This is a genomic window from Pseudomonas sp. A2 (genome assembly GCF_023100865.1).
Lineage (GTDB): Bacteria > Pseudomonadota > Gammaproteobacteria > Pseudomonadales > Pseudomonadaceae > Aquipseudomonas > Aquipseudomonas asiatica.
Window position 1 is genome coordinate 455445 of record NZ_CP039127.1, and the last position, 115343, is coordinate 570787.

Genomic DNA, 115343 nt, shown 5'->3' on the forward strand with positions numbered 1-115343 from the left:
AGGCGTCGGGCCAGGCTGATCAGCAGCTTGTCGCCGGTCTGGTGGCCGAGGCTGTCGTTGATGCGCTTGAAGTTGTCGATGTCCACCAGCAGCAGGCACATCGAGTATTCGCCATCACGGGCAAAGCGCTCGTCCAGGCTGCGAATGAACGCCGGGCGGTTGCCCAGGTTGGTCAGGTTGTCGGTGTAGGCCAGGCGCTCGATGCGCTGCTGGGCCAGCTTCGTCTGGGTGACGTCTTCGTAGATGCCGATGTAGTGGGTCAGCTCACGGTTGTCGCCATATACCTTGGAAATCGAAAGCTGGCCCCAGTAGGGTTCGAGGTTCTTGCGCCGGCTCTTGAACTCGCCCTGCCAGCTGTTGCCCATGGCCAGGCTCGACGGCGAGTCGAACAGCAGCTCGCTCAGGTTCTCCAGCGCTGGCAGCTCGGCCAGGTGGCGGCCTTGCACTTCCTCGGTGCTGTACTGGGTGATGGCAGTAAAGCTGGGGTTGACGTATTCCACCACACCGTCGCGGTTGACCAGCAGGAAGGCGCTGGCGCTTTGCTCGACCGCGCGCTGGAACAGGTGCAGGGCGCTGGCGGCGGTGCGCCGGTTGTGGTTGGTGATGACCTGGGCGAACTGGTCGGCCAGTTCGCCGGCAAAAGCGATTTCGTCCGACTGCCAGGCCCGTGTCTGGCCGGTCTGCTCCAGGCACAGCACGCCGACGACCTGGCCATCGACACGGATACTGGCATCGAGCATGGCCTTGTTATCCGGGCACAGGCTTTGCGTCAGGGCGCGGGTCCGCGGGTCGTGGCTGGCATTGTGGGCGTCGATGGCGCGGCTGGCGTGCAACGCGTCAAGGTAGTCGGGGAAGCGGCTGGCATCGATGGCATTGGGCTGGCGGTGTTCTTGCGTGTCCCGGTACCAGGCGATGATCGGCTCCAGGCGCTGGTCTTCAAGGTGCCAGATACTCGCAATATCGACCTTGTAGATTTCGCAGGCGCTCTGGGTAATCAGCTGGGCGGCTTCCCGCAGAGAGTTGTCTGCGCTGTAGCGCTGGCGGGCCAGGCGCAGGATCAGGTCTTGCTGGCCACGTACCCGTTCCAGGTGTTCGAGTTGTTCCTGCTGCGCGCGCTGGTTCAGTTGCAGGGCCAGTTGCAGGCGGTTGTTGCGCGATTCCAGGTCGCTGGCACCGGCATCGCTGGTTTCTTCGGCCTGGTCGTCGAGCACGCTCAGGTAGCCGCGCAACAGATGGCGGTTGTGCTGCTTGTAGGCTTCCCCAGCCTCCAGCAGGCGTAGCGAAGCAGTTGGCGTGTGCAAGGTGTAGCGCACGCGGTAGTACCCGCGCTGGGCCAGTTGCAGCTGGATCTCGTCGTGTAGCCGGTAGCGGGCCTCGGGTTCCATCAGGCTGGCGTAGGGTGCGTCTACCAGGGCGCAGAGGTCGCCAGCGTGCAGGCCGAACTGGCGCTCGCAGGCCGGGTCGAGGTAGAGCATGGCCCAAGTGGCTTCGTTGAGCCTTTCGAAGCGCAGCATGCCGAGCCGCGAGGGCACGGGTAACTGCGTGACGACCTCGGCCGCCACACGGCTGGCGGCATCGGGTTGGCTTTTCATCGAAGACTCGCTTGAAGAGGAAACGCGGCCTTTGGGGGCGGCAGGTCTGGCAAGGTTGCATCATGTCCCGGGGGCTGGCAAGCAGCCATGCGTGATGCTGTGGACGGGTTATCGGCTGGTGGGTGGGAATCTGTAGTCTGGCTGATATATCCGGGGCCGCTTTGCGCCCCCAATGTGCCTTATGCGAGGCAAAAAAAAAGCCCCGCCAATCGACGGGGTTGAGGTACGAGCGTGGCAGCTCGAAAAGCATACTGCCCCTCGCAGGGAGGGGCAGCGGGCTGCCTTACAGCAGCATGGTGCGGATATCGCCCAGCACGTCGCCCAGGCGCTTGGTGAAGCGTGCGGCGGCAGCGCCGTTGATCACACGGTGATCGTAGGACAGCGACAGCGGCAGCATCAGCTTCGGCTGGAAGGCCTTGCCATCCCAGACTGGCTGCATGGTCGCCTTGGAGACGCCCAGGATCGCCACTTCCGGCGCGTTGACGATCGGCGTGAAGCCGGTGCCGCCAATGTGGCCGAGGCTGGAGATGGTGAAGCAGGCGCCTTGCATCTCGTCGGCCGACAGCTTCTTGGTGCGGGCTTTTTCGGCCAGCGCAGCCGCTTCGGCAGCCAGTTGCAGCAGGCTCTTCTGGTCGACGTTCTTGATCACAGGGACCAGCAGGCCGTCCGGGGTGTCCACGGCAAAGCCGATGTGCACGTACTTCTTGCGGATGATGGCCTTGCCGCTTGGCGCCAGCGAGCTGTTGAAGTCTGGCAGTTCCTTGAGCAGGAAGGCGCAGGCCTTGAGCAGCAGGGGCAGCACGGTCAGCTTAACGCCAGCCTTTTCGGCCACGGCCTTCTGCGCAACGCGGAAGGCTTCCAGCTCGGTGATGTCGGCGGAGTCGAACTGGGTCACGTGCGGCACGTTCAGCCAGCTGCGGTGCAGGTTGGCAGCACCGACCTGCATCAGGCGGGTCAGGGCCACTTCTTCCACTTCACCGAACTTGCTGAAGTCCACGGCAGGGATCGGCGGGATGCCGGCGCCACCGGTTGCGCCGGCGGCTGCCGGTGCCTCCTTGGCCTTCTGCATCATCGCCTTGACGTAGACCTGCACGTCTTCTTTCAGGATGCGGCCGTGCGGACCGGTCGCGGCAACCGCGCCCAGGTCGACGCCGAATTCACGGGCCAGCTGACGAACCGCCGGGCCTGCGTGAACCTTGGCGTTGCTACCGGCAGCCGGTGCGGTAGCAACCGGTGCAGGGGCAGCAGCCGGGGCTGCAGCGGCAGGTGCGGCGGCCGGAGCCGCTTCAGCCTTGGCCGGGGCAGCAGCGGCAGGTGCCGGAGCAGCAGCCGGGGCAGCGCCCGCGACTTTCAGCTTGAAGATCAGGTCGCCAGTGCCGACTTCGTCTTCCAGCTTGCACAGGACTTCTTCGACCACGCCGGCAGCCGGCGACGGGATTTCCATGGAGGCCTTGTCGGACTCCAGGGTAATCAGCGACTGGTCGGCTTCGACGGTGTCGCCGACCTTGACCAGCACTTCGATGATCTTGGCCTTGCCCGACGAACCGATGTCCGGCACGTGGATGTCCTGCACGCTGGCGGCAGCCGGGGCTGCTGCCGGAGCTGGGGCAGGGGCGGCTTCGGCGGCCGGAGCCGGCGCAGCAGCCTGGGCCGGAGCGGCGGCCGGAGCCTCAGGGGCCGCTGCAGCGGCGCCCTCGGCTTCCAGGACCAGCAGCTCGTCGCCTTCTTTCAGGCGGTCGCCCAGCTTGACCTTCAGTTCCTTGATGACGCCGGCTTTCGGGGCCGGGATCTCCATGGAGGCCTTGTCGGACTCCAGGGTCAGCAGGCTCTGGTCAGCCTCGATACGATCACCGACCTTGACGAACAGCTCGATGATTTCACCTTCACCGCTGCCGATGTCAGGTACGCGAATGAGTTCGCTCACTTAAAAATACTCCTCAGCAGTCCAGTGGGTTGCGCTTGTCCGGGTCGATACCGAACTTGACGATAGCGTCTGCAACAACCTTTGGTTCGATCTCGCCGCGGTCAGCCAGGGCTTCCAGGGCAGCCAGCACCACGAAGTGGCGGTCGACTTCGAAGAAGTGACGCAGCTTCTTGCGGCTGTCGCTGCGACCGTAACCGTCGGTACCCAGGACCTTGAACTCTTTGCTCGGTACCCACTGGCGAATCTGCTCGGCGAACAGCTTCATGTAGTCGGTGGAGGCGATGACCGGGCCCTTGCGACCGTTCAGGCACTGCTCGACATAGGTCTGCTGTGGCTTCTGGCCAGGCTTCAGGCGGTTGGCGCGTTCCACGGCCAGGCCGTCGCGACGCAGTTCGTTGAAGCTGGTGACGCTCCACACGTCGGCACCGACGTTGAACTCTTCACGCAGGATCTTCGCTGCTTCGCGGACTTCGCGCAGGATGGTGCCGGAGCCCATCAGCTGTACGTGGTGCGCGGCTTCGCGGGTGTCTTCTTCCAGCAGGTACATACCTTTGATGATGCCTTCCTCTACACCGGCCGGCATGGCTGGCTGCTGGTAGGATTCGTTCATCACGGTGATGTAGTAGAAGATGTCCTGTTGCTCTTCGGTCATCTTCTTCATGCCGTCCTGGATGATCACCGCCAGCTCGTAGCCGTAGGTCGGATCGTAGGTGCGGCAGTTCGGGATGGTGCCCGCCATCATGTGGCTGTGACCGTCTTCGTGCTGCAGGCCTTCACCGTTCAGGGTGGTACGGCCGGCAGTACCGCCGATCAGGAAGCCACGGGTGCGGCTGTCGCCAGCGGCCCAGGCCAGGTCGCCAATACGCTGGAAGCCGAACATCGAGTAGAAGATGTAGAACGGCAGCATCGGCTGGTTGTGGCAGCTGTACGAGGTACCGGCAGCGATGAACGACGACATGGCGCCGGCTTCGTTGATGCCTTCCTCGAGGATCTGGCCCTTCTTGTCTTCGCGGTAGAACATCACCTGGTCTTTATCGACTGGCTCGTAGAGCTGGCCGACCGACGAGTAGATGCCCAGCTGGCGGAACATGCCTTCCATACCGAAGGTACGGGCTTCGTCCGGGATGATCGGGACGATGCGCTGGCCGATTTCCTTGTCCTTGACCAGCTGCGCCAGAATACGCACGAAGGCCATGGTGGTGGAGATTTCGCGGTCGCCCGAGCCGTCCAGGATCGCTTTCAGCGTTTCCAGTGGCGGGGTCGGTACGCTGAAGCTCTTGGCGCGGCGCTGTGGCACGAAACCGCCCAGGGCAGCACGGCGCTCGGCCAGGTACTTGGCTTCGGCAGAACCTTCTTCCGGCTTGAAGAACGGCAGGTTCTCCAGGTCGGCATCCTTGACCGGGATGTCGAAGCGGTCACGGAAGTGACGCAGGCTGTCGACGTCGACCTTCTTGGTGTTATGCGCGGTGTTCTTGGCTTCGCCGGCACCGGTACCGTAACCCTTGATGGTCTTGGCCAGGATGACGGTAGGCTGGTCCTTGTGGTTGACCGCCTGGTGGTACGCCGCGTAAACCTTGTACGGGTCGTGGCCGCCACGGTTGAGCTTCCAGATCTCTTCGTCGGACAGGTCTTCGACCATGGCCTTGAGCTCTGGGGTGTTGAAGAAGTTTTCACGAACGTACGCGCCGTCTTTGGCTTTGTAGTTCTGGTACTCGCCGTCGATGACTTCGTCCATGCGGCGCTGCAGGGCACCGTTGGTGTCCTTGGCGAACAGTGGGTCCCAGAAGCGGCCCCAGACGACCTTGTTGACGTTCCAGCCACCGCCACGGAACACGCCTTCGAGTTCCTGGATGATCTTGCCGTTGCCACGAACCGGGCCGTCGAGGCGCTGCAGGTTGCAGTTGATGACGAAGATCAGGTTGTCCAGCTTCTCGCGGCCGGCCAGGGCGATTGCGCCCAGGGATTCCGGCTCGTCGCACTCGCCGTCGCCCATAAAGCACCAGACCTTCTGCTTGCCGGCCGGGATGAAGCCACGGGCTTCCAGGTACTTCATGAAACGTGCCTGGTAGATGGCCTGGATCGGGCCCAGACCCATCGAAACGGTCGGGAACTGCCAGAAGTCAGGCATCAGCCATGGGTGCGGGTACGAAGACAGGCCGTTGCCGTCCACTTCCTGACGGAAGTTGTTCATCTGGTCTTCGCTGATGCGGCCTTCCATGAACGCACGGGCGTAGATGCCTGGCGAAGCATGGCCCTGGAAGAAGATCAGGTCGCCGCCGTGTTCTTCGGTCGGGGCCTGGAAGAAGTAGTTGAAGCCGATGTCGTACAGGGTGGCGCTGGAGGCGAAGCTGGAGATGTGTCCGCCCAGGTCCGAGTCTTTCAGGTTGGTACGCATGACCATGGCCAGGGCGTTCCAACGCACCATCGAGCGAATGCGGCGTTCCATGAACAGGTCGCCAGGCATGCGTGCTTCGTGGGTGACAGGGATGGTGTTGCGGTATGGCGTGGTGATCGCATACGGCAGCTGGGAGCCACTACGGGTGGCCAGCTCGCCCATACGGGTCATCAGGTAATGAGCGCGGTCTTCGCCTTCTTTGTCGAGGACCGACTCCAGGGCATCCAGCCATTCCTGGGTTTCGATTGGATCGAGGTCTTGCATGGCTTGCTCCAGGGCGGAAAGGCAACCAGAATCGATTGCCTGAGATTGCGACTGGCCTTATGGGCAGACGTCGTGAATTCTTGGATTACCGGGGTGTCCTCCGGCGCCGTGTAGTTTTACTACATTTGCTTTCGCATTTCATGCTTTTACACGACACGAGTAGTAGTAAAACTACATTTGTGCGACGTTTCGTCGCATGCTGGCTTGTGAGGAAAAACGTTCATGTTGGTTGGCATTGTGTCGCGAACGGGTAATTCTTGATGTTTGTTGCCATTTTTTCGCTTCTTTCAGCTATTTCCAACTTTTGTACGACAGTCCAACCGTGGTCCGGCTTCCCCTTGGCCGCTTCTTCCCCTCTATTTCACGCCGATCAAGGATAGACCATGCGCCTACCTTTGCCGTCCGATCTGCCCGCTACCCTGCAGCCGCTGGTCGCGCGCAACCAGCAATTCATCAGCGATGCGGTGGCTGCCCACCCGGAACTCGACCTCCAGGCCTGGAGCCCGCTGCACCGGCAACAGTTCGACCAGGTAGCCGCCGCCAGCGACTTCGTGCTCGGCCTGGTCCGGCGCGAGCCGGCCATGCTGTTCGGCCTGCTGGCCAGTGGCGAGCTGGATCGGCGTTACGCCGCGGGTGAACTGCGCGGGCACATCGCTGCAGCCGCCCAGGCGGCGCAGAGCGAGGACGAGCTGGCGCGCAACCTGCGCCGCGAGCGCAACCGCCAACAGCTGCGCATCATCTGGCGCGACATCACCCGCCAGGCCGCGCTGGGCGAAACCTGCCGCGACCTGTCCGACCTGGCCGACGCCGCCATCGACGAAGCCTACCAATGGCTGTACCCGCGCCACTGTCAGCAGTTCGGCACGCCTGTCGGCAACCGCAGCGGCCAGCCGCAGCACATGGTGGTGCTGGGCATGGGCAAGCTGGGGGCAGTGGAGCTGAACCTGTCGTCGGACATCGACCTGATCTTCGCCTTCCCCGAAGGCGGTGAAACCGAGGGGGTGAAGCGCTCGCTGGACAACCAGGAGTTCTTCACCCGCCTGGGCCAGCGCCTGATCAAGGCGCTGGACCCGGTCACCGTCGACGGTTTCGTGTTCCGCGTCGACATGCGCCTGCGCCCGTATGGTTCGGCCGGCGCGCTGGTGCTCAGCTTCAATGCCCTGGAGCAGTACTACCAGGACCAGGGCCGTGACTGGGAACGCTACGCGATGATCAAGGCGCGGGTTGTGGCCGGCGACCAGGCGACCGGGGCACAGTTGCAGGAGATGCTGCGGCCGTTCGTGTACCGCCGCTACCTGGACTTTTCCGCGATCGAAGCGCTGCGCACCATGAAGCAGCTGATCCAGCAGGAAGTGCGGCGCAAGGGCATGGCCGACAACATCAAACTGGGTGCCGGTGGCATTCGCGAGGTGGAGTTCATCGCCCAAGCTTTCCAGCTGATCCACGGCGGGCGCGATCTCAGCCTGCAACAGCGGCCGCTGCTTAAAGTGCTGGCCACCCTCGAGGGCCAGGGCTACCTGCCGCCAGCCGTGGTCGCCGAGTTGCGCGAGGGTTATGAGTTCCTGCGTTATACCGAACACGCCATCCAGGCCATCGCCGACCGCCAGACGCAGATGCTGCCGGACAACGAGATCGATCAGGCGCGGGTGGCCTACATGCTTGGCTATGCCGACTGGCAAAGCTTCCATGACCAGCTGACGCACTGGCGTGGCCGTATTGACTGGCACTTCCGCCAAGTGATCGCCGACCCGGATGATGAAGACGGCGAGGGCGAGCTGGTGGTGGGGGGGGAATGGTCACCGCTGTGGGAGCAGGCACAGGATGAAGATGCGGCTGGCCGTCAGCTGCAAGAGGCCGGTTTCCAGCAGCCCGCCGAAGCCCTGCGGCGCCTGGCCGCGCTGCGCTCCAGCCCGCAGTTGCGTTCGATGCAGCGGATTGGCCGTGAGCGCCTGGACGCCTTTATCCCACGGTTGCTGGCCCAAGCTGTGGAACATGACAACCCCGACCTGGTGCTCGAGCGCGTGCTGCCGCTGGTCGAGGCCGTGGCACGCCGTTCTGCCTACCTGGTGCTGCTCACCGAAAACCCCGGCGCCTTGCGCCGCCTGCTGACCCTGTGCGCCGCCAGCCCGTGGATTGCCGAGCAGATTGCCCGCTACCCGCTGCTGCTCGACGAGCTGCTTAACGAAGGCCGCCTGTTCAGCCCGCCACTGGCGCCGGAGCTGGCCAGCGAACTGCGCGAACGCCTGACGCGCATCCCTGAGGACGACCTGGAACAGCAAATGGAGGCGCTGCGCCACTTCAAGCTGGCCCACAGCCTGCGCGTGGCCGCTTCGGAAATCAGCGGCAACCTGCCGCTGATGAAAGTCAGCGACTACCTGACCTGGCTGGCCGAGGCCATCCTCGACCAGGTACTGGCCCTCGCCTGGCGCCAGACCGTGGCCCGCCACGGCCAGCCCAAGCGCAGCGACGGCAGCCTGTGCGACCCGGGCTTCATCATCATCGGCTACGGCAAGGTCGGTGGCCTGGAGCTGGGCCACGGTTCGGACCTGGACCTGGTATTCATCCATGATGGCGACCCGCAGGCGGAAACCGACGGCGCCAAGCCGATCGACAGTGCGCAGTTCTTCACCCGCCTGGGCCAGCGCATCATTCACCTGCTGACCACCCAGACCAACTCGGGCCAGCTGTATGACGTGGACATGCGCCTGCGCCCGTCGGGTGCCTCGGGTCTGCTGGTGAGCTCGCTGGGAGCGTTCGAGCGCTATCAGCAGAACGAGGCCTGGACCTGGGAGCACCAGGCCCTGGTGCGGGCCCGGGTGCTGGTGGGCTGCAAGCAGGTGGGCACGGCATTCGAAGGCGTGCGCGCCAAGGTGTTGGGCCAGGCCCGCGACTTGGAAAAACTGCGCAGCGAAGTGAGCGAAATGCGCGCCAAGATGCGCGACAACCTCGGCACCAAGGCCACCGCTGCCGGTACCGCGGCCAACGCCTTCGAGGCCGGTGTGCCGTTCGATATCAAGCAGGATGCCGGCGGTATCGTCGATATCGAATTTATGGTGCAATACGCCGCTTTGGCCTGGTCCCACGACCACCCGGCCATACTCCGATGGACCGATAACATCCGCATTCTGGAAGAGCTGGAGCAGGCGGGTTTGATGCCGGCCAGTGACGCGGTGCTGTTGCGTGAAGTGTACAAGGCGTTCCGCTCGGCCTCGCACCGCCAGGCCCTGCAGAAGCAGGCCGGGGTTATCGATGCGGCGCAGTTTGCCGATGAACGCCGCGAAGTGCGGCGGATCTGGGGTGAATTGGGTTTGACTTGAGATTGCTGGGGCCGCTTTGCGGCCCATCGCGACACAAGGCCGCTCCTACAGGAGATCGCATTCCCTTGTAGGAGCGGCCTTGTGTCGCGATGGGCTGCAAAGCAGCCCCAAAGGCTCATGCCTCACCACCGGTGGTACACTGTCCGCCACATAGCCTGAATATAAAGAGGGGAGGCCAGGCTGTACCGCAGCCTGTAGCCTCCCCGAGCGTTTCTGGACTAAGCATGAGAATACTGATCATTGGCCCCAGCTGGGTCGGCGACATGGTGATGGCGCAGACCCTGTTCCAGTGCCTGAAACAGCAGCACCCCGACTGCGTGATCGATGTGCTGGCCCCCGAGTGGAGCCGGCCGATCCTCGAACGCATGCCCGAGGTCCGTCAGGCCCTGAGCTTCCCGCTCGGCCACGGCGCACTGGAACTGGCCACGCGGCGGCGCATCGGCAAGTCCCTGGCCGGCCAGTACGACCAGGCCATCCTGCTGCCCAACTCGCTCAAGTCGGCGCTGGTGCCGTTCTTTGCCGGTATCCCCAAGCGCACCGGCTGGCGTGGCGAAATGCGCTTCGGCCTGCTCAACGACGTGCGCAAGCTGGACAAGGCCCGCTACCCGCTGATGATCGAGCGCTTCATGGCCCTGGCCTACGCGCCCGGCGCCGAGCTGCCGCAGCCGTACCCGCGCCCCAGCCTGCAGATCGAAGCGCAAAGCCGCGACGCCGCCCTGGCCAAGTTCGGCCTGGAGCTGGACCGCCCGGTGCTGGCGCTGTGCCCCGGTGCCGAGTTCGGCGAGGCCAAGCGCTGGCCTGCCGAGCACTACGCCACCGTGGCCGATGCGATGATCCGCCAGGGCTGGCAGGTGTGGCTGTTCGGCTCGAAGAACGATCACCCGGTTGGTGAGCAGATTCGCGACCGGCTGATCCCGGGCTTGCGTGAAGAATCGTCCAACCTGGCCGGCGAAACCTCGCTTGCCGAGGCTATCGACCTGATGTCCTGCGCCCATGCCGTGGTGTCCAACGACTCGGGCCTGATGCACGTGGCCGCCGCGCTGAACCGCCCGCTGGTGGCGGTGTACGGCTCGACCTCGCCAGGCTTCACCCCGCCGCTGGCCGAGCACGTGGAAGTGGTGCGCACCGGCATCGAGTGCAGCCCGTGCTTCGACCGCACCTGCCGCTTCGGCCACTACAACTGCCTGCGCTTGCTGGAACCGGGCAAAGTCATCGCTGCCCTGCACAGCCTGACCGGGCCGGACCTGATCGATACCGTGGCCGAGGTCGACTAAGTGCGGGTACTGATCATCAAGACTTCGTCGCTGGGTGATGTGATCCACACCTTGCCGGCGCTTACCGATGCCGCCCACGCCATCCCGGGCATCCGCTTCGACTGGGTGGTGGAAGAAGGCTTCGCCGAAATCCCCAGCTGGCACCCGGCGGTCGACCAGGTGATCCCGGTGGCCATTCGCCGCTGGCGCAAGAACCTCTGGCAAACCATCAAGAGCGGTGAGTGGAAGGCATTCAAGCAACGTGTACGCGAGCGCAAGTACGACCTGGTGATCGACGCCCAGGGCCTGGTCAAGTCGGCCTGGCTGACCCGCTATGTGAAGGCGCCTGTGGCTGGCCTGGACCGCTACTCGGCCCGGGAGGGCTGGGCCAGCCGCTTCTATGACCGGCGCCTGTCGGTTGCCACCGGCCAGCATGCGGTGGAGCGGGTGCGCCAGCTGTTCGCCATGGCCCTGGCCTACGACCTGCCGGAAGGCATCGGCAACTACGGCCTCGACCTCGAGCGCCTGCAACTGCCGCCGGCCGCCCCCTATGTGGTGTTCCTGCACGGTACCACCTGGGCGACCAAGCACTGGCCCGAAGCCTACTGGCGCGAACTGGCCGAGCGCATGGGCCGGCGCAAGCTGGAAGTGCGCCTGCCGTGGGGCAACCCGGCCGAGAAGGCGCGGGCCGAGCGCATCGCCCAGGGCTTGAACAACTGCCAGGTACTCCCCAAATTGAACCTTGCCGGCGTCGCACGCGTGTTGGCGGCGGCAAAAGCCTGTGTGGCGGTCGATACCGGCCTCGGCCACCTGGCGGCGGCACTCGATGTGCCCACCATTTCGCTGTTCGGCCCGACCAACCCGGGCCTGACCGGCGCCTACGGACGGACCCAGATTCACCAGGCCAGTGACTGGCCCTGCGCGCCCTGCCTGCAGAAAAAGTGCACCTACAAACCGAGCGCCGACGACCTGCGCCGGTTCGATCTGAAACGCGAGTGGCCATTGTGCTTCACTCGCCTGAATCCCGAGCATGTGGCGAGCCGCTTGAGCGCGTTGCTGCTGGCTGAGGATGTCCGTTGATGCAACTGGCTTTCGTGCTTTACAAATATTTCCCCTTTGGCGGGCTGCAGCGCGACTTCATGCGCATTGCCCTGGAATGCCAGAAGCGGGGCCACCAGATCCGTGTGTACACGTTGATCTGGGAGGGTGACATTCCGCCGGGCTTCGAAGTGCTGGTGGCGCCGGTGAAGGCGATTTTCAATCACCGCCGCAACGAGAAGCTCAGCGCCTGGATGGCCGCCGACCTGGCCAAACGCCCGGTCGACCGCCTGATCGGCTTCAACAAGATGCCTGGGCTGGATGTGTACTACGCCGCCGACGGCTGCTTCGAGGACAAGGCGCAGACCCTGCGTGGCGGCCTGTACCGCCGCTGGGGCCGCTACCGGCACTTTGCCGAGTACGAACGTGCGGTGTTCGCCAAGGACGCCCATACCGAAGTGCTGATGATTTCCGAAGTGCAGCAGCCGCTGTTCATCAAGCACTACGGCACCCCGCTGGAGCGTTTCCACCTGCTGCCGCCGGGCATTTCCCAGGACCGCCGCGCACCGGCCAATGCCGGCGAAATCCGCGCCGAGTTCCGCAAGGAATTCAACCTGGGCGATGACGACCTGCTGCTGGTGCAGATTGGCTCAGGCTTCAAGACCAAGGGCGTTGACCGCAGCCTCAAGGCCCTGGCCGCGCTGCCATCGGCCCTGCGCAAGCGCACCAGGCTGATGGTGATCGGCCAGGATGACCCCAAGGTGTTCCAGCTGCAAAGCGCTACCTTGGGCCTGGGCGAGCAGGTGCAGTTCCTCAAGGGCCGCAGCGACATCCCGCGCTTTCTGCTGGGCGCCGACCTGCTGATCCACCCGGCGTACAACGAGAACACCGGCACGGTGCTGCTCGAGGCACTGGTGGCCGGCCTGCCGGTGCTGGTCTCCAAGGTGTGCGGCTACGCCCACTACATTGCCGAGGCCGACAGCGGCCTGGTGCTGGACGAGCCGTTCGAGCAGGAACAGCTCAATGGCTACCTGCAGCGCATGCTCGAAGACCAGCAGGCCCGCGCCAGCTGGTCGCGCAACGGCCTGGCGTTTGCTGAAACCGCCGATCTGTACAACATGCCGCAGCATGCCGCCGACGTGATCCTCGGGCAGGAGTCCGCATGAAGCTGATACTGGCCGAACCGTTCAAGCGCCTGTGGGCCGGGCGTGATGCCTTCGATGCCGTGGAGGCGCTGCAAGGCGAGGTCTATCGCGAACTGGAAGGGCGCCGCACGCTGCGCACCGAAGTCGCTGGCGAGGGCTTCTTCGTCAAGATTCACCGCGGCATCGGCTGGGGCGAGATCTTCAAGAACCTGCTTACCGCCAAGCTGCCGGTACTCGGCGCCGGCCAGGAGTGGCAGGCCATCCAGCGCCTGCACCAGGTTGGCGTGCCGACCATGACTGCCGTCGCCTATGGCGAGCGTGGCAGCAACCCGGCCGCGCAGCACTCGTTCATCATCACCGAAGAGCTGGCGCCGACCATCAGCCTGGAAGACTTCAGCATCGACTGGGTCAGGCAGCCGCCCGAGCCGCGCCTGAAGCGCGCGCTGATTGCCGAAGTGGCGAAGATGACCGGCGGCATGCACCGCGCCGGGGTCAATCACCGCGACTGCTACATCTGCCACTTCCTGCTGCACACCGACCGCCCGGTGACGGCGGAAGACTTCAAACTGTCGGTAATCGACCTGCACCGCGCGCAGACCCGGGCGAAAATCAGCCGCCGCTGGCGCGACAAGGACCTGGCCGCGCTGTACTTCTCGGCGCTGGACATCGGCCTGACCAAGCGCGACAAGCTGCGCTTCCTGCGCGGTTACTTCCAGCGCCCGCTGCGGCAGGTCCTTAAGGATGAAGCCGCGCTGCTCGCCTGGCTGGAGCGCAAGGCGCAGAAACTCTATGACCGCAAGCAACGCTATGGGGATGCACTCTGATGGCGGGGTGGACACTGGCGCCGGGGTACGAACACCTGGCGGCGGACTTCGGCAGCCTCGATGCTGTATTTGCCCTGCAAGGCGAGCGCCTGACCCGCGACCCGCTCAGTGAGGTGGTGCGTATCACGCGTGACGGGGTCAATTATTACGTCAAGCGCTACACCGGGGCCGGCAAGCACATGCGCCGTTACCTGGGCCGGCCGCGGATCAAGGCCGAATGGCAGAACCTCAAGCAGTTCGACAAGTGGGGCATCCCCACTGCCGAAGTGGTGGCATGGGGCCTGGAGCGCAATGGCCTGGCCTTTGGCCGGGGGGCCATGATCACCCGCGAACTGCCGCGTACCGAAGACTTGTCGGCGCTGGCCGAGCGTAACGATGCACGCCTGGCCGATCGCGCCTGGGTCGGGCATGTCAGCAGCCAGCTGGCGCGCCACACCCGGGTCATGCACCAGCACCACTTCGCCCACAACGACCTGAAATGGCGCAACTTGCTGGTCGACGACCAGGGCACGCTATTCTTCATCGACTGCCCCACCGGCGATTTCTGGCGCGGCTTCATGTGGCGGCACCGGATGATCAAGGACCTGGCATGCCTGGACAAAGTGGCCAAATACCACCTGTCGGCGACGCAGCGCCTGCGTTTCTACCTGCAATATCGTGGCCGCGACCGGCTGAATGTGCGTGACAAGAAGCGCATTCGCCAGGTGGTGAGCTTTTTCGAGGGAAGGGAATGACCGATTACCTGGCCAGCGCGGACCTCGCGCTGCTCAAGCGCCATGGCCTGGACGACTTCGAGGCACTGTGGGCGCTGCAACTGGATGCCGTGGACGAACCGAACACCGGCCGCGGTGGCTGGAGCAGCGTGTACCGCCTGGAGCTCGAGGGCAAGGGCTACTACCTCAAGCGCCAGAGCGACTACCTGACCCGTACCCTGCACCGGCCATTCGGCGAGCCGACCTTCGCCCGCGAATTCCGCAACATCAGCCGTTACCAGAAACTGCAGATTCCGGCCTTGCAGGCGGTGTTCTACGGCGAGCGCAAGAAAGGCGGCACGCACCGGGCGATCCTGATGACTCGTGCTCTGGACGAATGGGCCGACCTCGACAGCTTGCTGGCCCGGTGGCCACAACTGAGCGATGCCGAACGCAATGGTGTCCTGCAGGCCTGCGGCCAGCTGGCGCGCACCCTGCATAGCGCCGGCCAGGTGCATGGTTGCTTCTACCCCAAGCACATCTTCCTGCGTCAGCGCCGCGAAGGCTGGGACGCGCAACTGATCGACCTGGAGAAGACCCGACCCCTGCTGTTCGGCATGCGTGACCGCCTCAAGGACCTGGAGCCGTTGCTGCGCCGCGCACCGGTCTGGGACGAGCGCGATGTACGTACCTTGCTGGCCAGCTACCTGGCGCAGCCTGCCGATGGCACGCTGGTCGATACCTGGCTGCAACGCCTGACGCAACGCCGTCGTGAAAAAGAGGCCCGCTGATGCGTTTGTCTGAATTGAAAGAGGCCGGGCGCAGCCCCTCGTTGCCCCTGAGCATCACCCTGGCCGATGCCGCCGGCACGGCCGACCTGCAATTGCTCAGCCTGCTGCGCGTGCTGCCGGGCCAGCGCTATGTGGGTGCCGGCGTGTGGCGCGGTACCCCGGTGCTGGCCAAGCTGCTGGTCGGTGGTAACGCTGCACGGCATTTCCAGCGCGAACTGCAAGGCGTGAAACTGCTGGCCGAGCAGGGCCTGACCACGCCGAAGCTGCTGGCTGACGGCCTCAAGGAAGGCGAGGGCGGCTGGCTGCTGTTCGAATTCCTCGACGGCGCCGAGAGCCTGGCCGATGCCTGGGCGGCAGTGGAGAGCTTGCCGGTGTTGGCAGACGAGCAGCATCTGGTGCTGGGCGAGGCGCTCACCGCAGTGGCGCACATGCACGCCCGGGGCCTGTGGCAGGAAGACCTGCACCTGGACAACCTGCTGCGCCACGGCGGCAAGCTGTACCTGATCGACGGCGCCGGCATCAAGGCCGAAACGCCTGGCCAGCAGCTGTCACGCCCGCGTGTGCTGGAAAACCTGGGGGTGTTCTTCGCTCAGCTCCCCAAGCGCCTGGAGCCTTTCATCGAAGAACTGCTGGTGCACTACCTGCTGGCCAACGCCGAGCATGCGCTGCCGCTGGAAGCCTTGCAGAAGCAGGTGGACAAGGTGCGCAGCTGGCGCCAGAAGGATTACCTGGAAAAGGCTGGTCGTGAATGCAGCCTGTTCAGTGTCGAGCGCAGCCTTTCGGGCTTGCGGGCAATCCGCCGCGACGAGGTCGAAGCCATGCTGCCGGTACTGGAGCAGGCCGACGCGTTGATCGACCAGGGTCACCTGTACAAGACCGGTGGTGCGGCCAGTGTGGCGCGCATCGAGGTTGGCGGCCGCACGCTGGTGCTCAAGCGCTACAATATCAAGAACACCGCGCACTGGTTCAAGCGCTTCTGGCGCCCGAGCCGGGCCTGGCATTCCTGGATCGAAGGCCATCGCCTGGAATTCCTCGACATTGCCACGCCGCGTCCACTCGCGGTGCTGGAGCAACGGGTGATGGGGCTGCGAAGCCGTGCCTACCTGGTCACCGAGTATATCGATGGCCCAGACCTGGCCGAATGCTTCGCGCCCTACGTGGATAACGGCGATGCGCCCGAGGAGCAGGTGGATGCCCTGGTGCATGTGATGCAGCAGCTGATTCGCGAGCGTATCAGCCATGGTGACTTCAAGGGCCACAACCTGTTCTGGCACAACGGCCAATGGTCGCTGATCGACCTCGACGCCATGTGCCAGCACGCCACCCAGCTCAGCTTCGCCCCGGCCTACGCCCGTGATCGGGCGCGGCTGCTGCGCAACTGGCCGAGTGGCAGTGCCTTGCATCAGCGGCTGGACCGGCTGCTGCCCAAGCTGGCCGAGTAATCCGCCGGCAGTGCCAGCCAGTCGCTGCTGCGGCCTGGCTGGCGCACGCGAATGCGCCATTGGCCGCCCTGTTGGCGCAATACTGCCCAGGCGTGGACTGCGCCCAGTGCCTTCTCGGGCAGCAGCAAATGGTATTGCCCGGCAAGCAGGTGCCGTCGAACCGGCAACTGATGGTTACCCAACTGCAAATAGAGTTGCCCCCCAGCGTCGTGCAGGTCGGCGTCCCCTGCCACCGGTTCGCCCGCTAATGGTTGTTGCAGGCGTACCTCTTCCAACAGGTGGGCTATGTCAGGCAACCCGTCGTGCCAAAGCACGATGGAATCGACCACCCAGTTGCCGTTGCGCAGCCGTTTGATCGGCAGTTGCGCGTAGGCATCCGGCTGCCTGGGGTCGAGTACCCGCCAGCGATAGCCGTCGAAGTGGACGTTGTACAACCGCCCCTGGCTGTCCTTGACGAAGTACCGGTCCGGACCTGGCACGCTGTTGATCTGTTCGTACACTTCCTCGCCATGAACGCCGTCGATCCGGTAGCGCAGCTTGCTCACATCCACGGCCGCTTCGTGGGTATTCGGCAGTGGGCGCGGAGGTTGCGGCGGCAGGCCGCGCATCGCCCTGCGCATGAGGGGCGAACCAGCGAAACTGGACAACCCATCGGCGCTGTGGCTCAAAGCGGCCATGGCGTGGTGGAAGGTTGCTGCATAGTCCTCTTTTTCCAGGGCTTCGAAGCCGTCCCACAGCGAAATCGACATACGGCCGAAGGCCAGGGCCGACATTGTCGGGGCCGGTAGCACGAGGCTGATCATGTCGAGAGCCAGGCGCAGCGTCGACAGCCCGTACTCGCCGAGCAGCTCGCGGTTGCTGCGGCTGTTGGTATCGGCCTCGGCGATCATGGCGTGGACCTGGGCCTTGTAAAGGGCATCGAAGAGGTTGCCGTTGATCATTGGCCTTTGCACATATGGCCCGAGGCGGCCTTTGCGCACCAACTTGTCGAGCCGCTTGCCATCAGCCAGAGGCGCGCGCTGGATCAGGTACTTTCGCAAGGACGGCGTGCTGCGAAGGGTTCTGAGCAGCGCCCGGGTATCGGGGAATTCACGCCATGCGCGCCGGTCGGGTGCGTCCGGTGTATACAGCACCAGCGACGGCTGGTTGTCGCTCTCGGCGTTGAGCAGCAGTATCCCTTGCAGCGTGTGCCCGTCGATGATCAGCTGGCGCACCGCGATACGATGCTCGTCGATGGTAGGGCGCCAATTGTTGTCGGGGTGGTCGGTGACGGCTTTGATCCAGCGATAGCCTCGCTCGTGGGTATCGTTCAGAAAGTGCCTGGCATAGCGGGCCTTGGCCGCCTCGGCGCGCATGCGGGCGCGGTTCATGTTGCCGTGGCATTGCATGCGCCAGCGCGCACCTGGAGACTCCAGCAGGTGGGTTCGCAGGTAGCGGATGTAGCCACTGCCGGCGTCTAGCTCACGCACCAGGCGCTTTACCCCTTCAGCGGATATTGATTCCAGCGTGGAGCCGTCCTCGTTGTGTATCCGGGCAGTCAGCCAGTAATCGACGTCGAACCAGCCGATGTTCAGCAGGGCCAGCTCGTCCAGGCGGTAGGTGGTGGTTACCAGTTCGATGGTGCCACCGACATGGCGACGGTTGGCAACGGCCACGTAACCTGAAGGTGCCAGCGGGTTGATCAGCGGGCCGGTGCGGTGTGCAAGTGTGACGGTTATGCAGACTTTTTCGGCAGGCAATTCGATGGAGAATTCGCGCCGCAGCGCCTTGCCGAGGCGTTCGCGCACCCATGCCAGCAGGTGGTGGCGATTGCCGAACGCCTCAAGGGTCAAAAGGCCGGGTGCAGCGGCCTGTGTGATGGCCCCGGCGAGCTCCTGGACCGTTTGCATGATGTGCGTCAGGCTTTGCGTGGAGCTCTGGCGTAGCCAGGCGGGCAGGTGTTTTTCCAGCAGCAGCGCATAACGGGTGGACAACGCATATTGGCTGCCCATGAGATCGGTCAGTGACTGCTGTTTGGCCAGGGTGCTTTTCAGTGCCGGTAGATTCGGGTTCTGGTCAAGCGCCCAAGCGGCGTGCCAAGCGATGGTAAGCCGTTGATGCTGCGCGTCGATCACGTCAGTGGCCTGTTGCTCGACCAGGTCGCCGGTAAACCACTCGTAGCGCAGCCGGTCGGCACACTGGACCAGTTGCTGGTCCTGCAGGCGGGGTAGCAATTGCAGCATTGGCCGGCTTTGCATGGGGTCGTCCAGGCGCTCGCACAGCTCCCTGTGCAGTTCGGCCAGGTTGGCGAAGCCTTCAACGCCATGAGACACGCTGCACAGCAGTGCCTGGCCTGTGGCTGTTGCGGGCTCGGCAATGGCCCCTTCCGGTGCTTCTGCCACCAGTACCAGCACGCCGGGTAACGGCAACCGGCCATGGGGGCTTGAACGGTTGAATACCGGCCGATAAACCTGGGCCCGGTGGGTGTCTGGCAGGTGGTTGCGCTGCCAGGGGAGCGGCAGCTCCAGGGAGGTGCGCAGCAGGCTGATGTGGCTGTAGTCCAGAGTCTGGTCGGCGAGGCGCAGTTCCAGCTCGGCCAGAAGTTGCTCATGACGCAGTTCGCGCAGTTGTCGGGCGCGGCTGTGGCCTGCTTCGACAGGGTCGTTCCAGAACGCTGCCAGGTCACCGAAAAAACGCTGACGCATGGCGGCCGGCTCCGTTTCGCCCGCCAGTTCGGGTTTGCCTTGCTCAAGGGCGATGAGTTGTTGATCGAGCGCTTCGAGGCGCTGCAAAGGTGTCATGGTATGGCTCCTGGGAAGATGGCAGCCAACCATGTCGCAGCAAAAGAGGGTGCGGGTATTACCCGGTTACTGCCGTGGACGAGGGGAGAAACCTTGCAGGCCTAGAGCCGCCGATACCCCCAGGCCGAGCCAGGCCAGGCTGTCCCAGACCCCGTCCCCCAGCAAGGCGGCAAACAGCCCCACGGCAGTGAGCAAGGCCACGACCATCGGCCAGATGAAGATGCGCCAGGTCGGCTGTGATTTGTGGCTCATTCCCGCGCCTCCCGCTTCGTGCGCTGTTTGCCCCACCACAGATACAAGCCGCTGCAGAGGACGATGATGGTCAGCACATCGAGTAGCGCCCACAGGATTTGCATTGGCCGGCCGCCGTAGTCGCCGAAGTGCAGTGGTTGCGACAGGCCCATGGCATCCATGTACCAGGGGCGTTCGCCGACGGCGGTCACTGCCAGTGTTCGCGCATCGATCAGCACGGGCGTGAGCAGGTGCGAGGTCAGGTGCGTGGCGCCCTTCATGAACACCGCATAGTGGTGCTCACTGGAAAAGCGTGTGCCGGGGAAAGCGATGAAGTCCGGGCGCATGCCGGGGGCGGCCTGTTCGGCGATGGTCAGCAGGTGGGTGGCCGGGGCGCGTTCGGTGAGCGGTGGGGCATCACGGTACGGGGCAACCATGGCGGCCAGGCTGTCGTTGCGCCAGGCGGCGATGACCAGGTCCGACAGCGCGCTGATGACACCGGTCACGCCTACTGTCAGTGCCCAGGCCAAGGTGACCACGCCGATCAGGTTGTGCAGGTCGAGCCAGCGCAGGCGACGGGATTTGTCGTGGCGCACCGTGCCGAAGTCCAGGCGGCGCATGAACGGTGCATAGAGCACAGTGCCGGAGATGATCGCCACGACGAACAGCACGCCCATGAAGGCCAGCAGCAGCTTGCCGGGCAGGCCGGCGAACATGTCCACATGCAGGCGCAGCATGGTCATCATGAAGCCGCCGTTGGCGGCCGGCATGGCCACGGCTTCACCGGTGCGGGCGTCGAGCATGAAGGTGTGCGACGAATTGGGTTCGGTGCCGGCGGTGGCGGCGGTGATGGCCACTACGCCGTTGGCTTCGTCCTCTTCGTAGCCGAAGTACTGCATGACCTCGCCGGGGCGGTGCTGCTCGGCCTTGATCACCAACTGCTGCAGGTCGAGGTGTGGCGTATCGGCCGCCATTTCCCGCAGTTCGGGGGCGTCGCCGAGCAGGTGTTCGAGCTCGTGGTGGAAGATCAGCGGCAGGCCGGTGACTGCCAGCAACAGCAGGAACAGGGTGCAGACCAGGCTGCTCCAGGTGTGGATCACCGACCAGCGGCGGATGGTTGGGCTTTTCATCACGGTACCGATTTTTGCCTATTGGAAGCTGGGGCTGCTGCGCAGCCCTTTCGCGACACAAGGCCGCTCCTACAAGGGGGCGTGTTTTCCTGTAGGAGCGGCCTTGTGTCGCGAAAGGGCCGCAAAGCGGCCCCCATTCACTCAGAACTTGTAATTGACACTGGCCACCACGTTGCGCTCGTCGCCGTAGTAGCAGTAGTACCCGTCACAGGTAGACAAGTAGTCCTTGTTGAACAGGTTCTTCGCATCCACGGCTACGGTCACCCCCTTGAGGGTGCTGTTCAGGCGGCCCAGGTCGTAGTGCACCGAAGCGTCGTACACGGTGTAGGACCCAACATGCCCCCAATCGGTGTTAGTGGTATTACCGTAGGTGTCGCCCACGTAGCGCACGCCAACGCCGACCCCGAACCCATCCAGTGGTCCGCTGTGCCAGGTGTAGTCAGCCCAGGCAGTAGCCTGGTTGCGCGGCACCTGCGCCATGCGCTTGCCTTTCTCGTCACTGGTGCCTTTGATGATTTCGCTGTCGTTGTAGGTGTACGAGCCCACCAGTTTGAGGTTCTCGGTCACATCCGAGGTAGCCTCCAACTCCAGGCCTTTTACGCGCACTTCGCCTACCTGGCGGGTGACACCACCCTCGGTCACCGACATGTTCTCCTGTGTCAGGTCGAACACAGCAGCGGTGAACAGGCTATTGCTGCCTGGAGGCTGGTACTTGATGCCCAGTTCGTATTGCTTGCCTTCGGTCGGTTCGAAGGCATCGGTGCTGTTGACGGTGGAACCGGTGGCAGCCTGGAACGACTCGGCATAGGAGATGTAAGGCGTCAGGCCGTTATCGAATACATAGCTGAGAGCTGCGTTACCACTGAACTTCTTGTCGCGTTGGGTGTTGGTTGCGTCGCCTTGATTGTGGAAGGTGGTGCCGGTGTGCACCCAGTCCTCACGGCCACCAAGGGTCAGGCGCCAGTTGTCCAACGCCATCTGGTCCTGGATATACAGGCCGGTCTGCTGGGTTTTCTGGTCGTAGTCGTACATGTCGAAGTACTGAACGTTTGAGAAATCCTGACCGTAGATGGGGTTGTGGATATTGCTCGGTGGCACACCCGCCGAACCCCAGCGCCAGCGGGCATTGCTGTCCGAGCGCTGGTGGTCGAGCCCCAGCAGCAGGGTATGGGCAACCTGCCCGGTCTGGAAGTCGGCCTGGAAGTTGTTGTCCAAGGCGAACTGGGAGATGTCCTCCTCGACGATACCGGCGGTGCGTTGCACGGTGCCATCGGCGCTGACAGCTTCGTCCGGGCCGGCTGGCCAGATCGAACCACCGGCGGTAATGCCCTTGAAGTCCAGTTCGTTACGCGCGTAGCGCAGGTTCTGACGGAACTGCCAGGTGTCGTTCAGGCGTGTTTCGAATGCATAGCCGAGGTGGTAGTAGGTGCGGTCGTAGGATTCCCAATCCGGGTCGCCCAGGTTCTTGTGGTGCGAAATCTTGCCTGCGGGGCTATCCAGTTTGGTGCCCTGCAGTGGCAGGAACTGGCCGGTGATGCCGGTGTCATCGCGGGTGTACTGGCTGATGAAAGTCAGCTTGGTGTCGTCGTTGATGTTCCAGGTCAGGCTGGGCGCGATGTTGTAGCGTTTGTCCGGGATGTGGTCTACCGGCGAACCGCTGTCACGCACGGTGCCGCTCACTCGGTACAGGAACTGGCCTGCATCGTCGAGCTTGCCAGTGCTGTCGAAGTTGATCTGCTTGTGGTTGTTGCTGCCAACCTGGGCTTCGACTTCGTGGCTGCTTTCCAATTGCGGCCGACGGCTGGTCATGTCCAGCAGGCCGCCTGGTGGAGTCTGGCCGTAGACCGAAGAGGCCGGGCCACGCAGCACGGCGATGCGCTCCAGGTTCCAGGGCTCGATCTTGGGGGTGGCGTAGTTGCCCTTGGGCAACGGCAGGCCATCGAGGAACTGGGTAGGCACAAAACCCCGTACCAGCAACCAGTCGCTGCGCGAGTCGGAACCATAGCCGCTGCTCTGCACGCCAGCGGTGTAGCGAAGGGCGTCGTTCAGGCTGAGCACCGGCCGGTCTTCCATCTGCTGGCGGGTGATCACGCTTACCGAGCGGGGAAGTTCGGCGATGGCGGTGTCGGTCTTGGTGCCTGCTGCTGTCCGGGTAGCGGTGTAACCCTCTACCGGTCCCCAGGCACTTTCATAGCTGGAAGTCGCATTGATCGCAGTCTCCGGCAACGCCAGTGTCCCTTCCGGCGTAGCCACCAGGCTGTAGCTGCCCACGCTGCTTTGCTGCAGCTGCAGGCCGGTGCCGCGCAGGGCGGCCTGCAGGGCACCAAGGCCATCGTACTGCCCGCTCACCGGGGCCGAGGTGCGGCCGCTGACCAGTGCCGGGTCGATGGCCAGGGCGATGCCGGACTGGCTGGCGATCTGGTTGAGAGTGGTGGCCAGCGGGGCGCTGGGCAGGTCGTAGGCGCGCTGAGCGGATTGCTCGGCGGCGAACAGGGCAGGGCTGGCCAATGGTGCGGTCACGGCGATGGCCAGGGCCATCAGGCTGGGGCGCAGGATACGATCAACAGCACGGGACATGCAGAGGCTCCTCGACGGATAAGTGCTTTCTGCTTCCTTGCCGAGCGAGATTTGAAAAGTGACAGGGCGAATCTGAAAAAAATTGAGAATTATTTGAAGTTGGATTTCGCCTGTACCGCCCCTTTCGCGGGCTTGCCCGCTCCCACAGGGATCGCGGGGGCTTTGAGGCTGGTGCAATCCTGTGGGAGCGGGTTTACCCGCGAAGAGGCCGGTGCAGGCCTACTTGGGAACGACGGTCACCCACCACGGCGTATGCCGCTCGACCTTCACCGGCAGTGCCGGCACCAGCGACGACAGCGCCAGGTCGGTATCGGTCAGCGGGAAGCTGCCGGTCACCCGCAGGTCGGCGACCTGGTCGTCTACCCCGAGGTAACCGCTGCGGTACTGGCCAAGCGTGGCCAGCAGGTCAGCCAGGCGCACGTTGTCCACCACCAGCATGCCGCGGGTCCAGGCATCGGCACCGGCTGGCACAGTGCCGATCCGGCCAAGGCCGTTGGCGTTCATCAGAACCTGCTGGCCTTCGCGCAGCACCTGTTCGTCGCCGCTGTTCAGCGGCATGGCGGCGACCGAGGCTTGCAGCACTTCCAGGCGCGTGCCGTCGTCCTCGCGGCGTACCAGGAAGCGCGTGCCCAATGGGCGCAGGCGGCCATCGTCGGTGCGCACCAGCAGCGGGCGCGGGTCCTGATGGCCGGTTTCGACCGAAATCTCGCCTTGGTGCAGCACGATCACCCGTTGCTTGCCGGCGTAGTCGATATCCACGGCCGTGTGGCTGTTCAGGCTCAACAAGGTGCCGTCTTCCAGGCGCAGGGTACGCAGTTCGCCGGTGGCGGTACGCTGGTCGGCCAGCCAGTAGCTCGGTGCCAGCGATGGTGCGCCGACCCAGGCCAGCAGCGAGCCCAGCAGCAACATGCCGGCCAGCCCGCCGCCGACCTTGCCGATACGTCGGCGCAGCCCGGCGCGCGATTGCAGCAGGGCCTGGCGTGCCGGGCCGGCAGCGGCGCTCACACGCTGGTCCATGGCGCCAAGTTGGCGCCAGGCGCGGGCATGCTCCTCGCTGGCGGCATGCCAGCGCATGAATTCGCTGCGCTCGTCAGGTGTGCCGCTGCCGTTGTCGAGGCTGAGTTTCCAGGCAATGGCGGCTTCCAGCACCCGGGACGAAACCGGTGAACTGCTCACGTCGGCTCCCCGTACAGGGCCACGTAGCACTGGCGCATGCCTTGGGCGATGTACTGGCGCACCCGCGAAACCGAAACCCCCATGCGCTCGGCGATTTCGGCATGGCTCATACCGTCCAGGCGATTGTGCAGGAATGCTGCGCGGGCCTTGCTCGAGAGCTTGCCGAGCAGGCGGTCGATGGCCTTGAGGTCCTCGAGGATCAGGTGTTGCACTTCCGGGGAAGGTTGTTCGGCTTCCGGCATCAGGGCCAGTTCGGCCAGGTAGGCCTGTTCCAGCGCGGCGCGGCGGAAGTGGTCGAACATCAGGCCCTTGGCCACGGCGGCCAGGAACGCGCGGGGTTCGCGGGGCGTATCCAGTTGCGCACGGCCGAGCAGGCGCACGAAGGTGTCCTGGCTCAGGTCTTCGGCACGTTGGCGGCAGGCCATGCTGCGTTGCAGCCAGGCGAGCAGCCAGCCGCGATGGTCGCGGTACAGCGCACCGACCAGATCGGCGTGTGGGCTCTGTGCAGAAGACAAGCAGCGTCCCCCCGGAACGAATGCATTAACTAACGATAATTATTCGCGATTGTTGCAGAGGGGAGGGGGTGGGTGCAATGGACGCTTATCGGATGGCCATCATCCAAGTCGTGCAGATGTTATGCCTGTGCTGGCCTCTTCGCGGGTAAACCCGCTCCCACAGGATCTCAGGGCATCAAAGGCAGTACAGTCCCTGTGGGAGCGGGTTTACCCGCGAAGAGGCCAGCAAGGGCGGTGAAAAGCTACAGGCCGTGGTTGTGCACCTTGCGCCTGCGCCACCCGCGCAAGCGCTGCTCCAGTTGCAGCGGGCTGTCCAACTGCTGGCGTCGGGCCTGGCTGAAAAGGATCAGCGCCAGTTCGGCGGTAACCAGCGCATCGGCGCTGGCGTGATGGCGCTCCTCGACCTGGAGGCCAAACCGCGCCACCCAGTCATCCAGCCCGGCCTCGCGCAGCACTGTGTCGGGGTTGAGCATCGGCGCCAGCTCGGCAACATCCAGGAAAGGTGACTGCAAGCGATAGCCCAGACTTTCCTTCAGCGCGCGGGCGAGCATGCGCTGGTCGAACGGCGCATGAAATGCCAACACCGGGCTGTTGCCGATGAAGTCGAGCAGATCGAGCAAGGCCTCGGCCGGGTCGCAACCGGCAGCCAGGGCACTCGGGCCCAGGCCGTGGATCAGCACGCTGGCGTTGGTCTTCTGCAAAGGCCGGTGCAAGGTGCGTTCGAACTGCTGGGCAAAGTCGATGGCGCCGTCTTCGATGGCGACGGCACCAACTGATAGCACCTGGTCACGGTTGGTGTTCAGACCGCTGGTCTCCAGGTCCAGCACCACCCAGCGTTGCTCGCGCAGGGTACACACCCCCAATGGCGCTGGCTTGGGCAGCCGGGCCAGGCGCTGGCGCGTGGCGTGGTCCAGTTCCGGCGCACTGGGGCGCAGCCAGGCGAACAGGCTCATAGCTGGTACCGCAAGGCCAGGCTGCTTTGCAGGCGCTGGGCCTGGCGCAGGGACTCGCGCAGGATGCGCCGGTCCAGGTGGTTGAGGCTGTCCGGGTCCAGGCGGTTGGAATAGGGCAGGTTGTCGCGGGTCTGGCGCTGGTGCTGCTGCATGCGCGTTTGCTGGATGAAGTGGTAGGCCTCTTCATACGCTGCGCCATCCAGTGCCTCGATCACACCCTTGGCCACGAGCTGGCGCAGGCGCTCCAAGGTATTGCAGGCACCGATGCCGTTGGCCAGGGCCAGCAGCCGCGCACCATCGACGAAGGGCGTCAGGCCCTGGACCTTGAGGTCGAGGGTGGCGGCCTTGTCGTTGCCCTGGCGGGTCAGCACGAACTCGCGCAGGCGGCCCACCGGCGGGCGCTGGCGCAGGGCGTTGTCAGCCATCATGCGCTGGAAGATGCGGTTGTCGGCCACCTGGTCCAGCAGGCCCTGGCGCAGCTGCTCGCAACCTTGCTCGTCGCCCCACACCACGCGCAGGTCGAAATAGATGCTCGAGCCCAGCAGGTTCTCCGGGCTGGCTTCGCGGACAAAACCGGCAAAACGCCGCGCCCATTCACTGCGCGACAGGCACAGCTCGGGGTTGCCGGCCATGACGTTGCCCTTGCACAGGGTGAAGCCGCACTGGGCCAGGCACTGGTTGATGTATTGCGCCAGCGGCAGCAGGCGTGCGCGGATGGCGTCGGCTTCGGCGCCGTCGGCGGCTTCGAAGAGGATGCCGTTGTCCTGGTCGGTGTGCAGGGTTTGTTCTCGTCGCCCCTCGCTGCCAAAGCACAGCCAGCTGAACGGCACGCCCGGGTCACCGCGCTCGGCCAGCGCCAGTTCGATCACCCGGCACACGGTGTGGTCGTTGAGCAGGGTGATGATCTGGGTGATCTGCGTGGAGGACGCGCCATGGGCCAGCATGCGCTCGACCAGCTGGCTGATTTCGCCACGCAGCGAGACCAGGGTATCCAGGCGTGGCGCATGGCGGATGGTGCGTGCCAGGTGCACCAGGTCGACCCGTTGCAGGGAGAACAGGTCGCGCTCCGAAACCACACCGCACAGGCGCTGGTTTTCCACCAGGCATACGTGGGCGATGTGCCGCTCGGTCATCGCCATGGCTGCGTCGAAGGCGCTGGCCTGGGGGCTGAGGTAGAACGGCTGGGCGGTCATGTGGCGTGCGATGGGTGCACCCAGGTCGGCATCGGCCGCAGCCACCACCTGGCGCAAGTCGCGCAGGGTGAAGATACCGGTGGGGTAGCGCTGCGGGTCGACCACCACGATGCTGCCGACCTGCTGCTCGTGCATCAGCCGCACGGCGTCGCGCAGGGGCGTGTCGGGGCTGCACACCACCGGGTGGCGCATGGCCAGTTCACCCAGTGGCGTGTTCAGCGAATACTGGGTGCCGAGGGTTTCCACCGCGCGCTGGCGTACCTGCTGGTTGACCTGGTCGAGCAGGCTGCTGACCCCGCGCAGGGCAAAATCCCGAAACACTTCCGACATCGAGAACACGCGGATGAACGCGGCCTTGTTCAGCTGCAGGCAGAAGGTGTCCTCACCTGCCAGATGCTCGGTGCGTGTCGCCCGTTCGCCGAGCAGGGCAGCCAGCGGGAAGCATTCGCCACTGGTGATCTCGAAGGTAGTCTCCACACCAGGTTTGACCAGATGCTGGCGTTCACCGACCACGCGGCCCTGCTTGACGATGTAGAAGTGCTCGACCGGCCCGTCGGCAGGTTTGACGATGCTTTCGCCGCTGGCATAGAAGCGCAGCTGGCACTGTTCGACCAGGTAGGCCAGGTGGCTGTGTTCCATCTGGTTGAACGGCGGAAAACGCTGCAGGAACTGCAAGGTGCCCTGGATGTTCTGCAGCACTGCCGTCCTGCCCGCCTGGCTGTAGGCGTCCTTTTTGCTCATGAAACTGACCGTATCGCTATGCCGAACTATATATCTATATATATAGGTGCCGGCCATGTTGTTCTCTGCCTCCATGGTCGGCTTGCGGCGGGATGGTGCCCATTGGACGTAAGTCTATGAGTGCCCCTGTCAAAGACCCGACGAAAGGCCAGCCGGGTTACGCAAGTTCTGCGGTCCTAATGCTGAAGCGGAAATTTTTTGACGAGATGAGCATGCCTGAGCAACACGACATCCTGAGCGACGCCGAGCGCGAGGCATTGGCCGTCGTAAGTGCGCCCGTGGCTGCCAAGCCGCTGGTGCTGGTGGTGGATGACAATGCGGTGAATCGTGAGGCGCTGATCCTGTACCTGAAAAGCAGGGGGATTGACTGTGTCGGGGCGGATGGGGCTGAGGAGGCCAGGCTGTACCTGCACTACCAGCAACGGATTGGCTTGATGATTACGGATTTGCGCATGCAACCCGAGGATGGCCTGGACCTGATCCGCAAGGTTCGCGAATCAGAGCGGGCGGCGTTGTCGATCATCGTGGTGTCGGGCGATACCGACGTTAAAGAGGCGGTGGACGTGATGCACCTGGGGGTTGTGGATTTTCTTCTGAAGCCGGTCGACCTGGACAGGCTGCTGGAGCTGGTGAAGAAAGAACTGCAGATCGCTTAGCTGAGGAGCCTGTTCCGGCCTCATCGCCGGCAAGCCAGCTCCCACAGGGACCGCACAGCGTTTGAGGCCTGTGCAGTCCCTGTGGGAGCTGGCTTGCCGGCGATTGGGCCGCAAAGCGGCCCGCTGTCGCAGATGTCGCTTACAGCCCGTTACGCGCCTTGAACTCGCGGCGACGGCGGTGCAGTACCGGCTCGGTATAGCCGTTCGGCTGCTTGCCACCTTCCACCACCAGTTCTACCGCCGCCTGGAACGCGACGTTGTCGTCGAAGTTCGGTGCCATCGGGCGGTACAGAGGGTCGCTGGCGTTCTGCTGGTCCACCACCACGGCCATGCGCTTGAGGCTTTCCAGCACCTGCTCCTGGCTGACCACGCCATGGCGCAGCCAGTTGGCCAGCAGCTGGGCCGAGATGCGCAGGGTGGCGCGGTCTTCCATCAGGCCGACGTTGTTGATGTCCGGCACCTTCGAGCAACCTACGCCCTGGTCGATCCAGCGCACCACGTAGCCGAGGATGCCCTGGGCGTTGTTGTCCAGTTCGTTGCGGATCTCTTCGGCCGACCAGTTGGTGTCGGCGGCCAGCGGGATGGCCAGGATGTCGTCCACCGACGCCGGGGTACGCGAAGCCAGTTCACGCTGACGTGCCTGTACGTCCACCTTGTGGTAGTGCAGGGCATGCAGGGTGGCGGCGGTCGGCGACGGCACCCAGGCGGTGTTGGCACCGGCCAGCGGGTGGGCGATCTTCTGCTCGAGCATGGCTGCCATCAGGTCGGGCATGGCCCACATGCCTTTGCCGATCTGCGCACGGCCTTGCAGGCCGGTGGCCAGGCCGACGTCGACGTTGTTGTTCTCGTAGGCACCGATCCACTTCTCGTTCTTCATGGCGCCCTTGCGCACCACGGCGCCGGCTTCCATCGAGGTGTGGATTTCATCGCCGGTGCGGTCGAGGAAGCCGGTGTTGATGAACACCACGCGCTCGGCTGCGGCCTTGATGCACGATTTGAGGTTGACCGTGGTACGGCGCTCCTCGTCCATGATGCCGACCTTGACGGTGTTGCGCTTCATGCCCAGCAGGTCTTCGACCTGGCTGAAGATCTCGGCGGCGAAGGCTACTTCCTCCGGGCCGTGCATCTTCGGCTTGACGATGTACACGCTGCCGGTGCGGGTGTTCTTGCGGCTGGTGTTGCCATTGAGGTTGTGCAGGGCGATCAGGTTGGTGAACAGGCCGTCCTGAATGCCTTCGGGGATTTCGTTGCCTTGGGCGTCGAGGATCGCCGGGTTGGTCATCAAGTGACCAACGTTGCGCACGAACAGCAGCGAACGGCCATGCAGGGTCACGCTACCGCCGTTGGGCGCGGCGTACTCGCGGTCCGGGTTCATGGTGCGGGTGAAGGTTTTGCCACCCTTGCTAACGCTTTCTGCCAGGTCGCCTTTCATCAGGCCCAGCCAGTTGCGGTAGACGATTACCTTGTCGTCGGCGTCGACGGCGGCAACCGAGTCTTCGCAGTCCATGATGGTGGTCAGCGCCGATTCCATCAGGATGTCTTTCACGCCGGCGGCGTCGGTGCTGCCGACCGAGGTGCTGGCGTCGACCTGGATTTCGAAGTGCAGGCCGTTGTGCTTGAGCAGCACGGCAGTCGGCGCAGCGGCATCGCCATGGAAGCCGATCAGCTGGGCATCGTCACGCAGGCCGCTGTTGCTGCCGCCTTTCAGGGCAACTACCAGCTTGCCGCCTTCGATGCGGTAGCCGGTGGAGTCGACGTGCGAGCCGGCCGCCAGTGGCGCGGCTTCGTCGAGGAAGGCGCGGGCGAAGGCGATGACCTTGTCGCCACGTACCTTGTTGTAGCCCTGGCCTTTCTCGGCGCCGCCTTCATCGCTGATGGCATCGGTGCCATACAGTGCGTCGTACAGCGAACCCCAACGGGCGTTGGCGGCGTTCAGGGCGAAGCGGGCGTTCATCACCGGTACGACCAGCTGCGGGCCGGCCATGTGGGCGATTTCTTCGTCCACGTTCTGGGTGGTTGCCTGGAAATCGTCGGCTTGTGGCAGCAGGTAGCCGATTTCCTGGAGGAATGCTTTGTAGGCTACGGCGTCGTGGGCCTGGCCTTTGCGTGCCTGGTGCCAGGCGTCGATCTTGGCTTGCAGCTCGTCGCGCTTGGCGAGCAGGGCTTTGTTCTTTGGAGCGAGGTCATTGATGATCTTCTCTGCACCGGCCCAGAACTGCTCGGCGACGATGCCGGTCCCTGGGATGGCTTCGTTGTTCACGAAGTCGTACAGGACCTTGGCGACCTGAAGGCCACCGACTTGAACGTATCCAGTCATTGCTTGCCTCACTCTGCTCAGCTATTTCGCTCTTCTGTATTAAGCCTGTAGCGCTTCTCTAAACACGGCACCAGTGCATGCCCCCGAGTAAAGCCCCGAGCGCGGCTGGGTGCGGCCTGCCAGACCGGCTGGCAGACAGTGTGCGTATTTTCACAGGCGCCTTGGCAGACATCCAAACGACGTTTTGTAGTCCGCGCCACGGGATACTACATGAAGCAGTAGGCGGGGCAAAATCAGACTAAAAGCGCCGTTATGCGACCCGTTGGTCGCGTATGGTCACGCTGGGAGTAAGTATGTTCGCAAAAAACAGGTGGATTGTTCCAGATAAATCTTGAAACAGTACACGATTCGTTGTGCGGATTGCCCTGCGGCAGGTTGCCGCGCCTTGCCTATACTGAGTCGATCCCCCGATTTTCTGCCGCACGGCGCGGTCCGACACGAGGAAGGGCTTGTGGATCATCTTGTACTGACTGTGATTGCCCCTGACAAGGCCGGCCAGGTCGAGCGCATTGCCCAGTGCATCGCCGACCACAGTGGCAATTGGCTGGAGAGCCGCATGTCGCGCATGGCCGGGCAGTTTGCCGGCATCCTGCGGGTGGCGGTGCCGGCGGAAAACTACGACGAGCTGGTGGCTTCGCTGCAAGGGTTGGTCCGATATGACATTCGCGTGCTGATCGCCGAGAGCGGCATCGAGCCGTCGTGCACCTGGAAGCCGATTGCCATGGAGCTGGTAGGTAATGACCGGCCAGGGATCGTGCGTGATATCACCCGTTTGCTGGCGGACCTTGGGGTGAACCTTGAGCGGTTTACCACTGAGGTGCGGCCGGCGCCCATGAGCAGCGAGCCGCTGTTCCATGCCGATGCCTTGCTGGCATTGCCGTTGACCCTGTCGCTGGAGGAATTGCAGCAGAAGCTGGAGAGCCTGGCGGACGACTTGATGGTGGAGTTGAAGCTGCGGCCGGAGGATTGATCCGAGATTGCCGGGGCCGCTTCGCGGCCCGTTCGCAGCACAAGGCTGCTCCTACAAGGATATGCATTCCCCTGTAGGAGGAGCCTTGTGCTGCGAATGGGCTGCAAAGCAGCCCCCTGCGGTTATCCCGATATCACGGGGAAGGCCCTGTGGATAACCTGGGGGTTCCCCTCTCCAGCCCAGGCCGCGCGCGCCTTGCACGGCCTTGATCAAAAAACACCCAAAAATCAGCAGCTTGTGCACAAAGCACGGGGACGAGGGTGTGGATAACCTTTGGAGATGTCTCTGCAGGCCACGAATCACAAGGCTTGCAGAGTTGTGATCATTTTCTGATCAACTACGCTTGCGCAAACTGACCCACGCATCGACGCTGTAGATCGCCAAACCTGCCCAGATGAACATGAACGCCACCAAAGTGCTCGGCGACAAGTGCTCATCGAACAGCAGCACCGCCTGCAGCAGCACCAGGGTCGGCGCCAGGTACTGCAGGAAGCCCAGCGTGGTGTACGGCAAGTGCCGCGCGGCAGCGTTGAAGCACACCAGCGGCACCAGTGTCACCGGCCCCGCAGCCATCAGCCATAACGCTTCGCTGCTGGTGTAGAACGCGCCCTGGGCACTTGTCGCCGCCGGATGCAGTAACAGCCAACCAAGGGCCAGCGGTACCAGCATCCAGGTTTCCACCACCAGGCCCGGCAGCGCCGCTACCGGTGCCTGTTTGCGAATCAGCCCATAGAAGCCGAAGCTCAGCGCCAGTACCAGCGACACCCATGGCAGGCTGCCCACCTGCCACACCTGCTGAGCCACACCCACGGCGGCCATGGCCACGGCCAGCCATTGCAACCGACGCAGGCGCTCGCCAAGAATCAGCATGCCCAGCAGCACATTGATCAGCGGGTTGATGTAGTAACCCAGGCTGGCCTCGAGCATGCGCCCGTTGTTCACCGACCATACGTAGGTCAGCCAGTTGCCGGCGATCAGCGCCCCGCTCAGGGCCAGGATGCCCAGCCGGCGCGGGTTGTCACGCAGTTCACGCCACCAGCCGGGGTGTTTCCACACCAGTAGCAGCAGCGAGCCGAACAGTGCCGACCACAGCACCCGGTGGACAATGATCTCCACCGCCGGAACGCTCTGGATTGCCTTGAAGTACAGGGGGAAAAGACCCCAGATGATGTAGGCGCTGAGGCCCAGTAGGTACCCGCGACGCGGGTTTGCGGCGTGCATGCAGAATCCTTGCTTAGGTAGCTAAATAAAGCGACGCCTATTGTAGACAGAGGCGGGCGTGCTTCTAGAACAATTTCAGCGGCGCTTCATCCAGTGCGGCCATTTGCTCGCGCAGGGCGAGAATCTGGTCTCCCCAGTAGCGTGGCTGGCCGAACCAGGGGAAGCTCGGCGGGAATGCCGGATCGTCCCAGCGCCGCGCCAGCCAGGCGCTGTAGTGCAGCTGGCGCAGGGCGCGCAAGGGTTCGATCAGGGCCAGCTCGCGCGGGTCGAAATCGTGGAACTCGTTGTAGCCGTCGATCAGTTCGGCCAGTTGGCCCAGGCGCTCCTCGCGGCTGCCGGCCAGCATCATCCACAAGTCCTGCACCGCCGGGCCCATGCGGCAGTCGTCGAGGTCGACCACGTGGTACACCTCGTCGCGGTGCATCAGGTTGCCGGGGTGCAGGTCGCCATGCAGGCGGATGAGCTTGTGCGGGGTGCGGGCATAGATGTCCTCCACTCGCTTGAGCAGGTCGCGGGCCACCGATTCGAACGCCGGCAGCAGTTCGCGAGGGACGAAATCGCCTTCCAGCAGGGTATTCAGCGAGGCGTGGCCGAAGTTGTCCACAGCCAGCGCTTCGCGGTGCTCGAACGGTTTGCTGGCGCCCACGGCATGCAGGCGGCCGAGCAACTGGCCAAGACGGTAGAGCTGGTCGAGGTTGCCCGGCTCTGGCGCGTGGCCGCCGCGGCGCGGGAACAGGGTGAAGCGGAAGCCCTGGTGTTCGAACAGGGTGCGGCCGTCGTGCTGCAGCGGGGCGACCACCGGCACTTCGCATTCGGCCAGTTCGGCAGTGAAGCTGTGCTCTTCGAGGATGGCCGCGTCGCTCCAGCGGCCTGGGCGGTAGAACTTGGCGATCAGCGGTTGCGCGCCCTCGATGCCCACCTGGTAGACGCGGTTTTCGTAGCTGTTCAGCGCCAGCACCCGGGCATCGCTGAGAAAGCCCAGGCTTTCCATGGCGTCCAGGACCAGGTCGGGGGTGAGGGTATCGAAGGGGTGGGACATGGGGGCTCCGGGGATAGGCGGCGTGGGGACCATGGTAACGCGTTATGCCTGTACCGGCCTCTTCGCGGGTAAACCCGCGAACCGCGCAAAGCGCGGCCAGGCTATGCAGGAATCCCAAGCAATACATAAGAGGGATGAAATTGAACCCGCACCGAACTGCCTGCTGCCACCCGCTGCCCAGCCAACCAATCCGTCTCGGCAAACGCACACAACGTCTGCCCATTCCCCAACGCCAACCGGACCTCACCAGGCCCATCAGCCTCCGCCAGCACCTCCTCCACCGTCGCCCGTAGGCAATTGCTATCCGCTTCGGCCTGTTCCTCGTCGGCCAGCAACCTCACCCACCCCGCCTTGAGCAGCGCCACTACCGTCGTCCCCAGCGTCAGTTCCAGCCGTGCGGTGCTGTCGTGGGTGATCAACGCCTCGATCTCCAACCCTCCGCCCAACGCCAGGCTGACGCGATCATGTCGTCCCTCGCGGCGCAGGCCGCTGACCTGGCCCTGCAACTGGTTGCGCGCGCTGGTACGCAGCATCAGCCGGCCGAGCAGGTCGAGGTCGCTGGACTCTTCGGCCGCTTCGAGGATTTGCGCCTGAAGGGCCTGCAGCCTCTGGTACAGGCGCAGCACCCGCTGGCCTTCCGGCGACAGACGGGCACCACCGCCACCACGCCCGCCGGTACTGCGCTCGACAAGGGGCTGGCTGGCCAGGTTGTTGAGTTCGTCGATGGCGTCCCAGGCGGCCTTGTAGCTGATGCCCGCAGCCTTGGCGGCGCGGGTGATCGAACCTTCTTCGGCAATGTGCTGCAGCAACGCGATGCGCTGGGGGCGGCGGGCGATGTGCTGGGTGAGGTGAGGGGGCAGGGACATGGGCATTCGGTCATTGTAAGTGGCAGCGAAGTGTAGCTTGTGTGGGAGCGGCCTTGTGTCGCGAAAGGGCTGTGTAGCAGCCCCAGCGATTTTTGCTGTGGCAGAGATCCTGGGGCTGCTACGCAGCCCTTTCGCGACACAAGGCCGCTCCCACAAGTCATACATACCCCGGCTTGGCCGTACGCGCCAGGCAATACACATCCACCCGCCGCGCACCGGCCTTGCGCAGCACTTCGGCAACCGCCTGCGCGGTCGCACCGGTGGTCAACACGTCATCGACAATGGCGACATGCTTGCCCGTCAGCTTGCCCGTGACGGTAAACGCCTGGCGCAAGTTGCGTCGCCTGGCTTTGGCGTCCAGTTGTTGCTGCGCAGGTGTCTCCCGTGTGCGCAGCAGCAACCGCTCGTCGCAACGTACCCCCACGTGCGACGACAGCCAGCGCCCGAGCATCCCCGCCTGGTTGAACCCCCGCTCCCGTAGTCGACGTTTGGCCAAGGGTACAGGCAACAACAGGTCGGGGCGCGGCAGCCCTTCGGTAAAGCCGTGCAGCAGCCCATGCGCGAGCAATTCGGCCATCAGGCGCCCCAAGGGCCACTGGCGGTTGTGCTTGAAACGGCTGATCAGCGTGTCCACCGGAAAGCCGAAATGCCACAGTGCAAGCACCTGCTCGAAGGCCGGTGCGCGGCGCTGGCACTGAGCGCAAGTCAGGCCGGCCATCGGCAATGGCAGGGCGCAGCGCAGGCAATGATCGCCCAGCCAGGGCAGTTCCTGCTCGCAGGCGACGCACAGCGGGTAGGCCTGCTCGGCAGATTCATCGCACAGCAAACACGGTTGATTAATAAGTGAGCACTTGTAAACCAGTCTTTTCCAGTGTGGTTGACAGTTCATAGGCCTTCCATGACTATGCGAGCTATCCGTGATGCGCTGGCGGGCTTTCCTGTCCCGGCGCCTGCTTCAGCCTAAACAAGGAAACGCCAATGAGCGCCAGCACAACTGCAACAACACGTCACGACTGGTCCCTGGCCGAGGTCAAGGCGCTATTCCAGCAACCGTTCAATGACCTGCTGTTCCAGGCGCAGACCGTGCACCGCGCGCATTTCGACCCGAACCGCGTGCAGGTTTCGACCCTGTTGTCGATCAAGACCGGCGCCTGCCCGGAAGATTGCAAATATTGTCCACAGTCCGGCCACTACAACACCGGGCTGGAAAAACAGAAGCTGATGGAAGTGCAGAAGGTGCTGGAAGAAGCTGCCCGCGCCAAAGCCATCGGTTCTACACGCTTCTGCATGGGCGCGGCGTGGAAGCACCCGTCGGCCAAAGACATGCCCTACGTGCTGGAGATGGTCAAAGGCGTGAAGGCCATGGGCCTGGAAACCTGCATGACCCTCGGCAAGCTCGACCAGGAGCAGACCAAGGCCCTGGCCCAGGCCGGCCTGGACTACTACAACCACAACCTCGACACCTCGCCTGAGTTCTACGGCAGCATCATCACCACCCGCACCTACAGCGAGCGCCTGCAGACCCTGGCCTACGTGCGCGATGCCGGGATGAAGATCTGCTCCGGCGGCATCCTCGGCATGGGCGAGTCGCTGGACGACCGCGCCGGCCTGCTGATCCAGCTGGCCAACCTGCCCGAGCACCCGGAGTCGGTACCGATCAACATGCTGGTCAAGGTGGCCGGTACGCCGCTGGCCGAGGAAGAAGACGTCGACCCGTTCGACTTCATCCGCATGCTGGCCGTGGCCCGTATCCTCATGCCCAAGTCGCACGTGCGCCTGTCCGCCGGCCGCGAGCAGATGAACGAGCAGATGCAGGCCCTGGCCTTCATGGCTGGCGCCAACTCGATCTTCTACGGCGAAAAACTGCTGACCACCGCCAACCCGCAGGCCGACAAGGACATGCAGCTGTTCGCACGCCTGGGCATCAAGCCCGAAGCGCGTGAAGAGCACGCCGACGAAGTGCACCAGGCGGCCATCGAGCAGGCGCTGGTCGAGCAGCGCAGCAGTGAGATGTTCTACAACGCCGCGACAGCCTGAAATGGCCTTTGACCTGGCGGCGCGCCTGGCCGAACGGCGCGCCGCAGACCTGTATCGGCAGCGGCCACTGCTGGAAAGCCCGCAGGGGCCGGAAGTGGTGGTCGATGGCCAGCGTTTGTTGGCCTTCTGCAGCAATGACTACCTGGGCCTGGCCAACCATCCCGAGGTGATTGCCGCTTGGCAGGCCGGCGCCGAGCGCTGGGGTGTCGGTGGCGGTGCCTCGCACCTGGTGATCGGCCACAGTACGCCGCACCACCAGGTGGAAGAGGCCTTGGCCGAACTCACCGGGCGCCCGCGCGCGCTGCTGTTCTCCACCGGCTACATGGCCAACCTGGGCGCCATCACCGCGCTGGTGGGGCAGGGCGACACGGTGCTGCAGGACCGCCTGAACCACGCTTCGCTGCTGGATGGCGGGTTGCTCAGTGGTGCCCGTTTCAACCGCTACCTGCACAACGACCCAGCCAGCCTGGCCAGCCGCCTGGACAAGGCCGTCGGCAATACCCTGGTAGTGACCGATGGCGTGTTCAGCATGGACGGCGACCTGGCCGACTTGCCGGCGCTGGCCGATGTCGCCCGCGCTCGCGGTGCCTGGCTGATGGTTGACGATGCCCATGGCTTGGGCACCCTCGGCACCCAGGGCGGCGGTATCGTCGAGCACTTCGGTCTGGGTGTTGAGGATGTGCCGGTGTTGATCGGTACGCTGGGCAAGGCTTGTGGTTCCGCCGGTGCCTTTGTGGCCGGCAGCGAAGAGCTGATCGAGGCGCTGGTGCAGTTCGCCCGCCCGTACATCTATACGACCAGCCAGCCACCGGCGCTGGCCTGCGCCACCCTCAAGAGCCTGGAATTGCTGCGCCGCGAAACCTGGCGCCGCGAGCACCTGGCCGCGCTGATCCGCCAGTTCCGTGAAGGTGCGCAGCAGATCGGCCTGGAGTTGATGGACAGCCCGACGCCGATCCAGCCCATCGTCATCGGCGACAGCGCAAAGGCCCTGCGCCTGTCACGCATGCTGCGCGAGCGCGGCTTGCTGGTGACGGCCATCCGCCCGCCCACCGTGCCGGCGGGCAGCGCACGTCTGCGGGTGACATTGAGCGCCGCGCACAGCGAGGCGCAGGTGCAGCTATTGTTGAATGCATTGGCCGAGTGTTATCCACAGTTGGAGAGCGCCGATGCGTAATCGACTTGTTCTGTTGCCTGGCTGGGGCTTGGGCACTGCTTCCCTGGAGCCGCTGGCCGCCAGCCTGCGTGCCCAGGACGCCCGCCTGCAGGTAGAGCTGGTGCCCTTGCCGGAACTGGCCCACAGCGATGTGCAGGCCTGGGTCGACCACCTCGACCGCAAGCTGCCGAGTGATGTCTGGCTGGGTGGCTGGTCGTTAGGCGGCATGCTGGCCAGCGCGCTGGCGCACAAGCGCGGCGACCATTGCTGCGGCCTGCTGACCCTGGCCAGCAACCCCAGTTTCGTGGCTCGCCCCGACTGGCCCCACGGCATGGCCGAAGACACTTTTGGCACCTTCCTCGACGGCTGCCGCAGCCATACCCAGGTCACCCTGAAGCGCTTCCGTACCTTGTGCAGTGACGGTGCCCTGCAACCGCGCACCCTGCTGCGCCAACTGGGTGTCGGCGTACCGGATACCGACCCGCTGTACCTGGCCACCGGCCTTGAAGTGCTGGCCAAGCTGGATACCCGCGAAGCACTGCAGGCCTACGGTGGCCCGCAACTGCACCTGTTCGCCGGCAGCGATGCGCTGGTGCCGGCAGAGGCGGCAAAGGCGCTGAGCGAGCTGCTGCCCGATGTGGAAGTGGGCCTGGTCGAAGAAAGCTCCCACGCGTTCCTGCTGGAATACCCGCAGGAACTGGCGGCGGGCATCAAGAGTTTCCTGCATGAGAGTGGCGATGACTGACCTTTCCCGTCCGACCCTGCCCGGCGCGCTGCCCGACAAGCGCCAGGTAGCGGCCTCGTTCTCCCGCGCCGCAGCCAGCTACGACAGCGTGGCAGCCTTGCAGCGTGCGGTGGGTTCGAGCTTGCTGGAGCAGTTGCCGGAAGGCCTGCAGCCGTCACGCTGGCTGGACCTGGGCAGCGGCACCGGTCATTTCAGCAGGGCGTTGGCCGAGCGGTTCACCCAGGCCAGCGGCGTTGCGGTGGATATCGCCGAAGGCATGTTGTGCCATGCTCGCAACGAACAGGGCGGGGCGCTCTATCATGTGGCCGGTGACGCCGAGCGTTTGCCGCTGCGTGATGCCAGTGTCGACCTGGTGTTCACCAGCCTGGCCGTGCAGTGGTGCGGCCAGTTCGCCAGCGTGCTGGCAGAAGCGCTGCGAGTGCTTCGCCCGGGCGGCGTGCTGGCCTTCAGCAGTTTGTGTGTGGGTACCCTCGATGAACTGCGCGCCAGTTGGCAGGTGGTGGATGGCCTGGTGCATGTGAACCGCTTCCGCCGTTTCGAGGACTATCAGCGTCTGTGCGCAGCCAGCGGCTTCGAGCAGCTTGGGCTGCAGCGCTGCCCGCACGTGTTGCACTACCCGGATGTACGCAGCCTGACCCATGAGCTCAAGGCACTCGGCGCCCACAACCTGAACCCTGGCCGGCCTTCCGGGCTTACCGGCCGGGCCCGCATGCAGGGCCTGCTGCAGGCTTACGAGGCGTTTCGCCAGCCCGAGGGGCTGCCAGCCACCTACCAGGTGGTCTATGGTGTGTTGCGCAAGCCACAGGCTTAAGGGGAGCGAGATGAGCCAGGCGTATTTCATTGCCGGTACCGATACCGATGTTGGCAAGACCACCATCGCTGCCGGGCTGTTGCATGCGGCACGGTCGCAAGGCTTGAGCACGCTGGGGGCCAAGCCGGTGGCCTCCGGTTGCACGATGACGCCCAAAGGCTTGCGCAACAGCGACGCTCAGGCGCTGATTGATGAAAGCACGATCAAGCTGCCCTACGAGCAGGTCAACCCGTTTGCCTTCGAACCTGCGATTGCGCCGCATGTGGCAGCACGTGAAGCAGGGGTGACGCTGGCCGTGTCGGACCTGCTGGCGGCGATGCGGAATGTGCTGCAACAAAATGCCGATTTCACCCTGATCGAGGGAGCCGGAGGCTGGCGCGTGCCGTTGTCGGGGCTGGAAAACCTGTCCGACCTTGCGGTGGCCCTGCGGTTGCCGGTGATTCTGGTGGTCGGTGTGCGGCTCGGCTGTATCAGCCATGCCTTGTTAAGCGCTGAGGCGATCGAGCGTGACGGGCTGCAATTGGCGGGATGGGTGGCGAACATCATCGAGCCGCGTACTTCGCGCCTGGAAGAGAACCTGGCCAGCCTGGCCGAGCGTTTGCCGGCGCCATGCCTGGGGCGGGTGCCCAAATTGAAGCAGGCCAGTGCCGACATGGTGGCTGAACACCTTCAGCTGGATCTGCTGGATTAACCGTTTCCAGGCCTGGCCCTTTCGCGGGCTTGCCCGCTCCCACAGGTACAGCGCAGGGTCCAGATATTGTGCGGACCCTGTGGGAGCGGGCAAGCCCGCGAAGAGGCCGGTACAGGAATACCCAAGGCCTATCAAATGGCATCAGGCCATTAGGGATTTAAACGGGCCTTTTCACCCCTGGCCTGCTTTAATTGAGCCTGTTCGTCATCCAGCGTCAATGGAGTCCTGACATGGAAATCACCGGTAGCTCCGCCTATTACGCGGGCCTGAGCGCAATCCAGACCGGCCAGAACCGCGTCGATCAGGCTGCCAGCCAGATCGCCAGCACCACCGCCGAACGTAGCGCCACCAGCCAGTCTAGCGATTTTCAGGCCGAACGCCTGCGCGCGGTCGACCGCAGCCAGCAGATGGACCTGGCCACCAGCACCGTGCAGCTGGCCGTGGGCAAACTCGAAGTCGAGCTTGGCGCAAAGGTCGCCAAGGCATCCGACGAAATGCTCGGCCGGATCATCGACACCTACGCCTGACAGGGCGCTCACCCGATTTACACGCAGCCCCTGTGGGAGCGGGCGTGCCCGCGAATGCGTCAGATCAGGCATCTCTACTGCCTGGCCTGACCCTTTCGCGGGCACGCCCGCTCCCACAGGGGCGTCTTTATTTTTCAAGGCTTGGCATGAATGCCATTTTCCGTGGCGTAAATGGCGCCATAGTCCATCCTTGACATAAGGCGGAGCTAAACGTAAGTTTCAAACAACTGTTTGATCGACGGCCGCCACGTGCTGGTCACCCCCACAGAACTCACCTAGAGGTTCATCGCAATGCCTGATTACAAAGCCCCCTTGCGTGATATCCGCTTCGTTCGCGACGAGCTGCTCGGCTATGAGGCGCACTATCAGAGCCTGCCGGGTTGCCAGGACGCCACGCCCGACATGGTCGACGCGATCCTCGAAGAAGGCGCGAAGTTCTGTGAGCAGGTGCTGTCGCCGCTGAACCGCGTGGGTGACCAGGAAGGCTGCACCTGGAGCGAGTCGGGCGTTAAAACCCCGACCGGCTTCAAAGCGGCCTACGAACAGTTCGTAGAAGGCGGCTGGCCGAGCCTGGCGCATGACGTCGAGCACGGCGGCCAGGGTCTGCCGGAGTCGCTGGGCCTGGCGCTGAGCGAAATGGTCGGCGGTGCGAACTGGTCGTGGGGCATGTACCCGGGCCTGTCCCATGGCGCGATGAACACCATATCTGCGCACGGCACCCCCGAGCAGCAGCACACCTACCTGACCAAGCTGGTATCCGGCGAGTGGACTGGCACCATGTGCCTGACCGAGCCGCACTGCGGTACCGACCTGGGCATGCTGCGCACCAAGGCCGAGCCACAGGCCGACGGTAGCTACAAGGTGTCGGGTACCAAGATTTTCATTTCGGCCGGTGAGCACGACATGGCCGACAACATCGTCCATATCGTCCTGGCCCGCCTGCCGGACGCACCAGCCGGCACCAAGGGTATCTCGCTGTTCATCGTGCCGAAGTTCCTGCCCAACGCCGAAGGCGGTGTGGGCGAGCGCAACGGCGTGAGCTGCGGCTCGATCGAACACAAGATGGGTATCCACGGCAACGCCACCTGCGTGATGAACTTCGACGGCGCTACCGGCTACCTGATCGGCCCGGCCAACAAAGGCCTGAACTGCATGTTCACCTTCATGAACACCGCTCGCCTGGGTACCGCGCTGCAAGGCCTGGCCCACGCCGAGGTAGCGTTCCAGGGTGGCCTGAAGTACGCCCGTGAGCGCCTGCAGATGCGCTCCCTGACCGGCCCGAAAGCACCGGACAAGGCTGCTGACCCGATCATCGTCCATCCGGACGTGCGTCGCATGCTGCTGACCATGAAGGCCTTCGCCGAAGGCAACCGCGCGATGGTGTACTTCACTGCCAAGCAGGTGGACATCGTCAAGTACAGCCAGGATGAAGAAGAGCGCAAGAAGGCCGATGCCCTGCTGGCGTTCCTGACCCCGATCGCCAAGGCGTTCATGACCGAGGTCGGCTTCGAAGCCGCCAACCATGGCGTGCAGATCTACGGTGGCCACGGCTTCATCGCCGAATGGGGCATGGAGCAGAACGTGCGCGACAGCCGCATTTCCATGCTGTACGAAGGCACCACCGGCATCCAGGCCCTGGACCTGCTCGGCCGCAAGGTGCTGATGACCCAGGGCGAAGCGCTGAAGGGCTTCACCAAGATCGTGCACAAGTTCTGCCAGGCGCAGGAAGGCAACGAAGCGGTCAAGGAGTTCGTCGAACCGCTGGCGGCTCTGAACAAGGAATGGGGCGAGCTGACCATGAAAGTGGGTATGGCCGCCATGAAGGACCGCGAAGAAGTGGGTGCGGCCTCGGTCGATTACCTGATGTATTCCGGCTACGCCTGCCTGGCCTACTTCTGGGCCGACATCGCCCGCCTGGCGGCCGAGAAACTGGCTGCCGGCACCAGCGAAGAAGCGTTCTACACCGCCAAGTTGCAGACCGCGCGCTTCTACTTCCAGCGCATCCTGCCGCGTACCCGTACCCACGTGGCGACCATGCTGTCGGGTGCCAACAACCTGATGGCGATGGACGAAGAGAGCTTCGGCCTGTCGTACTGATCCTGCCGTTGTAAAACGAAACCCGCCTGCCTTCACCGGCAGGCGGGTTTTTTCATTCTGCAGCCTGATGCCTATCTCTTTGTAGGAGCAGCCTTGTGCTGCGAATAGGCCATAGCTGCCACAGAAAATCTTTTGTCATTGCGGCCTTTTCGCAGCACAAGGCTGCTCCTACAAGGAAAAGCGTCTGATTCGATATTCAACTGTTCATGTGCACTGCCGATGAAGTAAGGGCACAATGCCACTATTGATCTGCCGGGTTGGAGATTACCCTTGTTTCGTTTTAACGCTGTTCGCGCGAGTCACTTCCTGCCTTCGCTGATTCTTTTGCTGGCAGGACTCGCCGCGGCCTATGTGAGAGACCTCAGTGTCTTTTTCACATCGCTGTTCAACGTCCTGCCCACCTTGGTCCTGCTGCTGGGTGGCGCCTACTGTGCGGTGTACCGTCGCCAGCGCGAGCTGTTCCTGATGCTCACGGTGTACATCGCCTACTACCTGCTCGACACCCAGACCGACTTCTACCGTGACCATGGCCGCGTTCGCGAGGACGCGGCGGTGATCTTCCATCTCGTGTGCCTGCTGCTACCCGCCCTGTTCGGGCTGTATGGTGCCTGGCAGGAGCGCACCCACCTGCTGCAGGACCTGGTCGCCCGTGGCGCCGTGCTGTTCGCCGTGGGTAGCGTGGCGGTGGCCCTGGAGCAAAGCTACCCCCAAGCACTACTGACCTGGTTGGCGGAAATCCGCTGGCCAACCTTGCATGGCCAATGGATGAGCCTGATCCAGATGGTCTATCCGCTGTTCCTCGGCGTGTTCATCCTGCTGGTGGTGCAATACCTGCGTGCACCACGGCCGCTGCACGCTGCGCAGGTGATGGGCCTGCTGGGCATTTTCTGGATGCTGCCGCAAACCTTCATCCTGCCGTTTACCCTGAACATCATGTGCAGCCAGGTCATGCTGATGATCGCCGCAGCGGTGGCGCACGAGGCCTACCAGATGGCTTTCCGCGACGAACTGACCGGCCTGCCGGGGCGCCGTGCGCTGAATGAGCGCATGCAGCGCCTGGGGCGCAACTATGTGATCGCCATGACCGATGTCGACCACTTCAAGAAATTCAACGACACCCACGGCCACGACGTCGGCGACCAGGTGCTGCGCCTGGTTGCCAGCCGTCTGTCCAAGGTCACCGGGGGTGGCCGTGCCTACCGCTATGGCGGCGAGGAGTTCGCCCTGGTGTTTGCCGGCAAGACTGCCGAGGAATGCGTGCCCCATGTGGAAGCCGTGCGCGAAATGATCGCCAACTACGTGATGCACCTGCGCGACCAGCACAACCGCCCGCAGGACGATACCGCCGGGCGCCAGCGGCGGGCGGGCAGCAGTGGGGGTACGGTTTCGGTCACCATCAGCATCGGTGTGGCGGAGCGCCAGGCCGATCATCGTAACCCCGAAGCGGTGCTGAAATCCGCCGACCAGGCGCTGTACAGCGCCAAGGGCGCAGGGCGCAATTGTGTCATGGTGCATGGGCAACAAGCGCAGCGAGGGGCGGTGCGCACGGCGTGACCGAGTTAGACTATACGGTCTATTGATGACCCTATGTCTCGTAAAAGTTGTTCGGTTACACTGCCTTCAACCCAGTGTCGCGGTTCCCCGAGACCGCCCCGACCCGAGTAGCGAGAGGTTGTCATGGCTGAATATAAAGCGCCCCTGCGCGACATGCGCTTCGTTCTGAATGAAGTCTTCAACGTGGCCGAGCAGTGGGCGCAGTTGCCCGGGTTGGCCGAGGTTGTCGATGTCGACACAGCCATGGCCGTGCTGGAAGAAGCCGGCAAGGTCACCGCCAAGTCCATCGCACCGCTCAGCCGTGCCGCCGATGAAGAGGGCTGTCACTGGGAAAACGGCGCGGTAAGTACCCCAGCCGGTTTCATTGAGGCGTACAAAACCTACGCCGAAGGCGGTTGGGTGGGTGTGGGTGGCGACCCGCTGTTCGGCGGTATGGGCATGCCCAAGGTCATCTCGGCCCAGGTCGAGGAAATGGTCAACGCCTCCAGCCTGTCCTTCGGCCTGTACCCGATGCTGACTGCTGGCGCCTGTCTGTCGATCAACGCCCACGCCAGTGAAGCGCTGAAGGAAAAGTACCTGCCAAACATGTACGCCGGCGTGTGGGCCGGTTCCATGTGCCTGACCGAGCCGCACGCCGGTACCGACCTGGGCATCATCCGCACCAAGGCCGAGCCCCAGGCCGACGGCAGCTACAAGGTCAGCGGCACCAAGATCTTCATCACCGGCGGCGAGCACGACCTGACCGAGAACATCATCCACCTGGTGCTGGCCAAGCTGCCGGACGCACCGGCGGGGCCGAAAGGCATTTCGCTGTTCCTGGTGCCGAAGTTCCTGGTCAATGAAGATGGCAGCCTGGGGGCGCGCAATCCGGCCACCTGCGGCTCGATCGAGCACAAGATGGGTATCCAGGCCTCGGCCACCTGCGTGATGAACTTCGATGAAGCGGTCGGCTATATCGTCGGTGAGCCGAACAAGGGCCTGGCGGCCATGTTCACCATGATGAACTACGAGCGCCTTGGCGTTGGTATCCAGGGCCTGGCGTCGGCCGAGCGCTCCTACCAGAATGCCGTGGAGTACGCCCGCGACCGCCTGCAGAGCCGCGCCCCGACCGGGCCACAAGCCAAGGACAAGGCCGCTGACCCGATCATCGTCCACCCGGACGTGCGCCGCATGCTGTTGACCATGAAGGCGCTGATCGAGGGTGGCCGTGCCTTCTCCAGCTATGTGGCCATGCAGCTGGACAGTGCCAAGTTCAGCGAAGACAACGCCGTGCGCAAGCGCAGCGAAGAACTGGTGGCACTACTGACGCCGGTTGCCAAGGCTTTCCTCACCGACCTGGGCCTGGAGTGCGCGGTGCACGGCCAGCAGGTGTTCGGCGGGCATGGCTACATTCGCGAGTGGGGGCAGGAGCAACTGGTGCGTGATGTGCGTATCACGCAGATCTACGAAGGCACCAACGGCATCCAGGCCCTCGACCTGATGGGGCGCAAGGTGGTGGCCAGTGGTGGGGCGTACTACCGGCTGTTCTCCGACGAGATTCGCCAGTTCATTGCCAGCGCAGGTAGCGAGCTGGATGAATTTGCCAAGCCGTTGGGTGCCTGTCTCGATCAGCTCGACGGGCTGACCGAGTGGGTGCTGGAACAGGCCAAGGGCAACCCGAACGAAATCGGGGCGGCTTCGGTCGAGTACCTGCATGCCTTTGGTTATGTCGCCTACGCCTACATGTGGGCACTGATGGCGCGGGCGGCGAAGGCGGGTGAGGGGGATGAAGCGTTCTATACGGGCAAGCTGGGTACGGCGCGGTTCTACTTTGCGCGGTTGCTGCCGCGGGTGAATTCGCTGGTGGCTTCGGTGAAGGCGGGGAGTGAGTCGTTGTACCTGCTGGATGCCGAACAGTTCTGACAGATATGGGGACTGCGTAGCAGTCCCTGCCGTGTAAGCTTTTTCCTACACAACGTGGTGACTTTTCACCACTGTTCTCAGATTGGATCCACGGTTATTCTTTACCACATGGACGTTGCGCAGGAAGCGCAAAGGACAGATCAAGGACGACGACGAAGGACCACCTGCCAGGATGGCGGGGCGATACGGATGTCACAGGGAAACAGTCTGGAAAACCCCGCTTCGGCGGGGTTTTCTTTGTGCGCGGGTTTTTCAGCCCAGCATATCCAGCGGTGATGCACCCAACAGGCGGGCGTCCGTCTCTTCCTCCAGCAACGTGCGCAGCAGCTCCACAGAGGCCTGCTGGCGCTGGGCATCGCGGAACACCAAGCCAACCTTCAGCGGTACCCGTGGCTCGCTCAACGGCTTCCACAGCAGCCCCTGGTCATCCTCGGCGGCCTCCTTGGCCCGCCCCGGCAAGATGGTGGCCAGCGCGGTATGGGCCAGGCTGTCGAGAATCCCCGCCATGTTGTTCATCTCTGCCTGCACCTGCGGCCGACGCCCCTGGCTGGCCAGCTGCGCCTGCCAGATCTGGCGGATCTGGAATTCCTCGCCCAGCATCAGCATGGGCAGCTCGGCGGCCTGGCGAATGGACACCTTCTTGAAGTCCTTCAGCGGGTGGGTGGCGGGGATGACCAGTTGCAGTTCATCTTCATAGAGCAGCAGACCATGCAGCCCCGGCTGGCGTGGCGGCAGGTAACTGATACCGATGTCCAGGCTGCCATTGAGCAAGCGCCGTTCAATCTCCAGCCCTGACAATTCGTAGATCTGCACCACCAGGTGCGGCTGTGCCCTGCGCAGGCGTTCGAGCAGCTGCGGCACCAGGCTCGGCCGCACGGTCTGCAGCACGCCGATGGCCAAGGTACGCAGCGACTGGCCCTTGAAGTTGCGCATGGCCTCGTGGGCGCGCTGCAGGCCGTCGAGCAACGGCAGGGCGTGGTTGTACAGGGTGTGGGCGGCCAGAGTCGGCAGCAGGCGCTTGTTGCTGCGTTCGAACAGGCTCAGGTCGAGGCTGTGCTCCAGCTGGCGGATCTGCTGGGAAAGCGCTGGCTGGGACAGCGACAGGCGCTCGGCGGCGCGGCCCACGTGGCCTTCTTCATACACCGCGACGAAATAACGCAGTTGGCGGAAATCCATAAGTGATACTTATCGAAAATGCTGGAAAAACGAAATGGTCGAAAACCCTCGCGAGGCCTAGTCTATCGCCGTATTCCAACGGGTTACAGCGATGAATCGATCGATTGTTACTCCGGATGAAAAACACTTTTGATAGGCAAGGCAAAATATCGAGTGCTGCACCAAGACCGCACCGTGACCGCCCCTGTCGTGATTGGTTGGAGCCCTGATGAACCTGTTCAACCTGCGCCGCCCGGCCCCTGCCGCCGTCGCCGAGCCCAAGCGTGCGCCGGTGATCTTGCCGGAAGCGCCACAGCTGTCGCGTGAGTGCCTCATGCCCAGCAACGAACGCGCAGCGCAGGTATTCGTGCGTGGCCAGGGCTCCTGGTTGTGGGACAACGAAGGGCATGCCTACCTGGACTTCACCCAGGGTGGTGCGGTCAACAGCCTGGGCCACAGCCCCAGTGTGCTGGTGAAGGCGCTGGGCAGCCAGGCCCAGGCGTTGATCAACCCGGGCTCGGGCTTCCACAGCCGTGGCCTGCTGGGGCTGGTCAACCGCCTGTGCCAGAGCACCGGCAGCGACCAGGCCTACCTGCTCAACAGCGGTGCCGAAGCCTGCGAAGGTGCGATCAAGCTGGCGCGCAAGTGGGGCCAGCTGCACCGCAACGGCGCCTATCACATCATCACCGCCACCCAGGCCTGCCATGGCCGCAGCCTGGGCGCGTTGTCGGCGTCCGACCCGCTGCCGTGCAACCGCTGCGAACCGGGCCTGCCGGGCTTCAGCAAGGTGCCATTCAACGACTTGGCGGCGCTGCACGCGGAGGTGGACTCGCGCACCGTGGCGATCATGCTCGAGCCGATCCAGGGTGAGGCGGGTGTCATCCCGGCCACGCAGGAATACCTCAAGGGTGTGGAAACGCTGTGCCGGGAACTCGGCATCCTGCTGATCCTCGACGAGGTGCAGACCGGCATCGGCCGCTGTGGCGCGCTGCTGGCCGAGGAAACCTACCGCGTGCGCGCCGACATCATCACGCTGGGCAAGGGCCTGGGCGGTGGCGTGCCGCTGGCGGCCTTGCTGGCCCGGGGCACGGCGTGCTGCGCCGAGCCTGGCGAACTGGAAGGCAGCCACCATGGCAACGCGCTGATGTGCGCTGCCGGCCTGGCTGTGCTGGATACCGTGCTGGAGCCTGGCTTCTTCGCCCAGGTGCAGGACAACGGCCGCCACCTGCGTGAAGGCCTGAGCCGGCTGGCTGGGCGTTATGGCCAGGGCGAAGTGCGCGGGCAAGGCCTGTTGTGGGCCCTGCAGATGAAAGAAAACCTGGCCCGCGAGCTGGTGGCGGCTGCCTTGCATGAAGGCCTGTTGCTCAACGCACCGCAGGCGGATGTGGTGCGTTTTTCGCCAGCGTTGACCGTGAGCAAGGGCAACATCGACGAAATGCTGCTGCGCCTGGCCCGTGCCTTTGCCCGCCTGCATGCCCAGCAGCAGGCCCGCCGCGAAATGCCAGCCTAGCGGCCTGGTGACATCGAGAATTCTACGAACCGTCTGGCGTTCCTGCGCATCGCCCTTGGCCTGTCTCATTCGGCCCGGGGCGTTTTTTTTTGCCTGTTGAACCTCTGTGGCGGGCGGCTAGTCTCTGATGTAACCCCTTCAGGAGATACTCGCATGGACTTTATACGCATCATCATCGCCATCATCCTGCCACCGCTGGGCGTGTTCCTGCAGGTGGGGTTTGGCGGGGCGTTCTGGCTGAATATCTTGCTTACCTTGCTGGGGTACATTCCGGGGATCGTGCATGCGGTGTACATCATCGCCAAGCGTTAAGCGGCGAGCACGGTCCCTGTAGGAGCAGCCTTGTGCTGCGAATAGGCTATTACAGGCACGGCAAATGCGCTTGCCATGAGGGCCCTTTCGCAGCGCAAGGCTGCTCCTACAAGGGGTGGCCCGGCTTACTGCCCTAACACCCGGCAATAGAACTTCCATTCTTCTTCCAGCGCATGCGCCAGGTTCTCCGCCTTGCGGAACCCGTGCCGCTCCCCCGCGTAGAAGTGCCCTTCAGCCTCGATCCCGTTAGCCTGCAGCGCCGCCAGCATCGACCGCGTCTGCTCCGGCACCACCACCGCATCCAGTTCGCCCTGGAAGAAAATCACCGGTACCTTGATCTGCCCCGCATGCAGCAGCGGCGTACGCTGGCGATAGCGCTCGGCATCCTGCAGCGGGTCGCCGATCAGCCAGTCCAGGTAGTCCCCTTCGAACTTGTGGGTGGCCCGGCCCAGGGCAACCGGGTCGCTGACCCCGTACAGGCTGGCGCCGGCGCGGAACACATCATGGAACGCCAGGGCGCACAGGGTGGTGTAGCCGCCTGCGCTACCGCCGCGGATGAACGCCTTGCGGCTGTCGATCAGCCCACGTCCGGCCAGGTATTCCACCGCCGCGCAAGCATCGGCCACATCGCTTTCGCCCCAGCGCAGATGCAAGGCCTGGCGGTATTCACGGCCATAGCCGGTGCTGCCCCGGTAGTTCAGGTCGGCGACGGCGAAGCCGCGTTGGGTCCAGTACTGGATGCGCGGGTCGAGCACGGGATAACAGGCCGAAGTCGGCCCGCCATGGATGAACACCACCAACGGCGCGGCACCTTGCGAGCGGGCTGCTGGGTAGAAGAAGCCATGGGCGCGCTGGCCGTCACTGCCGTAGTGGATCGACTGCGGCAGGCTGATATGCCTTGCCGGCAGCACTTCGGCGCCACCAGCCAATACGCTGACCTCGTGGTTGCTGCGGGCGATGGCGATGACCGCCGGCGGGCTGATCGGCGAGGCGGCTATCGCATACAGGTGTTCTGCATCCATGGCCAGGCTGCGAAAGCGCGTGTAGGCGCTGGCGAAACGCTCCAGGCGGCCTTCGGCTGTGCGCAGCCCCAGTTGCCCGAAGCCCTCTTCGAACCAGCTGGCCAGATAGCTTCGCGGCCCCAGCGCCAACCAGGTACTGGCGCCCAGTTGCCAGGGGGCTGCGGCGTGGTCCGCCGGTTCGGCAGGCAGGGCCTGCCAGCAGCCATCGACCTCGCCCCAGGGTTGCCAGAAGCCATTGCGGTCAGACAGGCAGTAGAGTCGGCCTTCGCTATCGAAGCGCGGCTGCTGCAGCGATTCGTCAGCGCCGGCCACACATTGCACGGGCCCCCAGTGGCCACTTGCATCACGTGTGCGGCACATCAGCCTGGTGACGGTCCAGGGTTGTGCCGGTCGGTCCCATTCGACCCACGCCAGGCGCTGGCCGTCGGAACTTACCGTAGGCGATGCATAGAAGTCGGCTCCCTCGGCGAGCACTTCGCGGGCTTGTTCACCCACGGCGACCAAGCGATGCTCGACCCGTTCGCCATGCTGCTCCTCGACCGCCAGCACCAGGCCGTCGTGCCACTGCACATCGCCGTAGCGGCAGCTGGCATCATCAGTCAGGGCGCGCGGTACCGCGCCTTCCAGGGTCTGGGTATAGACCTGCTGGTCCTTTTCATTGACGAACAGCAGCCCATCACCACCCAGGCAAAAACTGCCACCGCCGTATTCGTACACCCGGCTACGTACGCTGAAGCCATCAGGTGTCAGGCAGCGGGCCTGCTGGTGCTGCCAGTGCCAGATGCGACAGGCACCATCGGCCGGGCGAAACTCGTTCCAGAACAGCCCCGCGGCGCTGACCTTGAGTTCGGCGAAGTCGGTGCCGGCCGCAACTGCCTGGGCCGCGCTGAACTCAGCCGCGGACGATGACACGGGAGTTTCGTTCATTGCGGAAGGTCATCTCTTCAATGGTGAGCTGGGCGCTTTCCGCCTCTTCGCGGGCCTTGAGGATGATGCCGTGGTCGGCCGACTTGGCGCACACCGGGTCGGCGTTGCTGGCATCGCCGGTGAGCATGAAGGCCTGGCAGCGGCAGCCGCCGAAGTCATTTTCCTTCTCGTCGCAGGAACGGCAGGGTTCGGGCATCCACTCATAGCCGCGGAAGCGGTTGAAGCCGAACGAGTCGTACCAGATGTGGTGCAGGTCGTGGTCGCGCACGTTGGGGAACTGCACCGGCAGCTGGCGGGCGCCGTGGCAGGGCAGGGCGGTGCCGTCCGGGGTGATGGTGAGGAACAGGTTGCCCCAGCCATTCATGCAGGCCTTGGGGCGCTCCTCGTAGTAGTCCGGGGTGACGAAGATCAGCTTGCACGGGTTGCCCTCGGCCTTGAGCTTTTCCCGATACTCGTTGGTGATGCGTTCGGCCCGTTCCAGCTGCGCGCGGGTTGGCAGCAGGCCCAGCCGGTTGAGGTGGGCCCAGCCGTAGAACTGGCAGGTGGCAAGCTCGACGAAGTCGGCCTCCAGGGCGATGCACAGCTCGATGATGCGGTCGATCTTGTCGATGTTGTGCCGGTGGGTGACGAAGTTGAGCACCATCGGGTAGCCATGGGCCTTCACCGCACGGGCCATTTCCAGCTTTTGCGCAAAGGCCTTCTTCGAGCCGGCCAGCAGGTTGTTGACCTGCTCGTCGCTGGCTTGGAAGCTGATCTGGATATGGTCCAGGCCGGCCTTCTTGAAGTCGGCGATGCGCGCTTCGGTCAGGCCGATGCCCGAGGTGATCAGGTTGGTGTAGTAGCCCAGCCGGCGGGCCTCGCCGATCAGTTCGGCGAGGTCCTGACGTACCAGCGGTTCTCCGCCGGAGAAACCGATTTGCGCGGCACCCATTTCCCGGGCTTCGGCCATCACCTTGAACCACTGCTCGGTGCTCAGCTCCTGGCCCTGGGCTGCGAAGTCCAGCGGGTTGGAGCAGTACGGGCACTGCAGCGGGCAGCGGTAGGTCAGCTCGGCCAGCAGCCACAGCGGCAGGCCGACTGCGGGCGTGGGCGGTAACTCAGGCGAGGACGATCCAGTGTTCGGCACGGGCCACCTCCATGAACTGCTCGATGTCATCGGCCACTTCCGGGACACCGGGGAACTGTTGTTCGAGTTCGCTAATGATCGCGGCAACGTCGCGTTGGCCGTCGATCAGGCCACCAATCAGGGCTGCGCTGTCGTTGAGCTTGATCATGCCCTCTGGGTACAGCAGCACATGGCCCTTTTGCGCCGGCTCGTACTGGAAGCGGTAGCCGGGGCGCCAGGCTGGCACTTGATTACGGTCGAAACTCATAGGGTGATCCCTTTGTGCCACACCCGTTCCTGGGTGACGGAGTGATAGGGCGGGCGGTTCAGCTCGTAAGCCATGCTCATGGCGTCGAGCATGCTCCAGAGAATATCCAGCTTGAACTGCAGTATCTCCAGCATACGCTCCTGGCCCGCGCGGGTGGTGTAGTGCTGCAAGGTAATCGCCAGGCCGTGCTCCACGTCACGCCGGGCCTGGCCCAGGCGGGTGCGGAAGTATTCATAGCCGGCCGGGTCGATCCACGGGTAGTGCTGCGGCCAGCTGTCCAGGCGCGACTGGTGGATCTGCGGGGCGAACAGCTCGGTCAGCGAGCTGCTGGCCGCTTCCTGCCAACTGGCCCGGCGGGCGAAGTTGACGTAGGCGTCCACGGCAAAGCGCACACCGGGCAGTACCAGCTCCTGGGAACGCAACTGGTCCGGGTCCAGCCCCACGGCCTGGCCCAGGCGCAGCCAGGCTTCGATACCACCGTCCTCGCCGGGCGCGCCATCGTGGTCGAGCAGGCGCTGGATCCACTCGCGGCGTACTTCGCGGTCCGGGCAGTTGGCCAGGATCGCGGCATCCTTCATCGGGATGTTCACCTGGTAGTAGAAGCGGTTGGCTACCCAGCCCTGGATCTGTTCGCGGCTGGCGCGACCCTGGTACATCGCCACGTGGTACGGGTGATGGATGTGGTAGTAGGCGCCCTTGGCGCGCAGGGCCTGCTCGAATTCGGCAGGGGACATTGGCAGTGCGTCGCTCATTCGGCTGGCTCCTGTATAGCTGAGTCTCGGCGCGATCCCTGTGGGAGCGGGTTTACCCGCGAACACCGGCGAAGCCGGTGCCATACACTGTGTGGGATTCTTCGCGGGTGAACCCGCTCCCACAGGGCCTGTGTTGCTTGTGCGATCTGGCTGTTACAACTCGATACTCATGCCATCGAAGGCCACTTCCACACCCCGGCGCAGCACTTCGGCACGCTCGGGCGAGTCTTCGTCGAGAATCGGGTTGGTGTTGTTGATGTGGATAAGTACCTTGCGCTGGCGCGGGAAGCCATCCAGCACTTCCAGCATGCCGCCGGGGCCGTTCTGCGCCAGGTGGCCCATCTCGCGGCCGGTTCGGGTGCCCACGCCACGGCGCTGCATTTCATCATCTTCCCACAGGGTGCCGTCGACCAGCAGGCAGTCGGCGCCATGCATCATCGTCAGCAGCTTGTCGTCCACCTGGCCCAGGCCCGGGGCGTAGAACAGCTTGCCGCCGGTGCGGGTGTCCTCGACCAGCAGGCCAAGGTTGTCGCCCGGGTGCGGGTCGAAGCGGTGCGGCGAGTAGGGCGGCGCGGCGCTGCGCAGGGGGAACGGGGTGAAGCGCAGGTTGGGGCAGGCGTCGATGACGAAGCTGCCTTCCAGCTCGATGCGGTTCCACTGCAGGCCACCGTTCCAGTGGCTGAGCATGTTGAACAGCGGAAAGCCCGTGGTCAGGTCCTGGTGGACCATGTCGGTGCACCACACCTGGTGCGGGCAGCCTTCGCGCAGGCTGAGCAGGCCAGTGGTGTGGTCGATCTGGCTGTCCAGCAGGATGATGGCGTTGATGCCGGTGTCGCGCAGGGCACGGGCCGGCTGCATCGGGGCAAAGGCCTGGAGTTGGGCGCGGATGTCGGGCGAGGCATTGCACAGCACCCAGTGCACGCCATCGTCGGACAGGGCGATGGAGGACTGGGTGCGCGGCGTGGCCCGCAAGGTGCCGTCACGCAAGCCCTTGCAGTTGACGCAGTTGCAGTTCCACTGGGGGAACCCGCCGCCGGCGGCGGAACCGAGAACCTGGATGTACATGGCCACTCTCTCTGCAGAAACCGTAGCGAAAAAACGAAAACGCCCCGGCAGGCCGAGGCGTTGAACCGTAAGCCGGGCTTAGCGGTTGGCGAAGTACATGGTGACTTCGAAGCCGATGCGCAGATCAGTGTATGCAGGTTTGGTCCACATGGAATTACTCCTTCCGGATGAGGGGGTGGGTTTGTCAGCTACTACTTGGGTACCGCCATTGGCTGGAGGTTCCCATGGCTGGGATTGCGCTATCTTACAAGAAAAATTTGTACCGAAAGGTTAATTATTCGAAAACTCCGTTGCGGTTTTCGTAACAATCATGGGTTTGAACCCAGCCAGGAAGTATCTGGTGCGACTGCGTTGGCAAGGCATAGCCAAGTGGAATCTTTATCGAGCAAGTGGTTCAGCAACTGGTCCATATCCGTCTGCCGCGTTTTCAGGATAGACCTGCGCAGCGCATCCAGCCTGCCGGGTTGTGTGGCCAGGAATGTCTGCCACGCCCATTCGGCGACTTCGGCGTTGCCCATCGCCGGTTCATCGAATTGCCTGGCCAGGGCCTGACGAGCGGCAGGGGCCAGGGTAACGCCCTGGCGCAGCAAGGCGAGCAGGTGGTCGAGGATCTGTACCTGGCTGGCATGAGGCGACTGGACCCCGAACAGCAGGCCGCCGACACCCTCTACCTGACGAAAGGTACTGAATACCGCATAGCCGAGTTGCAGTTCTACCCGTAGCCGTTGGTAAACCGGCCCTTGCAGCAACTGCGCGAGCAGGCGGCCAGCGGCTTCCATGGCCGCTGGCAGTGGGCAGAACAGCAGCAGGGCATGCTCACTGCCGGGTACTTCGGCATGTTGCCAACGGTGGTTGGCTAAGGCGGGCAGAGGGCCAGGCGCTGAGCCTTGCCCAGGGCAGTGCTGCAGCACGGTGCCCAATGCGTTCAGGGCGCCATCGTCGAAGCCGGCAGCCAGGCTGTGCCAGCGTGCTTGCTGCCACAGTTTGTCGAGATGCGTCTGTGCCAGGGTGCAGGCCGCAGGAGGTGCAGGCGTGGCGCCCAGCACGGCGTCGGGCAGCTGCTTGAGCAGGGCCCGGATGGGAATCAGTGCCGGAGGCTGCGTCGAACTGGGCAGCCAGCTGCCTGCCGGGGGCTTGCGCATCAGCGCCAAGGCTTGGTCTACAGTGCGCAGTACCGCTGCCGGCAGCCCGGTGCAGCGAAGTTGCCAGTATTCGCCAGCGGCACTGAACTGCAACTGCACCGATACGCGCTCGCAGCGCTCCTGCAGGGGGTGCAAGGCGCGTTCGAGCAGCGCATGCAGCCGCTGGCGCAACGGCGAAGGGACATGCCAGCGCAGGTACAGCGCCGCGTACTGACGAGCACCAGGCAGCTGGTCGCTGACTTTCAGTACCGCTGGCAGCGGGTGCGGCCTGGCATCAGGCAAGTCGGCCAGGAGCAAGGGGTCGACTGCGGGCAGTTGCCAATGCCCATGTGCGCGGCCCGGCAGGCCTTCCAGCAGGGCACGGAGCGCCTGCAAGCCTTGTGTGTCCAAACCGCTGAACGGCTGGCCGGCGCTGTCCCGGCGGGCCAGCTCAAGCGCGCTGGCACTGCGTTCGCGGCTTTGCTGCAGCAGCTCGAATTCGGCACTCAATTGCTCAGGGGCGGCCTGGCGGATGAAGCCGAACCAGCCCTGCAACAGGGCATCGGCTTCCTCTGGGCAGGCGTCCTCGCTCAGCTTCAGGTCAATGTGCCACAGCAACTGCCCGGCAAAGGCATACAGCGCCTCGGCCTTGAAGCCTTGCAGCCAGCCACGCTGGCGAAGCGCATGCAGCCAGGTGCCCGGGCGGCTATCGCCGAGGCAGGCGATCAGCAACTCAAGGGCCTGCTCGGCACCTGCCGGCAGGTTTTCGTGGCTGAACAGCAGGTGCGTATCGGACGTCGATAAAGGCGGTGGCAGAGCTTGTGGCACCCGTTCACCTGTTGCGAACAGCTTGGCATGCTGCCGGCCCAGTAATTCCAGTTCATCCAGCGGTTGCGGGCCGCACAGGCTCAGGGTGACCTGGCCGCCTTGGTAGAAGCGCTGGTGAAAGCCACCCAGCGCTTGCTGGAAGGCAGGGTCCTGCAAGGCCAGGGTGTGCCGGTTACCGGCATGAAAAGCGCTCAATGGATGGCCGGGCGCTGCCGATTGCAGCAAGGCGAACTGCTGCTGGGCCTGAGGGTTGCGCGACCAGGCAATGAACTCGGCATGGATTACTTCGCGTTCGCGGCGTTGGCGCTCGATGCCCAGGTCTGGTTCGGCCAACATCTGGCACAGGCGCTCCAGCCCCCCGGCCAGGGCGCTGGGCGGGACCTCGAAGAAGAAGTCGGTGGTGCGTTCGCGGGTGCTGGCATTGACCTGGCCGCCGAGGGCCTGCACATAGCGCATCAGGCCGTCGTCGAGAGGGAAGCGCGAGGTGCCGAGGAAGAACAGGTGCTCCAGGAAGTGGGCCAGGCCGGGCCATTTGGTCGGCGTGTCGTGGCTACCCGCGTGCACCCGCAGGGCCGCGGCCGAGCGCTTCAGGCGCGGGGCGTGGCGCAGGGTCAGCTGCAGGCCGTTGGCGAGGGTGAGGTGGCGGGTGGCGTCAGGCATGGAAACTCCGGGGCAGGTGTTCATGCTAACCCATTTGTGTTGGCAGGCTTGGCCCTATCGCCGGCAAGCCGGCTCCCACAGGGAATGCACATGCCTTGAAACCGGTGCGGTCGAGGTGGGAGCTGGCTTGCCGGCGAATGGGCCGCACAGCGGCCCCTGTCAGCCCTTACGCAGGTGCAGCTCCTGGCGCAGATCGCTCAGGTAAGGAAACGCCGCCCGCCCCTGTACCACCCGCTCATGCTCCAGCTCCGCCAGCAACTGGCACTCGTCTCGCCCTGCCATGGCCAGCAGGCTGCCATCCGGGCCGACGATGCTGCTCTGCCCGCAATACTGGATCTCGTCTTCCGAGCCGCAGTAGTTGGCATACACCAGGTAGCACTGATTCTCCTGCGCCCGCGCCCTCACGGTCACTTGGCAGATGAAGTCGTACGGCGACATGTTCGCAGTCGGCACCAGGATCAGCTCGGCACCGTCCAGCGCCAGGCGTCGCGCGTTTTCCGGGAACTCGATGTCGTAGCAGATCAGCAGGCCGACCTTCCAGCCATCCAGCTCCACCACCGGGAAGTGATCGGCACCTGCGCTGAACATCGAGCGGTCCAGCTCGCCGAACAGGTGGGTCTTGCGATAGTTGCTCAGGCTGCGGCCGTGACCATCGATCAACTGCACGCTGTTGTAGATCGCGCCATCATCGCCACGCTCCGGATACCCGTAGACGATGGCGATGCGGTGCGCCTGGGCGATTTCCACCACCTCCATGGCCGTCGGGCCATCGGCGGCCTCGGCCAGGCGCTCGACCTGGGCCAGGCCGATGTTGTAGCCGGTCAGGAACATCTCCGGGCACACCAGCAAACTGGCGCCGCGTTCGGCCGCCAGTTGCGCCTGGTGGCGCAACCGTTGCAGGTTGCCGGGCACGTCGAGTGGCTTGGGCGAGCCCTGAAACAGAGCGATACGCATGCTGCCTCCTTGTCTCAGTCCGGCAGGGCGATCGGGCCGATTTCGTCGAACACGTCGCCTGGGCCGGGGTTGTCCGGGTGGGTGCGGCCACCGAAGTGGTTCATGATACCCCACACCGCATTCAGCGATGTCTGTACCGCGCCTTCCACCCAGGCCGGCGTCCACGACACGTCGTCACCGGCGATGAACATGCCGCGCTGCTCGGCAGGCATGTCCTGCTGCATGAAGTGCGCGTACATGCGCTGGTTGTAGCGGTAGTGCCCAGGCAGCGCGCCCTTGAAGGCGCCGAGGAAGTGCGGGTCGGCCTCCCAGGAAACGGTGATCGGGTCGCCGATGATGTGCCCGGCGATGTCGGTCTTCGGGTAGATCTTCTTCAGTGCGTCCAGGGCCAGTTGCACGCGTTTTTCCACTGGGTGCGGCAGCATCTTCAGCGCGTCGCTCATCCACGAGTACGACAGGCAGATCACCCCCGGCTTGTCGTCACCGTTGTCGAACAGGTAGGTGCCACGGGTGAGGCGATCGGTGAGGGTCATGCTCATCAGGTCGCGGCCGGTTTCCGGGTCTTTGTCTTTCCAGAACGGCCGGTCGACCATGACGAAGGTCTTCGACGACTGCATGTAGCGGGTGCGGTCCAGGGCCATCCACATCTTTTGCGAGAACAGCGATTCCTCGCAGTCGATCTGGGTGGTCAGCAGCCAGGTCTGGCAGGTGGCGAGCACGGCACTGTAGTGACGGGTGTCGCCCCAGTTATCGGTGACCGCCAGGCGGCCATCGGCGGCGCGGGCGATGCGCTTGACTCCGGTACGCGGTGCGCCGCCATGCAGCCCGCTCAGGCTGGTGCCTTCCGGCCAATGCACGCAGCGCTCCGGTACATGGCGCCAGATGCCTTGCGGTACCTGCTCTACACCGCCGACTACCAGGTGCTGGTGGTCGTCGCAGTTGGTCATCACCACGCGGAAGATTTCCAGCATCGAGTTGGGGAAGTCCGAGTCCCAGCCGCCGGTGCCGAAGCCGACCTGGCCGAACACTTCGCGGTGCTGGAAGCTCAGCTGGGCGAACGAGCGCGAGGTGGCGACGAAGTCGTAGAACGTGCGGTCGTCCCACAGCGGTACCAGCTTGTTCCACAGCTCTTTCAGGCGCGGTACGTCACGGTCGCGGATGGCCTGCTGGATGTCGGCGAACCGGGCACCGCTTTCCAGCGCGTCGGCCCAGGCATCGGCCACTTCGTGGAACAGCTTGGGCAGGTCGGTGGGTTTTTCGGCGTAGTAGGTCTGGCCTTCCAGGTCGATCACGGTGCTGCCCGAGGCCGGGGTCAGCGGGTTGGGGAACGGTTTGGTCTCCAGGCCCAGCTTGTCCACGTAGTGGTAGAAGGCAGTGGACGACACCGGGAAGCGCATGCCACCCAGTTCGGCGATGATCCCGTCAGTGCCGTTGAAGGTTTGCGAGCGCAGCCGGCCACCCAGCTTGGATGCTTCGTACACCACCGGCTTGAGGCCCAGCTTCATCAGCTCGTAGGCCGCCACCAGGCCGGCGATACCGGCGCCCACGATTGCCACTTCCTCACCATGGCGCTCGGCCGGGATGCTGCCCAGGCCTGCGGGGTGTTCCAGCCAGTCGTCGAAGGCGAAGGGGAAATCCGGGCCGAAGATGGTGACGGGTTTTTTACCATCGGCGGGGTGGCGGTTTTTCTTGTTCATGAAGTGACCTTGCCAGAGAGGCTGCGCAGCGGGCGGAGCCTGAGTATAGGAGATGCCTGGAGGCCATTTTAGGGAGTGGGGTGTTCGTTATTAAGGTGCAGATTGTTGTCTGAATGTAGCTTGTGTCGTCGAAATGATGCTATTCATACCTATTATGACGAAAAGCGCGATTGAGTAATCGAGAGTTGAACCGGTCTATGTAGGAGCGGGTTTACCCGCGAATGCTGCAGTGAATCTACCGACGCATTCGCGGGTAAACCCGCTCCCACAGGGGGGCTGTGTTGCCCTTGCCATGCGGTCGATCAGACAGTGCCTACACCCATGCCGGGAAATAAAGAATTACCCTACGCCCCCTATCGCCTCGGTCTGGCATCGCGGGAATTGCTTCATCGTTAACTTCACTGGGTCGCCGGAAATTCGGCGATCGGGCGTGAGAACCCGCGGACCATTCTGGAGGCGCACTGCTATGGCAGCTGTGCGCGGGCAGGCTTTGCCTGGCCGGGTACGCGCCTCCAAGTTCGCCGGTTCTCACCTCGTGCATGGCTGCCACCCAATTCCCGTGAGAAGGATGCGATTGGCCGCCGATCACCCTTGTGATTTGGAGGCTATACCATGACCAAGCGCTTACCCGACCAACCCGAAAAACTGAAACCCACCGCAGAAAAAACCTTTTGCAACTGCGAATCCAGCCATCCGCCATTATTCGCCATACGCCCCGGCATCGACGCTGCAGACGCCTTGGTCCACGCCTGCCTGCTGGCCCGTGGCCTCAATCAGATCGCCACCGACTACGCCCAGCATCACGCCCCCGAGCGCAGCCGTGACATCGTCTGGTCGATGCAGCATTCCGCCGAAAGCCTTTCGGCGATTCTGGAAGGCCTGCTCGACGGCCAGGAGGCCTGACCGCCAGCCAGGTTCAGAGCGGCTGCCCGCGGTCCACCTTGCTGCTGAGAATGATCGACGTGGTGGTCTTCTCCACCCCGTCGACACTGCCGATCTGGTCGAGCAACTGGTCCAGTTGCTCGGGCGAATCCGTACGCAGCCAGGCCACATAATCGAACTCGCCGCTCACTGCGCACAGCTGTTGCACCTGGCCCATGGCACTCAGGCGCCGCACCACCTCCTTGCCCGAGCGCGGCTGCACCTTGATCCCCACATACGCCTGCAGCCCACCACCCATAACCCGCTGGCCCAGGCGCACGCCATAGCCGGAGATGACCTTGTTCTTCTCCAGCCGCTCCAGACGCGAGTTGACGGTAGTACGAGCGATGCCCAGCTGGCGGGCGAGGGTGGCTACGCTTTCGCGGGCGTTTATCTGCAACAGGGCGATCAGCTGGCGATCGATTTCATCCAGCGTGATGGAGCGGGAATCCGACATGGCGAGTCTCTACGGTTGACCCGCTAGCCTAGCCAGCCTGCGGTAAGCAGGGCAAGGGTAGACAGTTGTCCATGCTTTGCATCAGTGCTGCAATCCCGGGGCCGCTTCGCGACACAAGGCCGCTCCTACAGCTGCTGCGCCGGCATGTAAGCATCGGCCGCAATGACAGAACTGCTCGATTGGTCCGGCAGGTCGAGGTGCGGTCTAGGGTGGAATAGGAGCTCACAAAATCTAACGATTTATAGCTGTTTAGATAGCCATGCCTGAGCAGAGAATGGCCCTCTCACGAACGTTGTGTTTCGGAGGACGAGGATGCCAGCCTACCACCTTGCATCAGCTCCCTCATTGCGCAATACTGCCGACAACAACTAACCCTCACGACCGGCGTGGCATGACCATCCGGTTGGAGGGGGAAAAAGCCGGCTTAAGCCGGTTTTTTCGTTTCTGGAGTGCAAAAAATGCAGAGAAAGCTTGATTCTGAGCCTCTGCGCACTCGTATCTATATCGACGGCTACAACTTCTACTACGGCTGCTTGCGCGGCACACCGTACAAGTGGCTCGACCTGTTGCCTCTCTTTGAAAAGCACATCTTGCCTTCCATACTGGTCACGGACAACCATGGCCAGATCAGGGCATGGCGGCTCCTGGAATCCCCCTCGATCAAATATTTCACGGCAAAGATCATCGAGTCGGTCGCCCGTGCTGGCGATTCGGTGTCGTCACAAGCTCGCTACCACACCGCTTTGCGCAAGCTGCATGACGGTCGAATAGAGCTCATCGAAGGTTATTACGCCGTCAATAAAATGAAGGTGAAGATCGTCGACCCTGAAAATCCGGACAAGGCTCCGCGTGAGTGCCAGGAAATCCAGGCCTGGAAGGTGGAGGAGAAACAGAGCGACGTGAATTTGGCCCTCCAGGCTTACCATGATTCGATCACGGGGCAGGTTGACCATGCCGTCATCGTTACCAACGATACTGACATCGCTCCTGCACTTCAGATGATTCGTGCTCACACAGATGTGCGGATTGGCGTGGTTGTGCCGACGTCGGGGCAAAACCGCTCGGCGAATACCGACCTGATCAAGTTTGCGCACTGGAAGCGAGAGCACATCAATTCAGGCGAGCTTGCGGCCTGTCAGCTACCGAGAGTGATTCCAGGGAGGAAACCAACCATCAAGCCGGAGTCCTGGTATGGACAACCTGAACTGCTGCAGGAAATTCTGGATTTGGCCATTCCTGTACGCGGAAGCAGGGCGGCAGCGTTCAAGTGGATGGAGCAGCCCAATCAGTTCCTCAGTGGTGAGCGGCCGATAGAGCCGGTGGAAACTGCCGAAGGTGCGACACGGGTTCTTCAGTACATACACAGCTGGATAGCCCAGCAAGAGGAGTTGCCCTAGTCAGGAGAACATGACGACTGCAGTCCCTGAAATGACAAAGGCCTACGTTCTGCAACGTAGGCCTTTGAGTTTTCTGGTGGGCCCACACGGACTCGAACCGTGGACCAAAGGATTATGAGTCCTCTGCTCTAACCGACTGAGCTATAGGCCCTCAGTAAGTGGCCGGATTATAACGAGGGTTTCGCACCTGTGCCATCTGAAAGATCCGATAGTGCTATGCGAAGAAACGTCGCCGCGAACTCGTCCGGGGGCAGGGGCAGGCTGACGATGTAGCCCTGGATCTGCTCACAGCCTTCTGCCGCCAGGAACCGTTGCTGGGCCTGGTTTTCCACACCCTCGGCAATGATGGTCAGCTGCATGCTGCGGCCCAAGGCGATGATGGCGCGGGCGATGGCGGCGTCATGAGGGTCGTCGGGCAGCCCGCGGATGAACGACTTGTCGATCTTGAGAATGTCCAGCGGCAGGCGCTTGAGGTAGCTCAGCGATGAATAACCGGTGCCGAAATCGTCGATGGCCAGCTGCACGCCCAGTTTCTTCAGCTGGTACAGCACGGCCAAGGCTTCCTCTGCCTGGCTCATGATGAAGTTTTCGGTGATTTCCAGCTGCAGGTCACCGGCTGTGAGCTGGTAGTGCTTCAGCAACTGTTCGATGCGCCTGGCAAGATGGGGATGGCGCAGCTGGGCGCCGGCGAGGTTTATCGACAACGGGCCGAAGGGTTCGTAGTGCATCTTCCAGGCCTGCATCTGCCGGCAGGCCTGCTCCAGTACCCAGTCACCGATCTGGAGGATGGTGCCGTTCTCTTCCGCGAGGTGAATGAAGTGCTCTGGCGGCACTTCACCAAAGGTCGGGTGGCTCCAGCGTATCAGCGCTTCGGCACCGACCAGGCTCTGTGTCTTGAGGCTGAGCTTGGGCTGGAAGCACAGGCTCAGTTCGTTGCGTTCGATGGCGCGGCGCAGTTCGTGCTCCAGGGCGATGCGTTCGCTGGCCTGGGCGGTGAGGTCGAGGGTGTAGGCTTCGACGCGGTTACGGCCCTTGGCCTTGGAGCGGTACATGGCGGCGTCGGCGTTGCGAATCAGTGTGGCAACGTCTGTACCGTCCTGTGGATAAAGGCTGATGCCGATGCTGGCGCTGGTGAAGAACTCATGCTCGCCAGCCTGGAATGGCGCGTTGAAGCAGGTCAGCAGCTTATTGGCGATGGCGCTGGCGTCACTGGGTTTGTGCAGGCCGGGCAGCAGGATGATGAACTCATCGCCACCCAGGCGGGCCACGGTGTCGACATCACGCACCTGCTCTTTCAGGCGTTGGGCGATGCCCTTGAGCAGCAGATCGCCGACCGGGTGGCCGAGGCTGTCGTTGATGTGCTTGAAACGGTCGAGGTCAAGGAACAGCACCGCGCCCTTGCGGTTGGAGACCTGCGCACAGGTGAGCGCGGCCTGCAGGCGGTTCTCGAACAGGGCACGGTTGGGCAGGCCGGTCAGTGGATCGTGGTGGGCCTGGTAGTCAAGCTTGGCCTGGGCGTGCTTGAGGCTGGAGATGTCGGCGAACACTGCGACGAAGTGGGTAATCTCGCGCTCGCTGTTGCGCACGGCGCTGATGGTCAGCCAGCCGGGGTACAGTTCGCCGTTCTTGCGCTTGTTGTAGATCTCGCCTTGCCAATGGCCTTCATCGGTCAGCTGGTGCCACATGGCGGCATAGAACGCACTGTCGTGCTGGCCGGAGGCGAGCAGGCGTGGGGTCTGGCCGAGGGCTTCGATCTCACTGTAACCGGTGATTTCGCTGAAGGCGCGGTTTACGGCACTAATGTGCTGGTCGATGTCGGTGATCAGCACGCCTTCGGCGGTGTTCTCGAACACGGTGGCGGCCAGCTGCAGCTTTTCCTGCATCAGATGGCGCTCGGTGATGTCGCGGGCGATTGTCAGTATGCAGTCGTCGCCAGCAATCGGCAGCGGCCGTGCAGAGAGTTCGCAGAGGCGAATCTGCCCGTCGCTGCGGCGCAGGTGGCACGTGAAGTCGCGTACGAAGCCGTCGCGGTTTAGCTGTTGGACCAGACGCTTGCGCTCGTTGAGGTCGACCCAGATGCCCAGGTCCAGCGAGGTCTGGTCGATGGTAGGGCTGAGGTCATAGCCGGTCAGGCGGCAGAAGCCTTCGTTCACTTCGAGCAGCAAACCGTCGCTCTGGCGCGACAGCAGCAGGCCATCGGGCGAGGCATGGAAGGCCTTGGCGAATTTCTCTTCCGAGGTTTGTAGCTGCTCCTGGGTTTCCTTGAGCTGGCTGATATCGCGTACCGCCACCACGAGCGCGAGGTTGCCGTCGAGTTCAAAGGTTTCGGCCGAGGTCAGGCCGGTGAAGAGTTGGCCGTTGCTGCGGCGGAAGCTCATTTCCAGGTTGCGGATACCGCCTTGGTGCAGGCGTTCGAGCAGCCGCGGGCCGTCGCCTTCGACGCCCCACAGGTTGAGCTCGGTGGCGGTGCGGCCAATTACCTGGCTCGGGGTGAGGCCGATCTGCTCTTCGAAGGCCTCGTTCACCTCCAGCAGGCAGCCGTCGCTGTGGCGGGCGATCAGCAGGATGTCGGGGCACTGCTGGAACACCGAGGCGAACTTCTGTTCGGACAGGCGCAGGGCGTCCTCGGTGCGCTTGGTCTCGCTAATGTCGATCATCAGGCCACGCATCACCGGCTGGTGGCCATGCTCGATCATGCTGACGATGTTGCGTACCCACAGTGGCTGGCCATCGGCTCTGATCACCCGGTAGTCGAGGCTGTGGTCGCGGCCGGCGGCAGTCTCACTGTCGCAGTAGGCCTGGGCCCAGAGGGCATCCTCCGGGTGCAGGATGCTGCGCCAGAAGCCAGGTTTGAGCCAGTCGGCCAATGGGTAGCCGAGCAAGCCTTCTGCGTGGGGCGAGACGTAGCTGTAGGTGAAGTCGTTGGCGTCGGCCTCCCAGGCTATGGCGGACAGGCTCTCGACCAGGCTGCGATAGTGGTACTCGCTGCTGCGCAGTTCCTGCTCCAGGGCGATGCGCCGTGAAATTTCCGAACTGAGCCGGCGGTTGATGCGGATGACCGCTGCCAGCACGGCCATCAATACCAGCACCGTGGGCAGGCCATACACCAGCAGGTCCGACCAGAACATCCGTTGGTCGACCACATTGCCCACCCAGCGTTGCTGGATCTGGCTGACTTCGCTGCTGCTCATGTCGGCTATCACTTTGTCGAGAATGCCGACCAGTACTTTCTTGTCGCGCGGGGCGGCCATGGCCAGCTGGTAGCGGTAGGGCGTTTCGCCGCTGACGTAGAGGCCGTCGAGCTTGAGCTGGCGCAGGCTCCAGATGCTTGAAGCGAGGTCACCGACCACGGCGTCCACTTCGTCGGTGGCCAGGGCCTGCAGGGTGGAGCTGACGTTAGGCAGGGCCACCAGGTTGAGGTCTGGGTGGTGTGTGCGCAGCAGTTCGTGCGGGGCGTAGTTTTCGACCACGGCGATCTTCAGGCCGTAAAGGTCGTCCAGGTTGCGCGGCTGTGCACCGCCTTTATGGGCGAGGATAACGATGGGGAAGTCGAGGTACGGCCGGGTGAAGGCCAGGTAGCCTTGGCGTTCGGGGGTGGACATGATGCCGGGCAGCAGGTCGATGCGGCTTTCGCGTGCTTGCGCCAGTACCTCGGTCCAGCTGCTGGGTTCGACCGGTTTGAGCGTCACGCCCAGGCGTTGCTGGATCGTGGCGATGTAATCGGCGGCCAATCCCTGGTACCGGCCCTCCTGGTCGCGAAATTCGAACGGTGGCCAAGAGGCGTCTACACCCAGGCTCAGCTGCGGGTGGGCAGCCAACCAGGCTTTCTCCTCGTCTGTCAGGGTCAGGGCGCCGGCCGTTGTGTTCCACAAGATCAGGAGCAGCAACAGGATGGCCGGCATCAGCGGCATAGCGGCCTCACATTCAAGTGGTATGAAGTCGAGTGTAGACGGGCATTGCTGCAGATGTGCGGTGGAGGGCAGGGTCTTTTGTCAGAGGCAACAGGGCCTTGCGGGTGTTGGGCGGCCTGCATGGCCTTCATGGCATGCGCGCCCCCTGTAGGAGCAGCCTTGTGCTGCGAAGACGCCAGTTAGGCCAAAGATCATTTACTGTTGCAATGGACTCTTCGCAGCACAAGGCTGCTCCTACAGAGATCGCGCCAGAATTCAGATTTTGCGCAACAGCCGGAAAAGAAAAACCCCGGCCTGGGCCGGGGTTTGTCATCACTCGTCGAGGAAGGAGCGCAGATGCTCGCTGCGAGTCGGGTGGCGCAGTTTGCGCAACGCCTTCGCTTCGATCTGACGGATCCGCTCGCGGGTCACGTCGAACTGCTTGCCCACCTCTTCGAGGGTGTGGTCGGTGTTCATGTCGATACCGAAACGCATGCGCAGCACCTTGGCTTCGCGTGCGGTCAGGCCCGAGAGCACGTCACGGGTGGCTTCCTTGAGGCTTTCGACCGTGGCCACGTCGATCGGGGACTGCATGGTCGAGTCCTCGATGAAGTCGCCCAGGTGCGAATCTTCGTCGTCACCGATCGGGGTTTCCATGGAGATCGGCTCTTTGGCGATCTTCAGTACCTTGCGGATCTTGTCCTCAGGCATTTCCATGCGCTCGCCCAGCTCTTCCGGGGTCGGTTCGCGACCCATTTCCTGCAGCATCTGGCGGGAAATACGGTTGAGCTTGTTGATCGTCTCGATCATGTGCACCGGAATACGGATGGTGCGCGCCTGGTCGGCGATCGAACGGGTGATCGCCTGGCGGATCCACCAGGTGGCATAGGTCGAGAACTTGTAGCCGCGACGGTATTCGAACTTGTCCACCGCTTTCATCAAGCCGATGTTGCCTTCCTGGATCAGGTCGAGGAATTGCAAGCCACGGTTGGTGTACTTCTTGGCGATGGAGATCACCAGACGCAGGTTCGCCTCGACCATTTCTTTCTTGGCGCGGCGGGCCTTGGCTTCACCGATCGACATGCGACGGTTGATTTCCTTGATCTCGGCAACGGTCAGGCCGGTTTCGGTCTCAAGGTCGATCAGCTTCTGCTGGCAAGCGACGATGGCAGCGTCCTTTTCACCCAGGGCGGCAGCCCATTTGGTGTTGCGCTTGGCCAGGTCACCGCTCCAGGTCTGGTCGGTTTCGTTGCTCGGGAACATGCGCAGGAAGTCGGCACGCGGCATGCGGGCGTCACGCACGCACAGCTGCATGATGGCGCGTTCCTGCTGGCGCAGGCGGTTCAGGGCGTCACGAACACGCTCTACCAGTACCTCGAACTGCTTCGGTACCAGCTTGATCGGCATGAACAAATCGGCCAGGGCCTGCAGGGCGTCGATGCTTTCCTGGTGGGTGCGACCATTCTTCTTCAGAACCTTGTTGGTGGCCTGAAGCTGGTCGTTGACCGCGCCGAAACGCTGACGGGCGACTTCCGGGTCCGGGCCGCTCTCGGCCTCTTCCTCGTCGTCACCGCTTTCGGATTCGTCCTCGTCGTCGTCGGACTCTTCCTTCGCAGCGGCGGCCTTGGTGCCCGGGATCGGCACTTCTTCGGTCGGCGCGGCGATATTGTCGTCAGGATCGATGTAACCGCTGAGAACGTCCGACAGACGGCCGCCTTCGCTGGTGACACGGTCATATTCGCTGAGAATGTAGTCGACAGTGCCCGGGAAGTGAGCGATGGCGCCCATGACTTCACGGATGCCTTCCTCGATACGCTTGGCGATTTCGATCTCGCCTTCGCGGGTCAGCAGCTCGACGGTGCCCATTTCGCGCATGTACATGCGCACCGGGTCGGTCGTGCGGCCGATATCGGTTTCAACTGCCGCCAACGCAGCAGCGGCTTCTTCGGCCGCGGCTTCGTCGGTGTCGGCTTCCGCCAACAGAAGGGCATCCGCATCCGGAGCACTCTCGAATACGTTGATCCCCATGTCGTTGATCATGCGGATGATGTCTTCCACCTGTTCCGGATCTGAAATATCCTCAGGCAGGTGGTCGTTGACCTCCGCGTAAGTCAGGTAGCCCTGCTCACGACCGCGGGTGATCAACTCTTTGATACGAGACTGCTGTTGCGCTTTTCCGGACATAACACCCTATCCACTGAAGGTCTTGGCGGGCAAAAAACAAGCCGAGGATTATACCCGAGCATGGGCCTCACGCGCCAGATGAGGTCGGCGTTTGTGCGGGAACATTCCGGCTCAGCAGGGCGAGGAGCTGGGTTTTTTCCTCGCTGGTCAATTCGCTTTGACGTGATTTCCTGAGCAGTTGTTCCAGGCTGCGCTCGCGTTGGCGGGCGGACAAGCTAGTTATAGTGTCGAAAAACTGTTGTTCAAGGTTGTCGGCCACGATCAGCCATTCCTTTTCCGCCAAGGCCCGCAGCAGGCGCCCCTGTTCGGTGCCGTGCCAGCGTGCGATCAACTGCATTGAGCTTAGCCCAGGATTTTTCTGCGCGGCTTCAATCAGTGCCACCAGCAGCTGGCTGTACAAGTGTTCTTCATCGGCGAAGTGGCTGGCATCTTCCACCTTGCCGGCCAGCAGAGGGTGGTGCAGCAAGGTGCGCAGGGCGGCCAGGGTGGGCGGCTCGACCGGGGCCGGTACGCGTGGTGGTGCTTCGTCACGCTGCTGCCATGGCTTGCCACCCTTGCGGTTCTTGTCCCAGGGTTTGTCGCCCCACTGCTTCTTGCCAGCGCCCTTGTTCGGCTTCCACTCCTGTTCCTGATGAACGGGGGCGAAGTCGTGCTGCGGCATGTCGCCGTAATCGGGGGTATAGCTGGCCATGGCGTCATAGTCGTAGCCAGGGTCGTAGTCCGGCACGCTGCTGGTGGCCGGGGCGTGTTGCGCCAGTTGCTCGACCTGCTGCGGGTCGAGGCCGGTGATTTCCTTAAGGCGGTTGCGCATCAGCTGGCGCAGGTTGGCGCCGGGGATCTTTTCGATCAGCGGTGCGGCAAGGGTCGCCATGTGCGCCTTGCCTTCCAGCGAGCGCGGGTCGGCTTCGACGCTTAGCTGCTCGAAGAAGTAATCGGCCAGCGGCTGGGCGTGCTGGTTGATGCGGGCCATGAAGGCGTCGGTACCTTCGGCGCGCACCAGGCTGTCCGGGTCTTCGCCTTCGGGCAGGAACAGGAAGCGCGCGCGGCGGCCGTCCTGCAGGTTCGACAGGGTCGACTCCAGGGCGCGCCAGGCGGCCTTGCGCCCGGCCTGGTCACCGTCGAAGCAGAACAGCACGCTGGGTACCACGCGGAACAGGCGCTTGAGGTGCTCTTCGCTGGTGGCGGTGCCGAGGGTGGCCACAGCGTTGCGCAGGCCCTGCTGGGCCAGGGCAATGACGTCCATGTAGCCCTCGACGACGATGATTTCGTCGAGGTTGCGGTTGTGCTTGCGTGCCTCGTACAGGCCGTAGAGTTCCTGGCCCTTGTGGAACACCGGGGTTTCCGGGGAGTTCAGATACTTGGGCTTGTCGTCGCCGAGCACTCGGCCACCAAAGGCGATGATGCGTCCGCGGCTGTCGCGGATCGGGAACATCACCCGGTCGCGGAAACGGTCGTAGCGCTTGCCGCTTTCGGCGTTTTCGATCAACAGGCCGGCATCGATCATCACCTTCTGCTGCAAGGTGTCGGCACCCAGGTGCTTGAGCAGGTTATCCCAGCCTGGCGGGGCGAAGCCCAGGCCGAAGTCACGGGCGATTTCCCCGGACAGGCCGCGGCCCTTGAGGTAATCCACCGCTGCCTTGCGGGTCGGGTGACTGCGCAGGGCCTGGCGGTAGAACTCCGAGGCGGCGTCCAGCAGCGGGTACAGCGGCGAATCGGTTGGCTGGCGCGGCTTGTGGTCGCGGCGACCTTGCTCGCGGGGTACTTCCATGCCGGCGGCGCGGGCCAGTTCCTCGACCGCCTGGGGGAAGTCCAGGTTGTCGTGGTCCATTACGAAGCCCAGGGCGTTGCCGCCGGCGCCGCAGCCGAAGCAGTAGTAGAACTGCTTGTCGGGGCTGACCGTGAAGGAAGGAGTTTTTTCCTTGTGGAACGGGCAGCAGGCGGAATAGTTCTTGCCGGTTTTTTTCAGCTGGACGCGCGAACTCACCACGTCGACGATGTCGAGGCGGTTGATAAGGTCGTCAATGAAACTCTGGGGAATCAGCCCGGCCATGGCAGTCTCGTCATCTGGCAGCTGGCAAGTCTAATCGCTCACGCGCCGAATGGGGCGAGTGCCGCTTGGGAAAGTGCGAGGGAATGTGTGCTCGTCGCCAGCCCCTGAGGGCCCGTCAGTCGGACGCGCACGTCTGGTCATACAACAAGGAGGACCAGCTCTGACGTTTCAGGCAGGTTGCCCATGTGCAGTTCGCATGAAGCTTGTGCAGGGCCTTGAGCTAGCTGCTCAAGTTTGAAGCGACCACTGCCATCGCCCGGCGGTTAGCCGGGCAGGGCAGAAGCTTTGCGTAGAACGTCTGTATTAGTACAGACGAACGGCGCGGCGCTGTTCGCGCTGAACTTTCTTGGCGTGACGCTTAACAGCAGCAGCTGCTTTGCGCTTACGCTCGGCGGTCGGCTTCTCGTAAAACTCGCGGCTACGAACTTCAGCCAGTACACCGGCTTTTTCGCAGGAGCGCTTGAAACGACGCAGAGCTACGTCGAAGGGTTCGTTCTCTTTAACTTTGACGGCTGGCATCCAGGGCTACCTTAATTCATTACCGGGGTAGACGTGCTCCTGGCAAAACAAAGGTGTGCTGGAGAACGTCGGTTTTCAAGGGTTGCGGATGTTAACCCTTAGCAAGCCGGAATGCAAAGCCTCTGATCGAAAACCGCTGGTCGGCATCCGACACGGGGACTATCATGCGCGGCTTCGAATTCAGCCCCCACAAGGGACGAACCCATGCTAGTACTGGGATTGGAAACATCCTGCGACGAAACTGGCGTCGCATTATACGACAGCGAGCGCGGTTTGTTGGCCGACGCGCTGTTCAGCCAGATCGACCTGCACCGCGTGTTCGGCGGTGTGGTGCCAGAGCTTGCCTCGCGCGACCACGTCAAGCGCATGCTGCCACTCATCCGCCAGGTGCTGGATGAGGCCGGCTGCGTCGCCACCGAGATCGACGCCATCGCCTACACCGCGGGCCCTGGCCTGGTCGGTGCCCTGCTGGTGGGGGCCTCCTGTGCCCAGGCGCTGGCCTTTGCCTGGGACATCCCGGCGATTGGCGTACACCACATGGAAGGCCACCTGCTGGCACCCATGCTGGAAGAAAACCCACCGGAGTTTCCGTTCGTCGCTTTGTTGGTTTCCGGTGGTCACACCCAGCTGGTGCGGGTCGATGGCATCGGCCAGTACGAGCTGCTGGGCGAGAGCCTGGACGACGCCGCAGGCGAAGCGTTCGACAAGACCGCCAAGCTGATCGGCCTGAACTACCCCGGTGGCCCGGAAATCGCCCGCCTAGCCGAGCGCGGCGTGCCTGGCCGCTTCGTGTTCCCGCGGCCGATGACCGACCGCCCGGGCCTGGAGTTCAGCTTCAGCGGCCTGAAAACCTTTGCCCTGAACACCTGGCAGCAGTGCCGCGATGCCGGCGACGACAGTGAGCAAACCCGTTGCGACCTGTCCCTGGCATTCCAGCAGGCGGTGGTGGAGACTTTGACCATCAAGTGCAAGCGGGCGTTGAAGCAGGCAGGCCTCAAGCGCCTGGTCATTGCTGGTGGCGTCAGCGCCAACAAGGCCTTGCGTGCGTCCCTCGAGGACATGCTCGGCAGCATCAAGGGCAACGTGTACTACGCGCGCCCGCAGTTCTGCACCGACAACGGCGCGATGATCGCCTATGCCGGCTGCCAGCGGTTGTTGGCCGGGCAAAAGCAGGACCTGGCAATCAGCGTGCAGGCACGCTGGCCGATGGAGCAGTTGCCGCCGGTTTAAGCGTTAGAAGTGCCGTTCGCGGCCTGCGAACAGGTCGCGAAGGTTGCTGCGGTGGCGCCATACGATCATTGCCGTCAGCACAGTGATCGGTAGCAGGGCCTCTGGCTCGCGCCAGGCCAGCAACGGCAAGGTCAGCGGTGTGGCGATCAGCGCCGCCAGCGAGCTGGTGCGGGTGAGGTAGAAGGTCAGCAGCCAGGCGCCAATGGCCAGCAGCGCGGCCGGGAAGTACAGGGCCATGAGCATGCCGGCGGCGGTTGCCACGCCCTTGCCGCCCTGGAAGCGGAAGTACAGCGGGAACAGGTGGCCCAGCACTGCGCACACGCCAACCCAGGCCTGCGCGTGCAGGTCCAGCCCGGCACCGCGGGCGAGCAATACCGGCAACAGGCCCTTGCACAGGTCGCCAAGCAGGGTCAGGATCGCCAGTTTGCGGCCTGCCAGGCGTAGCATGTTGGTGGCGCCGGCATTGCCTGAACCGCTGGAACGCGGGTCCGGGCTGCCCGTAAGGCGGCTGAGGACGATGGCGAAGGACAGCGAGCCGAGCAGGTAGGCGAGCAACGCCAGTAACCAAAACATGCTAACTATTCCGGGCGAGGACGCCCTGATTCTAACGGCGCCAGTCGCCCTTGTCGTGCTGTGGAGAGAAGTGCTTGGACAGAGTGTTCATCGAAGGCCTGGAAGTCGATACCGTCATCGGTGCCTATGACTGGGAGCGGGATATTCGCCAGTGCTTGCGCCTGGACCTGAGCTTTGCCTGGGATAACCGCCCGGCTGCGGCGGGTGACGACCTGAACCTGGCGCTGGATTATGCCAGTGTGTCGGCCCGTATCCAGGCGTTTGCCGAACAGGCGCGTTTCGAGTTGGTTGAAACTTTCGCCGAGCGCCTGGTGGCGACGTTGATGGAGGAGTTCCACATCCCGTGGGTGCGGTTGAAGCTGACCAAGCCGGGTGCGGTACCGGCGGCCCGTGGCGGTGTTGGCGTGGAGATCGAGCGCGGATGTCTCTGAGCACGGTTTACCTGGGCCTTGGCAGCAACATTGATCGCGAGGTGCATTTGTGCGCCGGGCTCGATGCATTGGCAGGCATCCTGACCGACATGCGCTGCTCGCCGGCGTTCGAAAGCCAGGCGGTGGGGATCAAGAGCGGTCCGTTCATCAACTTCGTGGTGACTGGGCAGACTGCGTTGCCGTTGATCGAACTGGACCGCCGGTTGAAGTTCATCGAGGCCGACAATGGCCGCTATGCCCCGGACCGCAAGGGGCTGCCGCTGGATATCGACGTGCTGATGTATGACGACTTGCACGGCACGTTCGATGGGCTGGTGTTGCCTCGGGCCGAGATCCTGAAGAACGCCTTTGTGCTGTGGCCACTGTCGCTGCTGGCGCCGGAGCTTGTGCATCCGGGGGTAGGCAAGACAATGGCGCAGTTGTGGCAGGAGGCGCGGATTGATCAGGTGCTGGCGCCGGTTGCCTTTGAGTGGCGCGGGTTGCAGCTGACTCCCGCGTAAGCCTGTACCGGCCCTTTCGCGGCTAAAGCCGCTCCCACAGGTACAGCGACAACCTCGAGAGCAACGCCGTCCCTGTGGGAGCGGCTTTAGCCGCGAAGGGGCCGGTATGTTCAACCGAGCTTGTAAGCTTCGAGGGCTTTCAGCCGCTCACCTTTGAGCGCTTCACCCAAGGCCTGGCCGGTCAGCCCTGCCTGCACCAATGGCTTAACATCCACTGCCCGCGCCGCCGCCGCTGCCCCTCGCAGGTATTCGGACTGTGGATAACCCGCTTTGCCCTCGCCCAGCGCTGCCATCTCGGAAGCGATCAGGAAGTCTTCGAATCGCTGTGGCCGCCGGTACACATCGAACTTCTGCAGCAGCCCCAGCAGTGCCGTGGCGGGCAACTCCTGCGCCTGGTTGCCCAGCTTCAGGCACTCACCCGTCAGCAGCGCCAGCTCCTGGCACTCCCGCGGCGCCTTCAGGCGCTGGTTGATGGCTTTGATCGCGGCCGGTGTCAGCGACTGCAGCAGGCAGGCCCAGCGTACATGCAGGGGCTGTTCGTGCATTGCCGACTGTTCCAGCGCTGCCAGGGCCTGAGGGGCGTCATCTAGCTCTGGCAGCAGCTCCTGCAGGGCCCCACAAGCATGCAGCACCTGGAAGAACACCTGCGGCTGCGCCTCCATCAGCGCCCGCTCGATTTCCTTCCAGCTGCGCTCGGCGGTCAGTGCCTGCAATTCGCCAGAGGCACTGATCTGACGCATCAGCTCAAGCGTCTCATCGGCAACCCGGAATCCCAGCGGTGCATAACGGGCAGCAAAGCGCGCAACTCGCAGCACACGCAATGGATCTTCGGCGAATGCCGGGGAAACATGGCGTAAAAGGCGCTGGTCGATATCGTCCTGGCCATGATAGGGATCGTATACCATACCCGTCTCGTCCTCGGCCATTGCATTGATGGTCAGGTCACGACGGATCAGGTCTTCTTCCAGGGTCACATCGGGGCTGGCGTGGAAAGTGAAGCCGCCGTAGCCCCGCCCGCTCTTGCGCTCGGTGCGCGCCAGGGCGTATTCCTCGCCGGTTTTCGGGTGCAGGAACACCGGGAAATCAGCGCCGACCGGTCGAAAACCCTTAGCGTGCATTTCCTCGACCGTGGCGCCGACCACCAGCCAGTCGATATCGCTGACAGGGCGGCCGAGCAGGCGGTCGCGCACGGCGCCGCCAACTTTGTAGATGTGCATGTGCAGCTCTCCATAACTGCCGACAGGATAACCCGTCGGCAGCCTTGAAGTTGCACTAGAGGTGGTGAATGACAGCCAGATCCATGCGGCCATAGTCGGCGCTTTCGCCGTGCTCGCCGCGTGGTGGCATGTGGTGGGTTTTCATCACCTGCTCGCCCTGGACGGTCTCCAGGTGGATGTCGAAGCCCCACAGGCGGTGCAGGTGCTTGAGCACTTCATCGGTAGAATCGCCCAGCGGTTTGCGGTTGTGTTGCTGGTGACGCAAGGTCAGCGAGCGGTCGCCCCGGCGGTCAACGCTCCAGATCTGCACGTTCGGTTCGCGATTGCCCAGGTTGTACTGCGCCGCCAGTAGTTCGCGAATGGTCCGGTAGCCGGCCTCGTCGTGGATGGCAGGTACATACAGGTCGTCGCGCTGGTCGTCATCGAGGATGCTGAACAGCTTCAGATCGCGAATGACCTTCGGCGACAGGTACTGCAGGATGAAGCTCTCGTCCTTGAAGCTGCTCATGGCGAACTTGATGGTAGAAAGCCAGTCGCTGCCGGCAATGTCGGGGAACCAGCGCCGATCTTCTTCGGTCGGGTTTTCGCACATGCGGCGGATGTCGGTATACATCGCAAAGCCCAGTGCGTAGGGGTTGATGCCGTTGTAGTAGGGGCTGTCGAAGCCGGGCTGGAATACCACGCTGGTGTGCGACTGCAGGAACTCCATCATGAAGCCTTCGGTGATCAGCCCCTCGTCGTACAGGTCGTTCATCAGCGTGTAGTGCCAGAATGTCGCCCAGCCTTCGTTCATCACCTGGGTCTGGCGCTGCGGGTAGAAATACTGGGCGATCTTGCGCACGATGCGCACCACTTCACGCTGCCAGGGCTCCAGCAGCGGGGCGTTCTTCTCGATGAAATACAGGATGTTTTCCTGCGGTTCGGCGGGGAAGCGCGCATCATCGCGCTCGTTACCCTTGTCAGCGCTTTTCGGAATGGTCCGCCAAAGGTCATTGATCTGCCGCTGCAGGTGCTCCTCGCGCTCCTTCTGCCGCCGCCGCTCCTCTTCGGCGGAAATCGGATAAGGCCGCTTGTAGCGGTCGACGCCGTAGTTCATCAGGGCGTGGCAAGAGTCGATCAGGTCTTCTACGGCATCGATGCCATGGCGCTCTTCGCACTGGGCGATGTACTGCTTGGCGAACACCAGGTAGTCGATGATCGAGCTGGCGTCGGTCCAGGTGCGGAACAGGTAGTTGCCCTTGAAGAAACTGTTATGGCCGTAGCAGGCGTGGGCGATCACCAGTGCCTGCATGCACATGGTGTTTTCTTCCATCAGGTAGGCGATGCACGGGTCGGAGTTGATCACGATCTCGTAGGCCAGGCCCATCTGGCCACGGCTGTAGGACTTCTCCGTACTGAGGAACTGCTTGCCGTAGGACCAGTGGTGATAACCCAGCGGCATGCCGACCGAGGCGTAGGCGTCCATCATCTGCTCGGCGGTAATGACCTCGATCTGGTTGGGGTAGGTGTCCAGGGCGTAACGCTCGGCCAGGCGGCTGATTTCCCGGTCGTAGGTCTGGATCAGTTCGAACGTCCACTCGGACCCGGTGGAAATAGGTTGGCGTCTCTGTGCTCTGGCGGTCATGTGGCTAACCTGCGCTGGAAGAGTTCACGGAAGACCGGGTAGATATCGCCGGCCGATACCAACTGCTGCTGGGCGAACGTATCGGGGAAGGCTTCGCCGATGCGCTCGTATTCGTACCACAGCGCCTGGTGTTCACGCGGGGTGATTTCAACGTAAGTGTAGTACTGCACATGCGGCATGATCTGCTTGGCCAGGATGTCGCGGCAGATCGGCGAGTCGTCGTTCCAGTTGTCGCCGTCGGAGGCCTGGGCGGCGTAGATGTTCCAGTCGCTGGCCGGGTAGCGTTCGGCCATGACCTCCTGCATCAGTTTGAGTGCGCTGGAAACGATGGTGCCGCCGGTTTCCCGCGAATAGAAGAATTCTTCCTCGTCGACTTCACGAGCGCTGGTGTGGTGGCGGATGAACACCACTTCGATGCGGTCGTAGTTACGCTTGAGGAACAGGTACAGCAGGATGAAGAAACGCTTGGCGATGTCCTTGGTGGCCTGGGTCATCGAGCCGGACACGTCCATCAGGCAGAACATCACAGCCTTGGAGCTGGGGTTGGGCTGCTTGACCAGCAGGTTGTACTTGAGGTCGAAGGTGTCGAGGAAGGGCAGGCGGTTGATGCGTGCCTTCAGGCGTTCGATCTCGTGCTCGACTTCCTGGATATCGGTGAAGTTGTCCGGTTCCTCGACCTTCAGGCGGGCGAGTTCCTTTTGTGCTTCGCGCAGTAATGCGCGGCTGCTGCCGGTCAGGGCGATACGCCGGGCATGGGCTGAACGCAGTGTGCGCACGATGTTGATGCGTGACGGGTTGCCTTCGTTGGCGATACCAGCGCGCACGGTCTTGAAAGTGTCGGCCCCGGTCAGGTGACGTTTGACCAGGTTGGGTAGCTCGAGGTCCTCGAACATGAACTCGAGGAATTCTTCCTGGGTGATCTGGAAGACGAAGTCGTCCATGCCCTCGCCGGAGTTGCCTGCCTTGCCGCGGCCGCTGCCACCGCCGCCGCCTTGTGGCCTTGGGATGTGTTCACCGGCAGTGAATTCCTTGTTGCCTGGATGCACGATGGTCTGCTTGCCCCCGCGACCATGGTGCAGCACCGGTTCGTCGATGTCGCGCCCCGGAATGCTGATCTGCTCGCCATGTTCCATGTCCATGATGGAACGGCGGCTCACCGCCTCTTCGACGGCTTTCTTGATGTGTTCGCGGTACCGCCGCAGGAAGCGCTGGCGGTTCACCGTGCTCTTGTTCTTGCCGTTCAGGCGTCGATCTATAACGTAGCTCATGGTCCCTCCGGTAGCTGGGAACAGCTGCACGCTTCAAGCTACGAGCTGCTGCACATAAAGGCAGCAAAGCAGCTGCCGCCGCCCAGGGCTGGCATGGCAGCCCTGGGCGCGCGGTGGGTAGCTTGTCGCTTTATTGCGATTTCCTGACCCGCAGGTACCATTCCGACAGCAGACGAACCTGTTTGTCGGTGTAGCCACGCTCCACCATACGCGTGACGAAGTCGTTGTGTTTCTGTTGGTCCTCCTTGCTTGCCTTGGCGTTGAAGCTGATGACCGGCAGCAGGTCTTCGGTGTTGGAGAACATTTTCTTCTCGATCACCACCCGCAGCTTTTCGTAGCTCAGCCAGCTCGGGTTCTTGCCGTTGTTGTTGGCACGGGCACGCAGCACGAAGTTGACGATTTCGTTGCGGAAATCTTTCGGGTTGCTGATGCCGGCCGGCTTCTCGATCTTCTCCAGTTCTTCGTTGAGGGCGATACGGTTGAGGATTTCGCCGGTTTCCGGGTCGCGGTATTCCTGGTCCTGGATCCAGAAGTCTGCGTACAGCACGTAGCGGTCGAAGATGTTCTGGCCGTATTCGCTGTAGGACTCCAGGTAGGCGGTCTGGATTTCCTTGCCAATGAACTCGATATAGCGCGGGGCCAGGTATTCCTTCAGGTAGCGCAGGTAGCGTTCGCGCACCTCGGCCGGGAACTGTTCCTGCTCGATCTGCTGCTCCAGCACATAAAGCAGGTGCACCGGGTTGGCGGCCACTTCATGCGGATCGAAGTTGAACACCTTGGACAGGATCTTGAACGCGAAGCGGGTCGACAGGCCGTTCATGCCTTCGTCGACGCCGGCCGCATCGCGGTACTCCTGGATCGACTTGGCCTTCGGATCGGTGTCCTTGAGGTTCTCCCCGTCGTACACCCGCATCTTCGAGTAGATGTTGGAGTTTTCCGGCTCTTTCAGGCGCGACAGCACGGTGAACTGGGCGAGCATCTTCAGTGTGTCTGGCGCGCAGTGCGCCTTGGCCAGTGAGCTGTTGATCAGCAGCTTGTCGTAGATCTTGATTTCGTCGCTGACGCGCAGGCAGTACGGCACCTTGACGATGTAGATCCGGTCGATGAACGCCTCGTTGTTCTTGTTGTTACGGAAGGTGTGCCACTCCGATTCGTTGGAGTGGGCCAGCAGAATCCCGGAGTAGGGGATGGCGCCGAGGCCTTCGGTACTGTTGTAGTTGCCTTCCTGGGTGGCGGTAAGCAACGGGTGCAGGACCTTGATCGGGGCCTTGAACATCTCGACGAATTCCATCAGGCCCTGGTTGGCCCGGCACAGCGCGCCCGAATAGGCATATGCGTCGGCGTCGTTCTGCGGGAATTCCTCGAGCTTGCGGATATCGACCTTGCCGACCAGGGCCGAGATGTCCTGGTTGTTCTCGTCGCCAGGTTCGGTCTTGGCGATGGCGATCTGGTTGAGGATCGACGGGTACAGCTTCACCACCTTGAACTTGCTGATGTCGCCGCCGAACTCCTGCAGGCGCTTGGTGGCCCAAGGCGACATGATGGTGTTCAGGTAGCGCCGCGAGATGCCGTACTCTTCCTCGAGAATGGCCCCGTCTTCGGTGGCATTGAACAGGCCCAATGGCGACTCGAATACCGGCGAGCCCTTGATAGCGTAGAACGGTACCTTTTCCATCAGCTGCTTGAGTTTTTCGGCCAGCGACGACTTACCGCCGCCCACCGGGCCCAGCAGATAGAGGATCTGTTTCTTCTCCTCCAGGCCTTGGGCGGCGTGGCGGAAGTAGGACACGATCTGGTCGATGCACTCTTCCATGCCATGGAAGTCGGCAAAGGCCGGATAGCGGCGGATAACCTTGTTGGAGAAGATTCGCGACAGTCTGGAGTTGGTTGAGGTGTCGATCAGCTCCGGCTCACCGATGGCCAGCAACAGCCGTTCGGCCGCCGATGCGTAGGCACTGCGATCCTCTTTGCACAGCTCGAGGTACTCCTGCAGCGAGAGTTCTTCCTGGCGCGTAGACTCGAAACGTTGTTGGAAGTGGCTAAAAATACTCATGACGTCACCTCGCTCGATACGTGGAGACGACGCCGGATCAGTCAGCTGATGCTGGCATGCAACCGGGGCTGCCGATTGCTGTATACCCCCAGAACACCCTGTAACGCTACCGATGACCCGCACGCCGGTGTACCGGCTCTCCCCTTTTTCTGGATGGCCTGCGCTTAAGAATAGTTGGTTATCCGCAAGGTCAAGGGCGAGGGGCGGAGAAGTTGCGAACGACCGTTCGTCAGATAAGCCGCAAGCCCGCATGGGGCGCGGGCTGCAGTAAAAATGAAAAAATTATTCGGCAGTGCCCTGGGCGGTTTCGGCCGGGTAGGTGGCGCGCCACAGCTCAAAGCCGCCGTCGACGCTGTATACGTCCGAGAAACCCTGGTTCACCAGATAGGCCGCAGCACTCTGGCTGGAATTGCCGTGGTAGCACACCACCAGGGTTGGGGCGTCGAGGTCGGCATTGCGGATGAACTCGGCGACAGAATGGTTATCCAGATGCTTGGCGCCAGTGATGTGGCCGGCGGCAAAGGCCTGCGGGTCGCGAATGTCGACGACTACCGCACCTTGCGCGCGAAGGGCCAGGGCCTGTTCGGGAGGGATGCGCTTGAATTCGCTCATGGGTACGGCTTCCTTCAGGATTGATCGTTCAGTGTAGGCGTTTGGGCGGGGAGGCGTAAGTTGCCGTCGTCGCTGCAGTCACAGCGGTGATATTCGCCGCTATCGACGTTGTACAGGGTCATGGCACCGCCCCACACGCAACCGGTGTCCAGGGCGATGATGCCGGGCTCGTTGACCTGCCCCTGAAGGGCGGCCCAGTGGCCGAAAATAATCTTCACGTGGCGCGAGCGGCGGCCTTTGTGTGCGTACCAGGGCTTGTAGCCTTTGGGGGCGGTATCCAGGCCTTCCTTGCTCTTGAGGTCGAGCTTGCCCTCGGCGGTGCAGAAGCGCATGCGCGTGAGGCAGTTGGTGATGACCCGCAGGCGTTCGATGCCGGTGAGGCTTTTGCTCCACTTGTTCGGCTCGTTGCCGTACATGCCGTCAAGGTACAGTTTCAGGCGCTCGTCGTCGCGCAGCACTTCCTCGACCTCGGCGGCCAACTCCAGGGCTTTGCCCAAGGTCCATTGCGGTGGAATGCCGGCGTGAACCAGCGCAATGCCGCGGGGTTCGTCGTAATGCAGCAGCTTTTGCTGGCGCAGCCAGTCGAACAGCTGGTCGGCGTCAGGCGCTTCGATGATCTCGCGCAGGGTGTCGCTTTTCTTCAGGCGTTCGACGTTATGCCAGGCGGCCAGCAGGTGCAGGTCATGGTTGCCCAGCACGCACACCAGCGACTGGCGGATCGAATAAAGGAAGCGCAGGGTTTCCAGTGACTCGGGGCCGCGGTTGACCAGGTCGCCGACCAGCCACAGGCGGTCGACGGCGGGGTTGAAATTGACCCGTTCGAGCAGGCACTTGAGTGGCTGCAGGCAGCCCTGCAGATCACCGACGGCGTAGGTAGCCATCAGTGCAGCGCCCCGGGCACCGCCAGGCGGAAGGGGGCGATCTCGGCATCGAAGCGTTTGCCGTCTTCGGCGAACATCTGGTAGCTGCCCTGCATGGTGCCCACGCGGGTGCTGATGACCGCGCCGCTGCTGTAGGTGTGGCTCTGGCCCGGGTCGATATTGGGCTGCTGGCCGACCACGCCGGCGCCACGCACTTCCTCGACCTCGCCGTCACCGTTGGTGATCAGCCAGTGGCGCGACAGCAGCTTGGCCTTCAGCGAGCCATTGTTCTGCACGGTGATGGTGTAGGCGAAAGCGAAACGACTGTTTTCGGGGTCGGATTGTTCTTTGAGGTAGCGGGTCACGACGCTGACGTCGATTTTATAGCGAGGGTCGGACATGCAAGGGCCTTGGGCAAACTGACGCAATAATGCAGTCTAGGCCATTGAGAGGGGGAAGGGCCAGCGGTGAGAGGCTTGGGGATTTGTGTTGTCTGTCCCGGCCCTTTCGCGGGTAAACCCGCTCCTACCTGGAGAGCATGGGTTTCAAGGTATGCACAGGACCTGTAGGAGCAGCCTTGTGCTGCGAAGAGGCCATTACTGTCGAAGAAAATCCTTCTTCGCAGCACAAGGCTGCTCCTACAAGGTACTACGCAGATTTTGAGGGCTGTGCAGTACCTGTGGGAGCGGGTTTGCCCGCGAAGAGGCCGGTACAGGCGATATCAGGCTTGCTGATCGGCCAACTGGTCAGCCAGGCGCACGAAGGCGGCCAGATCCAGCTGTTCAGGGCGCAGGCTGCCATCCACGCCGGCAGCTTCGATGGCCGCACTGTCGAGCAGGCCTTTCATGGTGTTGCGCAGGGTCTTGCGGCGCTGGTTGAAGGCTTCGCGTACCACCTGCTCCAGCAGCTTTGCGTCCTTGGCCGGGTACGGCAGCACTTCGTGCGGCACCAGGCGGACGATGGCCGAGTCCACTTTCGGCGGCGGGTTGAATGCGCCAGGGCCAACGTTGAACAGGTGCTCGACCCGGCAGTGGTACTGCACCATGATCGACAGACGCCCCCAGTCACCACCGCCAGGGCCGGCGGCCATGCGCTCGACCACTTCCTTCTGCAGCATGAAGTGCATGTCGCGGATCAACCCGGCATGGCTGAGCAGGTGGAAGATTAGTGGGGTGGAAATGTTGTAGGGCAGGTTGCCCACCACCTTGAGGCTGCGCGGTGGCACGCCTAGCTGGTTGAAGTCGAACTTCAAGGCGTCGCCTTGGTGCAGGCGGAAATTGCTGCGGTCGGCGAACTTGTGCTGCAGGATCGGCACCAGGTCCTTGTCCAGTTCCACCACGTCCAGTTGTGCCCCGCTGCCGAGCAGGCCTTCGGTCAGGGCGCCCTGGCCGGGGCCGATTTCCAGCAGATGTTCGCCGGCCTTGGCGTTGATGGCACGCAGGATGCGGTCGATGATGCCGGCGTCGTGCAGGAAGTTCTGGCCGAAGCGCTTGCGCGCCCGGTGTTGGTATTGCTCGTTCATGGTCGGTTCTCGGCCATCTGGTAGGCGGTTTCCAGCGCGACGCGCAGGCTGCCGGTGTCGACCTTGCCGGTGCCGGCCAGGTCCAGGGCTGTGCCGTGGTCGACCGACGTGCGGATGATCGGCAGGCCCAGGGTCACGTTGACCGCAGCGCCGAAGCCTTTGTACTTGAGTACAGGCAGGCCCTGGTCGTGGTACATCGCCAGCACCGCGTCGCAGTGCTCCAGATATTTGGGGGTAAACAGGGTATCGGCCGGCAGCGGCCCGCGCAGGTCCATGCCTTCGGTGCGCAGGCGGGCCAAGGTCGGCTCGATGATGTCGATTTCCTCGCGGCCCAGGTGGCCGCCCTCGCCCGCGTGCGGGTTGAGGCCGCACACCAGGATACGCGGGTTGGCAATGCCGAACTTGTCGCGCATGTCGGCATGCAGGATACGGGTTACACGCTCGACGCGCTCGGCAGTGATGGCGTCGGCAATGTCGCGCAGCGGCAGGTGCGTGGTCACCAGGGCCACGCGCAGGCCACGGGTGGCCAGCATCATCACCACTTGCGCGGTGTGGGTCAGCTCGGCAAGGAATTCGGTATGCCCGGAGAAGGCGATACCGCTTTCGTTGATCACGCCCTTGTGTACAGGGGCGGTGATCATCCCGGCGAAATGCCCTTCCAGGCAGCCTTGCCCGGCACGGGTCAGGGTTTCCAGCACGAACGCGGCATTGGCCTTGTCGAGCTGGCCCGGCACCACCGGGGCCGCCAGGGGGGTATCCCAGACGTAAAGGCTACCCGCTGGCGCCGGCTGCTCGGGCCATAGGCCCGGCGCTACCGGCAGCAGGTTGACGGCCAGCCCCAGCTGCGTGGCCCGCTCGGCGAGCAGGTCACGGCTGGTGATGGCGATCAGGGGGTGGGGCTGGGCGTCTGCGGCGAGCAGCAGGCACAGGTCGGGGCCTATGCCGGCTGGCTCGCCGGGGGTGACGGCGAAGCGCAGGGGCTTCACTGGGCGGCCTGGTCAGCGCCAGGCAGCTTGATTTCAACGTAGGCCTCGTCGCGGATCTGGCGCAGCCAGGTCTGCAGCTCTTCGTCGTACTTGCGGTTGCGCAGTACGTTCATGGCCTGCTGCTCACGAGCCTGCTCGGTGCTGTCGGTGGCGCGACGGCCCAGCACTTCCAGGACATGCCAGCCGTACTGGGTCTTGAACGGACGGGTGACTTCGCCTTGGGCGGCGTTGGCCATCTGCTCGCGGAACTCCGGTACCAGGCTGTTCGGGTCAACCCAGTTGAGGTCGCCGCCGTTGAGCGCCGAACCCGGGTCTTCCGAGAAGCTCTTGGCCAGCTCGCCGAAGTCTTCGCCGTTCTTGATGCGCTCGTACAGGCGCTCGGCCAGTTGCTCGGTAGCAGCCTCGCTGCGGATCTCGCTAGGCTTGATCAGGATGTGGCGAACGTGCACTTCGTCACGCAGCACGTTCTCGCTGCCGCCACGCTTTTCCTCGAGCTTGAGGATGATGAAACCGTTGGGGATGCGGATAGGCTGGGTAATTTCGCCAACCGGCATGCTGCTGAGCATCTTGGCGAAGTCTGGCGGCAGCTGGCCGGCTTTACGCCAGCCCATCTCGCCGCCTTCCAGGGCGTTTTCGCTGGCGGAGCGGGCAATGGCCATCTGGCCGAAGTCCGCGCCCTGCTTGAGCTGCTGGTACACATCGCCAACCTGGCGCGCGGCGGCCTGGATGGCTTCCGAGTTGGCCGCTTCCGGGGTCGGGATCAGGATGTTGGCCAGGCGGTACTCTTCCGACATCTGCATCTTGCCAAGGTCGGAGTTGAGGAAGTTCTTCACTTCCTGCTCGGAGACCTGGATACGCTCGGCCACGCGGCGCTGGCGCACGCGGCTGATGATCATCTCGCGCTTGACCTGCTCGCGGGCGTCGTCGAACGACATGCCGTCACGGGCCAGGGCGGCGTGGAACTGGTCCAGCGACATGCCGTTGCGCTGGGCAATGGTGCCCATGGCCTGGTTCAGTTCTTCGTCGGTGATGCGGATGCCGGAGCGCTCGCCGATCTGCAGCTGCAGGTTCTCGACGATCAGGCGTTCCAGTACCTGCTGGTCCAGCGCACCGGCAGGCGGCATGCCGCCGCCGCGCTTGGCGATGGTTTGCTGGACCTCGCGGACACGCTGGTCCAGCTGGCTTTGCATGACCACGTCGTTGTCGACGATGGCCACCACGCGATCAAGAGGTTGCACCGCGGCATGCACCGCGCCACTCAGCAATGCAACGCCCAGCAACGCCGGGCGCAGTCGATCAATAAGCTTGGTCTTCACGTTCACGGTAACCTTGAATGCCTTGGTCGAGGAAAGACTCGACCTTGTTGCCGACTACACCACCGAGGCCTTTCAGGACGATCTGAAGGAAGATGCCGTGGTCGCCTTTTTCGTTCGCCGGTAGGGCTTGGCTGAAGTCGTCGTAGTCGATCCAGTAACGGTTGATCAGACGCAGCTTCCAGCAGCAGTTGTCGTACTCGAAACCGCCCATGGCTTCCAGGGTGCGATTGCGGTTGTAGTCATGCTGCCAGCGAGCGATGACGCTCCACTGCGGAACGATCGGCCAGATGACCGAGAAGTCATGCTGCTGGATCTTGTAGTAGTCCTTGATGTAGTTCTCGCTGCCTGGGACGCCGTAGTCGCCACCGCCCACTTTCCAGGTACCGGTCGTGGAGTCGTAGGAGATGGTGTCGTTACGGTAGCGATAACCGAGGTTGACCACTTTGTTCGGATTGTCTTCAGGCTGGTAATGGAACATCGCGCTGCCCGAGCGGGTGCTGCGGCTGTCCGGGTCCCAGTTGAAGTCCGAATTGAAGCGCCAGTCGCGGTTGAAGAAGTAGTTGTACACCAGCGCATACGGAGATACATCGGACTGCGAGTCGCTGCGGGTACGGTAATCGATACCAGGGAGCTGAACTTTGCGGTCCTTGAAATAGAAAGCCTGACCGATGCTGAAGTTCTGGCGTTCGAAACCGTTTTCTTCGATCCAGCGGGTGGTCACGCCCAGCGACAGCTTGTTCTCGTCACCAATGCGGTCGGTGCCGCTGAAGCGGTTGTCGCGGAATAGCGAATCGTAGCTGAACAGGGTTTCACCCGAGTCGAACAGCGGGATGTCCTTCTGGTCCTTGTACGGGACGTAGAGGTAGTACATACGCGGTTCGAGGGTTTGCTTGTAGTTGGTGCCGAACAGCGAAGTTTTGCGGTCGAAATACAGGCCGCTGTCCACGCTGAAGATCGGTACGTCGCGGTTCAGCGAGCTGTTGTAGCTGCCGTACGCTGGGTTGGCCGATTGCGCGATAGCCTGGGTTTTACCCTGGCTGTCCAAGTCCAGATCGTAGTGGGTATACGCATACTTCAGCTTGGGGGTCAGGAAGCCGTAGCTGGCTTCCATCGGCAGGCTGATCGATGGTGCGACGTTGAAACGGTTGCCGTTGGCGCGGGCGATGCCGCTGACGTTCTGGTCCAGGCGGCGACCAGGCGCACCCGCCGAAGTGTCGGGAAGGCCATCTTCGTTCAATACAAAGTCGTCTTTCAGGTCACGATCGAAACGGACTGCCTCGGTTTCGTAAGCAATATTGAGCCCACCTGGCTCGTACGGCAGCTTGCCATTGAAGGTAATCTGCGGCAGGCGATCATACGGGGTGATCTTCGAGATGGTCGCCATTTCGTAGGCATGCACATTCAACCGCGCGGTGTAGCTGTCACCACGGTAGGTCAGTGCACCCTGCTGGTTCAGCAGGTCCTGGGTTTCAATACCGATCTGGTCGGATTCCAGGTCCTGGAAGTAGAACGGGTCGCTGATGTCGGTGTAGTCCACCTCGGTCATCAGGCGCTCGTCCAGCCCGCCCTTGTGCTGCCAGTTGACCATCCAGCGCTGCTCTTTGTAGTCAGTCTGGTCTTTGCGGTCGTCGTTCTTGTCGTTGAGGTACGCGCCACCGAACTGGCCTTCGCTGGAAGGCGTCAGGTAACGGAACTCGCCTTCCATCAGCAGGCCGCGCTTGGTCATGTAGCGCGGGTACAACGTGGCATCGTAGTTCGGCGCCAGGTTGAAGTAGTAAGGCGTGACCAGCATGAAGCCGGTATCGCTGGTGCTGCTGAACGATGGCGGCAGGAAGCCGGACTGGCGACGGTCGTCGATCGGGAAGTAGATGTACGGTGTGTAGAACACCGGGAAATCCTTGACCCGCAGCGTAACGTTGGTCGCGGTACCGAAACCGGTGGCCGGGTTCAGGGTGATGTTGTTGCCCTTCAACTGCCAGGCGTTGCTGCCCGGTTCGCAGGTGGTGTACGTACCGTCCTTGAGACGAATGATGGCGTTCTCGCCACGCTTGGCGTACAGGGCACTGCCGCGGATGTGCGACTTGTGCATCACGTATTCGGCGTTGTCGACCTGGGCCTCGCCCGTGTCGAGCTGGATCTGTGCCTCGTCACCGACCACCAGCGAACCGTTGTCACGGATCTTGACGTTGCCCTTGAGCTCGCCACGGTTTTCGGTCTGGTAGAGGTTGGCCTCGTCGGCCTCGGCCTGCATGCTGCCCTGGCGCATCACCACGTCACCGGCGAGGGTAGCGATCTGCTGCTCTTGCTGGTACTTGGATACCTTGGCGTTGATGTAGGTCGGCGACTCGTCCTTCGGCGTGGTGTCGGCCATGCCAGGGCGGGTTGGCTCGATGTAGGCGCCACCGCAGTACGGGCCGGTTTCGGCCAGCTGTGCGGCAGTGAGCTTTTCACGCGGAACCCAGTCCAGGTGGCTGTAGTCTTCGCTACGCGACTTCAGGCCACGGCCCTTGGCCTCGGTGACCAGCATCGGCCGGTCCGCGGTTTCGCCTTCGCTCGCGGCTTCGGTGCTGGTGCTGACTGCAGCACCCTCGTGCACCGGGCGCGGCGGCAGGTTGTTGGTTGGGGTCTTGGGCTTGCAGTCCCAACCACCGGAGGCGGACACTTGGCAGTCGAACTGTTCGGCTGCCACCACGTAAGACGTGGCCAGAGGTTGCAGGGCCAGCAGACCGCCGGTTACCAGCAACGGAAACTTTCTACGAAACGCGGGGGATTTCAATGCCATCTTATTAGTCCGGGCTTCCTGCGTGCCATCTGCCCGCGTGTGGGGCCGCACGCCTCTCGATGGTCTGAAAAAGATGCTGGATAATAAAGCATGACCCGCTTGACGGCTAGGGCCGTCGGAGACCCTTGTAATGCCTGAACACGATGTACGCCTGCAACAACTGACGGTCTGGCTCGATGAGCAGCTCAATGAGCTTTTCCGGAAAAACGCCTGGGGCGACGTGCCTGCAGGCAGCTTGACCGCGGCCAGCAGCGACGCCAGCTTCCGCCGTTATTTCCGCTGGCAGGGTGCCGGCCACAGCTTCGTGATCATGGATGCACCACCGCCGCAGGAAAACTGCCGACCGTTCGTCGCCATCGACCACCTGCTGGCCAGCGCCGACGTGCACGTGCCGCTGATCCATGCCCAGGACCTGGAACGTGGCTTCTTGCTGCTGGGTGACCTGGGCCATCAGACATACCTTGATATCATTGATGCGGACAACGCCGACGGCCTGTTCGCCGATGCCGTCGACGCGCTGCTGGCGTTCCAGCGCCTGCCGATGGACGCGCCGTTGCCCAGCTACGACGATGCGCTGTTGCGCCGTGAAGTCGAGTTGTTCCCGGAGTGGTACGTGGGTCGTGAGCTTGGCCTGGCCTTCAGCGATGCCCAGAAAGCCACTTGGCAACGAATCAGCCAGCTGCTGATCGACAGCGCATTGGCCCAGCCCAAGGTGCTGGTGCACCGCGACTACATGCCGCGCAACCTCATGCAGAGCACGCCCAACCCCGGTGTGCTGGACTTCCAGGATGCCGTGTATGGCCCGGTCACCTACGACATCACCTGCCTGTTCAAGGACGCCTTCCTCAGTTGGCCGCAGGCTCGGGTCGAAGGCTGGCTGCGCGACTACTGGCAGAAGGCGCAGGCTGCCGGCATCCCGGTGCAGGCCGACTTCGAGGCGTTCCAGCGTGCCAGCGACCTGATGGGTGTGCAGCGCCACCTGAAGGTGATCGGCATCTTCGCCCGTATCTGCCACCGCGACGGCAAACCCCGTTACCTGGGCGACGTGCCGCGCTTCTTCGCCTATATAAAAGAAGTGATCAGCCGCCGGCCCGAATTGGCGGAGCTGGGTGAGCTGATTGCCGAGTTGCAGGCCGGAGCGCGTGCATGAAGGCAATGATATTGGCAGCGGGCAAAGGCGAGCGCATGCGCCCGCTGACCCTGCACACCCCCAAGCCGCTGGTCCCGGTCGCCGGCCAGCCACTGATCGAGTATCACCTGCGGGCCCTGGCTGCGGCGGGTGTCACCGAGGTGGTGATCAACCATGCCTGGCTCGGCCAGCAGATCGAGGACCACCTGGGTGACGGCAGCCGTTTCGGCCTGAGCATCCGCTATTCGCCCGAAGGAGAGCCGCTGGAAACCGGCGGTGGCATCTTCAAGGCCCTGCCATTGCTGGGTGACGCGCCGTTCCTGTTGGTGAACGGCGATGTCTGGACCGACTACGACTTCGCGCGCCTGCAGGCTCCCCTGCAAGGCCTGGCTCACCTGGTGCTGGTCGACAACCCAGGCCATCACGGCCGCGGCGACTTCCGCCTGGTGGGCGAGCGGGTGGTCGATGGTGACGATGCGCCCGGCACGCTGACCTTCAGTGGCCTTTCGGTGCTGCACCCGGCGCTGTTCGAAGGCTGCCAGCCTGGCGCCTTCAAGCTGGCGCCGTTGCTGCGTCAGGCCATGGCTGCGGGCCAGGTCAGTGGCGAGCACTACCATGGGCACTGGGTTGATGTCGGTACGCTCGAACGCTTGGCCGAGGCCGAGCGCCTGATCGGCGAGCGTGCCTGACATGTGGTGGCCAAGCACGGTGATTGGTGCCGGTGCCGGCTTTGCCGTTGCCAGCATCCCCGGGGCCTTGCTCGGCGCGTTGCTCGGCCAGGCCATGGACCGCCGCCTGCGTTTGCAAGGCTGGGAGGACATGCGTGAACGCTTGGGCGGGCGCCCGGCGTTGCAGGACGACGAATTGCTGTTCGTGATGCTCGGGCGCCTGGCCAAGTGCGATGGCCGGGTGGGCGAGCAGCATATTCAGCAGGCACGCCAGGAGATGGTGCGCCTGGATCTGGCCGAAGCGGCTCGGCTGCGTGCGATTGCTGCGTTCAACCGCGGCAAGGCGGGCAAGGACCGGCTGGGTGGGCACCTGCGGCGCATTCGCCAGCAGCCGCATGCGGCCGAAGGTACCCTGCGTGCCTGTTGGCGCATGGTCTGGGCCGACGGCAAGATGGGCAACAAGGAGCGTGAACTGCTGCTGGACTGGGGGCAGAAACTGGGCCTGAGCCGGCGGCAGGTGCAGGCCATGTCGCTGGAGTACGAGCCACGCAAGGCGGCGGGGCCGGAAGGGGTCGCCATGACCTATGCGGCGGCGTTGCGCTTGCTGGCGGTCGAGGCGGATACCGATGGCGACAAGGTCAAGCAGGCGTATCGTCGACTGGTCAGTCGGCATCACCCGGACAAGCTGGCGGGTACTGGTGCCAGTGAGTCGCAGGTGCGTGAAGCGACTGAACGGACCCGGGAGCTGCATCAGGCTTATGCCATGATCCGCAAGCGGCGCGGGCTTTGATGGCCCTATCGCCGGCAAGCCGGCTCCCACAGGTATTGCACTGACCCTGAACACTGTGGCGTACCTATGGGAGCTGGCATGCCTGCGATAGGGTCATCATGGCAAACCTTACCCCTGCGGACTCATCCACCCCCGCACCCGGCGGAACAGTTGCTCCTGCTCGGCCGCCTTGTTCCCCGGCATGGCAATCAGCGACAACTGCCGGTACTGGCTGTCCTTCTGCCGCTTGCTGGCCTGCAGGCGCTGTGCGGCTGCATTGCGGTCACTGCTGCGGGTGGCGTAGTAGATGTCGGCAGTCGGCACTTTCAAGGTTGGCGCCAGGCTTTCCAGGTCATGCTCCACCCGAGCTGGAGTCTGCGCGGCAACCATTACCAGTTTCTGCACCTGTGGTGGCCGTTTCTCGCTCAGGTAGCGGGCCGCCCAATATGCGCCGCTGCCATGGCCGATCAGCACGATGCTGCGGGCGTTGTGCTGCTGGGCAAAGGCCACCGCAGCATCCAGGCGGGCGAAAATGCGCTCGGCATCGGCTGGGTCGGTTTGTTCGCTGGCCTGTTTGGCGTCAGTGCTCTCTGCGGTGTCGGCATCGGCTGCGGTAGCCTGGGCGACGTTGGCATTGGCATCGGCTGGTACGTCCTTGGCCGGGGCGCTTTCGCCCTTGTCTGGCTGCGGCTCGGCAGCCGGCTTGGCCTCGACCCGCGCCTGCGGGCTGTCGGCGAGCAGGTCGGGCAGGCTGATGCTCAGGCTGTGCCAGCCGATATCGGGGAACTTCTGCCGCAGCGGGCCGACCGCATTCGGCCAGTCAGCCGTTTCGCCAGCCCCCGGGACGATGATGACCGCGCCCTGTGGATCGCTGTCGTTGGCCGGTTTCCACAAGGCCAGGAAGCTGTCGGCACCGGCCTGAAGGGTCTGCTGTTCGGCCTTGGGCACCAGCCGTTCAAGTGCCTGGGCATCCTCCTGGCTGCGTTCCAGCAGCGGCGGGCGAGGGGCTTGGGCAACGGGTGCCTCGGTGGTGGTAGATGGTTTTTCGGCATCGGCGGCCAGGGCGCCGAGTGGAAGGATCGAGGCCAGGCAGCACATTGCCAGCGTCGTGCGATAAAGTGTGGACATGAGTCAACCCGGGGCCAGAATGATACCGGCAGCCTAATGGTATTTGCCCGTGACGGCCATGCTGCATGGCCGCTTTGCCAAGACGAGCGTGTAGATGAAGCGAGTGCGTCGCCTGATGGTTATCGGCTGCTTTTGGCTGCCCTTGATTGCATTGGCCAGGCCCGAATCGGTGCCCACGGTTGCCCTGGAACCGGCCCAGCAGCAATGGCTGGATACACACCGCAGTCTGCGTGTCGGCCTGGTGTTGCAGGCGCCTTACGCTCAGTTCGACCGGCGCCTGCAGCAGCTGTACGGGGCCAACGTGGAACTGGTGAGCAGCCTGGCGCAGGCGCTGCGGCTGGACCTTACCTGGCGCAACTTCGCCGACCAGGCCAGCCTCGAGCATGCCCTCCAGGCCGGCGAAATCGACTTTGCCCCGGGGCTTACCCAGACCCCCGCCAGCCTGCGTCTGTGGCTGTTCAGCGACCCTTACATGCGCGTGCCGCAACTGGTGGTGGGGCCGCGCACCGGGACGATGGCCGTGGAACTGGAAACGCTCGGAGCCGAGCAGCGGGTGGCGGTGCGCATGCCCAGCCAGCTGGCGGACTACCTGCGCGGTAACTACAGCAACCTCAACCTGCAAGGGGTACCCAACGAGCGCGAGGCCCTGCAATTGGTGGTGGGCGGCCAGGCCAGTTTCGCCGTGCTGGATGAAGCTCAGCTCAGCCGCCTGTCGCGCGAAAGCGAGTTCGGCGAGCTGGCTGTGGTCGGCGATATCGGCCTGCCACAACTGTTGCGCATCGGTTCGCGGCGCGACTGGCCGCTGCTGGCCGATGTGCTGGAGCGCGGCCTGCAGGCGCTGCCGGCCAAGGAACTGGAGCAACTGCACCAGCGTTGGCTGCAGCCAAAGTACCCACGCCTGAGCGAGTCGACAGGGTTCTGGAAGAACCTGGCACTGCTGTTCGGCTTGCTGCTGTTGTGTGCGCTGGCCACCCTGGTGTGGCAGCGTCGGCAACAGCGCCAGTTGGAGCGCAGCCTGCTGGCCACGCGGGAAAGTCTTGTGGAGCGGCAAGTGCGCGAAGAAGCGTTGCGCCTGAGTCAGTTTGCCATCGACCAGAGCACGGTGGGCATCCTCTGGGTCAACTGGGACAGCCACGTACGCTACGCCAACCATGCCGCCGAGCGCATGCTGGGCTACGGCGAAGGCGCACTGCTGGAGCGGCCGCTTAGCGACTTTGAACCCAGCCTGACCATGGATCGCTGGCTGGAGCTGTGGAAGGGCGCACGTACCGGGGCGGGCGGTGTTGGTCAGTTCGAGACGCAGTGCCGCCGGGCTGACCACAGCCTGTTGCCGGTCGAGCTGTCGCTGAGTTTTCTGCGCTTTCGTGACTCCGAGTACCTGGTGGTGTACCTCGCCGATGTCACCGAGCGCTACCGCGCCCTGGCGGCCCTGCGCGAAAGCGAGGCGCGGCTCAAGGGCATTGCCGGCAACGTGCCGGGGCTGGTGTTCCGCCTGGAGCGCGACCCGGCCGAGGGCGACCTGGAATTCCCCTACATCAGCGAAGGCAGCGAGGCCTTGGTGGGCTATTCGCCCAGTGAGATCCAGGACCCGCAGATGGGCCTGCGCAACCTGGTGCACCCTGAGGACCGTGCCGATTACCACCGGGTGCAGGACCTGGCCCTGGCCAGCGACCAGGACTGGTCCTGGCAGGGGCGCATCCTCACCCGCCAGGGTGAACAGCGCTGGGCCGACATCAAAGCCAGTACCCGGCGCCTGGGTAACGGCCAGGTGGTATGGGACGGTGTGGTTTGGGACATCACGCAGGGCAAGCGGGCCGAGTTGGCGCTGGCCAGGTCCCAGGAGCAGCTGCGCGAACTGTCGGCCCACCTGGAAAGCGTGCGTGAGGAAGAAAAAGCCCGCATCGCCCGAGAAGTGCACGATGAACTGGGGCAGATGCTGACCGTGCTCAAGCTGGAAGTGTCGATGTGCGAGCTGGCCTTCGCCGAGCTGGACCCGGGGCTGAACGAGCGGCTGGCCAGCATGAAGCGCCTGATCGCCCAGCTGTTCCAACTGGTGCGCGACGTAGCCACTGCCTTGCGTCCTCCGATTCTCGATGCCGGCATTGCCTCGGCCATTGAATGGCAGGCGCGGCGCTTTGAAGCACGGACGCAGATCCCCTGCCTGGTGCAAGTACCGGAAAATCTGCCAGCATTGAGCGATGCCAAGGCCATCGGGCTGTTCCGTATTCTCCAGGAGGCGCTGACCAACGTGATGCGCCATGCCCAGGCGCATAGCGTGGAGATCGAACTGGTGCGTGAGCACGGGCAATTGCGCATGACCGTCAGCGATGACGGCCAGGGCTTTTGCCGCGACCAGCCTCGGCCCACCTCGTTCGGCCTGGTAGGGGTGCGTGAGCGGGTGCTGATGCTGGGCGGCAGCATGGCGCTGGACAGTGAACCGGGCGAAGGCACCAGCCTGAGCGTGGCCATACCGTTGGAGTAGGAGAGCGATCGTGATTCGAGTGCTGGTGGCCGAGGACCACACCATTGTCCGTGAGGGCATCAAGCAGTTGATTGGCCTGGCCAAGGACATGCAGGTGGCGGGGGAGGCCGGTAACGGCGAGCAGTTGCTGGAAACCTTGCGCCACACCCCGTGCGAGGTGGTACTGCTGGATATCTCGATGCCGGGCGTGAATGGCCTGGAGGCGATTCCGCGAATCCGCGCGTTGCAGGACGCCCCGGCGATCCTGATGCTGTCGATGCACGATGAAGCGCAGATGGCGGCGCGGGCGCTGAAGGCCGGAGCGGCGGGTTATGCCACCAAGGACAGCGACCCAGCGTTGTTGCTGACCGCGATTCGCCGGGTTGCCGCTGGCGGGCGCTATATCGACCCGGCGCTGGCCGACCGCATGGTCTTCGAGGTGGGCCTGACCGAGTCGCGGCCGTTGCACACCCTGCTGTCGGAGCGAGAGTTTTCGGTGTTCGAACGCCTGGCCCAGGGCGCCAACGTCAACGACATCGCCCAGCAGTTGGCGCTGTCGAGCAAGACCATCAGCACCCACAAGGCGCGCCTGATGCAGAAGCTGAAAGTGAACTCGCTGGCTGAGCTGGTGAAGTACGCGATGGAGCACAAGCTGGTCTGATTGCGACATGCGCTTCCTGCGTGCTGTAGCGAATCCCTGTGGGAGCGGGTTTACCCGCGAAAGGGCCTGACCTGCCATCTGCGGTGCCTGGGCTGGCCTCTTCGCGGGTGAACCCGCTCCCACAGGGGCGTGCCGGAGGGCTGAGAGAAATATTCCAAACCCGCCATCTTTGTAGGGGAATCCCTACAACAAATCTTCCATCCGGATGATGGCATTCTCTCAGCACCCCCGATTTTCCGGCGCTTGCCGCTTGTCTAGTCTATGCCTACGCAGTCATCCAACAAGAAGGTGCAGGCATGAGCGAGGCGAAGTCGAACGCTGCAACCAGCGAAACGCTGGTCAGCTTCCGTGGTGTGCAGAAGAGCTACGACGGCGAGTCGCTGATCGTCAAAGACCTCAATCTGGATATTCGCAAGGGCGAGTTCCTTACCCTGCTTGGCCCGTCCGGCTCGGGCAAGACCACCAGCCTGATGATGCTGGCCGGCTTCGAAACCCCCACCGCTGGTGAAATCCAGCTGGCCGGGCGTTCGATCAACAACGTGCCGCCGCACAAGCGCGACATCGGCATGGTGTTCCAGAACTACGCGCTGTTCCCGCACATGACCGTGGCCGAGAACCTGGCGTTCCCGCTGACCGTGCGCAACCTGAGCAAGACCGACATCAGCGAGCGGGTAAAGCGGGTGTTGAACATGGTCCAGCTCGACGCCTTCGCCAAACGCTACCCCGGTCAGCTGTCCGGCGGCCAGCAACAGCGTGTGGCCCTGGCCCGGGCACTGGTGTTCGAGCCGCAGCTGGTTCTGATGGACGAACCGCTGGGCGCGCTGGACAAGCAGCTGCGCGAGCACATGCAGATGGAGATCAAGCATATCCACCAGCGCCTGGGCGTGACCGTGGTGTATGTGACCCACGACCAGGGCGAAGCGCTGACCATGTCCGACCGGGTGGCCGTGTTCCATCAGGGCGAAATCCAGCAGATCGCCGACCCGCGCACGCTGTACGAAGAACCCTGCAACACCTTCGTCGCCAACTTCATCGGCGAGAACAACCGCATCAACGGCACATTGCTGGCCAGTGATGGCAAGCGCTGCCAGGTGCAGTTGCCGCGTGGCGAGCGGGTCGAGGCGCTGGCGGTGAATGTCGGCCAGGCCGGCGAGCCGGTGACCCTGTCGATCCGCCCGGAGCGCGTGCGCCTGAATGGCCACAGCGAAAGCTGTGTTAACCGTTTCTCGGGCCGGGTGGCGGAATTCATTTACCTGGGCGACCACGTGCGGGTGCGCCTGGAAGTTTGCGGCAAGGGCGACTTCTTCGTGAAACAGCCGATTGCCGAGCTCGACCCGGCCCTGGCCGTGGGCGATGTGGTACCGCTGGGCTGGGAGGTGGAGCACGCCCGCGCGCTCGATCCGATTGCCGAAGCCCATTGATGGATTGCTTCACCAACCCTGTACTGTGGAGAGAATAATAATGCGCAAGCAGTTGAAACTGACCGCCCTGGCCCTGGGGCTGTTCGCCGCTGGCCAGGCCATGGCCGCAGACCTGACTGTTGTCTCGTTTGGTGGTGCCAACAAGGCGGCCCAGGTGAAGGCGTTCTACGAACCGTGGGAGAAGGCCGGCAAGGGCAAGATCATCGCAGGCGAGTACAACGGCGAGATGGCCAAGGTCAAAGCCATGGTCGACACCAAGAGCGTGTCGTGGAACCTGGTGGAAGTGGAGTCGCCAGAGTTGGCCCGTGGCTGTGACGAGGGCATGTTCGAAGAACTCGACCCGGCCCTGTTCGGTAATGAGGCCGACTATGTGCCGGGTGCCATTCAGCCATGTGGCGTTGGCTTCTTCGTATGGTCCACGGTGCTGGCCTACAACGCCGACAAGCTGAAGACCGCACCGACCAGCTGGGCCGATTTCTGGGACACCAAGAAATTCCCGGGCAAGCGCGGCCTGCGCAAGGGCGCCAAGTACACCCTGGAATTCGCCCTGATGGCCGACGGTGTGGCGCCGAAGGATGTGTACCAGGTGCTGGGCACCAAAGAGGGCGTGGACCGCGCCTTCAAGAAGCTCGACGAACTCAAGCCAAGCATCCAGTGGTGGGAAGCCGGCGCCCAGCCACCGCAGTACCTGGCCTCGGGTGACGTGGTCATGAGTTCTGCCTACAACGGCCGCATCGCTGCGGTGCAGAAAGAGAGCAACCTGAAGGTGGTGTGGAACGGCGGCATCTACGACTTCGATGCCTGGGCCATCCCGAAAGGTGCCAAGGATGTCGAGGAAGCGAAGAAATTCATCGCCTTCAGCGTGCAGCCAGAGCAGCAGAAGACCTACTCCGAGAACATCGCCTATGGCCCGGCAAATTCCAAGGCCGTGAGCCTGCTGTCGGACGCTGTGAAGAAGGACATGCCGACCACGCCTGAAAACATCGCCAACCAGGTGCAGATCGATGTGGCCTTCTGGGCCGACAACAGCGAGCAGCTGGAGCAGCGCTTCAACGCCTGGGCGGCGAAGAAGTAAACGACCAGTGTAGGGGGCCGCTTTGCGGCCCATCGCCGGCAAGCCAGCTCCCACAGGGGGCCGCTGCCCTGGAGTCAGCGCAGTATCTGTAGGAGCTGGCTTGCCTGCGATGGGCTGCGCAGCAGCCCCATTTTCAGTTCGTATCGCGGAGTTCGCCATGGCCATTGCAGTGCCCCTCAAAGAAGGCGCAGGTCCAAGTCTCAAGCAGCGCCTCAAGCATGCCGAGCGGGTCAACCGCTGGAAGGCGCAGGCGTTGATCGCGCCGCTGGCGCTGTTTCTCCTGCTGGTGTTCCTGGTGCCTATTGCGGCGCTGCTGTACAAGAGCGTCGGCAACCCGGAAGTGGTTGGCGGCTTGCCGCGCACCGTTGGCGTCATCACCCAGTGGGATGGCAAGAGCCTGCCGGGCGAGGACGTTTACAAGGCGTTGAGCCAGGATTTGGCCGAATCGCGCAAGAACCAGACCTTGGGCGACCTTTCCAAGCGCCTGAACATGGAGCTTGCCGGTTACCGCAGCCTGTTGGCAAAGACCGCGCGGGCGCTGCCGTTCAAGAGCGAACCCGCTTCGTATAAAGATGCCTTGCAGGCTCTCGACGAGCGTTGGGGCGACCCGGCCTACTGGCAGGCAATCCGCCGCAACACCAGTACGGTCACCTCTTTCTACCTGCTGGCTTCGCTCGACCACCGTATCGATGACCTTGGCGAACTGGCCAAGGCCACCCCGGACCAGGCCATTTACCTGGACATCTTCGCCCGCACCCTGTGGATGGGTGTGGTGATTACCGCAATCTGCCTGGTGCTGGCCTACCCGCTGGCGTACCTGCTGGCCAACCTGCCGACCCGGCAGAGCAACCTGCTGATGATTCTGGTGCTGCTGCCGTTCTGGACCTCGATCCTGGTGCGGGTGGCGGCGTGGATCGTGCTGCTGCAGTCGGGCGGCCTGATCAACAGCGCGCTGATGGCCATGGGCATCATCGACCAGCCGCTGGAACTGGTGTTCAACCGCACCGGCGTGTACATCTCGATGGTGCACATCCTGTTGCCGTTCATGATCCTGCCGCTGTACAGCGTGATGAAGGGCATTTCGCCGAGCTACATGCGTGCGGCGATCTCGCTGGGCTGCCACCCGTTCGCCAGTTTCTGGCGGGTCTACTTCCCGCAGACCTACGCCGGGGTTGGCGCTGGTTGCCTGCTGGTGTTCATCCTGGCCATCGGCTACTACATCACCCCGGCACTGCTGGGCAGCCCGAATGACCAGATGGTCAGCTACTTCGTGGCCTTCTACACCAACACCAGCATCAACTGGGGCATGGCCACCGCGCTTGGCGGGCTGTTGCTGCTGGCGACCGTGCTGTTGTACCTGATCTATAGCTGGCTGGTCGGCGCCAGCCGCCTGCGCCTGAGCTGAGGAGCCTTGTCATGCTGAGCCCTTACATGTCGCCCGTGGAGCGGGTGTGGTTCTACAGCCTGCGCATTCTTTGCGGCTTGATCCTGCTGTTCCTCATATTGCCGGTGCTGGTGATCGTGCCGCTGTCGTTCAACAGTGGTAGTTTCCTGGTGTACCCGCTGCAGGGCTTCTCGCTGCAGTGGTACCAGGACTTCTTCGGCTCGGCCGAGTGGATGCGGGCCTTGAAGAACAGCATCATCGTCGCCCCGGCAGCCACGGTGCTGGCCATGGTGTTCGGCACCCTGGCGGCCATCGGCCTGACCCGTGGCGACTTCCCGGGCAAGTCGCTGGTGATGGCGCTGGTGATTTCGCCGATGGTGGTGCCGGTGGTGATCATCGGTGTGGCCAGCTACCTGTTCTTTGCCCCGTTGGGCATGGGCAACAGTTTCACCTCGCTGATTCTGGTGCATGCGGTACTGGGCGTGCCGTTCGTCATCATTACCGTGTCGGCGACCTTGCAGGGCTTCAACTACAACCTGGTGCGTGCGGCAGCCAGCCTGGGCGCCTCGCCACTGCTGACTTTCCGCCGGGTAACCCTGCCGTTGATCGCGCCCGGGGTGATTTCGGGGGCGTTGTTCGCCTTTGCCACGTCGTTTGACGAAGTAGTGGTAACCCTGTTCCTGGCCGGGCCGGAACAGGCGACCCTGCCGCGGCAGATGTTCAGTGGCATTCGCGAGAACCTCAGCCCGACCATTGCCGCGGCGGCGACCTTGCTGATTGCCTTCTCGGTGGTGTTGCTGCTGACCCTGGAGTGGTTGCGTGGGCGTAGCGAGAAGCTGAGAACTCAGCAGCCGGCTTGATTAGTAGCGCAAGGCCTGCGCATTACCCTTGTAGGAGCAGCCTTGTGCTGCGAAGAGGCCGGTAAGACAAAAGCTATTCTTCGGTCCTACCGGCCTCTTCGCAGCACAAGGCTGCTCCTACAGACGCGAAGAGGCCGGTACAGGTTGATGCTAATCAGCCTTCATCCGCTTCCCTGGGTTACAATGCGCGCCACCGTGATTCTGCCAACAGGTGCGCCATGCAGCCCTACGCTATTGCCCCCTCCATTCTCTCTGCCGATTTCGCCCGTCTGGGCGAGGACGTCGACAAGGTATTGGCCGCGGGTGCCGACATCGTCCACTTCGATGTGATGGACAACCACTACGTCCCCAACCTGACCATCGGTCCGATGGTCTGCACCGCTCTGCGCAAGTACGGCGTCACCGCCCCGATCGACGTGCACCTGATGGTCAGCCCGGTCGACCGCATCATCGGCGACTTTATCGAAGCTGGCGCCACCTACATCACCTTCCACCCGGAGGCCTCGCAGCACATCGACCGTTCGCTGCAGTTGATCAAGGACGGTGGTTGCAAGGCCGGTCTGGTGTTCAACCCGGCCACCAGCCTGGATGCCTTGAAGTACGTGATGGACAAGATCGACATGGTGCTGCTGATGAGCGTCAACCCTGGTTTTGGCGGGCAGAAGTTCATCCCTGGCACCCTCGACAAGCTGCGCGAGGCGCGTGCGCTGATCGACGCCAGCGGCCGTGATATCCGCCTGGAAATCGACGGTGGCGTCAACGTCAACAACATCCGCGAAATCGCTGCCGCTGGCGCCGACACTTTCGTGGCCGGCTCGGCGATCTTCAATGCCCCGGACTACCAGGAAGTAATCGCCAGGATGCGCGCCGAACTGGCTCAGGCCCGCCCATGAGCGGCTTCGAGCAGCTGTTCCCCGGGACGCTGCCCAGGCTGGTGATGTTCGATCTGGACGGTACCCTGATCGATTCCGTGCCAGACCTGGCCGCCGCCGTGGACCGCATGCTGCTCGAACTGGGGCGCCCGCCTGCCGGCCTGGAGGCGGTGCGCCACTGGGTGGGCAACGGTGCCCAGGTGCTGGTGCGCCGGGCGCTGGCCGGCGGCATCGACCACGCTGTCGTGGAAGATGCGCTGGCCGACCAGGCGCTGGCGCTGTTCATGGACGCCTATGCCGAAAGCCACGAACTGACCGTGGTCTACCCCGGTGTGCAGGACACCCTGCGCTGGCTGCGCAAGCAGGGCGTGGAGATGGCTCTGATCACCAACAAGCCCGAGCGCTTCGTTGGCCCGCTGCTGGACCAGATGAAGATCGGCAACTACTTCCGCTGGATCATCGGTGGCGACACCCTGCCGCAGAAAAAGCCCGACCCTGCGGCGTTGCTGTTCGTCATGCAGATGGCCGGTGTCACCCCGCAGCAGTCGCTGTTTGTCGGCGATTCACGCAGTGACGTGCTGGCGGCCAAGGCGGCTGGCGTGCAGTGCGTCGGCCTGACCTACGGCTACAACCATGGCCGGCCGATCCACGACGAATCCCCCAGCCTGGTGATCGATGACCTGCGTGCATTGCTGCCCGGTTGCGCAGACCCGGCCACTGGGATAACGTTGGCGGACCTTCAAGCCTCACAAGACAGAGAGTCCACCGTGGCGGTTACCGGCAAATTCTGGATGAAAGTCATCAAGGCCCTGGCCCGTTGGCGTTGGCGCGCCTGACTTCAGCCTGCCGGCGCGTGCCGGCCCGTCCGTTTGCCTGACCTATTGCTGCTTGCCACGAGGCTACCCATGACCCGCGAAGAATTCCTGCGCCTGGCCGCTGCCGGCTACAACCGCATTCCCCTGGCCTGCGAAACCCTGGCCGACTTTGACACGCCGCTGTCGATCTACCTGAAACTGGCCGACCAGCCCAACTCGTACCTGCTCGAATCGGTGCAGGGCGGCGAGAAATGGGGCCGTTACTCGATGATCGGCCTGCCGTCGCGCACCGTGATGCGTGTGCACGGTTACCACGTCAGCATCCTGCAGGATGGCGTGGAGGTGGAAAGCCACGATGTCGAAGACCCGCTGGCCTTCGTCGAAACCTTCAAGGACCGTTACAAGGTCGCCGATATCCCTGGCCTGCCGCGCTTCAACGGCGGCCTGGTCGGCTACTTCGGCTACGACTGCGTGCGGTATGTGGAAAAGCGCCTGGGTGCCAGCCCCAACCCGGACCCGCTGGGTGTGCCGGATATCCTGCTGATGGTGTCCGATGCGGTGGTGGTGTTCGACAACCTGGCGGGCAAGATGCACGCGATCGTGCTGGTCGACCCGGCGGAAGAGCAGGCTTTCGAACAGGGCCAGGCACGCCTGCAAGGCCTGCTTGAAACCCTGCGTCAGCCGATCACTCCACGCCGTGGCCTGGACCTGAGTGGCCCGCAGGCTGCCGAGCCGGAATTCCGCTCCAGCTATACCCGCGAGGATTACGAGAACGCCGTCGGCCGCATCAAGGAATACATCCTGGCTGGTGACTGCATGCAGGTGGTGCCGTCGCAGCGCATGTCGATCGACTTCAAGGCGGCGCCTATCGACCTGTACCGCGCGCTGCGCTGCTTCAACCCGACGCCGTACATGTACTTCTTCAACTTTGGCGACTTCCATGTGGTCGGCAGCTCGCCCGAGGTGCTGGTACGCGTCGAGGATAACCTGGTCACCGTACGCCCGATTGCCGGCACCCGCCCGCGTGGTGCTACCGAAGAGGCCGACCGCGCGCTGGAAGACGACCTGCTGTCGGACGACAAGGAAATTGCCGAGCACCTGATGCTCATCGACCTGGGCCGTAACGACGTCGGGCGTGTGTCCTCGACCGGCAGCGTGCGCCTGACCGAGAAGATGGTGATCGAGCGTTACTCCAACGTGATGCACATTGTGTCCAACGTCACTGGCCAGCTGCGCGAAGGGCTGACGGCGATGGACGCACTGCGGGCGATACTGCCGGCCGGTACGCTGTCGGGTGCGCCGAAAATTCGTGCGATGGAAATCATCGACGAGCTGGAGCCGGTCAAACGTGGGGTTTACGGTGGTGCCGTGGGTTACTTCGCATGGAACGGCAACATGGATACCGCCATTGCCATCCGTACCGCGGTAATCAAGGACGGTGAGCTGCATGTGCAGGCCGGGGGCGGCATCGTTGCCGACTCGGTGCCGGCGCTGGAATGGGAAGAGACCATCAACAAGCGCCGAGCGATGTTCCGCGCGGTGGCGTTGGCTGAGCAAACTTCCGCCAAATAAGTTGATCGGGGCTGCGTTGCAGCCCTTCGCGGGCATGCCCGCTCCCACAGGGAAATCACATGCTGCAAGGCCTGTGCAATACCTGTGGGAGCGGGCGAGCCCGCGAAGGGCCGCAAAGCGGCCCCATCAATTCAAAAGTCGACGCTGACGCCCAAGCTCACTCCCTGCTGCGTCAATTCATCACTCTTGCGCCAGTTATAGTTGCCGCGCAAATGCACCCCCGCCACCACTTCATGGCTCACCCCCAGGCTCGCCCGGGTCAGGTCGCTGTGCGGCGTATACCCTGTCAGGGTGAAATCGTTCGCCGGCAGGCTGGTCAGGTGCATCGTCACATCCTGCTGGTCATCCTCGAACTCGTGCTCCTGCGCCACCTCGGCGAACAGCCGAGTACCTGGCAGCACCTGCACGCTACCCAGCAACCCCACGCCCAAACGGCGTGATGTACGTTCCTGGTCATCGAAACCCAGCGCCGTCGAGCGCCCGCTCTTCTCGTCATAGCCATCCACCTTCACCCGCGCATAGTCGGCGCTGATGAACGGCGCCAGCTGCCAGCTGCTGCTCTCGGCTGCCAGGTTGTAGCCCAGTCGCCCCGACATCGCCCAGGCCTCGCCATTGGTGTCGCCCTTTTCGCTGCGGTCGTTCACGCCAAGGGCGAAGGTGCGCTTGAGGTCGCTGTAGTCCAGGTGCCCGGCGGTAAGCGCCGCGTCGGCCCACCAGCGGTCCTGGCGGTATTGGGCGAAGGCGCTGGCAAGGTAGCTGTCCAGCTTGTAGTCCGAGTCCTGTGCGCCGGCTTCCAGCTTCTGCCGGTACACGCCTCCGGCCAGGCCCAGGCGCCATGCATCGTTCAGGCGGTAGCTGCCGCCCAGGGTCAGGTTGTAGCCGCGGCCGTCGCCGCTGGCCGCGCTGCGCTGGCCGTCGAAGTCCAGGTCCTGTGCGCCGGTGGCAACAAAGGCCTGCCACTGGCCAACTGCCTGCCAGGGTGTCTGCCACTGGTTGCGCAGTTCGTCCTGGTGAGCGCGCAGGCTGGCGTGGGCCATTTCCGGGAGCAAGGTCAGTTCCCAGGGGGCGGCGATGATCGAATAGGCGTAGTCGGCAATCAGTTGCTGGCCGGCAATGGTCGGGTGCACCGAGTCGTTGAACAGCAGCTTGGTCGGGTCTGGCGTGGCGCCGTTGATGCCATACACCGGATTTTCCACACAGCCTTCGCCGCTGTAGCAGGTGCCGACCAGGTTCTGGCCGCTGGCCAGGCCGAACTGCTCGGGGCTGGCCAGCGCTTCGCTCAGCAGCACAGGGATGTTCAGCGGAATGATTTCGGCATCGATCTGCCCCAGTTGGCTGAGCAGCGACTGGTTGAACGCGCCGGATAGCAGCGACAGTGGGTTTTGTTGCGGCGTACCGCTGAAGTTCGGTGTTTGCCCGAGGTCGGGCAGCAGCCAGACCATGATGTAGCGGGCGCCGCCTTGCTGCAGGGCCTGGGCGCTGGCGGCCAGGCGGGCGCCGGCGGCCACGGCATCGGCCGGGCTGTTGACCAGGCCTTGCAGGAAGTCATTGCCGCCGCCAGTCAGGTAATACAACGCGTTGGGGTCGGCGCGCAGGCCGTTGGCCAGGTAGCCCGGTTTATCACGCAGTACCAGCCCGGCGCCGGGTCGCCCTGGCGGGATGACGGTTTCGGAGGTACTGGTGATCGAATCCAGGATCTGCTGGGTGGTGTAGCCACCGACTGCCCAGTTGTTGCCGTCGGGAAGCCCCAGCACCGGATTGACCGGGGAGGTGGAGGGGCCAAGCTCGGTCGGGCTCACACCAAGCCGCCCGCCCAGGATCATCGGTGACACTGGCGCATAATTGCCATTGGCATCGCGGTTGGTGAAGCGCACCCCGCCAAACTGCCCAGCGTCGCTGAGGCTGTCACCAAACACGATCATGCTGGAGTAGGGCGAGGGTGCAGCAAAGGCCTGGCTGCAGGCTAACGCCAATGAGGCGAGGGTAAAGCGCAATAACGGTGCTTTTCGCATCAGGGAACATCCTTTTCTTTGTTTTTATCAGGACAACCCCATCGACCTTAGCAAATCGCAGTGCATCCCTCCCAAGTCCATTCGTTTCCCCGTGTTTACGGGCATATTGCGCCCGCCGCCCCGGTAGGCTACTGTGCCGGAACGTATGAGCGAGACCTATCCTGTGTTGATCGTCAGCAAACTCTTGATGCGCGTTATCAAGGCCCACGCCCGTTGGCGTTGGCGCGCCTGACTTTATCCCCTGCCGGCCCGTCCGGCCCGCCCCCGTTTGCCTTCCTGTCTACCGCCCCTGAATGGCCAAGCTGCGCCTTTGGCAGAAGCAGGAAGGTTCGAATTTTGAAGTCAGTAGATTCAAGAGGTTTAACCCGATGTTACTGATGATCGACAATTACGACTCATTCACTTACAACGTCGTTCAGTACCTTGGCGAGCTGGGTGCCGAGGTAAAGGTCATTCGCAATGACGAAATGACCATCGCCCAGATCGAAGCCCTCAACCCCGAGCGCATCGTCGTATCTCCAGGCCCGTGCACGCCGAGCGAGGCGGGCGTGTCCATCGAGGCCATCCTGCACTTTGCCGGCAAGCTGCCGATCCTTGGCGTATGCCTGGGCCACCAGTCCATCGGCCAGGCCTTTGGTGGTGATGTGGTACGTGCCCGCCAGGTGATGCACGGCAAGACCAGCCCGGTACATCACCGTGACCTGGGCGTGTTCGCCGGCCTCAACAACCCGTTGACCGTGACCCGTTACCACTCGCTGGTGGTAAAGCGCGAAACCTTGCCCGACTGCCTGGAAGTGACCGCCTGGACCGCCCATGCTGACGGCTCGGTCGACGAGATCATGGGTTTGCGCCACAAGACGCTGAATATCGAAGGGGTGCAGTTCCACCCCGAGTCGATCCTGACCGAACAGGGCCACGAACTGTTCGCCAACTTCCTCAAGCAGACCGGCGGCCGCCGCTAAGGATCGAACATGGATATCAAGAGTGCGTTGAGCCGTATCGTCGGTCAGCTGGACCTTTCTACCGAAGAAATGCGCGACGTCATGCGCCAGATCATGACCGGCCAGTGCAGCGAAGCGCAGATCGGCGCCTTCCTGATGGGCATGCGCATGAAGAGCGAAAGCATCGACGAGATCGTCGGTGCGGTGTCGGTGATGCGCGAGCTGGCCGACAAGGTCGAACTGCAGAGCCTCGATGGCGTGGTCGATATCGTCGGTACCGGCGGTGATGGCGCCAACATCTTCAACGTGTCCACCGCCTCGTCGTTCGTACTGGCGGCGGCAGGTTGCACCGTGGCAAAGCATGGCAACCGCGCGGTATCGGGCAAGAGCGGCAGTGCCGACCTGCTGGAGGCCGCCGGTATCTACCTGAACCTGACGCCCACCCAGGTAGCCCGCTGCATCGACAGCCTGGGCATCGGCTTCATGTTCGCGCAAAGCCATCATTCGGCCATGAAGCACGCTGCCGGCCCGCGTCGCGACCTGGGGCTGCGCACCCTGTTCAACATGCTCGGCCCGCTTACGAATCCGGCCGGGGTGAAACACCAAGTGGTCGGTGTGTTTGCCCAGACCCTTTGCCGCCCGTTGGCTGAAGTACTGCAGCGCCTGGGCAGCAAGCACGTGCTGGTGGTGCACTCGAAGGATGGCCTGGACGAGTTCAGCTTGGCTGCGCCGACCTTCGTCGCCGAACTGAAAAATGGTGAAATCACCGAATACTGGGTAGAGCCGGAAGACCTCGGCATGAAGAGCCAGAGCCTGCACGGCCTGGCCGTCGAGAACCCGCAGGCGTCGCTGGAGCTGATCCGCGATGCGCTGGGCCGACGCAAGACCGAAAACGGCCAGAAGGCCGCCGAGATGATCGTGCTCAATGCCGGCGCGGCGCTGTATGCCGCTGACCATGCCATGAGCCTGAAAGCCGGTGTGGAACTGGCCCACGACGTACTGCACACCGGGCTGGCCTGGGAGAAGCTGCAGGAGCTGGGTGCCTTTACTGCAGTATTCAAGGTGGAGAACGAAGCATGAGTGTGCCGACGGTGCTGGAAAGGATCATTGCCCGCAAGTTTCAGGAAGTGGCCGAGCGCAGCGCGCGCATCAGCCTCGCCGAACTGGAGGGCCTTGCAAAGGCTGCCGACGCCCCGCGTGGTTTTGCCAAGGCTCTGATCGAGCAAGCCGCGCGCAAGCAGCCGGCGGTGATTGCCGAAATAAAGAAGGCCTCGCCGAGCAAAGGAGTGATTCGCGAGAATTTCGTGCCGGCGGAAATCGCCGTCAGCTACGAGAAGGGCGGGGCGACCTGCCTGTCGGTGCTGACCGATGTGGACTACTTCCAGGGCGCCGACGAGTACCTGCAGCAGGCCCGCGCGGCGGTGTCGCTGCCGGTGATCCGCAAGGACTTCATGGTCGACCCGTACCAGATCGTCGAGGCCCGGGCCCTGGGCGCGGACTGTGTGCTGCTGATCGTGTCGGCGCTGGATGACGTGAAGATGGCCGAACTGGCGGCCACGGCCAAGGATGTTGGGCTCGACGTGCTGGTGGAAGTGCATGATGGCGATGAACTGGAGCGCGCGTTGAAAACCCTGGATACACCGCTGGTGGGGGTGAACAACCGCAATCTGCACACCTTCGAGGTCAGCCTGGAAACCACCCTCGACCTGCTGCCGCGTATTCCGCGTGATCGCCTGGCGATTACCGAGAGCGGCATCTTGAACCGAGCCGATGTGGAGCTGATGGCGATCAATGAGGTCTACTCGTTCCTGGTCGGTGAGGCATTCATGCGCGCCGAGCAGCCAGGGCTTGAATTGCAGCGGTTGTTCTTTCCGGAACAGGTGAAGAAGACTGTTCAGCAACTGGACTGATCGAATGAAGCCGGCGTTATTGCCGGCTTTTTTGTGTGCATGTAATGGCCCCTTCGCGGCGGTCCGACGCTTCGGCTCGCCCGCTCCCACAGGTTCTCCATCACCCTCGGGGTCTGTGGTAATCCCTGTGGGAGCGGGCGTGCCCGCGAAGAGGCCCTGAATAACAACATCAAAGGTGGATCAATGACCGATCAACCCCTGGCCCTGACCGTAGAACAAGGCCTGCACGCCGAACAGGAATTGCTGGCCGCCGTCTGCCGCGGCGAGCGCGACAGTGGCGTGCTGTTCTGGCGCCCGACCGACCACGCCCTGGTCATGCCCCGGCGCATGAGCCGTCTGGACAATTTCGAAGCCGCCTGCGCGGAGCTGGCGATTGCCGGCTGGCCGGTGCTGCTGCGCGAAACCGGCGGCGAGCCGGTGCCGCAATCACACGCCACGGTGAATGTTGCCCTGGTCTATGTTGCCCCTCGCAGCGAAGGCGACCACGGCCGTATCGAAAACGCCTACGAGCGCCTGTGCCTGCCGCTGTGTGAGGTGCTGCGCGAGTGGGGCGGGGTGGCGTCGGTGGGCGAAATCGACGGCGCCTTCTGCGATGGCCGCTACAACGTCAACCTCAATGGCCGCAAACTGGTGGGCACCGCCCAGCGCTGGCGCCAGGGGCTGGGTGGCAAGCGCCCGGTGGTGCTGGTGCACGGTGCGCTGCTGCTGGACAACGAGCGTGATTCGATGGTGGCTGCGGTCAACCGCTTCAACGAGTGCTGCGAGCTGGAGCAGCGCTGCCGCGCCGATGCGCACATCGCCCTGCACGAAGTGGCGCCTGCGGCCCCATGGTTCGAGCGGCTGTCGCAGGCCTATGCCAAGGTGCTGGCCGACCTGCCCAGGGACTAGCGGGTACCGTAGACCACCATGGTCTTGCCTTTGACCTGCACCAGGCTGCGTTCCTCAAGGTCCTTGAGGACGCGGCCGACCATTTCCCGCGAGCAACCGACGATGCGGCCGATTTCCTGACGGGTGATCTTGATCTGCATGCCATCGGGGTGTGTCATGGCGTCGGGTTGCTTGCACAGCTCCAGCAGGCAACGGGCGACACGCCCGGTAACGTCGAAGAACGCCAGGTCGCCGACCTTGCGCGTGGTGTTGCGCAGGCGCTGGGCCATCTGGCTGCCCAGGGCATAGAGGATTTCCGGGTCCTGGCGCGCCAGTTCGCGAAACTTCTCATAACTGATTTCGGCTACTTCGCATTCGGTCTTGGCGCGCACCCAGGCACTGCGCTGCTGTTCACCCTCGACCGGCTCGAACAGGCCCAACTCGCCGAAGAAGTCGCCATTGTTGAGGTAGGCGATGATCATTTCATGGCCGTCATCGTCCTCGATGAGGATGGTGACCGAACCCTTGATGATGAACGACAGTGTCTCGGCCCGGTCGCCTGCGCAGATGATGTTGCTTTTGGCGGTATAGCGACGGCGCTGGCAGTGCACCAGCAACTTTTCAATGTTCTTGATCTTGGCGGGTAGGGCGGAAGCAACCATCACGAAATCCTGTTCGATATGACGCATAGGCTTTTTATAAAGGTTGGCTGGCGGAATGCGCCAGTCATTTGGCGCCAGCTTATCAGACACTACCGGATGTTTCGGTACTAAACCGACATGACTCGTACTTTTCCCACAGCCGCACAAGGTCTAAGCTGACACCCTTTTTCGTAAATCAGGAGTCCGGGTAGATGAAGGCACGTATCCAGTGGGCCGGTGAGGCGATGTTCCTCGGCGAATCGGGGAGCGGCCATGTCGTCGTGATGGACGGCCCGCCCGAGGCCGGTGGCCGTAACCTGGGCGTGCGCCCGATGGAGATGCTGTTGCTGGGCCTGGGTGGCTGCAGCAGCTTTGACGTGGTCAGCATTCTGAAGAAGTCGCGCCAGGCGGTGGAAAGCTGCGAGGCGTTCCTGGAGGCCGAGCGTGCCAGCGAAGACCCGAAGGTGTTTACCAAGATCCACATGAACTTCGTGGTGAAGGGGCGTGGGCTGAAGGAGGCCCAGGTCAAGCGTGCGGTAGAGCTGTCGGCGGAGAAGTATTGCTCGGCTTCGATCATGCTCGAGCGTGCCGGGGTTGAGATTACCCACGGGTACGAGATTGTAGAGCTGGGTTGAACAGCATTTTGGGGGCTGCGTTGCAGCCCATCGCCGGCAAGCCAGCTCCCACAGGGATAGCACATGGCTTGAGGCCAATGCGGTCGAGGTGGGAGCTGGCTTGCCGGCGATGGGGCGCAGAGCGGCCCCAACAATTTCAGCTGCGAAGCGCCGGCAGCGCAGCCCGCACCCATCCCGGCAAACAATCGCGCATCACCCGGCTCAACCGCTCCCGCCGCTTCTGGTAAACCAGCCCCAGCCCGATAACCCCCAGCCCGATCAGGGTCACCACCACCGGGAACAGCAGCGAGTCGGCAAACACCTCGTACGACAGGTACCCCAGGTAAGCCGCCACACCCAACGCCCCGAACACCATGAACACCGGCCGGCGCAACAGCACCGCCATACCCATCAGGGCAATATTGATCAGGCAGTACAGGGCCTTGCCCAGCTCGCTGCCGCTGTCCACCAGCGTCAGCCCGCCCCAGAATGCCGCCAGCCCGGCCAGGTAGCCCCAGTGGGCATAGTCTTCGCGGGTGCGGCCGTCCACACCAACAAAAAACACCAGCAAGCCCAGACCGAACCACAGCGAAACCTCGCGGCGCTGTTCCCAGCTGAATGGCGAGCCGAAGAACCATTCGCTCAAGTCCATCGACATGAACCACAGGGCGACGGCAATCGGCATGACGATAAACGGGTAGGGGATCAGCCTCAGCATCAACAGCCCGGCAAGTACCGTGGCTGCTTCCATTGCCAGCCAGCCGCCCTGCACGTAGGTGTAGTACTGGTGATAGTTCGCCTGCGCATCATCCATTGGCCACCAGCCGGCCAGCCGTTCGATGGCGAACACCGCCAACGGCACGATGCTGACCGCCACCGCCGCCAGCACCCCGGCCGCGACGGGCTGTACGCGCCGTTGCAGGTTAACGGCGAACAGTGTGAGCAGCAGAATATAGAGGCTGGCGATGAGCAGCAGCGCCCAGTCGCCGATGCGCATCCAGGCTTCGGTAAGCAACCAGCCCATGGCTGCCATGATCAGCATGGCGCCGAAGTAGAACGCGACATGGGCCAGCTGGAAGCTGCCGCGCTGTGCCGGCTGCTGGTGCAGGAACGCCAGCAGGGCCTGGTCCTGGCCCTGCTGCAGAATGCCGGCTTGCACGGCGCGCGCCAGGTCCTTGGCGTCGAAACGGTCCGTCATGGTGATGCCTTCAGATACGGTAGGTGCTCTTGGTCATGACTTTGGCCAACAGGCTCATGCCAAAGCGAACCGGGGCAGGGAAGCGATAACCGCCGGCTTCCAGTGCAGACTCGGCGTGCTGTTCCTCGTCGACGCGCATCTGTTCGAGGATGGCCCGGGACTTTTCGTCTTCCTGCGGAATCTGCTCCAGGTGCTCGTCGAGGTGTTTGCACACCTGATGCTCGGTGGCGGCGACGAAGCCAAGGCTGACCTTGTCGCTGACCAGCCCGGCGAGTGCACCGATACCGAACGACATGCCGTAGAACAACGGGTTGAGCACGCTGGGGTGGCTGTTCAGCTGGCGAATGCGCTGTTCGCACCAGGCCAGGTGGTCCACTTCTTCCTCGGCGGCATGTTCCATGGCCTTGCGCACTTCGGGCAGCTTGGCGGTCAGGGCCTGGCCCTGGTACAGCGCCTGGGCGCAGACTTCACCGGTGTGGTTGATACGCATCAACCCGGCAACATGACGGGCCTGCTGTTCGTCAAGGTCGACGTCCGGCTGGACGATGGCCGGCGAAGGGCGGGCGGGTTGGCCGCTGAAGGGCAGCAAGGTGCGCATGGCGGTATCGGCCTGCAGCAACAAGCGGTCGAGCGGCGAGTAGTGACGTTCGGTAGCCATCGGGCACCTCCGCAAGAATGTGCCCGACAGTTTACCGCAATAGTGGCAGGGTCGCTTGCCGTGGATCAGCCCGGTGGCCAGTGCATCTGGCGCTGGCCAAGCACGTGCATGTGGATGTGGTAGACGGTCTGGCCGCCTTGCTCGTTGCAGTTCATGACTACGCGGAAGCCTTCTTCGCAGCCAAGTTCCTTGGCCAGGCGCTGGGCGGTGAACAAGATGTGACCAGCCAGGCCTTTGTCTTCCTCGGTCAAGTCATTGAGGGTGCGGATGTGCTTTTTCGGGATGACCAGAAAATGCACGGGCGCCTGGGGGGCGATATCGTGGAACGCCAGAACTTGGTCGTCCTCGTAGATGATCTTCGCCGGGATTTCCCGGTTGATGATCTTGATGAATAAATCGTCCACAGCACTTGCTCCATGGTGAGGGTCGGGCCGAGTGTACTCAGCCGGGCGCCGCTCGCCCAGTAGCTATTCCATACCAACCGGGCAATAGCGGCGGTGGATGGCACCGGCCAGCTTGCGCACCAGCCAGCGCGGCAGCAGACGCGGTGCGAACGCCATCCAGCGGTTGCGTCGGCCGGGCATGATCAGCGCGCGGTTCTTGTCCAGCGCGCGCACCGTGTACAGCGCAACTTCCTCAGGGCTGAGGCAGCGTGGCTTGCCATCCAGCCGCGGAATGCGCCGGCGCGAGGAGTGCACCGGGCCTGGGCACAGTACCGAAACCTTGATGCCGGTGCGCTTGAGTTCTTCACGCAAGGCCTGGGAGAAGCTCAGTACATAGGCCTTGCTAGCGGCATAGGCGGCCATCCACGGGCCAGGCGCCACCCCGGCCAGGCCCGCGACATTGAGGATCTGTCCGCCGCCCTGCACGGCCATCAGGTTACCGATGGCGTGGCACAGGCGGCTCAGGGCCAGCACGTTGACTTCCAACAAGTCCTGCTCGTCCGCCCACTCATGGGCCAGGAATGGCCCGTAGGTGCGCAGGCCGGCACAATTGACCAGCAGGTCTATACGTCGCTCGCCTTCCTCCAGTTCAAGCACGAAGCCTGACAGGCGTAACGGTTGGCTGAGATCGCAGGCGCGGAATAGCACCTCGACACCGAAGCGTTGGGTCAGTTCGATGGCCACCGGCTCCAGCGTTTCACGCTGGCGAGCCACCAGGATCAGGTTGCGCCCGCGCCGCGCCAGGGCTTCCGCCAGGGCGAGGCCCAGGCCGCTGGAAGCACCAGTGATCATGGCGTAACGGGTCATGCAAGGCTCCTGGGGGCTGAAGAGGGCGCCTAGTGTACAGCTTGGCCAGTCAAGGTGTTGCCTTTTGCTACAAGGTACGGGCGCGCAGCGCCTGGCAGCGCTCCAGAGCGTCCCGGTACTCGTCATGCAGCCGTCCGATCAGTGCGCTGGCACTGGGCAGGTCGTCGATACCGCCGACCCCCTGGCCCGCCGACCACACGGTCTTCCAGGCCTTGGCTTCGTCGTCGATCGGCTTGAGCTTGCCTTGCTCATGGCCGCCCTTGAGGGTATCCATGTCGTAGCCAGCTTGCTCCAGGCTCGGGCGCAGGAAGCTGGCAGGGACGCCGGACACCGCCGGGGTGTGGATGATGTCGGCGGCATGGGAATCGAGCAGCATCTGCTTGTAGGCGCCCGGGGCCTGGCTTTCTGCGGTGGCGATGAAGCGGGTGCCCATGTACGCAAGGTCCGCACCCAGCATTTGCGCGGCGAGGATCTCGTGGCCGTGGTTGAGGCAGCCGGCCAGCAGCAGGGTCTTGTCGAAGAACTGGCGAATCTCTGCGGCCAGGGCGAACGGGCTCCAGGTGCCCGCATGGCCGCCTGCGCCTGCAGCAACGGCGATCAGGCCATCGACACCGGCTTCGGCGGCTTTCTCGGCATGGCGGCGGGTGGTGACATCGTGGAACACCAGGCCGCCGTAGCCATGCACGGCATCGACCACTTCCTTCACCGCGCCGAGGCTGGTGATGACGATCGGCACGCGGTGTTCCACGCACAACGCCAGGTCGGCTTGCAGGCGCGGGTTGGTCGGGTGGACGATCAGGTTGACGGCATAGGGTGCTGGCGCCTGCAGCAGTGCCAGGCCTGCCTCGATTTCCTCCAGCCAGGCCTTGAAGCCGGCGCTGTCGCGCTGGTTCAGGGCCGGGAAGCTGCCGACCACGCCGCTGGAGCAGCAGGCCAGTACCAGCCTGGGGTTGGAGATCAGGAACATCGGTGCGGCAACCACGGGCAGGCGCAGGCGTTGTTCGAGGGAGGCAGGTAGCGACATGGCAAGGCTCCTTGAGTGGGTGGCTATGTCAGAACGGTTTGACCACCACCAGAATTACGATACCCAGCAGGAACAATACGGGTACTTCGTTGAACCAGCGATAGTAGACATGGCTGCGGGTGTTGCTGCCGCTGGCGAAGCGCTTGCGCTGAGCGCCGCACATGTGATGGTAGACGGTCAGCAGGATGACCAGGGTCAGCTTGGCATGCAGCCAGCCCTGGCTGAGCCAGCCGGGCGTGAGGTAGAGCATCCACGCGCCGAACACGTAGGTGGCGATCATCGCCGGGTTCATGATGCCGCGAAACAGCTTGCGCTCCATGGTCACGAAGCGTTCCTGGCTGATGCTGTCCTGGCTTTGGGCGTGGTAGACGAACAGCCGCGGCAGGTAGAACAGGCCGGCGAACCAGCAGACCACGCTGACGATATGCAGCGCTTTGATCCATAGGTAAAGCATGGGGGAGTTCCTTCAGGTATTCACGGTCGTCAGATAGTAGTGGTCAAGCGCCCGAAGGGTCACCCGAAGAGTTGTTACAGGCGCCTTGCGCCCCTATTATCGTGCGCTTTCCAGACGGCTCGTTGATAAGGGGCAAGCGTTATGATCAAGGTCGGTATCGTCGGCGGCACGGGTTACACCGGCGTCGAACTGTTGCGTCTGCTGGCACAGCATCCACAGGCCGAAGTGGCGGTCATCACTTCGCGCTCCGAGGCGGGCGTTGCAGTGGCGGACATGTACCCGAACCTGCGCGGCCACTATGACGGTCTGGCGTTCAGCGTGCCGGACAGCAAGACCCTGGCCGCCTGCGACGTGGTGTTTTTCGCCACCCCGCACGGTGTTGCCCACGCCCTGGCTGGCGAACTGCTGGCGGCCGGTACCAAGGTGATCGACCTGTCGGCCGATTTCCGCCTGCAGGACGCTGCCGAGTGGGGCAAGTGGTACGGCCAGCCGCACGGTGCGCCAGAGCTTCTCAAGGACGCGGTATACGGCCTGCCTGAAGTCAACCGCGAGAAGATTCGCCAGGCGCGCCTGATCGCAGTGCCGGGTTGCTACCCGACTGCTACCCAACTGGGCTTCCTGCCGCTACTGGA

At 63.4% G+C, this 115343-nt stretch carries 96 protein-coding genes and 1 tRNA gene (2 of these 97 cut by a window edge); 44 read left to right on the top strand and 53 right to left on the bottom strand.

The window, feature by feature from the left end; all coding sequences use genetic code 11:
• The 3 genes from E5221_RS02165 to aceE all read right to left on the bottom strand — a co-directional run.
• Window positions 1–1592: the 5' portion of a GGDEF and EAL domain-containing protein gene (locus E5221_RS02165; protein ID WP_123084631.1), read on the bottom strand. Its footprint begins 1099 nt before the window's first position; the window shows 1592 of its 2691 coding nt (coding positions 1–1592); the start codon lies at window positions 1590–1592; its stop codon lies beyond the left edge, outside the window.
• A gap of 283 nt (window positions 1593–1875) precedes the next feature.
• On the bottom strand, window positions 1876–3516 hold the full coding sequence (gene aceF / locus E5221_RS02170; RefSeq protein WP_015268676.1) for a dihydrolipoyllysine-residue acetyltransferase: 1641 nt from the start codon (window positions 3514–3516) through the stop codon (window positions 1876–1878).
• A gap of 13 nt (window positions 3517–3529) precedes the next feature.
• Window positions 3530–6175: a pyruvate dehydrogenase (acetyl-transferring), homodimeric type gene (gene aceE / locus E5221_RS02175; protein WP_003258640.1), complete on the bottom strand. Its 2646-nt coding sequence runs from the start codon at window positions 6173–6175 to the stop codon at window positions 3530–3532.
• Window positions 6176–6558: 383 nt separating this feature from the next.
• On the opposite strand from aceE, the gene glnE reads away from it, so the two are divergent.
• From glnE to E5221_RS02215, 8 genes are all read left to right on the top strand, one after another.
• Complete coding sequence (gene glnE, locus E5221_RS02180) at window positions 6559–9492, top strand: bifunctional [glutamate--ammonia ligase]-adenylyl-L-tyrosine phosphorylase/[glutamate--ammonia-ligase] adenylyltransferase (RefSeq protein WP_247846806.1); 2934 nt, start codon at window positions 6559–6561, stop codon at window positions 9490–9492.
• Between the two features lie 224 nt (window positions 9493–9716).
• The gene (waaF, locus tag E5221_RS02185) at window positions 9717–10766 is read left to right on the top strand and encodes a lipopolysaccharide heptosyltransferase II (RefSeq protein ID WP_013970536.1); all 1050 of its coding nucleotides are present in this window, start codon (window positions 9717–9719) and stop codon (window positions 10764–10766) included.
• Window positions 10767–11825, top strand: a complete 1059-nt coding sequence (waaC, locus tag E5221_RS02190; RefSeq protein WP_015268679.1) for a lipopolysaccharide heptosyltransferase I — start codon at window positions 10767–10769, stop codon at window positions 11823–11825.
• Window positions 11825–12949 carry a glycosyltransferase family 4 protein gene (locus E5221_RS02195; protein ID WP_247846807.1) on the top strand — a complete coding sequence of 375 codons (1125 nt, stop codon included), beginning with the start codon at window positions 11825–11827 and terminating at the stop codon, window positions 12947–12949. The genes waaC and E5221_RS02195 overlap by 1 nt, the downstream gene beginning before the upstream one ends.
• Window positions 12946–13752 (top strand): lipopolysaccharide core heptose(I) kinase RfaP, encoded by an 807-nt coding sequence (gene rfaP / locus E5221_RS02200; RefSeq protein WP_102083365.1) that lies wholly within the window; start codon window positions 12946–12948, stop codon window positions 13750–13752. Before E5221_RS02195 ends, rfaP begins: the two co-directional genes overlap by 4 nt.
• On the top strand, window positions 13752–14486 hold the full coding sequence (locus tag E5221_RS02205) for a lipopolysaccharide kinase InaA family protein (RefSeq protein ID WP_102083366.1): 735 nt from the start codon (window positions 13752–13754) through the stop codon (window positions 14484–14486). The genes rfaP and E5221_RS02205 overlap by 1 nt, the downstream gene beginning before the upstream one ends.
• A complete protein-coding gene (locus tag E5221_RS02210; protein WP_039613212.1) occupies window positions 14483–15235 on the top strand; it encodes a lipopolysaccharide kinase InaA family protein in 753 nt (250 codons plus the stop codon). The genes E5221_RS02205 and E5221_RS02210 overlap by 4 nt, the downstream gene beginning before the upstream one ends.
• Window positions 15235–16677: a lipopolysaccharide kinase InaA family protein gene (locus E5221_RS02215; protein ID WP_013970541.1), complete on the top strand. Its 1443-nt coding sequence runs from the start codon at window positions 15235–15237 to the stop codon at window positions 16675–16677. The genes E5221_RS02210 and E5221_RS02215 overlap by 1 nt, the downstream gene beginning before the upstream one ends.
• Here E5221_RS02215 and E5221_RS02220 read toward each other — a convergent pair.
• The 8 genes from E5221_RS02220 to E5221_RS02255 form a co-directional block, all read right to left on the bottom strand.
• A complete protein-coding gene (locus tag E5221_RS02220) occupies window positions 16638–19457 on the bottom strand; it encodes a DUF6543 domain-containing protein (RefSeq protein ID WP_247846808.1) in 2820 nt (939 codons plus the stop codon). The genes E5221_RS02215 and E5221_RS02220 overlap by 40 nt on opposite strands.
• A 66-nt stretch (window positions 19458–19523) precedes the next feature.
• On the bottom strand, window positions 19524–19709 hold the full coding sequence (locus E5221_RS02225; protein ID WP_169774659.1) for a hypothetical protein: 186 nt from the start codon (window positions 19707–19709) through the stop codon (window positions 19524–19526).
• Entirely contained in the window at window positions 19706–20818 is a 1113-nt protein-coding gene (locus tag E5221_RS02230) for a PepSY-associated TM helix domain-containing protein (protein WP_247846809.1), read from the bottom strand. The genes E5221_RS02225 and E5221_RS02230 overlap by 4 nt, the downstream gene beginning before the upstream one ends.
• A gap of 141 nt (window positions 20819–20959) precedes the next feature.
• Window positions 20960–23395, bottom strand: coding sequence for a TonB-dependent siderophore receptor (locus tag E5221_RS02235; RefSeq protein ID WP_247846810.1), 2436 nt, complete (start codon window positions 23393–23395; stop codon window positions 20960–20962).
• Between the two features lie 219 nt (window positions 23396–23614).
• On the bottom strand, window positions 23615–24571 hold the full coding sequence (locus E5221_RS02240; protein WP_247846811.1) for a FecR family protein: 957 nt from the start codon (window positions 24569–24571) through the stop codon (window positions 23615–23617).
• Complete coding sequence (locus E5221_RS02245; RefSeq protein WP_015268687.1) at window positions 24568–25086, bottom strand: RNA polymerase sigma factor; 519 nt, start codon at window positions 25084–25086, stop codon at window positions 24568–24570. Before E5221_RS02245 ends, E5221_RS02240 begins: the two co-directional genes overlap by 4 nt.
• Before the next feature lie 242 nt (window positions 25087–25328).
• Complete coding sequence (locus E5221_RS02250; RefSeq protein ID WP_039613220.1) at window positions 25329–26039, bottom strand: 3'-5' exonuclease; 711 nt, start codon at window positions 26037–26039, stop codon at window positions 25329–25331.
• Window positions 26036–27973, bottom strand: coding sequence for a DUF294 nucleotidyltransferase-like domain-containing protein (locus E5221_RS02255; RefSeq protein WP_247846812.1), 1938 nt, complete (start codon window positions 27971–27973; stop codon window positions 26036–26038). Before E5221_RS02255 ends, E5221_RS02250 begins: the two co-directional genes overlap by 4 nt.
• A gap of 116 nt (window positions 27974–28089) precedes the next feature.
• On the opposite strand from E5221_RS02255, the gene E5221_RS02260 reads away from it, so the two are divergent.
• Entirely contained in the window at window positions 28090–28629 is a 540-nt protein-coding gene (locus E5221_RS02260; protein ID WP_039613222.1) for a response regulator, read from the top strand.
• 139 nt (window positions 28630–28768) lie between these two features.
• Here the strand turns inward: E5221_RS02260 and E5221_RS02265 are convergent, their stop codons facing one another.
• Window positions 28769–30946 carry a malate synthase G gene (locus E5221_RS02265; RefSeq protein ID WP_247846813.1) on the bottom strand — a complete coding sequence of 726 codons (2178 nt, stop codon included), beginning with the start codon at window positions 30944–30946 and terminating at the stop codon, window positions 28769–28771.
• A 451-nt stretch (window positions 30947–31397) separates the two neighbouring features.
• Here E5221_RS02265 and E5221_RS02270 point away from each other — a divergent pair, with 451 nt between their 5' ends.
• A complete protein-coding gene (locus E5221_RS02270) occupies window positions 31398–31916 on the top strand; it encodes an ACT domain-containing protein (protein ID WP_061550883.1) in 519 nt (172 codons plus the stop codon).
• Between the two features lie 333 nt (window positions 31917–32249).
• Here the strand turns inward: E5221_RS02270 and rarD are convergent, their stop codons facing one another.
• The 4 genes from rarD to E5221_RS02290 all read right to left on the bottom strand — a co-directional run bounded on the left by rarD (window position 32250) and on the right by E5221_RS02290 (window position 35931).
• Window positions 32250–33137 carry an EamA family transporter RarD gene (gene rarD, locus E5221_RS02275; protein WP_015268692.1) on the bottom strand — a complete coding sequence of 296 codons (888 nt, stop codon included), beginning with the start codon at window positions 33135–33137 and terminating at the stop codon, window positions 32250–32252.
• A 64-nt stretch (window positions 33138–33201) separates the two neighbouring features.
• Complete coding sequence (locus E5221_RS02280; RefSeq protein WP_247846814.1) at window positions 33202–34176, bottom strand: serine/threonine protein kinase; 975 nt, start codon at window positions 34174–34176, stop codon at window positions 33202–33204.
• A 101-nt stretch (window positions 34177–34277) separates the two neighbouring features.
• The gene (locus tag E5221_RS02285) at window positions 34278–35042 is read right to left on the bottom strand and encodes a TOBE domain-containing protein (protein ID WP_085721482.1); all 765 of its coding nucleotides are present in this window, start codon (window positions 35040–35042) and stop codon (window positions 34278–34280) included.
• Window positions 35043–35199: 157 nt separating this feature from the next.
• Window positions 35200–35931, bottom strand: coding sequence for a ComF family protein (locus E5221_RS02290; protein WP_247846815.1), 732 nt, complete (start codon window positions 35929–35931; stop codon window positions 35200–35202).
• 89 nt (window positions 35932–36020) lie between these two features.
• On the opposite strand from E5221_RS02290, the gene bioB reads away from it, so the two are divergent.
• From bioB to E5221_RS02335, 9 genes are all read left to right on the top strand, one after another.
• The gene (gene bioB, locus E5221_RS02295) at window positions 36021–37079 is read left to right on the top strand and encodes a biotin synthase BioB (protein WP_013970556.1); all 1059 of its coding nucleotides are present in this window, start codon (window positions 36021–36023) and stop codon (window positions 37077–37079) included.
• A gap of 1 nt (window position 37080) precedes the next feature.
• Window positions 37081–38253 carry an 8-amino-7-oxononanoate synthase gene (bioF, locus tag E5221_RS02300; protein WP_247846816.1) on the top strand — a complete coding sequence of 391 codons (1173 nt, stop codon included), beginning with the start codon at window positions 37081–37083 and terminating at the stop codon, window positions 38251–38253.
• Window positions 38246–38977 carry an alpha/beta fold hydrolase gene (locus E5221_RS02305; protein ID WP_039613229.1) on the top strand — a complete coding sequence of 244 codons (732 nt, stop codon included), beginning with the start codon at window positions 38246–38248 and terminating at the stop codon, window positions 38975–38977. Before bioF ends, E5221_RS02305 begins: the two co-directional genes overlap by 8 nt.
• Window positions 38970–39788, top strand: coding sequence for a malonyl-ACP O-methyltransferase BioC (gene bioC / locus E5221_RS02310; RefSeq protein ID WP_023662347.1), 819 nt, complete (start codon window positions 38970–38972; stop codon window positions 39786–39788). Before E5221_RS02305 ends, bioC begins: the two co-directional genes overlap by 8 nt.
• Window positions 39789–39798: 10 nt before the next feature.
• The gene (bioD, locus tag E5221_RS02315; protein WP_013970560.1) at window positions 39799–40479 is read left to right on the top strand and encodes a dethiobiotin synthase; all 681 of its coding nucleotides are present in this window, start codon (window positions 39799–39801) and stop codon (window positions 40477–40479) included.
• A 230-nt stretch (window positions 40480–40709) separates the two neighbouring features.
• Complete coding sequence (locus tag E5221_RS02320) at window positions 40710–41006, top strand: hypothetical protein (protein WP_003258614.1); 297 nt, start codon at window positions 40710–40712, stop codon at window positions 41004–41006.
• Window positions 41007–41297: 291 nt separating this feature from the next.
• On the top strand, window positions 41298–43103 hold the full coding sequence (locus tag E5221_RS02325; RefSeq protein ID WP_102083373.1) for a phenylacyl-CoA dehydrogenase: 1806 nt from the start codon (window positions 41298–41300) through the stop codon (window positions 43101–43103).
• A 270-nt stretch (window positions 43104–43373) separates the two neighbouring features.
• Entirely contained in the window at window positions 43374–44657 is a 1284-nt protein-coding gene (locus E5221_RS02330; RefSeq protein WP_039613233.1) for a GGDEF domain-containing protein, read from the top strand.
• 123 nt (window positions 44658–44780) lie between these two features.
• Window positions 44781–46559, top strand: coding sequence for an acyl-CoA dehydrogenase C-terminal domain-containing protein (locus tag E5221_RS02335; RefSeq protein WP_247846817.1), 1779 nt, complete (start codon window positions 44781–44783; stop codon window positions 46557–46559).
• A gap of 252 nt (window positions 46560–46811) precedes the next feature.
• Here E5221_RS02335 and E5221_RS02340 read toward each other — a convergent pair whose 3' ends face one another.
• On the bottom strand, window positions 46812–47735 hold the full coding sequence (locus tag E5221_RS02340) for a LysR family transcriptional regulator (protein ID WP_247846818.1): 924 nt from the start codon (window positions 47733–47735) through the stop codon (window positions 46812–46814).
• Window positions 47736–47943: 208 nt separating this feature from the next.
• On the opposite strand from E5221_RS02340, the gene E5221_RS02345 reads away from it, so the two are divergent.
• The gene (locus E5221_RS02345; RefSeq protein ID WP_102083375.1) at window positions 47944–49224 is read left to right on the top strand and encodes an aminotransferase class III-fold pyridoxal phosphate-dependent enzyme; all 1281 of its coding nucleotides are present in this window, start codon (window positions 47944–47946) and stop codon (window positions 49222–49224) included.
• A gap of 153 nt (window positions 49225–49377) precedes the next feature.
• The gene (locus E5221_RS02350) at window positions 49378–49536 is read left to right on the top strand and encodes a YqaE/Pmp3 family membrane protein (protein WP_009681539.1); all 159 of its coding nucleotides are present in this window, start codon (window positions 49378–49380) and stop codon (window positions 49534–49536) included.
• A gap of 125 nt (window positions 49537–49661) precedes the next feature.
• Here E5221_RS02350 and E5221_RS02355 read toward each other — a convergent pair whose 3' ends face one another.
• The 9 genes from E5221_RS02355 to E5221_RS02395 all read right to left on the bottom strand — a co-directional run bounded on the left by E5221_RS02355 (window position 49662) and on the right by E5221_RS02395 (window position 59935).
• Complete coding sequence (locus E5221_RS02355) at window positions 49662–51485, bottom strand: S9 family peptidase (RefSeq protein WP_247846819.1); 1824 nt, start codon at window positions 51483–51485, stop codon at window positions 49662–49664.
• The gene (pqqE, locus tag E5221_RS02360; protein ID WP_247846820.1) at window positions 51451–52611 is read right to left on the bottom strand and encodes a pyrroloquinoline quinone biosynthesis protein PqqE; all 1161 of its coding nucleotides are present in this window, start codon (window positions 52609–52611) and stop codon (window positions 51451–51453) included. The genes E5221_RS02355 and pqqE overlap by 35 nt, the downstream gene beginning before the upstream one ends.
• The gene (gene pqqD / locus E5221_RS02365; RefSeq protein ID WP_004375207.1) at window positions 52583–52858 is read right to left on the bottom strand and encodes a pyrroloquinoline quinone biosynthesis peptide chaperone PqqD; all 276 of its coding nucleotides are present in this window, start codon (window positions 52856–52858) and stop codon (window positions 52583–52585) included. The genes pqqE and pqqD overlap by 29 nt, the downstream gene beginning before the upstream one ends.
• Entirely contained in the window at window positions 52855–53610 is a 756-nt protein-coding gene (pqqC, locus tag E5221_RS02370; RefSeq protein WP_061550893.1) for a pyrroloquinoline-quinone synthase PqqC, read from the bottom strand. The genes pqqD and pqqC overlap by 4 nt, the downstream gene beginning before the upstream one ends.
• Window positions 53611–53763: 153 nt before the next feature.
• Complete coding sequence (pqqB, locus tag E5221_RS02375) at window positions 53764–54675, bottom strand: pyrroloquinoline quinone biosynthesis protein PqqB (RefSeq protein ID WP_024086143.1); 912 nt, start codon at window positions 54673–54675, stop codon at window positions 53764–53766.
• 78 nt (window positions 54676–54753) lie between these two features.
• On the bottom strand, window positions 54754–54825 hold the full coding sequence (gene pqqA, locus E5221_RS02380) for a pyrroloquinoline quinone precursor peptide PqqA (RefSeq protein WP_003243383.1): 72 nt from the start codon (window positions 54823–54825) through the stop codon (window positions 54754–54756).
• Between the two features lie 158 nt (window positions 54826–54983).
• The gene (gene pqqF, locus E5221_RS02385) at window positions 54984–57284 is read right to left on the bottom strand and encodes a pyrroloquinoline quinone biosynthesis protein PqqF (protein WP_247846821.1); all 2301 of its coding nucleotides are present in this window, start codon (window positions 57282–57284) and stop codon (window positions 54984–54986) included.
• A gap of 159 nt (window positions 57285–57443) precedes the next feature.
• On the bottom strand, window positions 57444–58238 hold the full coding sequence (locus E5221_RS02390) for a carbon-nitrogen hydrolase family protein (RefSeq protein ID WP_139657363.1): 795 nt from the start codon (window positions 58236–58238) through the stop codon (window positions 57444–57446).
• Between the two features lie 14 nt (window positions 58239–58252).
• The gene (locus tag E5221_RS02395) at window positions 58253–59935 is read right to left on the bottom strand and encodes an NAD(P)/FAD-dependent oxidoreductase (RefSeq protein WP_013970572.1); all 1683 of its coding nucleotides are present in this window, start codon (window positions 59933–59935) and stop codon (window positions 58253–58255) included.
• Window positions 59936–60547: 612 nt separating this feature from the next.
• Between E5221_RS02395 and E5221_RS02400 the strand changes: the two genes are divergently transcribed.
• Window positions 60548–60838, top strand: coding sequence for a hypothetical protein (locus E5221_RS02400; protein WP_025337447.1), 291 nt, complete (start codon window positions 60548–60550; stop codon window positions 60836–60838).
• A gap of 13 nt (window positions 60839–60851) precedes the next feature.
• Here E5221_RS02400 and E5221_RS02405 read toward each other — a convergent pair whose 3' ends face one another.
• The gene (locus E5221_RS02405) at window positions 60852–61313 is read right to left on the bottom strand and encodes an Lrp/AsnC family transcriptional regulator (RefSeq protein ID WP_015268712.1); all 462 of its coding nucleotides are present in this window, start codon (window positions 61311–61313) and stop codon (window positions 60852–60854) included.
• 458 nt (window positions 61314–61771) lie between these two features.
• Here E5221_RS02405 and nicB point away from each other — a divergent pair, with 458 nt between their 5' ends.
• Complete coding sequence (gene nicB, locus E5221_RS02410) at window positions 61772–62710, top strand: 6-hydroxy-3-succinoylpyridine 3-monooxygenase (protein ID WP_061550897.1); 939 nt, start codon at window positions 61772–61774, stop codon at window positions 62708–62710.
• A gap of 74 nt (window positions 62711–62784) precedes the next feature.
• Here nicB and E5221_RS02415 read toward each other — a convergent pair.
• The 5 genes from E5221_RS02415 to rpsU form a co-directional block, all read right to left on the bottom strand.
• Window positions 62785–62861, bottom strand: a tRNA-Ile gene (locus E5221_RS02415).
• Between the two features lie 16 nt (window positions 62862–62877).
• Window positions 62878–66621, bottom strand: coding sequence for a bifunctional diguanylate cyclase/phosphodiesterase (locus tag E5221_RS02420; RefSeq protein ID WP_247846822.1), 3744 nt, complete (start codon window positions 66619–66621; stop codon window positions 62878–62880).
• Window positions 66622–66933: 312 nt separating this feature from the next.
• On the bottom strand, window positions 66934–68784 hold the full coding sequence (gene rpoD, locus E5221_RS02425) for an RNA polymerase sigma factor RpoD (RefSeq protein WP_013970578.1): 1851 nt from the start codon (window positions 68782–68784) through the stop codon (window positions 66934–66936).
• Between the two features lie 67 nt (window positions 68785–68851).
• Window positions 68852–70834, bottom strand: a complete 1983-nt coding sequence (dnaG, locus tag E5221_RS02430; protein ID WP_013970579.1) for a DNA primase — start codon at window positions 70832–70834, stop codon at window positions 68852–68854.
• 303 nt (window positions 70835–71137) lie between these two features.
• Window positions 71138–71353, bottom strand: coding sequence for a 30S ribosomal protein S21 (rpsU, locus tag E5221_RS02435; RefSeq protein ID WP_003255575.1), 216 nt, complete (start codon window positions 71351–71353; stop codon window positions 71138–71140).
• Between the two features lie 204 nt (window positions 71354–71557).
• Between rpsU and tsaD the strand changes: the two genes are divergently transcribed.
• On the top strand, window positions 71558–72583 hold the full coding sequence (gene tsaD / locus E5221_RS02440; RefSeq protein WP_023661234.1) for a tRNA (adenosine(37)-N6)-threonylcarbamoyltransferase complex transferase subunit TsaD: 1026 nt from the start codon (window positions 71558–71560) through the stop codon (window positions 72581–72583).
• Between the two features lie 3 nt (window positions 72584–72586).
• Here the strand turns inward: tsaD and plsY are convergent, their stop codons facing one another.
• Window positions 72587–73156, bottom strand: a complete 570-nt coding sequence (plsY, locus tag E5221_RS02445) for a glycerol-3-phosphate 1-O-acyltransferase PlsY (protein ID WP_013970581.1) — start codon at window positions 73154–73156, stop codon at window positions 72587–72589.
• Between the two features lie 74 nt (window positions 73157–73230).
• Between plsY and folB the strand changes: the two genes are divergently transcribed.
• Complete coding sequence (gene folB, locus E5221_RS02450; RefSeq protein WP_004375185.1) at window positions 73231–73587, top strand: dihydroneopterin aldolase; 357 nt, start codon at window positions 73231–73233, stop codon at window positions 73585–73587.
• Entirely contained in the window at window positions 73578–74087 is a 510-nt protein-coding gene (gene folK, locus E5221_RS02455) for a 2-amino-4-hydroxy-6-hydroxymethyldihydropteridine diphosphokinase (RefSeq protein WP_013970583.1), read from the top strand. The genes folB and folK overlap by 10 nt, the downstream gene beginning before the upstream one ends.
• Before the next feature lie 110 nt (window positions 74088–74197).
• Here folK and E5221_RS02460 read toward each other — a convergent pair whose 3' ends face one another.
• From E5221_RS02460 to E5221_RS02510, 11 genes are all read right to left on the bottom strand, one after another.
• Complete coding sequence (locus tag E5221_RS02460; protein ID WP_247846823.1) at window positions 74198–75304, bottom strand: multifunctional CCA addition/repair protein; 1107 nt, start codon at window positions 75302–75304, stop codon at window positions 74198–74200.
• Between the two features lie 55 nt (window positions 75305–75359).
• Window positions 75360–76928, bottom strand: coding sequence for a SpoVR family protein (locus tag E5221_RS02465; RefSeq protein ID WP_013970585.1), 1569 nt, complete (start codon window positions 76926–76928; stop codon window positions 75360–75362).
• A complete protein-coding gene (locus E5221_RS02470) occupies window positions 76925–78196 on the bottom strand; it encodes a YeaH/YhbH family protein (protein ID WP_013970586.1) in 1272 nt (423 codons plus the stop codon). The genes E5221_RS02465 and E5221_RS02470 overlap by 4 nt, the downstream gene beginning before the upstream one ends.
• 130 nt (window positions 78197–78326) lie before the next feature.
• Window positions 78327–80249 (bottom strand): PrkA family serine protein kinase, encoded by a 1923-nt coding sequence (locus E5221_RS02475; RefSeq protein ID WP_013970587.1) that lies wholly within the window; start codon window positions 80247–80249, stop codon window positions 78327–78329.
• 282 nt (window positions 80250–80531) lie between these two features.
• Entirely contained in the window at window positions 80532–80861 is a 330-nt protein-coding gene (glpE, locus tag E5221_RS02480) for a thiosulfate sulfurtransferase GlpE (protein ID WP_061303896.1), read from the bottom strand.
• A gap of 14 nt (window positions 80862–80875) precedes the next feature.
• Window positions 80876–81742 carry a symmetrical bis(5'-nucleosyl)-tetraphosphatase gene (locus E5221_RS02485; RefSeq protein WP_061550902.1) on the bottom strand — a complete coding sequence of 289 codons (867 nt, stop codon included), beginning with the start codon at window positions 81740–81742 and terminating at the stop codon, window positions 80876–80878.
• Window positions 81742–82122, bottom strand: coding sequence for a Co2+/Mg2+ efflux protein ApaG (gene apaG, locus E5221_RS02490; protein WP_013970590.1), 381 nt, complete (start codon window positions 82120–82122; stop codon window positions 81742–81744). Before apaG ends, E5221_RS02485 begins: the two co-directional genes overlap by 1 nt.
• A 320-nt stretch (window positions 82123–82442) precedes the next feature.
• Window positions 82443–83243 carry a 16S rRNA (adenine(1518)-N(6)/adenine(1519)-N(6))-dimethyltransferase RsmA gene (rsmA, locus tag E5221_RS02495; RefSeq protein WP_013970591.1) on the bottom strand — a complete coding sequence of 267 codons (801 nt, stop codon included), beginning with the start codon at window positions 83241–83243 and terminating at the stop codon, window positions 82443–82445.
• The gene (gene pdxA / locus E5221_RS02500; protein ID WP_038408583.1) at window positions 83240–84229 is read right to left on the bottom strand and encodes a 4-hydroxythreonine-4-phosphate dehydrogenase PdxA; all 990 of its coding nucleotides are present in this window, start codon (window positions 84227–84229) and stop codon (window positions 83240–83242) included. The genes rsmA and pdxA overlap by 4 nt, the downstream gene beginning before the upstream one ends.
• A complete protein-coding gene (locus E5221_RS02505; protein ID WP_061550904.1) occupies window positions 84226–85545 on the bottom strand; it encodes a peptidylprolyl isomerase in 1320 nt (439 codons plus the stop codon). Before E5221_RS02505 ends, pdxA begins: the two co-directional genes overlap by 4 nt.
• Window positions 85526–88327, bottom strand: a complete 2802-nt coding sequence (locus E5221_RS02510; RefSeq protein ID WP_247846824.1) for an LPS-assembly protein LptD — start codon at window positions 88325–88327, stop codon at window positions 85526–85528. The genes E5221_RS02505 and E5221_RS02510 overlap by 20 nt, the downstream gene beginning before the upstream one ends.
• A gap of 130 nt (window positions 88328–88457) precedes the next feature.
• Here E5221_RS02510 and E5221_RS02515 point away from each other — a divergent pair, with 130 nt between their 5' ends.
• From E5221_RS02515 to E5221_RS02525, 3 genes are read left to right on the top strand one after another with little or no spacing between them, the layout of a single operon-like run.
• Window positions 88458–89477, top strand: coding sequence for a phosphotransferase (locus E5221_RS02515; RefSeq protein ID WP_247846825.1), 1020 nt, complete (start codon window positions 88458–88460; stop codon window positions 89475–89477).
• Entirely contained in the window at window positions 89474–90145 is a 672-nt protein-coding gene (gene murU, locus E5221_RS02520; protein WP_023662470.1) for an N-acetylmuramate alpha-1-phosphate uridylyltransferase MurU, read from the top strand. The genes E5221_RS02515 and murU overlap by 4 nt, the downstream gene beginning before the upstream one ends.
• A 1-nt stretch (window position 90146) precedes the next feature.
• Window positions 90147–90914, top strand: a complete 768-nt coding sequence (locus tag E5221_RS02525; RefSeq protein WP_061550906.1) for a TerB family tellurite resistance protein — start codon at window positions 90147–90149, stop codon at window positions 90912–90914.
• Window positions 90915–91022: 108 nt separating this feature from the next.
• Here the strand turns inward: E5221_RS02525 and E5221_RS02530 are convergent, their stop codons facing one another.
• On the bottom strand, window positions 91023–92021 hold the full coding sequence (locus E5221_RS02530; RefSeq protein WP_247846826.1) for an alpha/beta hydrolase family protein: 999 nt from the start codon (window positions 92019–92021) through the stop codon (window positions 91023–91025).
• A gap of 94 nt (window positions 92022–92115) precedes the next feature.
• On the opposite strand from E5221_RS02530, the gene E5221_RS02535 reads away from it, so the two are divergent.
• The 9 genes from E5221_RS02535 to trpE all read left to right on the top strand — a co-directional run bounded on the left by E5221_RS02535 (window position 92116) and on the right by trpE (window position 103142).
• On the top strand, window positions 92116–94503 hold the full coding sequence (locus E5221_RS02535; RefSeq protein ID WP_102084040.1) for a sensor histidine kinase: 2388 nt from the start codon (window positions 92116–92118) through the stop codon (window positions 94501–94503).
• A gap of 7 nt (window positions 94504–94510) precedes the next feature.
• Window positions 94511–95143 (top strand): response regulator transcription factor, encoded by a 633-nt coding sequence (locus tag E5221_RS02540; protein ID WP_169774891.1) that lies wholly within the window; start codon window positions 94511–94513, stop codon window positions 95141–95143.
• A 296-nt stretch (window positions 95144–95439) separates the two neighbouring features.
• Entirely contained in the window at window positions 95440–96564 is a 1125-nt protein-coding gene (locus E5221_RS02545; protein WP_012270208.1) for an ABC transporter ATP-binding protein, read from the top strand.
• Between the two features lie 40 nt (window positions 96565–96604).
• Window positions 96605–97639, top strand: a complete 1035-nt coding sequence (locus tag E5221_RS02550; protein WP_015268730.1) for an ABC transporter substrate-binding protein — start codon at window positions 96605–96607, stop codon at window positions 97637–97639.
• Between the two features lie 157 nt (window positions 97640–97796).
• Entirely contained in the window at window positions 97797–99044 is a 1248-nt protein-coding gene (locus E5221_RS02555; RefSeq protein ID WP_013970602.1) for an ABC transporter permease, read from the top strand.
• Between the two features lie 11 nt (window positions 99045–99055).
• Window positions 99056–99883, top strand: a complete 828-nt coding sequence (locus tag E5221_RS02560) for an ABC transporter permease (protein ID WP_003260880.1) — start codon at window positions 99056–99058, stop codon at window positions 99881–99883.
• A 218-nt stretch (window positions 99884–100101) separates the two neighbouring features.
• Entirely contained in the window at window positions 100102–100776 is a 675-nt protein-coding gene (rpe, locus tag E5221_RS02565) for a ribulose-phosphate 3-epimerase (RefSeq protein ID WP_003260678.1), read from the top strand.
• A complete protein-coding gene (locus E5221_RS02570; RefSeq protein ID WP_123084595.1) occupies window positions 100773–101591 on the top strand; it encodes a phosphoglycolate phosphatase in 819 nt (272 codons plus the stop codon). Before rpe ends, E5221_RS02570 begins: the two co-directional genes overlap by 4 nt.
• 69 nt (window positions 101592–101660) lie before the next feature.
• Complete coding sequence (trpE, locus tag E5221_RS02575; RefSeq protein ID WP_013970606.1) at window positions 101661–103142, top strand: anthranilate synthase component I; 1482 nt, start codon at window positions 101661–101663, stop codon at window positions 103140–103142.
• A 131-nt stretch (window positions 103143–103273) separates the two neighbouring features.
• On the opposite strand, the gene estP is transcribed toward trpE, so the two are convergent.
• On the bottom strand, window positions 103274–105154 hold the full coding sequence (estP, locus tag E5221_RS02580) for an esterase EstP (protein ID WP_013970607.1): 1881 nt from the start codon (window positions 105152–105154) through the stop codon (window positions 103274–103276).
• 368 nt (window positions 105155–105522) lie between these two features.
• Here estP and E5221_RS02585 point away from each other — a divergent pair, with 368 nt between their 5' ends.
• The 4 genes from E5221_RS02585 to E5221_RS02600 all read left to right on the top strand — a co-directional run bounded on the left by E5221_RS02585 (window position 105523) and on the right by E5221_RS02600 (window position 108893).
• Entirely contained in the window at window positions 105523–106116 is a 594-nt protein-coding gene (locus tag E5221_RS02585; protein ID WP_039613257.1) for an aminodeoxychorismate/anthranilate synthase component II, read from the top strand.
• Window positions 106117–106125: 9 nt separating this feature from the next.
• Window positions 106126–107175: an anthranilate phosphoribosyltransferase gene (trpD, locus tag E5221_RS02590; RefSeq protein WP_013970609.1), complete on the top strand. Its 1050-nt coding sequence runs from the start codon at window positions 106126–106128 to the stop codon at window positions 107173–107175.
• Entirely contained in the window at window positions 107172–108005 is an 834-nt protein-coding gene (trpC, locus tag E5221_RS02595) for an indole-3-glycerol phosphate synthase TrpC (RefSeq protein WP_061550913.1), read from the top strand. The genes trpD and trpC overlap by 4 nt, the downstream gene beginning before the upstream one ends.
• 183 nt (window positions 108006–108188) lie before the next feature.
• A complete protein-coding gene (locus E5221_RS02600) occupies window positions 108189–108893 on the top strand; it encodes a lipoate--protein ligase family protein (protein WP_061550914.1) in 705 nt (234 codons plus the stop codon).
• On the opposite strand, the gene crp is transcribed toward E5221_RS02600, so the two are convergent.
• Window positions 108890–109534 (bottom strand): cAMP-activated global transcriptional regulator CRP, encoded by a 645-nt coding sequence (crp, locus tag E5221_RS02605; protein ID WP_039613260.1) that lies wholly within the window; start codon window positions 109532–109534, stop codon window positions 108890–108892. The genes E5221_RS02600 and crp overlap by 4 nt on opposite strands.
• A gap of 191 nt (window positions 109535–109725) precedes the next feature.
• On the opposite strand from crp, the gene E5221_RS02610 reads away from it, so the two are divergent.
• Window positions 109726–110148 (top strand): OsmC family protein, encoded by a 423-nt coding sequence (locus E5221_RS02610; protein ID WP_004376171.1) that lies wholly within the window; start codon window positions 109726–109728, stop codon window positions 110146–110148.
• 136 nt (window positions 110149–110284) lie between these two features.
• On the opposite strand, the gene E5221_RS02615 is transcribed toward E5221_RS02610, so the two are convergent.
• From E5221_RS02615 to hemJ, 6 genes are all read right to left on the bottom strand, one after another.
• Window positions 110285–111325 carry a hypothetical protein gene (locus E5221_RS02615; RefSeq protein ID WP_061550916.1) on the bottom strand — a complete coding sequence of 347 codons (1041 nt, stop codon included), beginning with the start codon at window positions 111323–111325 and terminating at the stop codon, window positions 110285–110287.
• 10 nt (window positions 111326–111335) lie between these two features.
• Complete coding sequence (coq7, locus tag E5221_RS02620; protein ID WP_003258825.1) at window positions 111336–111983, bottom strand: 2-polyprenyl-3-methyl-6-methoxy-1,4-benzoquinone monooxygenase; 648 nt, start codon at window positions 111981–111983, stop codon at window positions 111336–111338.
• 65 nt (window positions 111984–112048) lie between these two features.
• Window positions 112049–112387 (bottom strand): histidine triad nucleotide-binding protein, encoded by a 339-nt coding sequence (locus tag E5221_RS02625; RefSeq protein WP_013970615.1) that lies wholly within the window; start codon window positions 112385–112387, stop codon window positions 112049–112051.
• A 63-nt stretch (window positions 112388–112450) separates the two neighbouring features.
• The gene (locus tag E5221_RS02630; RefSeq protein ID WP_061550917.1) at window positions 112451–113233 is read right to left on the bottom strand and encodes an SDR family oxidoreductase; all 783 of its coding nucleotides are present in this window, start codon (window positions 113231–113233) and stop codon (window positions 112451–112453) included.
• 67 nt (window positions 113234–113300) lie between these two features.
• Window positions 113301–114257, bottom strand: coding sequence for a nitronate monooxygenase family protein (locus tag E5221_RS02635; protein ID WP_123084590.1), 957 nt, complete (start codon window positions 114255–114257; stop codon window positions 113301–113303).
• 28 nt (window positions 114258–114285) lie between these two features.
• Window positions 114286–114711, bottom strand: coding sequence for a protoporphyrinogen oxidase HemJ (gene hemJ / locus E5221_RS02640; protein WP_003258833.1), 426 nt, complete (start codon window positions 114709–114711; stop codon window positions 114286–114288).
• Window positions 114712–114852: 141 nt separating this feature from the next.
• Between hemJ and argC the strand changes: the two genes are divergently transcribed.
• Window positions 114853–115343: the beginning of an N-acetyl-gamma-glutamyl-phosphate reductase gene (gene argC, locus E5221_RS02645; protein ID WP_013970618.1), read on the top strand. The gene runs 544 nt beyond the window's last position; only the first 491 of its 1035 coding nucleotides appear in the window; it begins with the start codon at window positions 114853–114855; its stop codon lies beyond the right edge, outside the window.

Coding starts and splice junctions, on each gene's coding strand:
- aceE (WP_003258640.1), bottom strand. CDS start 6,175: ATGCAAGACCTCGATCCAATCGAAACCCAGGAATGGCTGGATGCCCTG.
- E5221_RS02470 (WP_013970586.1), bottom strand. CDS start 78,196: ATGAGCTACGTTATAGATCGACGCCTGAACGGCAAGAACAAGAGCACG.
- E5221_RS02285 (WP_085721482.1), bottom strand. CDS start 35,042: ATGTCCCTGCCCCCTCACCTCACCCAGCACATCGCCCGCCGCCCCCAG.
- E5221_RS02635 (WP_123084590.1), bottom strand. CDS start 114,257: ATGTCGCTACCTGCCTCCCTCGAACAACGCCTGCGCCTGCCCGTGGTT.
- E5221_RS02335 (WP_247846817.1), top strand. CDS start 44,781: ATGGCTGAATATAAAGCGCCCCTGCGCGACATGCGCTTCGTTCTGAAT.
- bioC (WP_023662347.1), top strand. CDS start 38,970: ATGACTGACCTTTCCCGTCCGACCCTGCCCGGCGCGCTGCCCGACAAG.
- bioF (WP_247846816.1), top strand. CDS start 37,081: ATGGCCTTTGACCTGGCGGCGCGCCTGGCCGAACGGCGCGCCGCAGAC.
- rarD (WP_015268692.1), bottom strand. CDS start 33,137: ATGCACGCCGCAAACCCGCGTCGCGGGTACCTACTGGGCCTCAGCGCC.
- E5221_RS02610 (WP_004376171.1), top strand. CDS start 109,726: ATGAAGGCACGTATCCAGTGGGCCGGTGAGGCGATGTTCCTCGGCGAA.
- coq7 (WP_003258825.1), bottom strand. CDS start 111,983: ATGGCTACCGAACGTCACTACTCGCCGCTCGACCGCTTGTTGCTGCAG.
- E5221_RS02405 (WP_015268712.1), bottom strand. CDS start 61,313: ATGTCGGATTCCCGCTCCATCACGCTGGATGAAATCGATCGCCAGCTG.
- folK (WP_013970583.1), top strand. CDS start 73,578: ATGTCTCTGAGCACGGTTTACCTGGGCCTTGGCAGCAACATTGATCGC.
- waaF (WP_013970536.1), top strand. CDS start 9,717: ATGAGAATACTGATCATTGGCCCCAGCTGGGTCGGCGACATGGTGATG.
- pqqC (WP_061550893.1), bottom strand. CDS start 53,610: ATGAGCGACGCACTGCCAATGTCCCCTGCCGAATTCGAGCAGGCCCTG.
- E5221_RS02550 (WP_015268730.1), top strand. CDS start 96,605: ATGCGCAAGCAGTTGAAACTGACCGCCCTGGCCCTGGGGCTGTTCGCC.
- E5221_RS02585 (WP_039613257.1), top strand. CDS start 105,523: ATGTTACTGATGATCGACAATTACGACTCATTCACTTACAACGTCGTT.
- E5221_RS02465 (WP_013970585.1), bottom strand. CDS start 76,928: ATGACCGCCAGAGCACAGAGACGCCAACCTATTTCCACCGGGTCCGAG.
- crp (WP_039613260.1), bottom strand. CDS start 109,534: ATGGTTGCTTCCGCCCTACCCGCCAAGATCAAGAACATTGAAAAGTTG.
- rpoD (WP_013970578.1), bottom strand. CDS start 68,784: ATGTCCGGAAAAGCGCAACAGCAGTCTCGTATCAAAGAGTTGATCACC.
- E5221_RS02510 (WP_247846824.1), bottom strand. CDS start 88,327: ATGGCATTGAAATCCCCCGCGTTTCGTAGAAAGTTTCCGTTGCTGGTA.
- pqqF (WP_247846821.1), bottom strand. CDS start 57,284: ATGCCTGACGCCACCCGCCACCTCACCCTCGCCAACGGCCTGCAGCTG.
- dnaG (WP_013970579.1), bottom strand. CDS start 70,834: ATGGCCGGGCTGATTCCCCAGAGTTTCATTGACGACCTTATCAACCGC.
- pqqD (WP_004375207.1), bottom strand. CDS start 52,858: ATGAGTTTCGACCGTAATCAAGTGCCAGCCTGGCGCCCCGGCTACCGC.
- E5221_RS02355 (WP_247846819.1), bottom strand. CDS start 51,485: ATGAACGAAACTCCCGTGTCATCGTCCGCGGCTGAGTTCAGCGCGGCC.
- E5221_RS02350 (WP_009681539.1), top strand. CDS start 49,378: ATGGACTTTATACGCATCATCATCGCCATCATCCTGCCACCGCTGGGC.
- trpD (WP_013970609.1), top strand. CDS start 106,126: ATGGATATCAAGAGTGCGTTGAGCCGTATCGTCGGTCAGCTGGACCTT.
- bioB (WP_013970556.1), top strand. CDS start 36,021: ATGAGCGCCAGCACAACTGCAACAACACGTCACGACTGGTCCCTGGCC.
- hemJ (WP_003258833.1), bottom strand. CDS start 114,711: ATGCTTTACCTATGGATCAAAGCGCTGCATATCGTCAGCGTGGTCTGC.
- bioD (WP_013970560.1), top strand. CDS start 39,799: ATGAGCCAGGCGTATTTCATTGCCGGTACCGATACCGATGTTGGCAAG.
- E5221_RS02250 (WP_039613220.1), bottom strand. CDS start 26,039: ATGAGCCTGTTCGCCTGGCTGCGCCCCAGTGCGCCGGAACTGGACCAC.
- E5221_RS02545 (WP_012270208.1), top strand. CDS start 95,440: ATGAGCGAGGCGAAGTCGAACGCTGCAACCAGCGAAACGCTGGTCAGC.
- E5221_RS02230 (WP_247846809.1), bottom strand. CDS start 20,818: ATGAAAAGCCCAACCATCCGCCGCTGGTCGGTGATCCACACCTGGAGC.
- E5221_RS02265 (WP_247846813.1), bottom strand. CDS start 30,946: ATGACTGGATACGTTCAAGTCGGTGGCCTTCAGGTCGCCAAGGTCCTG.
- E5221_RS02390 (WP_139657363.1), bottom strand. CDS start 58,238: ATGCGTATCGCTCTGTTTCAGGGCTCGCCCAAGCCACTCGACGTGCCC.
- E5221_RS02205 (WP_102083366.1), top strand. CDS start 13,752: ATGGCGGGGTGGACACTGGCGCCGGGGTACGAACACCTGGCGGCGGAC.
- E5221_RS02535 (WP_102084040.1), top strand. CDS start 92,116: ATGAAGCGAGTGCGTCGCCTGATGGTTATCGGCTGCTTTTGGCTGCCC.
- glnE (WP_247846806.1), top strand. CDS start 6,559: ATGCGCCTACCTTTGCCGTCCGATCTGCCCGCTACCCTGCAGCCGCTG.
- E5221_RS02400 (WP_025337447.1), top strand. CDS start 60,548: ATGACCAAGCGCTTACCCGACCAACCCGAAAAACTGAAACCCACCGCA.
- E5221_RS02560 (WP_003260880.1), top strand. CDS start 99,056: ATGCTGAGCCCTTACATGTCGCCCGTGGAGCGGGTGTGGTTCTACAGC.
- E5221_RS02320 (WP_003258614.1), top strand. CDS start 40,710: ATGGAAATCACCGGTAGCTCCGCCTATTACGCGGGCCTGAGCGCAATC.
- estP (WP_013970607.1), bottom strand. CDS start 105,154: ATGCGAAAAGCACCGTTATTGCGCTTTACCCTCGCCTCATTGGCGTTA.
- rsmA (WP_013970591.1), bottom strand. CDS start 83,243: ATGAACGAGCAATACCAACACCGGGCGCGCAAGCGCTTCGGCCAGAAC.
- E5221_RS02460 (WP_247846823.1), bottom strand. CDS start 75,304: ATGCACATCTACAAAGTTGGCGGCGCCGTGCGCGACCGCCTGCTCGGC.
- E5221_RS02395 (WP_013970572.1), bottom strand. CDS start 59,935: ATGAACAAGAAAAACCGCCACCCCGCCGATGGTAAAAAACCCGTCACC.
- E5221_RS02235 (WP_247846810.1), bottom strand. CDS start 23,395: ATGTCCCGTGCTGTTGATCGTATCCTGCGCCCCAGCCTGATGGCCCTG.
- E5221_RS02260 (WP_039613222.1), top strand. CDS start 28,090: ATGAGTGCCCCTGTCAAAGACCCGACGAAAGGCCAGCCGGGTTACGCA.
- E5221_RS02215 (WP_013970541.1), top strand. CDS start 15,235: ATGCGTTTGTCTGAATTGAAAGAGGCCGGGCGCAGCCCCTCGTTGCCC.
- E5221_RS02255 (WP_247846812.1), bottom strand. CDS start 27,973: ATGAGCAAAAAGGACGCCTACAGCCAGGCGGGCAGGACGGCAGTGCTG.
- E5221_RS02210 (WP_039613212.1), top strand. CDS start 14,483: ATGACCGATTACCTGGCCAGCGCGGACCTCGCGCTGCTCAAGCGCCAT.
- pqqB (WP_024086143.1), bottom strand. CDS start 54,675: ATGTACATCCAGGTTCTCGGTTCCGCCGCCGGCGGCGGGTTCCCCCAG.
- E5221_RS02225 (WP_169774659.1), bottom strand. CDS start 19,709: ATGAGCCACAAATCACAGCCGACCTGGCGCATCTTCATCTGGCCGATG.
- E5221_RS02570 (WP_123084595.1), top strand. CDS start 100,773: ATGAGCGGCTTCGAGCAGCTGTTCCCCGGGACGCTGCCCAGGCTGGTG.
- apaG (WP_013970590.1), bottom strand. CDS start 82,122: ATGTCCGACCCTCGCTATAAAATCGACGTCAGCGTCGTGACCCGCTAC.
- plsY (WP_013970581.1), bottom strand. CDS start 73,156: ATGTTTTGGTTACTGGCGTTGCTCGCCTACCTGCTCGGCTCGCTGTCC.
- E5221_RS02630 (WP_061550917.1), bottom strand. CDS start 113,233: ATGACCCGTTACGCCATGATCACTGGTGCTTCCAGCGGCCTGGGCCTC.
- E5221_RS02325 (WP_102083373.1), top strand. CDS start 41,298: ATGCCTGATTACAAAGCCCCCTTGCGTGATATCCGCTTCGTTCGCGAC.
- trpE (WP_013970606.1), top strand. CDS start 101,661: ATGACCCGCGAAGAATTCCTGCGCCTGGCCGCTGCCGGCTACAACCGC.
- E5221_RS02195 (WP_247846807.1), top strand. CDS start 11,825: ATGCAACTGGCTTTCGTGCTTTACAAATATTTCCCCTTTGGCGGGCTG.
- rpsU (WP_003255575.1), bottom strand. CDS start 71,353: ATGCCAGCCGTCAAAGTTAAAGAGAACGAACCCTTCGACGTAGCTCTG.
- E5221_RS02525 (WP_061550906.1), top strand. CDS start 90,147: ATGTGGTGGCCAAGCACGGTGATTGGTGCCGGTGCCGGCTTTGCCGTT.
- E5221_RS02345 (WP_102083375.1), top strand. CDS start 47,944: ATGAACCTGTTCAACCTGCGCCGCCCGGCCCCTGCCGCCGTCGCCGAG.
- glpE (WP_061303896.1), bottom strand. CDS start 80,861: ATGAGCGAATTCAAGCGCATCCCTCCCGAACAGGCCCTGGCCCTTCGC.
- rpe (WP_003260678.1), top strand. CDS start 100,102: ATGCAGCCCTACGCTATTGCCCCCTCCATTCTCTCTGCCGATTTCGCC.
- trpC (WP_061550913.1), top strand. CDS start 107,172: ATGAGTGTGCCGACGGTGCTGGAAAGGATCATTGCCCGCAAGTTTCAG.
- E5221_RS02615 (WP_061550916.1), bottom strand. CDS start 111,325: ATGACGGACCGTTTCGACGCCAAGGACCTGGCGCGCGCCGTGCAAGCC.
- murU (WP_023662470.1), top strand. CDS start 89,474: ATGAAGGCAATGATATTGGCAGCGGGCAAAGGCGAGCGCATGCGCCCG.
- E5221_RS02420 (WP_247846822.1), bottom strand. CDS start 66,621: ATGCCGCTGATGCCGGCCATCCTGTTGCTGCTCCTGATCTTGTGGAAC.
- E5221_RS02600 (WP_061550914.1), top strand. CDS start 108,189: ATGACCGATCAACCCCTGGCCCTGACCGTAGAACAAGGCCTGCACGCC.
- E5221_RS02485 (WP_061550902.1), bottom strand. CDS start 81,742: ATGGCTACCTACGCCGTCGGTGATCTGCAGGGCTGCCTGCAGCCACTC.
- E5221_RS02515 (WP_247846825.1), top strand. CDS start 88,458: ATGCCTGAACACGATGTACGCCTGCAACAACTGACGGTCTGGCTCGAT.
- E5221_RS02290 (WP_247846815.1), bottom strand. CDS start 35,931: ATGAACTGTCAACCACACTGGAAAAGACTGGTTTACAAGTGCTCACTT.
- E5221_RS02530 (WP_247846826.1), bottom strand. CDS start 92,021: ATGTCCACACTTTATCGCACGACGCTGGCAATGTGCTGCCTGGCCTCG.
- E5221_RS02555 (WP_013970602.1), top strand. CDS start 97,797: ATGGCCATTGCAGTGCCCCTCAAAGAAGGCGCAGGTCCAAGTCTCAAG.
- E5221_RS02280 (WP_247846814.1), bottom strand. CDS start 34,176: ATGTCCCACCCCTTCGATACCCTCACCCCCGACCTGGTCCTGGACGCC.
- tsaD (WP_023661234.1), top strand. CDS start 71,558: ATGCTAGTACTGGGATTGGAAACATCCTGCGACGAAACTGGCGTCGCA.
- E5221_RS02340 (WP_247846818.1), bottom strand. CDS start 47,735: ATGGATTTCCGCCAACTGCGTTATTTCGTCGCGGTGTATGAAGAAGGC.
- E5221_RS02220 (WP_247846808.1), bottom strand. CDS start 19,457: ATGACACCTTTGCAGCGCCTCGAAGCGCTCGATCAACAACTCATCGCC.
- E5221_RS02475 (WP_013970587.1), bottom strand. CDS start 80,249: ATGAGTATTTTTAGCCACTTCCAACAACGTTTCGAGTCTACGCGCCAG.
- nicB (WP_061550897.1), top strand. CDS start 61,772: ATGCAGAGAAAGCTTGATTCTGAGCCTCTGCGCACTCGTATCTATATC.
- rfaP (WP_102083365.1), top strand. CDS start 12,946: ATGAAGCTGATACTGGCCGAACCGTTCAAGCGCCTGTGGGCCGGGCGT.
- E5221_RS02305 (WP_039613229.1), top strand. CDS start 38,246: ATGCGTAATCGACTTGTTCTGTTGCCTGGCTGGGGCTTGGGCACTGCT.